Genomic DNA, 87,628 nt, shown 5'->3' with positions numbered 1-87,628 from the left:
TATAAAAACAGCGGCTGGTGAAGATATTCGATGGGAGGTCTTTTATGAATGCGGCAAGCTTGCCTTAAATCATAAATCTGAGGTGAAATCATAAAATGGTTTCAAGTTACATGAATTGCCCTGACGCTCAAGCAATTGAGCAACAAAGGGATTGATTGACTTTTGGTCAATGCATTACCGCTGCCTCGCGGTTTGGAGCCTCCATGACTGAATGCAAATTCTGGTCATTCGAGCGCCTTTGTAGTGGACGTGTAGTTACGAGCGTTGGCGATTACGCCATTGTTCAGGCTCGCAATCCCTACGGATCTCACAGTCTTGTTGTCGTACAAAACGACCACAATGGCTGTGGGTCAGAGGCGATTCGACATGGATCTCAATCTACGTTGCTGTTTGCTCGGCAATGGCTAGGTAAGAGTGTGTATCGCAAGATACGTGCACACCTGGCGGCTAAAAATATTGGCCTAGATTGGATCATCGTCGTCGATTGATCAAGCAATGTTGAGTCAGGTATGACTTAAAACATACCGCCCGTCACCGAGGCGCGTATCGGGTATCCCCTAAACCACCACTCCTAAACGGATTGGTGGTTTTTTCTTGCGTGAAATTTCATAAGCGTTCCTAGAGAGTGAGTGGTGGCGGTGGTTTGAATCAGGTTGGTTGACGTTTTGAATCTAGATCGCTGACTTTTTAGACTTCAAGCATCTCCAGTGTAGTGACCAGCAATTTCGCAGGCACGTTCTATGGAGTTCATTATGAAATCACTCTCTCTGACTTTGGTTTTGATCGCATCTATGTGTGGAATTTTGCTGGCAGATTACTTGGTGACAAGTGAAGTTCAGAATGAGGTTAAGGCTACTTGTGATACCCGTGTTGCCTATGACAAGTCGGGTGATTTATCATAAAATGGTTTCAAGTTACATGAATTGCCCTGACGCTCAAGCAATTGAGCAACAAAGGGATTGATTGATTTTTGGTCAATGCATTACCGCTGCCTCGCGGTTTGGAGCCTCCATGACTGAATGCAAATTCTGGTCATTCGAGCGCCTTTGTAGTGGACGTGTAGTTACGAGCGTTGGCGATTACGCCATTGTTCAGGCTCGCAATCCCTACGGATCTCACAGTCTTGTTGTCGTACAAAACGACCACAATGGCTGTGGGTCAGAGGCGATTCGACATGGATCTCAATCTACGTTGCTGTTTGCTCGGCAATGGCTAGGTAAGAGTGTGTATCGCAAGATACGTGCACACCTGGCGGCTAAAAATATTGGCCTAGATTGGATCATCGTCGTCGATTGATCAAGCAATGTTGAGTCAGGTATGACTTAAAACATACCGCCCGTCACCGAGGCGCGTATCGGGTAACCCCTAAACCACCACTCCTAAACGGATTGGTGGTTTTTTCTTGCGTGAAATTTCATAAGCGTTCCTAGAGAGTGAGTGGTGGCGGTGGTTTGAATCAGGTTGGTTGACGTTTTGAATCTAGATCGCTGACTTTTTAGACTTCAAGCATCTCCAGTGTAGTGACCAGCAATTTCGCAGGCACGTTCTATGGAGTTCATTATGAAATCACTCTCTCTGACTTTGGTTTTGATCGCATCTATGTGTGGAATTTTGCTGGCAGATTACTTGGTGACAAGTGAAGTTCAGAATGAGGTTAAGGCTACTTGTGATACCCGTGTTGCCTATGACAAGTCGGGTGATTTATATTGCATGGATATTCCTAATAAGAATGTCCGAATTGTTTCAAAGTGATTTGATTTTGCCAGACATTCGATCTGATTTTTAGTCACCCTAAAGCCCATTCACATTCATTGTGTTTGGGTTTTTTTACATCTAAGCTCAGATGACATCCTGAGCAGTCTAAAGTCATGCTGATCTGTGTATCCAGTACCTGCCAGACGCGGGGTAATGGTTCTTTTGCCCACCGGCTGATCTGCTTCAACATGCGTGGCTTTGTCGAATTTCCAGGGAATTGCCTGGTCTGAAATCTGGACAGGTATGGTCTTGCCTTCCCCAAAATAACACCCCAAAAAGCCGCCTAGTGCGGTTTTTTTTTTGCGGCATCTCTAGCCAGTCTTCACATTTCGTGAACACACAACTGGAGATTCTTATGAAATTTTTTAACACTGAAGATTTTGAGTTCTACCCGACCCCTCTTGCTCTTGCTCAGAAGATGTGGGCCAAGTTCAAGGAACGCGACTTTGATCGTGTCCTAGAGCCGTCCGCAGGTTCAGGCAACCTTATTAAAACCATGCCAGATCGCGGATATGGCCACCAGAAAATTGACTGCTGTGAGATGGATGTAAGTTTTCATCCTGTCTTGAAAGCCTTGCCCGGTGTTGATGTTGTTGGTCTTGACTTTTTGACATTTGGGAATGCGGCGGCTTACGGTGCAATCATCATGAATCCTCCGTTTTCGAATGGTGTGGATCATGTTCTAAAAGCGTGGGAGATCGCATTTGACTGTGAAATAGTTGCGTTGTTGAACTCAAGTTCGCTTAAAAATCCGAGCAGTCAAAAAGGCAGATTCTTGTGCGATTTGATTGCGAAGCACGGTAGCGTCGAATTCATTCAGGATGCTTTTTTGGGTGATGGCGTGCAGCGTGAAACTCAGGTTGAAGTTGCTTTGATTTACCTCAAAAAATCTGCGGACCTTGATCAACGTTTTGCCAACGAGTTGATCGATAGCCTTGATTCTGAAGACATGGATGCCAAGGCCAAGTCCATGGCGCAGGATTACAAAGAGGTTCACGACGTAGCAATTCCTGCAACGGAAGTGCAAAACGCCGTCAGAATGTTTGATCAGGCAGTCAGCGCGATGAAAGCATCATTGATCGCAGAAGCCAAAGCATCTTATTGCGAAGCCCGCATTGGTCAAACGATGGCAAATCGAATGTCTCGTCAGGATGAAACCCCAAAAGACACATCAGCAAAGTGGGTGGCCAATGAAATGGGTGATCGATACCTGAAACTCAAAGACCGGGCATGGGCTTCAATTCTCAGGTCAGCCGACTTTGAATCGAAGTTGTCGAGCAAGGCTCAAAAGAGATTTGAATCAGAGTTCAGTACCATCAGGCGGCTTGAATTCACGACTTCGAATATTTTTGGATTCTTTCAAGGAATTTTAGATAGCCAAAATGAAATTCAACTTGAAATGATGTGCGATGTTTTCGATGAGATAACGAAATACTCTGAAGATAACGTTTCTTTTTACAAAGGATGGAAAAGTAACACCCGGCACAAATCTTGTGGGTATCGTTTGAAATCGACCAGATTCATTTTGCCTGGTAATTCTGGCTATTATGGCGGTTCAATTTCGTATGAAGCGACCAGACGATTAAAAGATTTTGATACCGTGTTCGCACTATTGGACGGCAAAAGTCAGCCTGATTATGGCCTGGTGCAATTATTCAGAGATCGTGCTGATGATTTGAAAGCTGGAGAAAGGCTCGATTCGTCATATTTTTCAGTGAGGTGGTATCCGCGTGCGACAACAGTGCATTTTTTCCCAAAAAATCAAGCTGTTATGGATCGGCTCAATAAGCTGGTCGGCCAGCATCGCAAGTGGTTGCCCCCGGCAAACGAGAAAGTGTCTGATAACTTCTGGCTTCAGTATGAAAAGTCCGAGAGATTTGACAAACAAGTCAAAGAAGCCGTAAGTAAAACTGTTCGGGGTCGGTCTTATTACGACAATCCAATGAGTGCCATTTTTCGTGATGGTAACGATGAAAGCACAGCTAAAGCCCATGAGGTAGTCGATGCTGTACTGACTGACGTGCTTGAAAAGAATGACATCTCGGTTGATTTTTCGCTGACGCATGAAAGTGCTGATGTTGATAACCCTCAAATGTTGCTACTTGCAGCTTAAACGTTCTACCCCGAAAGGCTCAACCCTGTGTTGAGCCTTTTTTTTGAGCCTTTTTTTCCTCAGCGGCATTACCAAGCTAGGTCTGTCGGCAATTTCGCCTGCCTTAACTTGGAGTCTCGCTATGCATTCTTCTTTGGTTTTTTTCTTTTTTTGTCATTGGTCTACCTGGTCATTGCTCTTACCGTCGTTCCTAGCCCATTGGCAGCAGGTTTTTATACCGTCTGTTTTGGGTTTGCCTTGGTCAAAGCAATTCACGCTTGGGTTTTGCGCTCAAGTGGTTTTGCTGTGAAAGCCTAGCATTTTGCTGGGTTTTTTTTCGGTGCTTGCACCATAAACCGCGTAAGCAATTCTGCTGACGCTTAACTTGGAAATTTTATGAAGCAGTCTGAAAATATTGCCAACCTGTCTAAAGCTCTTGTGTCCGCACAAAAGCTCATCCAGGCTGGCGTTGTGAAAAATGCCCAGAATGACACCTTCTCCAGCTCTTATGCTGACTTAGGTGCTGTGATTGGCGCTGTGAAATCCGCGTTGAATGACTCTGGCCTCGTTGTGATCCAGTCGCCTACAGCGTCAACTAGCAACGGCTATGTCAATTTAACGACCAGGCTAATGCATACGAGTGGTGAATGGCTTGAAGATACTGCAACGGCTCCCTTGCCGCAGATTGATCCTCAAGGTTTCGGTTCTGCCATCAGTTACATGCGCCGTTATGCTCTCTTGTCGATGATGGGTCTTTATGGCTCTGATGACGATGATGGTGAAGGTGCTCGCAAAGAGGGTATTCCGATCAGCAATGGTCGTAAACCTTCCAAAGTGACTTCTTCAGATGACGAGATTCCTGTTGCTATCAAAAAACGAATGGATCAATGGCTCGGTATCATTAAAGATGCTGACATTGATCAGTTGGGCCGCGCTAAGTCGAATGCCCCCAATACGTTTCAGGGTTCATTCCTTGACACGATTTTGAGTGCAGTAGAGACACGCGAGCAAGAGCTTGCATTTCCTGCGTAATTGTCAAACCCTAAAACCGATGCTTTTTGCGTCGGTTTTTTCATGGGCGTTTGTTTTGTGAGGGTGGTTTCAAAGCGGGTTTACCTGCTACACCTGGCAAGAAGGATGATGCGGTTGCGCAACCGCTGCTGTGGCGTGCGGGCTGTGTAAACAACAATCCGCGTGTGAAACGCCATCTGGCATTTCTCACGGTAGTCCTACCGTCAGAGCGGATCGCACGTCAAAGCAGGTTTGTACGCTGTCATGGTCGGGATGTTGTGGTCGCAGACGAGCATCCGAAGTCCCCGTGAATGTGTATTTGCCCCGGATCTTTGTACATGGGTGGTTGATCAGATAACGAGCGCAAAGCTCGGCCTTCAGGCCGGGTCGAGCGTTTCATGTATGACACCAAATATCATAGAAGCTGTATAGAATCACAGTTATGCCAGTGATCACCAAAACGCTCAAAGTCCGCACCAAGGACAAGCACGCCAAGATTGCGAACCAGCGCAAGGACATGCTGCACAAGTTCAGCACTGAGATGGTCAAAAGCAATTCTGCAATCTTTGTAGGCGATGTGGCCAGCGCGAAACTGATCAAAACAAAATTTGCCAAGTCAACACTGGATGCAGGCTGGTCATCACTGAAGACGATGTTGGAATACAAGAGCCATTAGGCCGGTATCGTCTTTGAAGAGGTCCATGAGGCCTATACAACCCAAATCTGTTCGTGCTGCGGGAGCAATCCCAGCAATAGTCCGAAAGGTAGAACAGGTCTTGGAATAAGAGAGTGGACTTGCAATGTCTGTGGATCAGTTCATGACCGCGACGTGAACGCTGCAAGAAACATTCTCGCGCTCGAACATGAGCGTCTAGCAGTAGGAATCCCTGTCCTTGGGCAGGGAGGATGTCAACAAACGTCCCTGGAGTTCGCTACGGGCCGTTTTTTTTGTGAACCTGCTGCCAGGTGGGAGTCGCCGGAATCAATGGATCAGTAGGACTGCATCACCGCTTGCATGGTGTAAGCCAAGTTCCGGCCCATAGCCATGGGTGGATCTTTGAGTTGCAAAATAAGGACATTCCCCTCCTTGTATATGCGTCCAGTCATCCTGTGATTCAAGTGCTCAAATGGGCAGTTTTTGGTTTGGGTGAATATGGACCACATGGTGCTAGAGGCGTAAGGTGAGCTAACTCCCGTGATTTGGCATCCGTTGTCTGCGCGGAAAATGTACTCTCCGATTTCATTGACGCGCCCAACGATTTGACCGGTCCATGAATAGTTGTACTGTTCATATTCGGAGTCTTGTGCAACACTGGTAATGACTGCGTGGTTGTCGTACCAGTTCCCAATGATGGGTTTAAATGGCTGTGGCCGAGGTTGTGTCCCTGGCTTGGTTTGCGGTAGTTTGGTAGATTCAATGGCTTCTCTGACGAAATCAGAGAATGCTTTGGAGGCATCCCTGATCATTTCAAATTGTGCATGAGCACTTGGCGTGATGAGAACCATCACGCACACCGCAATTGAAACGCGCTTTTTTAAGTGCTTCATGATCGATCAGTAGTTGTGCTGTTGCAGCCACTTGTCTTTGAGGGACGGCTTTTGTGCAACAGGAGTGGAGGAAGAGTCACTATCCACCATCGGCTCTTCATCAATCTCAGGGCCAAGATCAATTTTCGGGAGCGGTAGACGTGGTTTTGTTTTGATCGGTTCGACGTTGGGCGCTGATTGCAATGGGGTCAGCATCGTGGCGGGCGAGGGCAATTGCGTCAAATGGACGTGAAGCGGTTGGGTTGGTTGAACAGCAACAGTCGCATGGGCCGAGGGGGAATTGATCAGCTCGTTGATGCGGGCCAGGACATCGATTCTGTTCATTCTTTGAAGAACATCTTTGGCGTCTGGCTTTTCGCGGTTCGTGTTTGTCAGTGTGGCAGCAGCCAAATAGAGGTCGCTTTGAAACGTTGGATCACTGGTTGGTAATTCGTTCTTGATGACGAACTCTCTAAGCGCTTTCTGAATGATTTCAGTAAAGTGATCACCACTGATAAACAAAAGCGCATGAAGGCCAGCGTCTTCAAGGTAACTGGTGCGAAAGGTATGACGCAAGAGTAAATCCCATGATTTACTTTTAAATGGTCGCCCTCTTTTTGAATCGGTCTTCATGTCGTTACTGCAGAGTCAGCAAGCCAAAGCGAGAGTAACCCTCAGCGACCGCGAAGCGTGGATTGTTCGGCACCACAGCATTCGGATAGTTGGCGCGAATGTCTTGGCCGACCATGTAAGCCCCTCCACCAGCAACGATCAAACCGTCCATCCGTTGAGCCTTTTCCCCGAAGCGACTGGCAACTTCTTCCTGAATGTAGGACGAGAACGATTGAATCGCAGGGTCAACCAAGTGGCCAACGTCAATCTCCACACCATAGCTTTTAACTTTGCGTGTCTTGATCGCAGTGGTGATTGTGTCGGTGTCTACAAGATACCCGGCTGCTTTGAATGCGGCAGTGAGAATGTCGTAAACCATGTGTGCGCCACTTGCAGAGCTTGCAGCTCCATCAACTTCCTGGCCACGGTCATGAAAAGTAAAGTCTGTTGTGTAGTGGCCGATTTCAATTACACCCCAAGATTCATCTTCACCGGCACGGCCTGTTTCAGATCCATAAGCATCAAACGCAACACACAACAATGGAGCGCGTGATTGAGATTCGATAAAGACGCGAAATTTTTGCGTCGGTGGGATCAAACGACTGATAAGTGCGTAAGCCCGTTTACGAAGTGGTTCACGTTGTTGCGCGTAGTAGCTTGCAGGCAAACCAAGAACAAGTGAAATGTTGTCGGTGTCCGCCATGTTGTTTTGTTCAAGAATAGTCTGTGCGCGATTCCAAGCGCCAACGAGAAGTGCGTCATGCTGATCTGTTTCAATCCAGTTGCGACTTTGACCTGAAAAGTTTTCAGCCTGGCCTTGTAGTTGTGCCGTCACACCGATGAAAAACCGTTTACCGTTAACGTCAACGGTGTCGTTCATCGCTTTTCGCGCTGTTTCTTCGTTTGCAATCTTGGTCCACGAACGAACCACTGTTGGGAAAATGGTTGTAGCTCCTATCAATGCGATCTTGTTGGCAGACTTGACAGAGACTTTGACGCTAGAGTGGCCGAGATCGATGCCGATGGAGATGGGAGTCTTTTGCATTTGAAGCATTCCTAAAATGATGATGTTGCGAAGTTTATACCAGTTTAATCAAAGAACCCGATTTAGCGCTAAATAAAATTAGCGCTAATTAAAATTGGCGCTAATTAAATAAAGTCAAGCCGACCCTGGGCCATACCAAGGTCACGGCCATCGCCCGAGAAATTAAGAAGAAAACTCTGGCGAAAAAAAGGGGGAATGCAAAAAAAAAGGTGGTGCTTGAAAGATGGGCCTCTGGCGCGTTTTTCCGCCAAGGCTAGGCGATGGTGCCAGATTTGAAAATAGGAGGCTTGGAGGGCTGTTTCCTGCCGTTTCTGGCGTGGTTTTGACCCGGTTTCTGGAAAACGAAACCGACCCGACACGTCCGGTGAAAAAAATGTCTTGAATCTTTATGCAGACACCCTGGCTAAAAAGGGGGGGGTAAAAGTGGCTGAAAAAGTGCCAAAAACCACTATCAGAACCATAGCGTTTTGTTGGATTTTTTTGGATGGATCAGGCCGACTTTGACGCACGGACACCGCTCGCCCGCCTTTCCACCACAACAAATCTGTCCGGCGTGCTCGCTCGATTGCATCGCTACCACACAACAATGCCCAGCCGCGAACTTTGACGCCATGTGATTTCAAACTAACAAAACTGAATTTCATAAAAGTCCGCACTGTATTCGCGAACAACTTATTCAAAACTCAGACACGAAAAGTGCTCGATTGCACATTCACAACGTTTTTGCGCGTAAGTAAACTCGGACTGGCCGCATTGCAGCCACAAAAAAGTAAACACAAACACAGCGACGCAACGCAGAACAAACGCAAAGTTCGCCGCGAATGAATGGAACGCGAGCCTGTCACGCACAACAAATTAAGACATCGGCTCGCTTGATTGCTTCATCAAACACAACAGTACACAAAGATTGCGCAGCGTAAAAGATGCTCTGGACGGTTGCGTCACACACACAATGCAACAGCAGCAACGCTCGCGCCAGTGCAAAGATTGCAATTCTTAACCAGAAGATTGCACAAAGTAATGCACTGTCACGCCCATTGCAAAGTCAGCTTGCACAATGTTGCTTGCAATTTGTACACAACGCAGCGCACAAAGATTCTTGCACCGCAGCACAAACGCAACCACAAACGCAAACACAACAGAACACGAGCACAACGCAATTACCGTTTTCAAATTTAATGCACGCACAAATGGCTTAGGAAAACCACTGGCTGTTAAAAAGGAAGGCCCTGATTGTGGATTTCCGTTTTCAAATGTGATGAGCGCACACAGCGTTTTGGTAACGCGAGCCTTGCCACCACAAATTAATTCGACATTGGCTCGCTTGTTTGCATCGCAGAGCACAACAGAATGCAATGCTTGCACAGCGGCTTTGACGTTGACACCGCAATCGCTGTTCACCTGGTGCTGACATCCCTCGCCCTCGTTGTGGCTTCGGTATGTCCTCACCACTCTGGCATGTCGCTGCGTACCTCGCGCCAAGCCGCCGTTCCAGGTTCCATCGATTGCTCGATTGCACTGCGCCTTGGTGCTTTCCGTTTTCAAATGTGATGAGCGCACATGCAAGATTGACATTCAACATTTCCGGCTTAAATGTTGAACACTTGGAATCTCACCAGGTATCTGGCGGTGTCCCGCCAGCTAACGCAAAGGCCTGTCGCTGCGTGCCTTGCGCCAATCCTTCGCTCCTGGTGCTCATCCAAGTTCGATTGCACAACGCCTGCAGATGATCCGTTTAGGTAGGCTCGCACAAACGAAAAAATCGGATTGCAATGGATTTGTTCAGAGAACGGCGACACAACATACCGCTCACATCGTCAGCCGTCTGACCTGAAACCATGGCTTCAGGTCAGACGGCTTACTCTGTTCACTTTGGAGGCGATTTTGGACCGCGCATGCTGCCCTTCTCGGAAACTTCGCTGCGTTCTCACTGCGTTCTCACTTGCTCAATTCCCTCACCGGCCACCACCAACTCGGTGTCACTTCGTACCTCGTGCCACTTTCGTCTTGCGTGGGCCGAAATCGCTGGCTTGCACAGGTCGCCTTGTCCATCAGACAAACCAGATCAGACAACAGCTTTCTTGGCGCTCTGTCCATCAACTCCGCGCCACTGCGTTTTGCTACGATGCTTCCCATCGCTTGGAACACTCTTTGCTCCACCAGGCCTGAAATAGCCCGTCCGTGGCCGGTCTATTCCCGAGCACTCTGGCATGTCGCTTCGTACCTCGCGCCAAGCCGCCGTTCCTGGTGTCCCAAAAAGTTCGCAGACCATGGCGCTCATTTTGTGGAACGGTGAGATGGCAACGCCGATGCACAACGACAGTGAGACCATCATCAAACAGGAATATCCCGTTTGAACAGCCCGCCTGCCAACATCACTCAACTGAAGATTGCACAAAGCTGACACTGGTTGCGCGAAGGCTTGGACAGAATGACGCACCGCATAAAAGTGGTCCGCCCAATTGTGGAGAGCACAAACATGTTGCAGCTTGCATGGTTGGCTTTGAGAAACGTCAACTCGCTGTGTGCGGCCTTATCGGTTGCAACACCACTGACACGATGCACGCACAGATTGCACAAGCAAAGGAAACGTCAACTCGCGTTGTGCGGCCTTACTGCATCGCTTTGCGATGTTCGTGCTGGCAGAACAGCCAAACATCCAATACCTTCTTTGTTCTCTTGGGCGCTTGCCAACCTCGATTGCTCCACAGGCCCGATTCCGGTTGGCAAGCGCCAACGCCCATGATCAATTTTTGAGCTTCGCTCCGATGCTGAATCCCGACTTCTTTCTTGCCCGGTGGGTATTCGAATGGGTTTCGCCCTGTGAACAGCCGGGTGGCATGTTGATTTGTGTGACTGGCTCAGGCAACGGCTAAAAGTGCAAGACACTCTCTGGTCGGCCAGGTGACAAAACCACCGTTTTGTCACCATCCTGAATGCCGCTGCGTACCTTGCGCCAATCAGAATTCCTGGGCCTTACGTCGAGTTCGACACCACGCCGCCTCGATCTGGAAAGGCTGGATTGCATGGCAACGATGCGACCGCGGAATCCATGATGAGTGTGGCCACTAGATCTATGCCACCACATCCACGCCTAAAACCAGTTCGTTCCTCAGTGCCAACCGATCGCCTTTGTTGTCCGTAGAGTTGCACAACAGCTTGACTCAGTACCGGCTCGTTCCAGCACCCAAAAAATCGATGCTCAGACATGCGGCGTTCCAAGACGACGCTCTATATATAGAGGGTGCGACGTTTTCTATGGGGTATGCCCGTTTGAGATGGTGTCTACCAGTGGACACGCGAGCCTCATCACCACATCTAAAGAAGCCCGGCTCGCTTTCACCCGCCATTTACAGCACCGCCAGCACGAAGGCTTGCACGGCTAAGCTCAGACATCGGCTGGTGTGTTTTGAGAATCGCATCATTCGATGCCATTCTCAAGGGTCACTCTTCGGATGCGACCAGGTAGCCCTCGGGCCTGCGTCCCGCTGGCGAACGCTCTGGCATGTCGCTGCGTACCTTGCGCCAAGCCGCCACTCCTGGTCTTTCCAAATCGTTTTCACAGACAACGGCCTAAATTTTCATCAGCCACATCACCGACCGGCTAGAGCAGGGCGCTTGCATGTCGGCTGGGAGATGACTCCGTTGGAGCTGCTGGGCCTGGTGCTTCGAGCCTTGCCCCTGCGGGGCTTCGGCCTCTTGCAACTCTTTGGTGTGTCACTTCGTTCCTCGTGCCACACCGACGTTCCTAGCCTGCACAGCTCCACTCAATCAGACAACGCCTTTTTCCCTGTGCAAAGGATTGCATGTCGGCTAGGAGATGTCCATCAATCGCTGTTCACCTGGTGCTGACATCCCTCGCCCTCGTTGGGCTTCGGTATGTCCTCACCACTCTGGCATGTCGCTGCGTTCCTTGCGCCAAGCCGCCGTTCCAGGTTCCATCGATTGACTCGCAACGGATTCGCCTAAAAAGGATGGACCGGGTTGCACATAGGCACAGCCCTTTTGCTGCACCCGCTTTTTAAGGCGAGCCCTGCACTGTGGCCGGTGTCGGTTTCCACAGAAGTGAGAACAAGCCCACCGAAGGCTTGCACATGACGACACCACAACAAGACCTGTGCGACACCAATGCATGCCCCGTCTTTCACAGTTGGAGATCCGTATGCGAACAGTCTGTGCCCCGTCATCGAACAGTGGTGTCTTCGTCTTGCACCGTTAAATAACAGTGGGTGAACCGTTGTCGAACAATGATGATCGGGCAGCATGGCTTGGTAGGATGGCTTTGGGAAACGTCAACTCGCTTTGTGCGGCCTTACTTGATGCAACAGGTCTGACACGATGCACGCACAGATTGCACAAGCAAAGGAAACGTCAACTCGCCGTGTGCGGCCTTACTGCATCGCTTTGCGATGTTCGTGCTGGCAGAACAGCCAAACATCCAATACCTTCTTTGTTCTCTTGGGCGCTTGCCAACCTCGATTGCTCCACAGGCCCGATTCCGGTTGGCAAGCGCCAACGCCCATGGTCAATTTTTGAGCTTCGCTCCGATGCTGAATCCAGCCATTTTTTTGTTTCCGACTAGAAGGCATTTCTAAGCAGTTCCAGCAATTGCGCTGGCACGTATCTTTAGGAGTTTTACATGATCATTCAAGGTTTGAGTCAAATCCGACTTAAAAACTGTGACCGGCTCAACAGCGACGATGACCTCTGTGCAACCTGTTCGAATTGCACCTACCGGCCTGGAGAACTTTCTTCATGCCGATTGAATTGGCCTGGACTTATTGACTCCGATGGCTATGTTCAAAAATGCGATCAATTTAAACCTAAGACCGCTTCATGGATCGGTAAAAACGCAACTGGCGACCTTTGCGGCAACTTCAAATTTGCGTCAACCCAAGGCCGTCGTCATACCATTGAGTATGCTATTCGGTCTTATGGTTTTCTCATTGAACGTGGTGAGTCAATTACCCCGGACGAGTTTTGTCAACGTATTCGCAAAACCTATGACTGTGTTTCCAATGCACAGAATGCTGCTGTCGTTGACGCTCTTAGCTACTTGCTGTAGATCGTTTCGCAACACCATTGCCACCCCGAACCCACTGCTTTTTGCGGTGGGTTTTTTTTGACTTCCACTTACAATCAGAAGCGTGTACACGTTCTGCTTTTTTTGAGGTTGACCATCATGCAATGCGAAAACCGTGAGGCCTGGTTGAACAATGTGGCCTATCTGATGAGGCCGATGTTTGATGCCTTGGAAGCACCACTTCCAAACAGAATGAGAATTTCCATAGGCTTCACTTCCAATGGAATGCGAGGGCGTCGGATTGGTGAGTGTTGGGACAGTCGTTGCAGTCTGGATGATCACTTTGAAATCTTCATAAGACCTGATCTCGCGGCCTCACCAAATGCCATGCCAATGCAGGTTGCTGCAATTCTTGCCCATGAACTTGTTCACGCCGCCATCGGCATTCGCGCTGGCCATGGCCCACTTTTTCGACGAGTGGCTAAAGGCTTGGGTTTGCAAGGAAAAATGACGGCCACTGTCGCCGGTCCAGATTTTGAAGTTGCCATTGCACCGATTTTGATTGCGGTGGGTGCATTGCCTCATGGTCGATTGGAATCAAAAAGGTTGGGTACAGCCGAAGACATCGAGGATGAAAACAAGGTTGGTCCAAAGGACAAACAGCCTACGCCGACCACAGACGAAGCTGATTACCCCATGACAACGGGCCCAAAGCGGCAAACGAGGCGTCACATCAAATGCCAGTGTGAGGTGTGCGGTTACACGGTACGGACTTCCAAAAAATGGCTCAATGAATCAGGTCCACCCATTTGTCCAAAACACAAGCAAATGAAAGTGGTAGATGACGGAAGTAGCACCGACAGCGACGAATAGCAATGCACATTATTTTTTGAAGGTTCGTTTTTAATTTTCAGACATTACCTAGTTAGTTTTTACATTTCGTAAGGACACAACAGGAGTTTGAAAATGAAAACGATTCCAACTGTGAGTCATCCTGAAGGTGTATGCGGTTTCAATGGCACCGCCAAATCGTCGTACCAGATTTCACGAAAAGAAGCTGCAAAAGCCCTTTGGCATGTGCGCAACCCTGGCGTTCGTTCTTTGTGCCGCATGAAGAAGATTCGTGCAGGTTGCTATGAATTCAGCGCCTTGGACACTTTGATCTTAAACACCAAGTAAGGAGTGCGATCATGAAGAAATTTCGCTATGGTTTGGCCAGTCGTCCCGCTGGAATTGGTGCTGTTCCTCGCGGCCCTTTTGAACTTGAAGGGCCTTTGATCGGATCGGGACAGAAGTTCTCGCGCCACGGCGTGCTTGTTTTTGATCACGAACTTAGCGATCAGGACATTTATGGTTTTGAGCTAGTGCCTATCGCTGACAATGATCTGAGGGAAGAGTTGGCCATTGATGTTTCTCTTTCCATGATGGAATATGCCAAAGGCTACTTGTCAATGGCTGACGTTGATTTCGCGGATTTTTCTGATCACGTCATGATGTGTCTTGGTCGTCTGCGTAAGTTCCGGATTTACATTGGCGATGAAGGAAACTTTGTCGCCATGGTTAGAGCCCGGTTGCAGAACTTTCATGACAAAGCACTTGATCGCTCAAGCTGCACTTATCAGGCTTAATGCCACTTGCAACCCTAAAGCCTCGGAACTCGTTTCTGGGGCTTTTTCACGTCCAATCATGACTTTTCGATAAGTCGGCATCTCTAAGCAGTCTCTGCAATCACGCAGAACACAACCGGAGATTTATATGAAATCATTGTTAATGGAATCGGCTCAACAGTGCGAAATGCGACTATTGCCTGATCTTCAAACAGTTTTGAAGCTCAATATCCATGGCGACTTCGTTGTCATTCGTAACGGTCTTGCAATTGGTCGAATCTGGAAATGGCCTGAAGACCAAAAATGGTCATTGAAAAGCGGCGAGTTCGGCATGAGTCTCAAAGAATTTCGCTGGATAGAAGGTCAACCCATTCGAAATTCACGCGCAGATGGATCAATTTGCATTGATGTCAAATCATTGCATGCTGGGTGTTTGTTGGCAGATAAAGTGTTTGAAGACTGTCTTATCGCTGACATCAAGCTGGCCAACAACGGCTACCTGCGTATTGACTGTATGCGAGCTGGTGACATTGCGCTGGGCATGGCAATGGCTAAATCTGGAAAACTGGTCATCACAAATGGGCTTCTCCATTTGCCGACGACCAAACCGGAATTTTTCCAGACGCCTTATCCCGTCAAGGCATTCCCCATGATTCATGAAGGGCCTGACTACGAAGATGCAATACTTGCTCGTCAAGAAGCCGAAGGTATCTATGACTGATTTTTGACGCTGTTCTACATCACATTTAACCGGAGTAAACGACATGACCAAAGAAGATATTTACGACAACGAAATTTCACCGTTGATGGCGCAGGTAATTGAGATTTGCAAGAAAAAGGGCATCGCCATGATTGCAAACTTTGCTTGCCCAAACGATACAGATGAAGACTTGCAAGCACTTTCGATTGTCCCTGACGAAAACGGGAAACATCCGGCAAACCACACGGGAGCCCTGTATTCCATCCGGCCATCAAGCCGCCCATCATTGATGATGACCACGACTCGGGCAGATGGCGGCAAAACAATAACGGCGTTTTTGTGACGTAGAACGATGGTTTATCTGATTCTCAGTCTTACAACGCTTCTTACGAGACTGGCTCGTGGTCTTCACGCTTCGGGACAATAATCTTATCTTGCGACTTGGTTGAGCTGACCATGAACTTACTTCATTTCGTTTTTGCTGACTTGTGGCACTTTCTCGGATTTGTCATCCTTCTGAGCGTTACCCTTAACGGTACCGCTTCATTGATCGTTGCTATGAAAAGCTGATCTTTTGACCCCCCTAACTCCGCATTCGTGCGGAGTTTTCTCATTGATGACATCTCCAGTACAGTCAAGCAATTTTGCTTACACTTACACAAAGGAACTATTATGAATAACCAAACCGGCGAATTGACAATGAAACTTCCAGGAGCTGTATCTGCAAGCAGACATTTTTTCGAAGACGATTCTGTTTTTAAAGGCGAAAATGTTCAGAAATTTTTGATTGCGTATGAAAAGGCTGCTAGTCGCGCAGCTAATAGTGCAAAGCGGGCAATTGAATCAAATTCACTTGAAAAACTTCGTGCGGCGCAATGGGATAGTGCTGTTGTTCAAACTTTAGAGTGTGTATTGGAATGTTTTGAACACACGAATGATACAGATGAATTTGCATGCAATGAAGAAATGACGTTGCCTGAACATCCTAATTTTGCGAGTGATTGTTAATAGTCAAGCACTTTGTATCAGTGACCTCACGGCCACTGGATTACTTGTTCAAACCCTAAAACCAGTCCTTTGCGACTGGTTTTTTCATGCCTAAACTTATGTGCTAAGACGACACCGCAGCCTGGCCCGCCTGGTGACTGCGCACCAGCCAGCCCAAACAGCTTTCATCAGCAAGATGATCCGTTATCCAACAGCACACCGGGTTGAGAAATAACATAATATTGCATCGGATATATCGCAAGCGATACAAGCCAGCGAGGTATCGGATAAAGCGGCTTGCCGCTTCAAGCCCTTCGGGTATCCAATAAATCGCAAGCGATTCAAGCCTCACTGGTATCCGATAAATATTATGTCTTCACCCTAAAGGGTTCGCCCTGCGGGTAAATCTCTACCCTCAAAATGTAAAGTTCTGCTGCCCGTTGCCGCAGAACCGACCGAACGATTTGCACCGCTGGCGCTGGGGGCAAGCCCCCTGCAAACTCGTAGCCGTGCGTTGCACTACGGCGCGGTCTTTTACATTTTGTGTGCATTAAGATGTTGTCTGCACACCACTTTTCAATATTTCCGTTTTATGGGCATTTCCAATTTAATCTCGTTGTAATCATTAAAAAACTAAGTCCAAACCGCATCCACCGTTTTGGACTTGTTCTTTGGTCTTCAACATGACAAATTCTGCATTTTTTATCCACCGACATTACCAGGTAGTCAAGCAATTTCGCTGACGCTTTTATAGAGGCTTTTATGAAAAATCACTTTTCTCTTTTGCAGATCGGATCTGGTTCAACTTATCATATTCTTGACCATTTGAATAATCAAATCGGACGAACCAATCATGGTTTCCACGGCTGGCATGTCCATCTAACTGGCATTTACTTCGGAATAGATGACGCGCCGAATAGACGTGGAGGATCTACTGCTGGTGTTGTTAAGCGCCTTCGATACGTGATCGATTTCGTTTCTTTGACTATGGAAACAATCTCTGCAGCAGATGCTCTCGCTGATGCAGAAAAAAAGGCGGCGCTTGTGTTACTTATTTGTGTTAAAGCTAATGAGTCAAAAGGTGAAGTTCTCAATTGGCTTGTGGCAAAAGCTCTGCAGTTCGATGTTGATTTGAATATGTATGGCCGCTTTGCTCCCATGCATAATGAACAAATATTCAATCCACTGGATGACTTGCCATTGGTGATCAACATCATGAGCGAGTATGTGAAGACAATTGAAAATTTGTTTTCTGATGGGCTTTACAGTGTTACCGCTCTCAAAGATGAAGCAAAGATTGGCATTTGCGTTGGCGAAACCATCGCTCTTGCAACTCTTCGCTGCCTTGTTGTCAGTGAGCTTGGCCAAAACGTGAATGTTCCATCTTGCCTGTTGAATCTGTGACCTACTGGCCACTAGATTACTTGTCCAACCCTGAAGCCTCTTTTTCAACTACGTTGATCAAGGGGCTTTCTCATTTGGGCTATCGCCACCCGGCATTGATTCATCCTGAAAGGATGGATCAATGCAATGCGACATTGAAGAGCGTGCTGAGTGGGATGGGCCTTTTCCTCATTTACAGCGTCCGCTGACCCGCCGCCATCAATTCAATGGCCATTGCGTCAACGTCATGCGCGTACAGGTAGATCGGTTTGAGCGTTTCTTGCCCCCAGCTAGCCGTAGCAAGGGAAACGTAGTGGGGCAAGGTAGTCCTGGTCGCCATATCGCCCGACTTCATCCTGGAGCCATCGGTTCCACTGTGCGGGTGTCGTGATCAATTTCATGCCGACATTTTGCCCGCACAGTCAATCAAACGGCAATCCGCTGCTGATGCAGCTCCAGCCGCGAAAGGCGCAACTGCCGCAAAAGAAATTCCGGTCAATGTCTTAGTGTGCGCTCGCAACCTCGCACTCACCGCAACAATGACACGGTTGCGAGCGCAACACCCCGCCGTTTTGTTTTGGGCTTCGCTCCCGAATGCGACTTTCCGAGATGTAGACATTACCAACCAGGCACAACATTTTCGTTGGCCTTTTTTTGTGTCAAGATGTAGACATTACCAACCAGGCACAACATTTTCGTTGGCCTTTTTTTGCGTCATTTTGACTGTCACCCCCCGAGCCCCATTTCAAATTCGATTTGATTTGGGGCTTTTTTTTTGGCTATCGCCACCCGGATTTTGCCCGCACAGTCAATCAAACGGCAATCCGCTGCTGATGCAGCTCCAGCCGCGAAAGGCGCAACTGCCGCAAAAGAAATTCCGGTCAATGTCTTAGTGTGCGCTCGCAACCTCGCACTCACCGCAACAATGACACGGTTGCGAGCGCAACACCCCGCCGTTTTGTTTTGGGCTTCGCTCCCGAATGCGACTTTCCGAGATGTAGACATTACCAACCAGGCACAACATTTTCGTTGGCCATTTCTGAAAGGTATTCACCATGTTCAAATTTCGCTCAATCTCTGATTCTTACAAGATCGCTTTGGCCATCTCTGTGTTTTTCTTGATTAACTGTCTTGTCAGCATGAATATTGAATCGATGCCGTCCTTTGCGACTTACATCATCGGCTTTACAGTCGGTATTGTTTGTTGCTTTGTCGGCTTATCTTTGCGCCGTCGTCATGAGTTTACTGCGACTGACGCACAAATTGAAGTTGCTCTTGACTTGTGTAAACAGTTATCTGCAATCGATTCACGTTTGTTGGTTTGTCGGCTTATCTTTGCGCCGTCGTCATGAGTTTACTGCGACTGACGCACAAATTGAAGTTGCTCTTGACTTGTGTAAACAGTTATCTGCAATCGATTCACGGACGGCTAAAGCGGCACATTTCCGCCTTTTCCATCTTGTCACTGCCGCTCAGTTCTTTTTCCCTGACCAGGTTAACGCTGATTCCAATGTTGTTGTTTCTGAGCCGACAAAGGCCCAGGATCTTGTTCTCGTCTAATAACGCTCGATTCGTCAGTCACAGCTTTGTTCTGTTGATTTGATTGATTGTCACCCCCTAAGCTCACTGATTTATTTCGGTGAGCTTTTCCTTTTTGATCAATCAGATCCAGAGGAACAAAATGGCAACAATACATGCCATATCTAATGTCATCAGCAAAGCGATTTGAATTACTGCAAGCTTCTTACTATTGGACAAGTGTGTGCCTGCAATTCCTTTTTGTCCTACAGGTCGAGTGTCTTTAAATGCCTTGAGTAAAAGCAAAGATGTGATAGTGGAGATCATCAACAACAATGCAGTAAGAGTGGCAATCTTGTTCATCTTTAACGCTTTTTTTTGAGATTCTGGGATTTTTATCACTCGCAATCGCAAATGATGTTTGCAACACTATACTTCCTGACAATCAATGTAGCTTTCATGAACCTTTCTTTCAAACACTTCACTTTGACTTGCCTTTCGGCTGCAGTCCTTTCGGCTTGTGGCGGTGGCGGAAGCGCCTCTGTTGCTACCCCATCCCCAGGCATTTTGTCTGGTACCGCAGCGGTCGGTGCGCCTGTGGTTGGTGCCAACGTGAGTGTGACTTGCACCAGTGGCGCGAAGCTTACAAGTCAGCCGACAAGTAGTTCCGGCCTTTGGCAAGTTGTTCTTTCCGATCAAACATTTCCATGTGCAGCGCAACTCAGCGGCGGAACCGTCAATGGCGTGACAAACACCTTGCAACTGCACTCCGTTGCATTGAACAAGGGGACTTTAAACATCACGCCAATCACCGACCTGGTTGTGACCAATGCGAGTCAAGCCGCCAACCCGAGCGCATGGTATGCAGCTATCGCTTCGGCAGGGTTTACAACCGTTAACGCAGCTTCACTCAACAGCGCATTGAACCTGTTGGTCACAGAGTTCACTTGCGCCCCTTAATCGATTGTTGCAATTATCATACCGCCACCGCAGTAAGCCACGGCGACCGGTTTTTTTGTGCGCTCGCCAATCTCGCATGCACCGCAAAAAAGAAACGATTGGCGAGCGCCAATTCATAAATTTAATTCAGAGCTTCGCCAGTCAATGAATAGATTAGAGCCAATTTACATTTGTGAATTTGTTCTTGGGCATCTTTTCTACAATGGGCCAAATTGAATACAGTGACCGACCATAAAGGGGCAGCATGCAGTTTTCAACCGACGAGCGCCACGGCGCGACGCTCGACTTCCTTGCCGGAGTGCGCGACTACATTGCGCGCTTGCCCGCACACCCGATGAACCGCGACATGATTCAGCGCATCAATGCGCATCTTGCGGAGCCAGTCAATCACCTGACCCGGCATGCCGTCAAAACGCGCTCAGGTGGCACGTATTCGCCCGAAGGGCTACCCGTACTCAACGTGACCGCCGAAGGCGACACAGTAACCATTACGGCCCCACCAGAGGGCAAAGGTATACCCGGTGAGGTGTTGCTTCGCAGTCTCCGGCGCGGCATGTGCATCACCATGCGCCCGGCAGCATGAGAGCATTATTGATTTGGTGAAGCCTGCAAACAACTTCTTCTCTGCCCGGTGTGTGCGAGCCTGTCAGTTACCCAGGATTCTTTGCTTTTCCGTTATAAATTCTTGGTCAGTGAGTACACCCGATTTTTTCAACTCACCCAACTGAATGAGCATTTGCAGGCGTTTGTCAGGGTTCCCCTGTGCAGGTTCACGCTGTCGGATAGGGGCCATCTCGTCGCCCTGAGTCGCCACCAGAATATCGGGTTTGCCTGGTCTGATGAGAATTGCCGTGCCAGAAGGTTTGCCGATGACGTTGCTTGAACTGTCTTGAGGTGAATCGAGTGTACTTTCTTGCGTATTGGTCAATGGGATTGTGTTGCTTGAATGTGTGGCGGCTGGGTTCGATGACAGTGTGGCCACACGAAGGAAATTGTTTTCGAACACATTGTTGCCAATCTTGTTCTCAAGCACCTGTGCATTTGCTGCACCAAAATAGATGTTGGTGTATTGATCGCTCAAAACACCGTAACCTGTACTGGCTTGGTGCGATCTGGTCATAAATGACACAATTGAACCCGAGGATGAATATTCGATGAGTACATTATCTTTATCGATCCAGTTGACGATGTGTGGAATCGTTGTAAATATAAAATGTTGGTCAAAGAAATTGTTGATCATGCCGCCTAGCTGTGGCCGGTAGTTCTTGACAGTATTGCCGCGCATTTCTGCAATTGACAGGTATTTTTTTCCAATTGCATCGTCTTGTGTTTGGTAGGTGTATCTACTCATTTCCGATGAGATGCTTGCCATGGTATTGGCCCTAAACATGCCAAATGACAGTGTTATTGATGATGGCGTCAATTTGACAAACTTGACCGATGGCATTGCAGTCTTAATGTCTTGCGCAATGGTTCTTTTTTTACCATCTTCACTTGCTGGGTAAAAAGCTTCTAAAAGTTGCTTGTCTTGCACGGCCTCATATTCTTTAAGACGCTTTTCTTCAACTTTTTGATTGATACCATCAACTGCATCAGCTAACGATTTCGTCAGATTGTCAAATAGCCCCGCTGATGCTTGCGTTGTTGCAAGAAGCGATAGGCAAGCCGCTGCAATGTATGTGATTGTTTGGTTTTTCATGACTGGTTTCTAATTACAATCGCTTGAGTCTAAGTGAGAGTTCAATTTTTGGTGCGTAATGTTGATTTAAAGCAACACTCGCCATTTATTTTCGCGTGAAAATGAAATCAAACTCATGCACCCTTTCAAATTGTGTTGCAAACATTGCTGTTGTGCTACTATTCTTTCCGCAGGAATACAGGGATGTTGACCTGCACTTGGTTGGTTCTACCTGCTGGATTGAAGGTTCTTGGAAGTGACATTTCATTTCAACCCGGCTTGCGACCAAGTTCGCTTCTGCGTAAACGAGCGCCCACCCCGGAACCGGGTGGGCGTTTTCGTTTGTTCTTAAAATTAGAAATGTGATGTTGAATGGCTAAAAAAAACCCTTATGTACCTGGTTTTTCCGACATCATTGTCTCGGCTTGCACTGATTCCGTTGAGCGTTTGGTGAAAAACATAATGCAAATCGATCAGTCGATTTTTTTGTGGAACGATCTTTTGGAGCGCTCGCAACCATTTTTGGATGGCCGTTTACTATTTAAATTCATAAAGCACGAAGAATGGCTGATCAATGGTCAGTCTCATTATGAGTATTGCCCTGTTGCTGGCAAGATGGTGAAGTTCGTTTCTGGACGCTGGCGCTTTGTTCAACTCGATGCAGTTGATAGGTTTGAAAAAATGTCAGATTTGCGAGTTGGAAAGAGTTTGCCAAGTGATCCGTTAGTAAAAAAATTGATCGATGGTATTGAAGAAATGCTAATCGAACGAAAAACCATTGTTGATCTCTTGAGAGCGGTTCGGGTTATGGCTGCTGGGCATTCTGTTGCCATAACTACTCGCGCTGAAGAAATGTCCAAGCTTGCTGTCAAAATGAGTCGAAAGATTAAAATTGATTGGAAAGAAAACACCGATTCGGCTATTGACGCTCTGAGAGTTCAAAATCAGTTGCGCTACGAAAAGCGGAAGAACAGATTAAAAACAAAACAAGATTTGCGAACAAATACCGTTTTTTCTTCTTGACAATTTCTAATGGGGTTTACGATGAGTTTTTCTAAATTTGATTTTACTGAACCTACTGATTACGTGAGTCAAGTTGATCGTCTCAGATATTTTAATGCATCGGTTTTATATGACAAGGTTATTGAAGATAATATAAAAAGACTGATTTCTGAGTTATCTGACAAAGACCGGGCCGCATTTCATGATCAAGGCCAAAAAAACGATGATGAGATCCGCGCTTTCTTTAGGGTTGTCAATCATTTTGATGATGCACAGGAAAAGGAAAAGTCTTGTCTGTTCAAACGTTTGATGGCCGGTAAAGACCCGTTACCAATTGCACCACCGCTGTCTTGGTCATACCCCTGGTACGAAGTAATCGAAGACGATGGGCCATGGCCGATATCGATTTCACGTCTAACCGAGACTGTTGATGTCCTTATCCGCCAGGGCATTGACTTCAATACGGCGCAACGCTTTACAGGCATTGATATACACCAATGCTTGTGGACGGTCTTGGAGCGCCGAAGCGCTACGTGCTGCATTGTTTCGTTTCGCAAATGGGTTAACTTCGGTTACGTTTGGTCATTGGAGCGACATGCTGTTGAAGCTTACACGTCAAGGTCGCATATCACTGCGATTAACAACAGCAGGTTCATCGGCAAGGTGAAGACTATCGACGATCTCCGTCTGGTGGAGCTTGGGCGAGTTGAAAAGAAGCTCAATTGCTTAATGTGGGCTCGTGATGGTGTCGAGGCACAAACGTTCATTGATAAGCAACGCGCAATCTCCATCCTGTCTGAGCTTTCTGCCAATGCGCAGGTTAGAGCCGGTTTGGAATTAGCGTTCGAACGAAAACATGCTGGCCTTTCAGTCACACCTAGCAGAGATGAAGTCTTGGTGCTGGCTGAACGCGGTGTCTCGAAGATTTTGAAAGATGGGTACTTTGTGAGGGAGGAAGACGGGATGCTCATGGCTTATGAGTGGTCGCTGTCGGCGGTGTCCAAGGGCGATCTGAAGTCGGTGTTTAAACCAGCCACTGAGAAGGTGTGCGGATAGCTTTTGGTCTAGTGTGGGGTCTCTGGACTGAACGCGGTGTCTGAGGAATACTGCACCCGCCGCCGCCAATTCAAGAAATGCAAACTACGCTGGCGTGCCAGCCGGGGTGCCAAGCGCTCGCTTGGCTGGATTGCGGTCAAGGCAGTGGCCCTGCGCTACAAGAACGGTCAGATCCACTACCAAGGCCAGCCAATCTCCTTGTGGGACAGCTACGGACTGGCAAACTACGACCTGCGTTCTGGTAGCTTCTGCGAAGACGCACGAGGTCGCTGGTATCTCAACGTCACGGTGGATGTTAAAAAGCCACCAAGTTCGCAGGGTAAAGGCTCTATCGGTATCGACCTGGGCCTCAATGACTTTGCCGTCATGTCCGATGGCACCAAGATCGAAGCGCAAAGAATCTACCGTGGCGCAGAACAGAAACTCGCGGTTGCTCAACGAGCGAACAGCAAAAAACGGATCAAGGCACTGCATGCGCAGATCGCCAATCGGCGTAGAGACTTTTTGCACAAACTCAGCACCGAGCTTGTGCAAAACAATGGGGCAATATTTGTAGGTGACGTGAATGCGTGCGGCCTTGGGAAAACGACACTCTCAAAAAGTGTTTACGACTCAGGCTGGAGCACATTCAGAACCATGCTCAGGTGCAAAAGCTATTCGGCGGTGCGCCAGTGGACGTGCAGTGTCTGTGGGATAGGGCATGACCGGGACACGAATGCAGCCAAAAACATCTTGGCAAGGGGACTGGCTCTCATGGCTGACTTGGCGTTTTGCCAAATTTCCGTTGCAGGGGAGGCGAAAGCCGGTGAAGCTGCAATGAATGAGGTGGTGGGCGCAAGCACCACTGCCGGGCTGGATATGGCCCTCTGGATGCAGGAATCATCGCGCATTTAGGCCGGCGAGGATGTCAAATTACACATAATTCAATAGGTCTTATATGAATCGTGAAGAGTTGCGGGGTGTGATCAAGCATGGCGCATTGAATGACCGTGATTCGTTGCGCAGTGTGTATTCGGACACGGAGGATTCTGATGAGATCGCCAAAATAGATAAGGCGATTGCACGCACCAAAGCGTTCAAGGATATTGCCTTTTCTGCCGCCATCCTTTATAGCGCTTGTATTGGTACGCATGGCGTACTATAATAAACGCAAGTAAACAAAAAGGAAACCACTGTGAAAATCAAAACCGCAATAGAAGCTGCAGAAGCCATTTCAGCACTGGTGCCAGAGCGCGTGGTAGTTCGACTGATGGGTGAGGATGGTGTCTGATCAGCAGCCCGCCAGGTATTCCTCGCAGCCGAAGTTGCGGCTTGGAAAGTCGCGGCGCAATACAGATTAAATGCGGATATTGATTCCTCGCCAACTGACTGGCACATTGTCCAATCCGTAGATTCCCGGTCTTAAAGGAGAAAAATGAAGAATCACACACATAAGCGCCCCGAACCATGGTTTTTAGAAGTGCAGCGAATTGCTGCGCTACATAACAACAGCGGGGCCGTTCGCGATTACGAAGGCTGGTTGGATCGCACGGAAGACGAATCGCCGGAAGAGGCGTACTACTCAAAATTTCCAGAGCACAAACCTACGGTCGATTACCCGGTTATCGGGCTGTAACTTAACGGAGAAAGACAATGCGAATTGAAACTAACACGGCCAAAGTATTCACTATTTTTGATGCACCAAAACTCGACCCAATCAATGTTGTGATGATGGATTACGGCGGTGGCGCTGGTCGTCTGATTGTGGCTTGCTATGGCGATTCGTGGACTGGGTATTGGGGCGCAATGGGTACAACATTGGAAGACTTTGTTTGCAGCGGAGAAGCGGATTACATCGCCGGAAAAATGGAGCCGCAACTGGGAAAGAGGACAAAATCGAAAGCGGCTTACTTGCTGCGGATTGTTGAGGCTGTGCGCGAGGCTTTGCGATTTAACGCAGAAATGACCGCCGCAGTCCGCGTCGATTGCCCGGTTTTCGGGCTTAAAGGAGAAAAATGATGGACGAAACCAATGCTGGTCCGATGGACCTACCTGTTATGCCGCTTGAGAGACTAATGGCGCTTGTAGATGCTCACGTAGATGATGCGAGACTGCACTGCAATGGCCTTGCGGCGCGGTCAGAAGTCGCAGCCTCTCGCGTAAAACTGAACGATGCGCTTGCCGAATTGATCTACCCCTGTTGCGAACTTCTTGCGCACTGCGACGAGAACCCACCCATGGGTGACAGCCTTTGGAGCGTGCGGCAAATACGCGCTGCTCTGAGGCATAACGCAGAAACGACCGCCGCTGAATAACCAAAAGGAAACCATGTCTAAGACATTTGCCAAAATCAAAGCAACGCGGCCCTGGGTTCGCCATATTGACGACGAGCGCGGCGACGGAAGCGGAATCATTGTGACGTTGGAAAAAAGCTACGACTTTGCCGACGATAAAGGTTGTGGCGTCAAGGGCTTTGACACCGTGGCAGAAGTTCGATCTGGCACATCTAGTGCGTCCATCGTTAAAAACTCAATGGCTGCGGCCTGACCGAGGAAATCACCATGACACGCTTATTCAACGCCCGCCAGCAACTGGCCTTGATCGCTGACTGGCTTGGGGACTATGCGGCACAACGCAAAAACGAAACGCTGGACAAATAGCCAGCTTGAAGGAGCTTGAGATGGAAATAAACCTACCTATTAGGCGCGCGAGCGGCATAGCCCGGTGGGCAGGCTTGGTCGTTGTTGGCTTATGCCTCTGGATGCTTGGGCTCGTGGCGCTTGATGTACCGGGCGATTTACCGCAGTGGCGGTACTGGCTTGGAGCTGCACTGTTGGTGTGTGCTTTGCATTTGTGGCGGCGCGCATGAAAGCACCTAACGCAGAAATGACCGCCGCCAGTGCGGTTGATTGCCCGGTTATCGGGCTCAAAGGAGATTGAATATGGCTTTACACGCAAAATACTGCCCTGACGGAACGGTAGAGCTTTGGGATTTTTCCGAAGATGGGGGCGGAATTGTGCGCTGCTTTACAGACGGACGAATTGAGCTTTTTGAAGTGCCGCAATACGGCGGAAACGAGCGATCCTATGGAAACTATCCGACCGTGTGTGCAGCGCTCGAAGAAGCGAAAAAATGGACCTGACGGATAACGCTGGACACGACAAGATGGCGATACTGCTTAGTGCGGTCGATTGCCTGGTAAGCGGGCTTAAAGGAGAAAAATGATGGCGCTACGATGGAAAAAAGACCGAGAGTCAACTGGCTGTATCAACCAGAAAAGCAGCACGTTGAGCATTGATGGACAAATACGAGTGGCAACAGTTATGCAGCTAGGAAAATGCCAAGATGCCTGGTACTGGATTGCAGGATGGGACCACCCAGGCATACCGCATAAAAACACGTGGAAAGAAACCCCGCAGGCTGAATCGGCGGCAAAGGCTTGCGCAGCGGAGTATGTGCGTGAACACATTACGCGTCATAACGCATCAAGAAACCGCTGGACAAATAGCCCGGTTATCGGGCTTAAAGGAGATTGAAATGACACTGCTTACAGACGCACAAATCTACGAATTATGGGAGAGTGATCCTGAAGGCTTTTACGCAAGTGACGCATTCCACGATGCCGCACGGGCCGTTGAAGCGGCTGTGATTGCAGCACTCAAGGAGCGCGAGTCGGCACCCGCGCCAAACTATATTGTTGATGTCAGCGAAATTGTCGCCATTGCCCAGCCTGTGCCGATGACGCATGAGCATTGGCTAGCTATTCGAGAAGGCCATCTCAACGCTGCCGTAGAAGAATACTTTGGTGCGCGCTGAGCTGCGCCGGGTAGCGGAGGGCTACGGGATAAGCGGCGATGTCGCGGTGGAGGTGCTTTACTGGTGGCTGGACAAAGTATGTAAGACGTGCTACGGCGTACAGCGCCAGGTGATACCTAATACGCCGATGCTCGGGCGCACATGCCCAGCGTGCAAGGGGACGGGGGAGGAAAGGTTGCCAGGGGGCGAGCAGGGCAGGAGGATTGAGAGCTACATAAACGACGCACTGAGCGCGGCGCGGGTGAGCATCAAGAGGCGACTGCGCGGGTAAATATATTTTCAGAAAAGCGTAAATAGTGCTTGCTAGTTGATTGTTGTGGCCCTATAATAGACACATGGACAGGCAATCAAGCAAGTCCCCGGCGCACCCCGGATTGAGGTGCAAGGAGAATGAAGATGACGATGGGTTGGATGGGTAATTACGAATCGGGTAAGTCCCGTTTCGTGCCCTGCGCTGATGGCGCAAGGCTTGTTACCCCTGCCCTGGCATTCGTGCCAGATTCCGCCGGCGGCTGCGGCATGCCTTCGGTGACAGGCGACCGGCACGATCAAGTTGCCAAAGAGGCCCCCGCATGGTTTAAGACCAGCGTTCAGACGCTGGCGTCAATGAGCGCTGGCCAGATCATCTTGGCCAGAATTACCGGAACCGCTGGCAAGTACCGGTTCTGGTCATCCCCTGTCGGCGTTCAGTCTCCAGCAGACTGGGAGACCGCCACAGCGAAGGAAATCAGGGCCTTCAAGTTAGAGCAGTCGACCAAGGCGGCAGAAAAAGCCGCGGCAGACGCGGAATGGGCCACTTCGTTCGTCGCTGCCCAAGCTGCCCTTGCATCTGATCATGGATGGGTAGTTGTTGACACCCGCCCCGGTCGGGCGCTGTACCCTGATGGACACGTGACAATTGCCATGGCCGAGGATGGCCGGGTTTTTGAAATCAGATCCGTTCCCAAGATGATGGGGCGGGGGTACACCCACGATGCAGCCGAGGTGGCATCATGATTTTGAACCTTACCCAACACGCCGCCAGTGCTGAGCAACTGGCGGTTGGAGTGGTCGACCTACCACCCGCAGACAAGGCCCACCTTGTGCGCTTGCTCACTGTAGACAGCCTGCCATCGCGGGCAGAGATTGATGACCGCTGCGCCGACATTGCCACATTAGCAAGTCTACATGAGCCAGTGGCTTTGCAAGCCATGATCGGCGGCGCACCCTGGATGATGAGCGCCCTAGAGGGCGCATTGATGGACGCAGGGATCGAACCTATCTACGCCTTTTCAGAGCGCGACAGCGTGGATCAGCACCAGCCTGATGGTAGCGTGCGCAAAGTGGCAGTTTTCCGCCACGTCGGATTCGTTCCGGCCAGGTGAAAATAGTGCTTGCACAATGATTGTTGTGGCCCTATAATTGAGGCATCAACAACAGGAGTAGATGAAATGACTAAATATGCAGGCTACATCGGCAACGGTCACATAACCATCCGTACAACCCCTTTTTTTGATTCTGCTGATGCAGTGATCGGTAAATTTGATTACGTGCAAAAGTGCGGTAACTGGCAAGAACACATGAAATGGAACGCCGAACGTGTTGGCATGTATGCAACTGCACCAGTTACAGAGTAAAACAACGAGTCGCTAGCTGCATAAACAGCGACTTTTTTTTGTCAAAAAATAGGGTGATAGCATGAAACTAGAGCAAATACAAGCCGAGTGGGGCAAGTTCATTGAGTACCCCACTGCTGAGAAAACATACGTTACGACAGCATCGGCGCTATTGTTCGCACAGCACATTGCTGAAATTACGGCAAAAGAACCGATGGCAGCAATCGAAAGGCTAGAGAGAGCATTACAAAGAACGCGAAGCTGTGCAGGGGTGGGCAAATGACTAAAGGCGGCGCATGTCCAGGCGCTGGCCGACCGCCTGCCACAGAGCCGCGCTCAGTCATCTTCAAGATCAGGCTCACCAAGGCTGAGCACGCGCGAGTGATGGCGCTGGGCGGGTCTAAGTGGGCGAGGGCGCGATTGTTTGATAGCCCGGTAATCGGGCTTAAAGGATATTGAAATGACACTGCTTACAGACGCACAAATCTACGAATTATGGGAGAGTGATCCTGAAGGCTTTTACGCAAGTGACGCATTCCACGATGCCGCACGGGCCGTTGAAGCGGCTGTGATTGCAGCACTCAAGGAGCGCGAGTCGGCACCCGCGCCAAACCACCTGTGGTTAGCGTCGAATTCAGGCAATTTTTATCAGACGTTCTCACGGCGGCAGGCTTAGTACGTTACGGAAAACAATCAAAAGCGCTGTCAGACCGGCTTAGCACTGGCGTTACAACATTTATGCTACCGCAGCCAGCCATTGCGCCCATCCAGCCTCGACAAAGCGTGGACCATGTTCCCGAAACAAACTTCGGGGACATCAAATGACGCATAAACAGGGAGACAAATAATGCGAGTTTTTAAGTGGGTACTGATGAATGGAACTTTTGCGGCGCTGGTGTGGGCTGCAACAGTGCAAGGCGTGCAAGGCGCGGGAAATATAGTGGTTATCAGTGTCTGGATGCTGCTGCTGACGACGCCATTGATGTTCATAGCAGACTTGCAAGCAATACTTGCTAGCAAGGGGCGCTCCGTACCAGCGTGGGTTGATGTGGCCTTTGATTTGGCAATGGTGTCGGCGCTTCTGTGGCATGGATGGATGGTCACAGGAGTGGCCTACCTTATTCATTTCTTGATCGCGCAAGCGGCATGGGCGCACGCACTGAAGAAGCCTGTGGTTGATTGCCCGGTCATCGGGTAAAGGAAAAAAACATGACACTTTTGGATGAAATTTACATCGCACAACGCAACGCCGGTGAAGACGCCGTGATTGCAGACCTTGAGTGCATGGGCCTTGCTCCGCTGCGACCAAGCTCACAACGCGCCCTAATGTCAACACCCCCAACCGCGACCCTTGATTGGTCGCTGCGTGTCGAGTGCCCAAAGTGCAAACATGAAAACGACTTAGCAGATGGCGTACACGACACCGAGAACACGATTGCCCGCCACATTTTCTCCAACGACTGGGATAAGTTGGCAGGCTGGGGGGTGACGTGCCAACACTGCGCCCACGAGTTCACACTTGGCTGCGTGGAGTATTGATGTTTAACGCAATGGTCAGCGGCCCAACTACGAAAGCAATGAATGAAAACTGAAACACCAGAGGGTCCGATGGACCTACCTGTTATGCGGGAGCGTCAGCTACAGGACCGCGAATGGAGCGAGTATCCACTGGGCACGAGGGCTCATTCGTTTCTCGGCGGCGCGTGGACGCGTGTACTTCATGGCTGGAAATGGGGAGGCGGTAGCACCTTTCCAAGACCTGGTGCGGATGCATTCGGAAACTGTGTGGAACTGCCGGATAACGCAGAAATTCCTGGCGCATCCAACATTTCTTGCACGCCTGTAGCCTCGATGGGGCTTAAAGAGGCTATCACACATGCCGAAGTGATGGCCGTCGGCGATACACAGTGCGCCAGGGATCACGGTCAACTGGCTATCTGGCTGCGCGAGCTTGAGGCTTGCAGAGCTGATGCCGCGCTTGGTTATGACCCGATGACGACCAAAGAGGCGGTGGAGGGGCGAGAAGTTAATGCGACTGGTGCTGCCAATGCCGTGCTGGCAATGGTGGCCGCACGCAAGTTGATTGACTCCGTTGCATACGTCGCCAAAGAAGGTGACAAAGACAATGTTCTGGCTGCAATTGATGCTGCGATCTAAGCCCATGCTACTCCCCGAACAAATAAGCCAGGTAGAACCCAATGCCACGCTTTAAAACAGAAACATTTCACGTTGAAAACACCGCCGGTACACGCGTATCGCTGTCCGTGGTCATCAACATCAACGCGCAAGGTCAGTTTTACGCCTTACTGCCAGGGCTGTATCGAGACTCATTTTCCAGCCTGGACTCTTACAAAATCGGCCACACGCCGACCAAGGGTGATGGCGGGTTTCGCGTAGTTGCGGACATTTTTGAGGCCTTGCGGGCAGACATTCAGCAAGGATTGCAACTGCACCTAACGCCGGTGATATGCGAAGTTCCGGTCGTCCGCTACAACATCGAGTCGCATGTCTCGTTCGCAACCGACGACGAGGGCAACATCTTTCCAAACGCCGGCTTTTCCGGCGCGAGCTGGGACGAGGGGGCCAACCGCTCGATGTACGGGAGTCACCACGCTACCAACCAGGTAAGAGGCGGCTATTCCATTACCGTGGGCGCTCGCGCCATGCTCAAGCGGATCATCACACACGGCGAGAACGTGCGCGTTGAGTACGAAAATTTTTACGACGGTGGGTCTCACCTGAAATCTGACAACCCTGCGAATCTCTTAAACAGTTGGATAGCAATGGACCTGGGTAAAAACCCGAAGGAGCTTCCGTACACCCCGAAAACAGCACTATTTTTCCACAACTTGCTGCTTGGCATGGCGCGGCTGAACCAGCAAATTCAGGCTGCGACTTTCGAGCAAGAAGCCTTGCTGCAGCTCATCGAAAAGCAAGCCAGCGTGCCGCTGCTGCAGATGCCTGCGGCGCCTCGCTTAGGCTGAGCGCAATAGGACTTGCAATAGTACGCACTTGAGCGCGGACTTAATACAAAGGATTGTCATGTCACTTTTAAATAAAATCTATCTCGCCCAACGCAACGCCGGTGAAGACGCCGTGATTGCAAACCTTGAGCGCATGGGCCTTGTGCAACCGCGACAAACCCCACAGCACGACCTACTTGGCCGCTGCCTGTCGGTCATATCGACGCTGGAGGGCGAGGACACCGACGAACAGGGCCTTCTTGACGAATTGCAGCACGACATCAAGCAGGTCATGGGCATAACACCGCTTGTGCCTGGGAGCCTGATTTGATCTTTGTTGATTTTCTCGTCAATGCGGCTACAATCTTTGCAACACTACTACTTTAACTAAGGTTCAACATGAAAGTGATCTTCCATAAATCAGATGATGGTGCTTTGCACGAAACGGCTTTGGCTTGTGCTCAACGCAACGCCGCGTTGAAGTCTTTACCGCTCATTGAAAAGTCCCTGATGGATTTTTGTGGTTTGACTGAAGCGTCAGGCATGGTCAGCGTCTCTCAGGTGTCTTTGTGGGTGAGTGAACACGCGCAGACGCTCGCGCCTTTGGTTGATTCCTTCCTGCCTCCAAGGGTGCGTGTTCCTAGTGCTCCTGGTGCGGCTCGCAAAAAAAGCGAGAAGCCAAGTGCAGTGACGGCCACTGACTCAGCGCCTGCTGTGATTGCCAAGGCTATGGCCCCGGCGAAAGTTCTTTAAAAGGCACGGAAATGATCGCTCAATTGTTTTTGTCGTTATGGCCATTTTGATCTCCAGCCTGTCGGTGGTGGTCTATTCAGTTCGCAAGGACAACTAGCTCTTGCAGGCTTGTTTTGGTAATTCTGAAGCTGGTGTTCAAGGAGTTGATGATGTTCAATGAAGTTGTTGCCGCCATGCTTTTGGCGCTGATTGTGGTTGTGATCTCTTTGTCGGGGTATCGCGCTGTGTCAGGCTATCACACCGGTTTTTACAGAATTGCTGTGATCTGCATGATCGTTGGCCTGAACTTCAATACTACTGAACCAGTCACGGGTAATGTGATGTCTGAGTTTGGCCTGTTCATGTTGTTTGCGGGTCTGTTTATCGGGTGTGTCCTGGTGGCTGTGGATGCCTATACCGGCTATGGCAAGTTGCTTGCCAAACGTCGGCAGGCCAGGGCTAAGCAGCCTAATGGCGAAGCTGGCTTGACGGATTGATTGACTATGACATCGAAATTCATTCTGGCTTGTTTGAGCCTTGTTTTGGGGTGTGCTTCAGCGCTGACACAGGCGGCTCAGGCGATCCCCGCTGGGGCAACGTATGAAGTGGGCTTTTCGCCAAATGCTGGAGCCCTTGACGCCGTTCTAAAGGTCATCCGTTCGGCAAAGTCTCAGATCCTGGTTGCGGCCTATTCCTTTACGTCCAAGCCAGTTGCCAAGGCGCTTCTGGATGCGCAAGAGCGTGGAGTGAAGGTCTATGTGGTGGCCGACGAGAAAGCAAATTCAAAAGAGTATTCCGCCGCGACGTTCCTTGCCAATCAAGGTGTGCCGGTGCGACTGAATGGCAACTATGCCATTTTCCATCACAAATTTATCGTCGCTGACGGTGTGAATCTGGAGCTTGGTAGCTTCAACTACTCAGCCGCCGCCGCTGATAAAAACGCTGAGAACGTGCTGGTGCTGTGGAATGCCAAACCGATTGCTGATGACTTTTCTCGTGAGTGGAAGAGTTTGTGGGACGGGGCCGCACCCCTAGCTCGTAAATACTGATTTTTTGGGGTCAACACGGTGGCTGATTCATCCTTTTGCCACTCGCGTTTTGAGGGTGTTTTCTTCGGTGTGCGCTTGCATGAGCAGTGTTTTGGTTGCACAAGGCGATATTCTGCCAACACATCCCCAGCATATACAAACCCGCCCCGGCCCTTGTCGATGGCTTTTGTCCTGATCGTTTTTTGGATGTATCCACCACCATTCATGACAAAAGACCGCGCAGTTGATGTTTCAAGCAGTCAACTACCCCGGCCTGAAGTCTAAATTTTTTTCGCACAAACTAATGAATAAGAACCAATCACAAGCGGAGCCAGCTAGCAACTCTAAGTTTGACCAGATCAAGGGCCACCCCATTTTTGCCATCGCCACTGAGCGCCCGCTGCTGCCCGACGAAGTTGAGGTCTACCTGGCTGTGAAGGCACGGATTTCAGGCGGGGATGTTCTGGTATCCAAAACCCCTGGCACCGGTCGGCTCGCTAACATGCCTCGTGCAAATGTTGCACCTATCGCGTCCGGCCATTCAGCTTTTGACATTGATTAGAAACTCTCCCATGGCCTTCAAAAACACATCCAAAAGCAAATTTTTTTTTCGATGTGATATTACTCGTATTTTGCTTGTCAATTCAATCGGATGGGTGTTATCCCTTGGTGTATTTTTCTACTTTCTTCCGCAGTTGGGGCTTGAGCCAAAAGACACCGAGCAGTTATCGTTTTTTCCGTTGGGTTGGCTTTTCTTTACCCCACTTTTGCGATCATCGTCTTTGGTGCTTTGCGCATCAGGGAGAAGTACATCAGTGAGAGGCATAAATGAGCGACAAACTCATGCGTCCGATTTTGATCACCGGATGCTCAAGTGGCATCGGCCTAGCGTCAGCATTGCATTTGGAAACGCTGGGTTTCAACGTGGTTGCCTCAGTTCGCAAGCCAATTGATGTTCAGGTTTTGAGCGCCCTTGGATTCAAGTCTGTCTGCATGGATACCTCGGATGATCGCTCTATTGATGGTGGACTTTCAAGTGCAATTGAGATGGTGGGCGACGGTGGCTTTTACGGGGTCTTTCATAACGCAGGCTATGGCCAATCCGGTGCACTTGAGGACTTGCCTTCACAAGCGTTGATGGAGCAGTTCAATGTCAATGTGGTCGGGGTGCACCAGATCAATCGCAGGCTGATCCCTTTGATGCGCCGGTCAGGTGCTGGGCGCATCGTGTTCAATTCATCGGTGCTGGGGCTCATGGCCATGCGATACCGTGGCGCTTACGCGATGAGTAAGTTTGCTATTGAAGCCATGGCAGACACTCTGCGCCTTGAATTGCGTAACAGTGGCATCCATGTGAGCCTGATTGAGCCTGGCCCGATCTCTACAAGGTTCAGGAGCAATTCACTGGCTGCTTTCGAGCGTCATGTGGATGTAGAAAAGAGCGTGCATTGCGCTGCATACATTGAGTTTTTGAAGCGATTGAAAAAGACGGGTGACACATCACAATTCACTTTGCAAACCAGCGCTTGCATGCCTCCTTTGGTTGATGCGCTCACCAGCGCCAATCCCAAGGCTCGCTACCCGGTGACGATCCCGACTAAGTTGGTGTCTTTACTCAAAAGGATTCTGCCTGTTGGTTTACTGGATCAGGTAGCGTTTAAAAACCTTTAGAAGTGCTGATTCTGGATGTCAAAATCGACCAACTTCGCGGTTGCCGACTGGCTAAATCCCGACGCAGCCACCAAGAAGAAGCCAAAAAAGAAACCCAGCTCAAGTTACCTGTATCAATGGTGCTTTGTTACAATGGCATAATGTTTGCAACACCATGCTATTAGCTACATAAAACGAAAATCTCAAGGCTTTACATGTCGATCTTCAAACGATATTCAAAGGTGTTTCCGATCTTATGTTGATCATGTTTTTGATGGTCGTCATTGGACTCTTTTATTTTCAACTGATCCCCGATGGCTTACTTGGTGATGCCGGTGTCGGTCATGTTCTTGTTTTGATTGGCTATCAGTTATTTGGCGGTGAGGTTGGTTCTCTCGCTGCTGTGGTGTCGCTGATGACTTGCCTTGGCCTGGAGGTTGTGGTCAAAGGAGATGTCGATGTCTGATGCAGCACCGATCTTGAAACGAGGTTCGGTGCGCGTGACCAACATGCGCTTCAGCATGGCCCCGGATGCCCAGCCCGAAGATGATGAGTCTTTGGTGATGGTGGATCGCAGCAACCCGATCCTTGGTAATCGGCACATTTTGTACGTCAAGTCGGACTTGATGGCACGCGAGCGCGTGATTGAGTCGTACCGGCGTGATCTGGAGCGCGACCTGGCCAGAAATGGCCCGATGTCCCAGGAAATCAAGGCTTTGGCCCTGCGCGTCAAAAGTGGTGAGCGTCTGTGCTTGGCATGCTGGTGTAAACCGAGTCCCTGTCATGCTGACATCCTGGCCAAGAAGATTTTTTCATTCTCTTTGTAGCTAACAACAGATTTAAACATGCAGCATCCCCAGCCAAAACATCGCACCGCCAAACGCAAAGAATTCAAATCACTGGCTTTAAAGGCGCTTGAATCTGATGACTTTGAAGCAGCCCGGCAATTCGTCAAGCTGTATTGCGCACAGATCAATACGAGGGTGAGGCCCATTGATTCGGCAGTTGAGCAACAACAGTGGGCCTCTCAGTTTCTCCGTGCCATTGACGTGCACGAAGCCAACAGCAAGATGATGTTTCTCCACAACGCCAATGGCAGTGTGGTTGGGGTATCCATTTGAAAACCGCCGCAATGCATTTTGGTGAACAAAGGGCTGTGAGGCGTGGCCGATTGATGCGCGAAGCAGAGGCTGCATTGAAGGCCGGTGAGTACGGGCAAGCACGTCGCCTGGCCAAACTTGTCCTCAAGAATCTCAGCAGAAACAACCCCATTGGCAAATCCCAGCAAAAGGGGTGGAAAACGTTATTCCTTAAACGTGTTTCTTCCGCAATTTCAACAGCAAAAAAGGTGCCCCCTCATGTTTAAAAACGCCAGTGTCTTTCGGATCGCTTTACCCAATCATTTTGATGCAGCAAGTCTCGCAAATGAGGCAGAGAAGGCTGCATTCCTGCCCTGTGGTCCGACTCAGGAGAGAAGCATTGGTTGGGTTCCCCCGCGTGATCAGGCTCATGGCGCTTTGGTGGAGTCGGTTGGTGGTCACTGGATGATGAAGCTGATGATCGAATCACGCTCAGTCCCCGGTAAAGCGCTCAATGAAGCGGTGGATGAGCGATGCGCCAAGATTCTGGAGCAGACGGGGCGTTCACCCGGCAAGAAGGAAAAGCGCGACATCAAAGAAGATGCAAAGTTGGCTCTTCTCCCGCAGGCATTCCCCAAGAAGACCGCAGTTTTGGTTTGGATTGATCGGATGGCGGGCTTTCTGGTGCTTGATTCGGCCACGGCATCCAAAGCGGACGAGGTGGTTACGCGGCTCGTGCAGTTGGGTGAGGGCATTGTTGTGACCGCGATCAGCACAACTCAGTCACCAGGCACCGTGATGACGGGTTGGCTGGCCGATGGCGATCAGGTGGAGTCTGGCGAGCGGTTCGGCTTTGATGTGGCTACGTCGTGTGAGCTGATGGCCAAGGACGAGTCCAAGGCCCGCGTGCGCTACAGCAACCACAATTTGATGTGCTCGGATGTAATTGGCCATATTTTGAGTGGAAAAACAGCTACCAAGCTGGGCCTGACCTATGAAGATCGGGTGGCGTTCTGTTTGAGCGAGGCTGGCACCCTGAGTGGCCTCAAATTTCTCGATGTCGTGTTTGCGGATTCAGCCAAAACCCATGAAGACGAGTTCGATGCGAATGTGACCATCCTTACCGGCGAAATGTCCAAGCTGATTCCCAATCTGATCGACAGCCTGGGCGGTGAGATGGCGGTGGTCGAGTAGGCGACTTTAAAAATCAGAGGTGGTGACAATGAGCAGAAGCGGTTACACGGACGACAACGAAGATCCTTTGGCGCTTGGGCGTTGGCGGCAGGCTGTGAAGAAGGCCACTCAAGGCAAGCGTGGCCAAGCCTTGTTGAGTGAGCTGATTGAAGCCTTGGATGCGATGGATGTGAAACGCCTTCAGCCTGGCAGCTTCAAGACGGTTGATGGTGAGTTCTGTGCACTTGGTGTGCTGGGTGCAAAACGTGGCCTGCAGATGAGTGACTTGGGCGACGAGGATGACTGTGATCCCGCGCAAGTTGGTCTGCGCTTTGGCATTGCCCCGGCGATGGCAGCAGAGATCATGTATCTCAATGATGACTACTTTGTCGATGAGTGGAAGTGCGTGAACATTGAATTCTGCGGCCCGGTGCGCCCACACGGGCCTGACTATGGCTCCCATGTCAAGAACGTGCGCGTGCCCAATGCGGATCATCCCTATGAGCGATGGAAGAAGATGCGCCAGTGGGCCACAGAGCAATTGGTTACAAGGATGAAAGGATGCAAGTTCGGATAGATGAACACCTGTGTCCAAAATTAGCAAATCAGAATCAGAAATAGATTGAAATAAAGAGAAATCTAGACGATTGCATATTCTTCTCAAAATCAGGATTTTTAATCGTGAGTAATATTAATTTCAAAAGATTCAAAAATAATAATCTTGGTGTGGATTACGTCGTCGGTGATATTCACGGTGCGTATGACTCTGTTCTTGAGCGCATGGAGCAGGTTAAATTCAACAAAAAAACAGATCGCTTGTTCTCGCTTGGAGATTTAATCGACCGTGGGCCACAGTCCGCTCGTGTCCTTGCATTTCTCAAAAAGCCGTATGTGCATGCTGTCCTTGGCAACCACGATGCTAATTTCATATGGCTTTCGGTGCCTGAAATCCGGGCGCTTGGACAGGTGAATTGGAATGGTATGGGATGGGTGTCCGGTGAAAGCGATGAGACTCTGTTGGAGATCCAAGAGGCATTCAAGAAGCTACCCATTGCCATCGAGGTTGAAACAGTTCGCGGCACGGTTGGATTGGTGCATGCCGGTGTACCTAATGGCCTGGAGTGGAATGAATTTTTGATGTTGCTGTCAGTTGGAAATGAGCAAATCATCAATGAGGCCTTGTGGGGTCGGGATCGCGTTGATAAGGGCGACGAATCCGGTGTGATCGGGATCGACCGGCTGTTTGTCGGACACTCAATCCAGTGGAATGGCCCCCGTCGGCTGGGCAATGTGTACTACATTGATTCGGGCGCTATTTTTCAGGAGTTGGGTAGTGATCGCGGTTGCTTGAATGTGGCCAACTTGGTTTGTCAGAGCGGGATTTTGACAATTCCGACCCTACCGCTTGGCGTGTACTGCGATGTCGGTCACGGCCCTTTTGGGGACTACGCCACACCGGTATTTGCAAACACACAAACCGGACAAGAAGTCTCTGAACTTTAGGTATGGGAATGGTCAGCATGCATCAACCCGGTCCCTGCCAAAGTATGTCTGTGACGCAGTACCGTGCGTACCTGGCTGGCGACAAATCATCCCCCAAGCGTAGCGGCAGCGTGCATCGGGTCCGCCGCAAAACTCCAGAGGAAGACTTGCACCGGCAGTGTGTGCAATGGGTTGAGCTGATGGCCCACGCGCACCCGATCCTGGCCTGGATGCTCCATGTCCCCAATGGCGGCAAACGACCGCACGGCGAAGCTGGAAAGCTCAAGGCGATGGGTGCCAAGCCGGGATTCCCTGACCTTTTCCTGCCAAAAGTGTGCAGTGGGTTTACTGGCCTGGCCATTGAGCTTAAATCGCCCACGGGACGGCTTTCGGAGGCTCAAGGACTGTGGTTGGGTGAATTGAAGGGGGAAGGCTACCTGTGCGCTGTTTGCCGCAGCTTTGATGAGTTTGAGGCCGTTATTCACCAGTATCTCAATGTCAAAAGTAAGTGGATTAATTATCGAAAGACAATATGATAAATAAATTACAAAATTTCAATTTTCATGTCAAAGTAGATAAGAATACGCACGACATAGTGAGTGACGAAGGGCATCAAATAACACTATTTAAGACGCACATACTTCATAAGTATGACGGCAGAATATTGGAGAATTTCCCATGTATCATCTTTATTCACGATAAAACGCAAGATGTAGTTTCTATCGCTGGCATTAATTATAAAAACTTTAAATTCCCGTCACTTGGCGAAATTATCGCCAATAATCAACATCAATTCATTACTTATCTGAATGATCTTTCCGAGTTTCAAAATGAAAGTATTGGAATTCTTCAATTGTTATCTGTAGATTCTGAAAATTCTGCCATGCAATCAGTTTGTCGGAGTTTTTTGGTCGCTGCCAAACTTCATTGCGATATTGGTGTTTGTCATTTTTCTGATGACGGTACTCTTCGACTTCTAAGATTTAAAGAGAATTTTGACGAATTACCTGATGAGAAATTAATTCCAAAGAAAAAAACCCCAAAGCCTCAGAAAAAAACAATAACACGGCAAAAAAGAGTCCAAGCGTGGGGAGATCTAGTATCTAGTCGATCATAAATTTTGGTTTAAATTGGTGGAAATTGAACCAAATTTCAGCCTAAATTGACGTTCCTAGAGTAAGGCTCTGGAAGAATAAATGCGAAATCTGTCTGGCGATTCAATTGATTCACAACGAAAGTAGGTTTTATGTGAAAGTCACTGCGTTTTTCTGAAAAATGGTTCACCCGTGGACTGTGGTTGGTGGCGGTTATTTTTGCCAATTTTTTAATCGGTTTGGGTTCAACCATTGTGCAGAATTTGCCCAAGGTCGAGAACAACATCACTATCGAGAGCTTCATACTACCGGCCAGGCTGGATGAAGTTTCGAAGACGATTGAGGCATCCAGGAAGACGGCTCGGGATGCCAATGAGAAGTTGCAACAGGCAAATCTTGTCTTATCAAAGGCTCAGGCAAACACCCAGTTCTCTCGTGAGGCTTACTCCAACTGGCTGGCCACTCGATCAGTGACGCAGCGCAGTGAGCAAGACCCGGAGATCATCAGTCGAACTGCGGCCTTGGATCAGCTTGTGGGGAGTGAGCGTTCAGCATTGGCACTGGTCGAGGCCCAACAGAAGATTGCGCTTGATGCCAACCAAGCCATGAGCGGTGCCCAGCTCGAAATGCAGGCATTGCGCGACGGGGCAAACGAGCAGTTCAATTCGGCTCGCCATGGTCAAGAACTCAGGGTGTTCCTGTACCGGCTGATGCTGACCTTGCCATTGTTGGCGGTTGCGGGTTGGCTTTTTGTCAAGAAACGCAAGAGCACGTACTGGCCCTTTGTTTGGGGTTCATTTTCTTCGCGGTGTTCGCCTTTTTCGTCGAGCTGGTGCCATACCTGCCAAGCTACGGAGGGGTGGTGCGCTATGTAGTGGGAATCGTCTTGACTGTGATTGGTGGCCGGTACGCAATCAAGGCTTTGCAGGCATACCTAGAGCGGCAAAAGCTGGCAGAGGCCATGCCAGAGGAAGCGCGTCGGCAGGACATGGATTACGACGTGGCTCAGGCCCACTTAGCCAAGGGGATTTGCCCAGGGTGCGAGCGCCCGGCTGACCTTAAAGATGTCAAAACGATGCCAAAGGCTTTGCCCCGCAGGTGGCGCGACCTCGATGGGCCATATCCCAATTGTGATATATAATGTCGCACGAGCAGTAAAAAAGCAACTCGCCGACGCCTCCGGTAGCAGGCAGGAGAAAAACAAATGGAAATCACGAATCGGCTGAACGGCGACCTAGCTACTCTTGATGGGCGAGCCTTTTGGCTTAACTCGGCACTTGAATCAAAAGTTGGGGTTGCTGTGGCCCGCGCCCACGCAACGTCAAAAACGTTGCGATTGCCGTCGGACGAGCAACTAAAGGCAGACCCGCATCTAAATTGCTACTGGGCCGATGTTGGCAATACTGGTCGCTTGAAAAACTACTTGCTCGATTTGACTGAGGCAGACTTGCAAGAGCACAGCATCACACCCGGTGTTTTTGACGGGTTAAGAATCGATGATGGCCCACGGCCAAAAACAAATCGCGCTGACAAAATCTTGTCTGCAAAACGGCATCAGCAGTCTCAAGACTGGTTGCAAAACGACTGCATTGGTCAGCCCTCGGATTACTGAATGGCTAATGAATTTAAAACGTATGCGGCAATCACATTCGAGTGGAGCGAAAATGCGTCTGAAGTAGCCGACTTCACAAATGAGCAAGTTGCGGAACGCTTGGCCGCAGGCTATGGATTAAAACCAACGTGCCACTGTTTCACAAGCGTGGCAGAAAGGTCTTACACCGGCGATACAGTGATTAAAATGCGTTTTTTCGTCGGCATTTCAGACGACGCCGTAGTCGATAGATCTATTGACGCCGCCCACAAACTTGTGGACATTTTGCACGGGGAGGAACTACGTTGGTATACGCTCAACCCGTCTGCTACTCGTGCTGCGTATAAAAAAGCGGCAGAGGCCGATTTCGACCTGAGCGGCGAGGATGGCAACGGCTGATTTACTTATGTACATCAACCACGTAACCCTGAGTACAGGTCACACGGCACGCACCAGCCGCGCCGATGTGACCGACGAGACAATCAAGACCCTGAGCCCGTGGCTTGATGCTGCCCTGGCGCATAAAGACGACTACCCGCTACCCGGCACCCTTGGTGCGCGTGACGGGTATGTCATGTCGGCAAGCTTGATGCACGGCGGCCTTGTGTGCCACGTAGGGCAGCTTGAGAGCGGCCCGTTAGTCTCTTTTGCTGTTGCAAAACGGTCAAGGCAATCTGGCGAGTTGTGGGCGTGGATGTGTGCTCAATATGGCTCACGCGCTGGGCTGACTGCGCCTGGCACGCCTTGGTGCGCTGTTGCACTGCGCCCATCATTTGCGCTGCAGCACGGATCGTCCGCGTGGATTGGGGACTTTGAACGCTGTGTGGCCTGGACGTGGTTAGAGCGCTAGCGTGATTGAGCTACTGCAACCATCGCCCACTGGAAAAGAGATCAAGGCCGCGCGCCGACTGACTAGCTTGAGTCAACTGGAGGCTGCGAACTTGGTTGGCGCGAACAGTTTCCAGACCTGGAACTATTGGGAGCGAGGGCATCGACCCATGCCGTTGGCCATGTGGACGGTGTTTTTGCTTGCCACCGGTCAACATAGCGACTACGTGCTGCAGCGGATTTAACTTTCCTTGATGGTGATGGTTGGCGCGGCCATGTCTACAACAGAGCTGGCAACAATCACGATTAGGGATTACCTGGCAGAAGGTGGGGAAGTGCGCTTGGAGAGTGAGATTAGGCCGGAGGTCGCTCATAGCGGCCAGCGGCGGTCTTTGTACTGGTCAAATAAACGCATTGCGAGCGGCGCGGTATTGCGGCTGTGGCAGCGACCAACCAGGAGAAGCTTTGACAACCCGGCAAAAAGACTACTTGCAAGCCACTAAAACGGCCCTGGGCGCAAATACGTGGGACGAGCTGGCAGAGATGGCGGGCGTGGCCCCGCGTGCGCTTAAAACATACCGGATGCCAGAGGGATCAGGGGACTATCGCACGATGCCAAGGCCGATGCAAAAGGTGTTTGAGATGTTGCTTGCAGAGCACAAGAAAAATAAAGTGAAATAGTTCTTGGATTGGTACGCTTTGCGTACTATAATAAAGGCAAGTAAACAAACAAACCGAAGAAGGAAAACGATGTACAAAGCATTCAAATGCGGCATCTGCGGCTGGGTAGACACGATACCCCGCGACATAGCGCCTCGTTGCTGCGACAACCAGCAAATGGTCCCTGTCACAACATCAGATTTGTTAGCAATAAATAAAGTTCCATCCTAACTAATAAAGTTCTATCCTGAAGTTTAGGTGATCCACTAGTTTTCGCATAAATGAAATTGCGGTGAGTGTTCTAGGTTAGGACTTTATTTTGTGCGTTTGAGATGCATGTGGTGGTAGTTGAGCAACTCAAGATAGAACCTTTTATTTTCGATCAAAAGCAAGCGTCTATATAAATCAATAAGTTAGCGACGTTTTACGATGGAACTTTATTTGTCGCCAACAAGATTTACCAAGGAAAACAAATGTCTGAATCCGCAAAAGCCGCAGCCATCGCCGCACTAAACATGGCGATGCTGGCGGCAGCATGACCACTGAACTCCAATACGGCTATACCCAGCACACAAAGTTCGACCTGGATGGGTTTAGTGTGGTCGATGCGACATCGGTGGGACCACGTCCCCATGACGATTTGATTTGGATCGGTTTCAACGGCTACGGACGTTGGGTGACTCCCTTGGATGCTGTCGCCTACTCGCGGGCGATCCAAGATGTTGTCGCAGCGCATTGCGAGCGGCGCGGTATTGCGGCTGTGGCAGCGACCAACCAGGAGAAGCTTTGACAACCCGGCAAAAAGACTACTTGCAAGCCACTAAAACGGCCCTGGGCGCAAATACGTGGGACGAGCTGGCAGAGATGGCGGGCGTGGCCCCGCGTGCGCTTAAAACATACCGGATGCCAGAGGGATCAGGGGACTATCGCACGATGCCAAGGCCGATGCAAAAGGTGTTTGAGATGTTGCTTGCGGAAAAGAAAAAAGAAGGTTGAATAATGCTTGCATTGGTACGCATTGCGTACTATACTAAGAGCAAGTAAATAAACAAACCGAAGAAGGAAAACATCATGCACCCATCTCCTGCAGAAATTGAAAAGATTTACAGCGACCGAAAGGCACAAGTTGCGGGCTTGGCCGCAAAGGGTTCCATTTCGGTACAGGACATTCAGGCGTTGACGCGGCATGGTCGATTCCAAGTTGCCGATGAACTCTGGACTATCTGCGATGAGGGTGCTAAGAAGGCGTTGATTTCTGATGAGCATCATCATGTTCGCAGTGCTGCAATCCTTCATTAACTGAGCAAGAAAAACATGCTTAATATTGACTCTTACTATGCCAAGTTAGTGGCAAACGAAGTGATTTCTGAAGACGAAATTGTTGCGTTACTGAAAGAATATAAGGTCTTGCAGGCGGCAACCCTTGAAGGTCTAACCTAGCCCGGCCTAAAGGCCGGAGCTTGAAGTTCAAAAGACTGTATAGCTCAAGTTGACCAGACCACTAGGAGAAATGCTAATGGACATCACAAATACTTTTGCCAAAGCGCGCAATGCAAATTACGTCGAACCACTTGTTCGTCCAGTAGTCATCACTGATGTGCCTACCGGTGTTGCAAAGCTGGCCATCGGGGAATTGGGAATGTCTGAGATGCTGGTGAACGACCCGAAGACAAAGTGGATTGATGCGGAGACTCTGGCCTGCCTTGATGCGGCCTTTGATCAAGGGCCGTTTGCCCGAGTCGGTAAGACCTGCGATGTGATGCAGGTAGTTGGCCCGCCCGGTCTCCGAGTAGCAAGCAGCGGTATCCACAGAATCCAAGGCGGTGCCTTGGTGACGTTTGGCTATATAAAAAACTGACCAAGGAAATCATGATCACCGAATTGCAACCACACGGTATCGCACGCGACGAATGGGTTCGCCGCTTCAAGGCTGCGATCATCACCAAGGCGGCGCTTGAAACCACTCAAGACTCCGATGAAATTGCCTGTGCTGAATTGGATATTTGGCCGGAAAATGACGTGCCGCCAGTCGCAGGTTTTGACGCTGATTGGATGTTGTATTTGCCGGAAGATGCGGCGGTAGAGAATTTAAATAATTGGAGTGATTGAATCATGGCAACCAAAAATTACGCGTCCTGCAAACCGAAGAATGTAGCTGCACAAAATTTGAGCCAAAAGGAGCGATTCGTGCGCGTTGAGTTTGACGGAACCTACGCAATTATGGAGGCTGCCGAGTCCAGGGCAATGCAGAGCGATAGTGACGAGGTTTACAAGCTGTCTGACATTTACCTGACGCGCGACCAATTTGACAACATCCCCGAGTTTGCGGGATTTTGAAAGAAAAACAGACATGATCGCAAAACTTGGTAAAGAGATTTTGGTGCAAGTGCCTGATGACCCCAAACCGGAATCCGGTGGGTGGCCGATGGGTGCTGAGAAGTGCAACTGGCGAATTTGTAGATGTAGATCAGTATCGACACGATTTGCTTGATCGCAACGGATTTTCAACGTACTAAAGGAAACCATGTCAGAAATCAAAAAAGTTGGACGCAAGTGGGTTGTAGAAACTGATGTAGCCGGTTTTTTGAAATCTACTTCGCACAATAGCAAGACATCAGCACAGAGATGGCTTGATAGCAAATCAATTGATGCAAAGTTTGGTAATGCTTCTGAACGCCTCATGTCTGCCGCTATCGTAAAAGGGTTGATTGAGCATGGTGATGGGACGGCATATTTTGGATCAACAATCTCATACTCGTATCATTTGGCGAATGCTGTCAAGCGCGGCTATGTGACAGATGCTAATGATGTAAACGCGGTTGGACGGGAATGGTATGACCGATGTCTTGTGAATCTGCACCGTGGGCGGCAGACATTTTGGATGGATGCCGAGGTGGGTCTGCCTATGGATTAATTTTTAGCGCGATTGAAGAGGCCCAATCTATTATTTTGAACTTTGCCGATGCAACTGACGATTCTGATGATGATGGCGAAGAAGATGATCGAGAAGAGTTTGATCAGATAACGAGCGCAAACCTCGGCCTTCAGGCCGGGTCAAGCGTTTCATTTAAAAGATGCTGCAAAGGTTTTGTCAAAATTTCTAAAACACTGATTTAATTGAATCTGACTAAAAAAATGCAACCACGTCGCCCCTTTATTGAAGTGTTGGACCATCAAGGCTTACCCTTTACGCGGCCAGCACGCACCATTGGTGAGCTTTCCGCGCCTGAAGCCGCATAGAGGCGTTGGTTGAGGCGACGGAAGGGGTGTCGGCGCAACTTGGGTTGGTCCCGGTCGGCAAGATCAAGTTTGGAACCCCTGTATTCGCGGCCTTTGGCTTAAACCGACAGACTGTCAAGCAGCACGCTGCGGCAAAATCTTACTTTCTGCCGGGTGTGATGTTTCTCTTGATTTTTGCGCAAGCTACGTTCTAAGCTAACGACAAATTCGCCTATCCTGTTTTTCGGGTTGGTCCTGATTGGTTTTGCTGACCAATAAAAACGTTTCGTCGCCTCCGGCATCTCCAAAGTTAAGTGTTCAGCAATTCCGCTGGCCTTAACTTAGGAGTATGCAAATGTGTGATTCTCAAAATGAATGGGGCGGTTCGCCCTCTAATGAAGCCCCCGATTCTTGGTGGGTTGATGATGACACGGGTGAGTACGTGAGCGCCAAGAGTGGTGAGCGAATGAGTGCAGAAGATGCCCGCAAGATCATTCGTTCTGAGGCCGGTTTGACTGAATCGGCTCCTAAAAGCATTTTACCAATCATCAACCGCGCTCAGGCGACTTTGCTTGAATTTTATGGAGCGGGTGATTTCGAGCATTTACTTGCCGCAACAAACGCTGATGAACTCAAGCGTTTGTTGGATTCTTGCGGTGATGGCCTTTTGCGTTTTTTGATGGTCGAGCTTTCAAGCCACGAAGACTGTGAAAGTGTTGCCGTTGCGATCAATCGGGTAACAAATGCAATCGATGATTTGAACGCCGTTCATCGTCACTTGGATTCTTTGCCTGACCAGGATGAGCTTTTTTCAACGCCAACGACGGAGCAAGTCGGTGCGGGTGTCAGCCGTTCGGACTCGAAATTGACTTACAAAGGTCTGGCCGAGTTGATTGCTTACATGCCACCAGAACGTCAAGATGACGATGTGACGATCTATGTTTCAGGTGTTGGAGAATCCTATTCGGCACTTGAGTTTGGTTCGATTGACTCGCTTGATCACAAAGGAGACATCGCTGGTGTTCTCGATGATGGCCATCGCGTCATCAAGGTGTAAATCATGAAACACTTCACTTTACGGTTGAAGCATGATGCTGGCTATGTGTCGATCCGCACGGTTGCCAGAAGCGAATCGGTTGCCCGGCAGCTTGTGTGTGACGCTGAACGCTGCCCACCAAGCGCGATCCGTCGTGTTTATGTTGGCAAAACGATCCTGGAGGCGCTATGAGTTCATTTGATCGCCATGTTGTTCGTGCGTTGATCCGGCGAGGCTGGGTTGGTTCTGCTGAGCCTGCCATTGCGTCCAGGCCGTTTATGACTGCTATTGGAGAGAAGACGGCGTTTGCTTACCTGGGGCCTGATGATGGGTACAACCGTACCTTGTTCGCGGTTTACGAAAGTGAAGGGCGCAACATTTTGGAGCCACACGGAGTTCTCATACCGAAGTTTGCAAGTTTCATTCAGGCGCATAACTTGGCTAATGAGTTTGCTGTAAATGTCGATCGTGTTGTGGCCAACTCATACGCTGGAAATCTGTACGACAGGCCGCAGCCGAATGCCGGACTTGCGCTGGTAGGGATGTTGATCGACGCAGCTCACGCTTCAGTCGATGAATTGAAAGACCGGATTTCCAATGTTCGGGATGCGCCCTTGGATGTTGCTGTTGAGAAGAACTGCGAATGCATTTACTTTGACTTGGACGGTGTGACCCATTTAGGTGAGTTGCGCGGTCGAAATCGAGATTTCTGCATAACTTTGCCTGACCGCGATTCCGCTGTGAATAAGGCGATTGCTTGCCGTGTGTTTCTTGATCGCCATGCGACCAAAATTGAGTCTGCCAACGCAGGCTAATGTCAAACCCTAAACGGCTCTTTCATCCAATGGATGTTAGGGTCGTTTTTCTTTTGCAGAGCAAAAAAAGACGCGCAAAACAAACCCGCGCACATTTAAGTGGCGGGTTTAGGGATTGACAAAAAGGCCGAAGCCTCGCATATTCAAATGTGGCACATAGGACACGGCATCAGCTTTTCAGCTTCGTCTTTATCCAGCACCCTCACTGCTTCATTGGGCTGATACCACATACCCTCGACCACGTTGCCGGTTGGAATGTTGCCTGGGCGCAATACCAACTCAACAGCCTTCTTACTGGCTTCGGTCCACTCATATTCAACCGACAACTCGGATTTCACAATCCTGCGTGCATCTTGACTTAGCCCTTCAAAATGCAAGGTCCGCATGGCCCATTCAGTAATGTGCTGCACCTGTGCATAGCTTTCGCCATTGTGCCAAGTGAAGCTCTTAGCCTTGGGTCCATCGGGATCGAAACTACTTTCAGGGGCCTCGATGTAGTAAATAGCAAACCGAGCGTCAGTGCGAATCTCTGCTGGGCTCAGTTCATACACTTCTGCTGTAGCCAAGAGATGTTGATACCGATCATCCACCTGTGTCTTCATCGAATGCAGTTTGGGTGAATAGGAAATAAAGCGCTGGTGCCAAATAAACGGATCGGTGCCTGGAAATGCAGAGTAAAAGAATTCAACTGCCACAAAAATGCCTCTCGATTCAAACAAGTCTGATTTGTGAGAGCTATTGCCTGCCATTTGAATATCGTCCTTGGGTATAGGAAAACTCACCCAATTTGGAGCCAATTTTGCATCTTTCCAAAGTGTATCTGGTATAGTGTGTCGATCCAGATCAGATTTCTCTACTTTTTCAAGAGCCATACCCCGTTTAAACTCGTCAGGTTTTCTCTGTAATAATCCCACAGTTTCTTGGCGACGAACGAATGGGCATATTGAACAGCCTGATCTTGTACGAGTTTGATACTGGCTTGGAATACCTGCACGTTGAGATAAAAACGAAAACACTTTATCCCTTCCCCATCCCATTTCTTTGAATGGCATCACAGTTTCAACGCCCTCAACTGAAAATGCTACTCGTGTGGCTTCATCAGCTCTGATGCCAACATACATAATCATATTTTGATTCTCGTACTTTTTCATCCAATCTCTAAAACTGTTCAGTTTTAATATACGAGTGCAGTAGCGACTTTGACTGCTAGGCAAGTAACCAGAAAAGCTATCAATTAACTGAAACAAGTCCTTTTCAGGTTTGATTCTTTCAATCTTTGCTCCTATTTTTTGCTCAATCAAATCAAGATACTCATAGGTCGAAGATTCTTCAGCTCCGGTGTCCGAAAAAAAATGGATAAACTTTCTATCAGGAAACGTATCGTGCATATATAACGCAAGCGCCGACGAGTCAGCGCCACCGGAAACTGGAATGACGTGAACAACATCCTCTTCATCAGAGATTTCAAACGGCTTGTATGCGCAATTACTGTCAATATTTTGCATGAATTTCTCCAAAAATTAGGCCAGCGACATTGCTGGTGACTGCACTGGAGATGCTGCTTGGAAAAAAACTGTTTTTATAAAAAAGCGTCTTGGATGCGGGCTGGAGCGCATTCAGAACCATGCTGAAGTACAAATGCGATAACGCGGCTGTATGGTTCGATGAGGTGAACGAGAGCTACTCTACGCAGGAGTGTTGCGTGTGCCATGCGCGGACAGGGCCAAAGGGATTGGCTGATCTGGCGATGCGCCAGTGGACGTGCAGTGTCTGCGGGACGCAGCATGACCGGGACACGAATGCTGCCAAGAATATCTTGGTAAGGGGGCTGGCTCTCATGGAAATTGCCATTGCAGTGGAGGCGAGAGCCGATGAAGCTGCGATGAATGAGGTTGTGGGCGTAAGCGTCACAACCGGGGCCGGATATGGCCCTCTGGATGCAGGAATCCCCTTCCAAGTTGCTTAGGCGATTTGTGAGGGGAGGATGTCAAGATAAGACATGGCGTTGGTTTTCTTGCGTGAAGCGTTGTCTTCTCTTGCCCGGTGCTTTCTTTTTGAGTCCTTGGCATACCCAAGTAGTCGCTTGTGCCAATTCCGGCGTGGAACTTTTTAGGAGTGAATGCCAATGGTTAATCAGACTTCAGAAGTGCGGCAAACCAAAGCGGTTCTTCAGCTTTGGGCTATGCCTCAGTTGCATGGAAGAACTCATGATCTGGTCGGTGCAGTTGGTCGGTGTGTCACACACGGTTCCAATTGGCAAACGACTGAGATTGTTGAGATCGATCCAGTCGCAAGACATGTGAAAACGAAATCTGGCAGTTGGTACGCTTTAGGTGTGCCCAAGCTGGGATTCGCTGTCAAAGAGCCGAATCTGTTAAGAGAACTCGGTTTCTAAATCCCCCGCAAGCCCTGCGCTGATCATTGATCGGTTGCAGGGCTTTCCTTTTTGTCATTGGTACATCTCCAACCTAGTTGAAGCGCTTTTGCTGAAACAAAATCGGAGATTGAAATGTTGAATAGCATTGATACTTACGTTGAATATGGTCGGTCTACCGCCAAGGCTCGCAACCAGCGCGGTGAAGCTCGCGCTTCATTTCACAAGAGTTGGTTTAGCCGAGCAAAGGCATTGGAACAAGAGTCTGATCGCCAGGCAGTGCAGCAGGCGTTTGACGATGGATACAAGGATGCACGGTCAGTGATTGCGGTTGATCGGTTCGCGTGATGATGTATTACACCAATCTCATGAGCGAAAAACGGCAGCGATTTTTTGGTCATCTTCGGGCAACTGAAGTGCTTCCAGAACATCATTTGATCCGTGTTGCCCGCGACAGTGCCAGTTACAGTCCAGCCATGCGGTCTGCGGCACTACGTCAGCTTGTTTGCAAGGCCCCGATTGAGGTAACTCAGGGCAGGCCTTCTGCAGAGCGCAGACGCCTTTGTAGAGCGTTCTACGCTGTCTAGTCCACCCCAAGCCCTGTGCTGATTCCTAACGGATCACTCAGGGCTTTTTCTTTGGGCTATGTGCATTCTGAGGTTGAAGCCTGAATTATGCATTTAATCTGATTTGTGCAAAACATGGTTGAAACTCCGAAAAGACTGATACACTCATTTGTGCAAAATCAGGTAGGAGTTTAAAAATGGCAGATCAGACGGGTTCGGGCGCATCACTGGCAGATTTCATTTGGAAAAATGCTGAAGACCTTTGGGGCGACTTCAAGCACACCGACTTTGGCAAGGTCATCTTGCCGTTCACTTTGTTGCGCCGTCTGGAATGTGTTCTGGAACCGACCCGCCAAGATGTCCGCGATGCCAATGCACTCCACAAGGACTCTGGCATTGACCTTGACCTGATCTTGCGTCAGTGCACCAGGTTTTCCTTCTACAACACATCTGAATACGCATTGGGTACTTTGGGTGGCACCAAGACACGGCAGAACCTTCAAGACTACGTTGCTCATTTTTCGGACAACGCTCGAATCATCTTCGAGCAGTTCGACTTTTCCAATACGGTGATCCGGTTGGATAAAGCGGGGCTTTTGTTCAAGATTTGCAAAAACTTCGCGGGTATCAATCTTCACCCGGATGTGGTGCCCGACCGGGTGATGAGCAACCTCTATGAGCACTTGATTCGACGCTTCGGGGCCGAAGTCAATGAGGGTGCTGAGGACTTCATGACACCAAGGGATGTCGTGCACCTTGCTACGTCATTGCTGCTTGACCCTGACGATGCATTGTTCGAATCGAATCCCGGCCTCATTCGCACTCTGTACGACCAAACTTGCGGTACCGGGGGTTTTATCTCTGATGCCATGAACCATGTGGCTGATTACGGCAATCGCTTCAAGGTGCCGCCAGTCATCATCCCCTACGGGCAGGAATTGGAGCCCGAAACACATGCCGTCTGCCTAACTGGCATGCTGTTGCGCACGCTGGAATCTGATCCAAGTCGTGATCTATCCAAGAACATCAAGCTGGGTAGCACCCTCTCAAATGACCAGTTCGCAGGCCAGCGTTTCCATTACGGCGTATCAAACCCGCCTTTCGGCAAGAAGTGGGAGAAGGACCAGAAGGCTGTAACAGCCGAGCACAACGAAAAGAAATTTGATGGCCGGTTTGGTCCTGGCCTGCCGCGCATCAATGATGGTTCCATGCTGTTCCTGCTGAACCTGGCCAGTAAACTCGAATTGCCTGAAAACGGCGGTGGGCGTGCTGCCATCGTGTTGTCTGGCTCGCCTCTGTTCAATGGTGGTGCAGGCTCTGGTGAATCTGAAATTCGCCGTTGGTTGCTTGAGCATGACCTGGTGGAGGCGATAGTTGCCCTGCCAACGGAAATCTTTTTCCGAACCGGCATTGCGACCTACCTCTGGATTCTGTCAAACAAGAAACCAGCGCACCGTCGCAATAAAGTCCAGTTGCTCAATGCATCTGATCTGTGGACCTCCATCAAGAATGAAGGCAACAAGCGGCGCATCATCAGTGATGAGCAGATTCGCCAAATCGTGGACTTGTACTCTGCGGCTGAAAACAGCGAAATCAGTCGCATAGTCGATTACAGGGTATTCGGTTATCGCCGGATCAAGGTGTTGCGCCCACTGAGGATGTCTCTGCACATTACTGAAGAGGCCATCGCCAAATGCAAACTCGAAAAGGTTTGGTTGAAGCTCACAGGCGATCAACAGGACATTTGGGAAGAGGATTTACGTTCGCACCTTGGAGAAAGTCAACCGTTCGAATGGGCACAAGAATTTGCTCTAGCGGTGGCTCAGTCAGCGCCTGACGCTGGAAAGGTGGGCAAAGCCTTCATCAAAGCCCTCACAACGGCCCTGGGCCAGCGTGATCCAGATGGATTGCCAGTGCTTGATGCAGATGGGCAAATTGTTCCAGATCCCGATTTATCGGACAACGAAAACATACCGCTCACCGAGGACATCCGGGATTACTACGCCCGCGAGGTGCTGCCACATGTGCCAGATGCCTACATCGATGAGACTTTCCGTGACGAATCTGATAAAGACATCGGGCGTGTCGGTTTTGAGATCAATTTCAACCGCTTTTTCTACAAGTATGAGCCGCCGCGCAAACTGATTGACATCGATGCGGACCTCAAACAGGTGGAGGCTGAGATTGCGGTGTTGCTGGGTGAGGTGACTGAGTGATGGACGCCGCATCAGTTCAAAGTGACTTTTTGGCAGCTAGGGCCAAAACGGCAGTCACGATCATGAACGCCACTGGTTGGCAGCAGGGCATCGTCAACGCCGAATGCGTGAGCGTCGATTCAGTCTTCTTCTATGTGTACGACTACCAAACGAAATGGATTTGGTGTTGCTCTATCCCACGGGATGCGTTTTACGCAGTGGTCAAGCAGTCTGAAGCGGTCGATCAATCGCATTCGATTGCGTTCTGTGGACACATGATTGACGAATGCGCAGCGGGCAATGGTTTGAATCCAGACAAAGAAAACGAGCTTGCAATTGCGCTGACGGCGTACATCAGCATCACCAAGTCATACCAGTTGACTGATTGCGCCAAGAAACAAAACCATTTTGTCGTGATCCGGTACGGTGCGACCGACACGCTTCGGCCATTTGCCATGAGTGGCCCGGCACGGCATCTTGTTCCCGCAGAATTTGTAGAGGCGGCAATGCAGAAGGTGATTGCCATGGATTCACAAAACCATCCAGAGTGGATTGAAAGTCATGAAAATAGCTCGCCTCGACCGGCTTCGGCAACTACAGCGTGAATATCACAAATCCCATCCGTGGCGCTTGTCTCCTGGTGGACTGTACATCCCTCATTCTTACGAGAACATGTTGCCCGACAGCCTGTCGTACTGGGATGACGTAGGCTTCATCCTGAATGGGCGACGAGTCATTGTCTGGTGGCGGCACCCACGGTCCGTCTATTCCGATGCTATTGAGGAAAAAGCATGGGAAGAAGCTGGCCCAAGTCCGAAGGATAACTGGCTGATCGAAGGAGGCACCAAGAATTACAAGCGCGTTGGCAGGTCACGTAAGAAGCTGGTGAGCATCACGTCAAGGAAGCCATCGACTGAACAAAGTCAATATTACGAATTGCTGCGAGGCATTTCCGCACGACTATCTGCAGAAGGTATCGATTTGGACGTGCCTGTAAGCTGGAAGTGGGAGCGACTGAATTGGGCTATGGGTATCAGTCTGGTTGCGCCTTTGGAAGTGCGCAATGAAGCTGAATTGGCTGTGGTGGCCAATCTCGCCCGTCGTCTTATCCTTGGGCAGACCACTTTAGGCGCTGAATTCTCAGGCTATCGGTACGGTCGTTCCGACTGGCTTCGTGAGCAAGGCAAACTTACCATTGGCAGTGAAGCATGAGCCACTACAAACCGTATCCCGCATACAAAGAATCCGGTGTGGAGTGGATTGGGCTGGTGCCGGAGCATTGGGAAGTCAAACCAATCAAGATAGTCGCCTCCTGCAACGACGATAGCCTTTCGGAAGCAATATCACCGGACACGCCGATTCGATACGTCGACATTTCGGCGGTTAGCCACGACAAAGGCATCACAGATGCTGAGCCAATGCTTTTTGGAGATGCACCTTCGCGTGCAAGGCGTACAGCAAAGGTAGGCGATGTTGTTGTCTCTACCGTCAGGACATACCTAAAAGCAGTGGCCTCTGTCGATGAGGGCAATGCTGATTGTGTTTACTCTACGGGCTTTGCCGTTCTGCGCGCACGTATCGGACAACTCAAGCCGGAATTCCTGAAATGGCTGGCACTTAACGAATTGATCATTCAGGCGATTGAGGCTCATTCGGAGGGACTTAGTTACCCCGCAATCAATGCGCCCGATCTAACAAACCTCAAGGCGGTGTTGCCTGGATTAGGTGAGCAGGTTCGAATTTCAACAATTTTGGACCGCGAAACCACCCGCATCGACTCCCTAATCACCAAGAAAACCCGCTTCATCGAACTCCTAAAGGAAAAGAGTCAGGCGCTGATCACGCATGCGGTCACAAAGGGCCTTGATCCCAAGGCGAAGATGAAGGATTCAGGAGTCGAGTGGATTGGGGAGGTGCCGGAGCATTGGGCTGCAATGAAATTCGGGCGTATTGCCAGCGTCGCAGAAGGGCTAGTTGATCCATTGATCGAACCATATCGGTCGATGACGCTTATTGCTCCGAACCATATTGAAAGCGGGACCGGAAAGATATTGAAGCTGGAAACATCCGCCGAACAAAATGCCGAAAGTGGCAAATACACCTGCCCGGCTGGTGCCGTTGTCTACTCAAAGATTCGTCCTGCTCTGGCTAAGGTTTCTATTGCACCGTTCGACGCTCTCTGTAGTGCGGACATGTATCCGTTGCAATGCACGAATCTTGCCGAGAACAAGTGGTTGTTCTACTTGATGCTTTCCAGGCCATTCACTTTGTGGGCGATTCTTGAATCCGACAGAGTAGCTATGCCAAAAATTAATCGAGAATCACTATCAGACCTAAGCTTGTATGTGCCGCCAAGAGTGGAACAGGCTGGTGCGGTTCAGTACCTTGACCTGAACTTGCCAAAAATTGACGCCATCGCTTTTAAGGTTAAACGCAGCATCGATCTACTCCGCGAACGCCGTTCAGCCTTCATCACAGCCGCTGTCACTGGCCAAATCGATCTAAGGGAGCCCACATGAGCGATACCGCACACCAGGAAAAGCACTTCGAGGCTTACATCGTCTCCAAGCTGGAAGCACAAGGCTGGAAAGTCGGCAACACCCTCCAGTACGACGCCGAACGCGCTTTGTACCCGGATGACCTGATTGCTTGGCTGGAGGCGACTCAGCCAGAAAAGTGGGCCAAGCTCTGCAAGGACAACGGCGAGCGCTCGCGTGAAATCCTGATGGATCGGCTGGCCAAGGCCCTTGAGCAGCACGGCACCATGCATGTCTTTCGCAACGGCTTCTCCATTGCAGGGTGCGGGCACCTGGACTTGTCCGAGGCCGCGCCTGAAGATAAACGCAATGAAGGCGTGCTCAAACGCTACGCCGCCAACATCCTGCGCGTGGTGCCCCAGCTTCAGTACCACCCCAGCCGCAAACTTGCCATTGACCTGGTGCTGTTCATCAACGGCCTGCCCGTGGCCACGGTTGAACTCAAAACCGACTTCACCCAATCGGCTGAGGCGGCGATGGATCAGTACAAGACAGATCGCCTGCCATATGACCCCAAGACCAAGCGCAAAGAGCATCTACTGACCTTCAAGCGTGGTGCGGTGGTCCATTTTGCGATGTCGGATTCCGACATTCAAATGGCCACCAAACTCGATGGTGAAAACACTTTCTTCCTGCCGTTCAACCAGGGCAATGACGGGCATGCTGGCAATCCACCTCGCCAGGACAAGGAATACCCGGTGGCATACTTTTGGGAGCAGGTGTGCCAGCCTGATGCATGGTTGCGCATCTTCAACAGCTTCGTCTATGTCGAAAAGAAGGATGTTGTGGACATCAAGGGCAATTGGTCCAAGCGCGAAACCTTGATTTTTCCGCGCTACCACCAGTGGTCAGCCGTGAACAACATGATTGCAGACGCACGCAAGAACGGTGCTGGCGTGTCCTATCTAGCGGATCACAGTGCAGGTTCCGGCAAGACCAGTACGATTTCCTGGACGGCGCACGATCTGGTCAAACTGCGCCGGGACAATGGAGACGCCATTTTTAGCAGCATCATCATCGTCACCGACCGCAATGTACTTGACGGCCAGTTGCAAGATGCCGTGAAGCAGATCGACCACCAGTTTGGTGTCATCGCGGCAATTGATCGCCAAAAATCCTCAAAGTCCAAAAGCAAGCAGCTTTCCGAAGCGCTGATAGCTGGCACGCCCATCATCGTCGTCACCATCCAGACCTTCCCCTATGCGATGGAGGCCATCGTCACAGACAAGGCATTGAAGGGCAAGAGCTTTGGCGTGATCATTGATGAGGCGCACGCATCCCAAACGGGCTCGACCGCCGCCAAACTTCAGGCAGCACTGGCCATGAGCGGCAATGGCAAGATGGCCGCACTCACGGTTGAAGAATTACTGGAAGAACTGCAAAAGTCACGCGCACGTCCGACCAACATCAGCTATTTCGCATTTACAGGCACGCCCAAGCATTCCACACTCATGCTCTTTGGGCGTCCTGCTGACCCAAGTCAGCCTGCATCGAAAACCAATCTGCCCCAGGCCTTTCACCGCTACCCCATGCGCCAGGCCATTGAAGAAGGGTTCATCCTCGATGTGCTCAAGGGCTACATCCCCTACAAAACGGCTTTCAATCTGTCCAAACAGATTGAAGACACCAAACGAGTCAGCGGCAAGACCGCCAAAAGAGCTTTGGCGCAGTGGATGTCACTGCACCCTACCAACGTGACGCAAAAAGTGCAATTCATCATCGAGCACTTCAGCAAGAACGTGGCACACCGTCTGGACGGCAAGGCCAAGGCTATGGTTGTCACCAGTTCGCGTGCCGCAGCCATCCGGTACAAGAAAGGTTTTGATGCCTATATCGCCAAGCACCCGGAGCATTCAGGCATCCGGTCCCTGGTGGCCTTTTCTGGAAAAATGACCGGCAAGCAAGTCATGCACGGTGATGATGTAGGCAATGCGGCTGAAATCTTCATGGTGGATGAAGGTGAGGAATTCACCGAGGTCAGCATGAACCCTGATGTGGCTGGTCAGGATTTGCGCATTGCATTTGAGCGACCTGAATACCGGGTCATGCTCGTGGCCGACAAATTCCAGACCGGGTTTGACCAACCTAAGCTGGTGGCGATGTACGTGGACAAGAAGATTGCCAACGACGTGGAGATTGTGCAAACGTTCTCCCGGCTCAACCGAATCGCACCGGGCAAGGATGAGGTTTTCATCATCGACTTTGTAAATGACCCCGCCAACGTGCGCAGGGCATTCAGCATGTACGACGATGGTGCCCAGATTGACGATGTGCAGGATTTCAATGTGGTCTATGAGATCAAGGAGGCTCTGGATGCCCAAGGTCTCTATGAGTCCGAAGACCTGGAGGGTTTCAAAGAAGCCCGGTTCAAGACCATCCGCGATATTACGCATGCGCAGGAACCTCAGCACAAGGCGCTATACGCCGCGACCGAGCGTCCAACCCGTATATTCAATCAGCGTTTGAAAATGCTTCGTGATGCAATTGGGACGTGGGAAGCGTCTTATGAAAAGGCGCATGGGGTAGGTGATACCGCTGGCATGAAATCCGCTGACCACCATCGTAAGGAACATGCAGACCAGATCAAAACCTTGATTGCGTTCAAGTCAGGGTTGGGGCGATTTGTTCGGAGTTATTCCTATATTGCCCAGCTCGTGGATTTTGGAGATCCTGAACTTGAGAATTACGCCGCTTTTGCGAAGTTGCTCGAAAAACGTCTCAATGGCGAACCGCCTGAGTCTGTTGACCTCAGAGGGCTGGTCCTTGCCGGCTTTGACATCAAGCACAAAGAGGATGAACCAAGCGGCGACGATGATCAAACGGTACTCAAGCCCATTGGGCCGGGTAGCGGTGGCAGTAAAGGCGAAGACCCGCACTACCTTGCCGAGATCATTGACCGCTTGAACCGCTTGTTTGGCGAGGCCACTCCATTGCGTGACCAAGCTACCTTTGTGAACCACATCGTCGCCATTGCCCGAGAAAACGATGTGGTGATGGCACAGGTTGAGAACAACACCCGCGAGCAGGCTTTGCAGGGTAATTTGCCAGGCGCTGTGCAACAAGGTGTTGTAAGGGCGCTGACCTCTCACCAGAAGCTGGCCACTTTGGTACTGAAATCAGATCGCCAGTCCATGGGAGCTTTGACCGACATGATTTATGAGTTGATCCGTGACCGCAAGGACATCACTATTGGCAACATGAGAGACATCGGGTAAGGCGCATCGTGTTCGATCTTCTTAACCTACCCGGTGTGAAGCCGGTTGATTTGCACTATGGCAATCGTGTTATCACGGTCGTTGCCGAAGTGATCGAAGGCCCCATTCCGTCATGCGTGGAGTGCGGCAAGCCACTGCATCGACATGGACGCAGAACCAATGTCTTCGCGGACACTCCCATGCAAATGCAGCCGGTGCGTCTGGAAATATCCAGGCCACGTTACAGGTGCGCGACATGCGCCAAGATTTCCACCCCGGACCTGCTGTTTCTGGACGAGCGCAGGCGGGCGACGAAGCGACTTGTCGATGCTGTTCGTCAGCGCTGTCTGGGAATGACGTTTCACGCCCTTGCTGAACAAACAGGCGTGGCAGTAAACACCATCAAAAACATCGCCCAGGATCTGATTGTTGAACTGGAGAAAACAGTTCGGTACGAAACCCCCGTCATCATGGGAATTGATGAGGTCAACCTTGCGGGTGATTACAGGTGTGTGATTACAAACCTGGCCACCAACAATGTCTTTGAGATGCTGGAGTTTCGCACCCAGGATCACATGATGCCGTTCTTTGAAAAGCTGCGTGACCGGGAAAAGGTGGAGTGGGTTTGCACTGACATGTGGCGTCCGTTCAAACGTTCATTCAGCCCATACCTGCCAAATGCCAAACTGGTGATCGATAAGTTTCACGTCGTCAAGATGGCTTCGGAAGCTCTTGATGATGAGCGCAAGAAGTACCAGTCAACGCTTTCCAAAAACGAACGTGTACACATCAAGAAGTCAATTCGGTGGTTGACTCTGAAAAGACCTGGAAATCTGACCCCATTGGAGACGACGGCATTGGAGGTTGTGCGTCAAACAATCCCGGAACTTGGAGTTGCTTATGACTTCAAAGAGATGTTCTTCAGGATTTACGACGACCCGGTGAAAGAGTCAGCAATGCGTGCTTTCGAGGCTTGGGAAAATTCGCTGCCAGATAAGGAGCTGGAGAAATTCCATTCTCTTGCGAAGACGGTTCACAACCACTATGACGACATCTTTGCCTATTGGGATTCCCCCAGCCAGATCACAAATGCCTATACCGAATGCCTGAATGGGTTGATCAAGATGGCCAATCGAATTGGCCGTGGGTACAGCTACGAGATCATTCGAGCCAAGACGCTGTACGCGAAACAGGCCCGCAAGGTTGGCAGTGGTGTTCGCCTTCTGCCAGGTGCCGATTCTCAAGTTCCAACCAAAGTGGAGTACGGACCCCACATTCCAACCTTAATCGATCTGGCAGAAGATGGGAAATTCGACTGAAAAATCAGATTTCCAACCCTAGATTGCAAATAGCCAAATAGTTCTTGAAATTGTGCGCAATGCGCATATAATAAAGCACATGGACAAGTAATAAAGCAAGTCCCCGAAGCCCCGGCGGCACCTGGTGCAGGAGAAGAAAAATATGACCGCTCAAGACTACATGCACACTCTTCAATGGTGGGTGAAGCAGAGGACAGATGTTGGCGCAACCCACGCAAAGGCGCTTGAGTTAGCCTCCAGAGAAAGCACTATCGACGGCGCTTTCTCTGTCGCCTGGGCATTCCTTAAATCCGAAGGACTGACCTCGGTGGGTGACACGGATGATTTTGAACGCCTCACGCTCAAGCAAGCGGTAATCACTGCCAAAGGCCTTGCAGAATACGGGACTGATGATCTTGCAGACGCATACAGGATTGGCTATTTGATGTTTGCTGACGGATGCGGATGCGATACGCCGCCTGGATATTGGAACCTGGAAACGCCTGGGTTTATTGAAGTTTGGGAGGCTGGACGCGCAGACAACCCGGCTTACGTCAAACATCTTGCTGCTAAACAATTTGCGACGGAAAAGCTAAAAGATCGGTTTGGAGTTAGCACCCCGCAAACCGTTAAAGCCCGATCGTTCTGGTCAAAACAATATGCAAAGGGGAGAAGCGCATGAGAGGTCTTGTCACAATTTACTACAGCCCACGGCAGGGCGCAGGGTACGAAGTCAGCATTGTGATGGCAAATGGACGGGGAGTTTCTGGAATCCGCGCAGGGGGCGATGCTGGCAATGCGGCAGCAATCGCGATGGATTACATCATTTGTCACTGTGTCGAAAATCTTTTGGGTGGCGATGTTGTTGGATCGACTGAAGTGATGGCGCTGATCCCCAAAAGGTTCCATAGCGTCCCGGCAAAGGCCGAAAGGAAGGAATGGGCGAAGCTATGAGCGATGGAAAAATGGTTCCACCCCCTGAACAAGTCAAAGCCACCCGCGAAGCCATTCAGATCGTGCTCGGCCTGAAGATAACAGCAGCGCAGGACTGGTGCGCTGCAGCATTGCACACCAGTCGCCGGTCATTCCAGCAGTGGGAAACAGGCGACAGGTCAATGCATCCTGCATTTTTTGAACTTTTGAAAATTAAAGTAGCGCTCATTGAACATACGTAATTTTACAAAATCAACAACGTTTTACGGATACCCAAAATGATCAAATATGAAATCGGTAATATCCATCATCAAGGTAATAGTCAATTCTGTGAAGCCTTTTTGCAGGGTAATACCATCGAAGAAGTCGTAAATATACGGAAAAAATCGCACAATTCGCATGGCAATGTGATCTACAAGGTGGATTATTCGAAGTGTAAAAAGGTCAACCGTACTTATGGGATGAGCCAAGGCCTGCGCACGCTACCCCTGGTGGTAGAGCGTGTTGGTTATTGGTTTGATGGTGATGGCAATCCCATCTATTGATTCGGCAGTGTGGCTTAGGCTTGCACCGTTACCTACACCAGTAGGTGTTACATAAACCCCAAACCCATGTTTCTTCTAAGATTCATGGGTTTTTTAATATGTTTATATTAAGGACAATTAATAACTCGATCATTTCATTTTTTGGCGTACAATAAAGATATTGAGTCACATAAAATTCCGCTCGTGGTGGTGGAATGTGTGCCCGTCAATGATCGAACGAAGGAATTACCGAAATGACCAGTTTTCAGGAAACACTTGACCATACAAGTCCAAGCATCCAGGAGCGATTGCAACTTCCAGTGTCACCAGAGGTTAGGGCGAGGACGTTGCTTGCGCACTTGTGGCGCAAATACGATGCCGCTGGAATCTCAATGGGTCGCTCGCATGAGGCTGTCGTGCTGGAGGCTGTGCTGTCGTTGCTAGGCGATCCAGACCCGAATGACATGGCGCGTCTGGATGACTCAAATTTTGACTTGATTGGCCAGACTCGGGATTACCTTTCCGCCCGTCGAGCCGTTCAGCTTGGCCTTAAATAGAACTGGAGCCACGGTGCAAACTGAATCTCTCAGTGGACCCGATTTGGCGTATTGGGTTGCTCGTTCAAACTTGCAAGGGCATCCACAGCAAGCGAATGTTTTGCGCAAACATTACGGCCATATCTCAACGCAGGAGCCTTTGAGTGAGGCGAGCATGCGGAATTTTGTTTTTGAAAAAATCGGCCCGACGCTGCCCGAACGCAGCTTGTGGCAATAGGAGCTAACAACAGTTGTTGATTAACTATTCAAATGTAGTTATACTATATCGTAATGAACAGCAATTACCGCATCAACGAATTCGCCAAGCGTGTCGGGCGCTCGGTTCAGACCGTGCGTCGCTGGGAGAAAGAAGGAAAGTTAACAGCCAAGCGCCTGCCCTCCGGTCATCGGTATTTCGATGAATCCGATGTGCGAGCAAGGAATCTAAATGCCAAACGCCGTTGAATCACCTAAGTTGGGTAGGCCACCATTGGCCCCAGGTGATGCAAAAGAAGTGCGTGCGAGCCTGCGCACAACGCCCGCAAGACTGGCTAAAGCAGACCGGTTATCAAAGGCTGCTGGGATGAGTCGTAATGCCTGGATTGAGCGGCTGATTGATCTTGCAAAAAATTAGTTTGGTGGATCTTAATTAATAGTTTGCGTTTTTAATTATTTGGCGTACAATAAAGATTGTAAAACGAACAATCGACCAGAACTACGATGAGTGGTGATGGCAAATCTATATGTCTTTTGGTAAATTAATCAGGTCATCCAGGGAAAAAAAAGGAATTGACTTGAAGGTACTAGCGAGTGCAATTGGTATTTCATCGGCTTATTGGTCGCGTATTGAGCGCGAAAAGGAGTTGAGTTGGGTGCTGACAGTTGTTCAGCACGTCAACCAAGTGCGATAAATCGTGATAGCTTTGAATAGTTTTTTACGAACAGGCTAGGTTCGTTGCGATGGCTGACAGACAAGTCGCAGATGAGGCGTTTAGGACCCATTTTGTCGAGCCGTTTGCCATGCAAATCCTGATTGATCGTGGTTTGTGTTTTCGAGGCGATATGCAAGCTGATTTCTATCAGCGGATTACAGAACGCGAAGCGGCCATCGTTTAATAAATATACTTAGGAAGAATTATGAGAGCTGTATGGATGCCATCTTTTTATACAAGATTTTCACCAAATATTGAATATATTATTAAAGCTCTTCCAGATGTGGCAATCATGGAGGTTATTTTCCCTGAGTTGAGTATAGACAATAGATACGAACCTCATGTTGCAAAAGAATGTAATTTCACATTCATGAATGGCAATGTTCTAAATGTTCCTGGCTACATGCTTTGGAAATTTTTAGATTTAATTCCATCTGGTTTGGGATCAGAAGAAGCCGGATACTTGGATGAAAATATATTCACCAATGATTATGGTGAAAACTTGATGCAGCGAATCAGACTTGCATACCAGGCTGTGTTTATTGACACAATACCTGAAGGTTTACTACCCATTTGTCCAATTAAATTTGTATTGAACCTAAAAACAGGCAAGACTCAGGTTTCGTTGATGCCAAAACTATCTAAGAAATCAGAACAATATATTTCTTCTGCTTTTAGTGATTACGTTGATGAAGATTATTCATCAATACGGAAAAGTATTGCTGAATTTATTAAAAATGAAACATCAGAACCTCAGTTCGATATGGGGTTTGAGGACGCAGGAAATGGAACTTTAAGGCGCACCATAATTCGCAAACCTTGGCCCAATTTATTAACAATTACTTTTGCAGAGTTTCTGCGTTGTTTTTCTGTAAAAAAAAGCGATGATTGCCCGGCCCAAAAAACGCAGGGCGACTTGTTTTCTGAGGTTATATTGAATGCAAGTCGTGAACTCACTCCTGAATTTGTTAATTCGCTTCGAAATAAGGATTCTTTTTTTGAAATGGCAAATGAGATCGGATGCACTTCTGCCAAGCCAACAACCAAAACATTTTTGAAATACTTGGATGCGTCAGAGCATCGGTTCCTTATTTTTAATGTCTTGTGGTCGCATGTATATGCCAAGATTAAGAGCTTGAGTATTGAGGAAATTATCAACATACCTAACAGCGCAGCCTAAGTGACTTTTGGTGTTTACCTCAATTAAATTCTAAAAACTTATGAAAAAACTTCTCACGATCTTATTTGCGCTGGCCATGCTTTTGTCGGTATCTCAGGCCGGAGCTGCGGGTAGGCACCAGGCTGCAAAGAAGGAAAAACAGGTCAAAGAGTTGAAGCCCGCCAATCAAGGCAAGCAAAAAAATGACATCCCTTGAAACACCACCTTCAACAGAGAAGGTAAACCCGGTTCAAATCGCGGTCCCTGAGCACCTTGTCACGATTGACTCAGAGAGCACTCGGGACATCGACGACGCCATCGGCGTTGAACAGCTTGAGTCTGGTTTTCGTGTGGTCATCGCCATCACGGACCCGACCTGGTTGGTAAAGATTGGGAGCACCGAAGATGAGAACGCTAAGTTGCTGGGCGAGACGGTCTATGTGCGCGACAAGTCTGTTCGCAAAATGCTGCCCGCCGCCATCTCGGAATTCAGTGGCAGTTTGATCGAGGGTGCCGGTCGCAAGGTCTTCGTTTTTGAGGCGACTCTTGATGCGGCTTTGGAAGTCCAGTCGTTTAGGGTTGCGAGGCAGTTTATGACCGTGACAAACCGCCTGTCTTACGACGACATCCCCCGGATTCTGCAAGGCGAACCCTCATCCCTGCAAGGTGCTCTGAAGGCTGCGGCCTCGCTGGGGCACCAGTTACTCACCAAACGCCGCAAACGTGGCGCATTGGCCCTGTACGACCTGGCACGGCTGATCTACATGGACGATGAGGGCCGGTTGATCCAGTTGGCCCGCCAAGAGGAAGTGATCGGCAACATCATCGTGCAGGAGATGATGATTCTTGGAAATTCCCTTGTGGCTGGGTTCATGGTTGAAAACGAGATCCCCGGCATTTTCAGGAATCACAAGGCCAAGCCCGCCGCACCCCCGCCTGATGAGTTGTTCGCAACAATCACGACGTGGTTGGACAGTGGGACGATGGATGCAGAAAAAATCGAATCGACTTTTGCAGTGCTTTTGGGCAAGGCCTCTTACGGGGCGACGGTGACAGGTCACTATGCGCTCGCGTTACCGTTCTACGCTCATTTGACTTCGCCTTTGCGCCGGTATGCCGACATGGTGAACCTGCGCCAGTTACGTGCTTTTCTGAAGAAACTCCCATTCCCATACGGCAAGGATGATTTGCAGGTTTTGGCTGACACACTCAATGAAAAAGCCAAGGATCGCAAAGATAAGCGCACCAATGGGTTTAAGGAGGTTGTGAAGGCCCGTGCAGCTCGCGCCCTGGAACGAGGCTCGCTGGAGCAACTTGCCGATCACGAGATGGTGCAAGCCATCAAGATGGGTATTGCCTCTGGCAGTTTGCCTGATGTCCTGGTGGATGAGTTGGTGCGCCGGTTCGAGCAGGCCATCATCACGGACAAGATTGCAGACTGTCTTTTGCAAGAGGGAGGAACCAACTGGCCTGACTCGCTGAAAGTTGCATTCGCAGCTTGGGTTGTTGAAACACCCACGAAGGCGGTCAACCTGTTGACGCACGCCCGTCAAACCAATTTTTTGACCGATTTGGTGATCACTGCGCAAGGCGAGGGCACTGCGTTTGATGGTTCAGTCACGATTGAGCGGGCAGGGTCGGTGCCGGTATCCTTTGCTGGATCTGCCAATCGCAAGCGAGATGCGGAGCAGTCTGCGGCTGTCAAAGCTGTTCTCTCGCTTATTGATGCGGCTCTGCCTGAGTTGATCCCCACCGGGCAGATGGTGAGAGCGTCTGGAAACCCAAAGGGTGCATTGCTGGAACTGTGTCAGTCAAAGCAGTGGCCGATGCCTGGTTATGAGAGCAGCGGCAAAGGGCCATCGCATGCCATGGTGTTTCAGTCAAAAGTCAGCGTCGTGATTGATGGTGTTGTGCATACCGAAACTTTTTCTGGTGCGGCAAACAAGAAGGATGCTGAGGCCCAGGTTAGTGCGCTTTTGCTGGCCAAGCTGAAGCCCGTGCAGGCTAAGAAGCAAGATGCGCCCGTCAGAGCTGCAGTCGATCAATCGATTGACGCGAACCCCATTGGCACTTTGCAAGAGATGGCGCAACGCATGGGTATTGGTTCGCCTGGGTACAGCTTTGAGGTTTTGAGTGAGGTGCCACCCAAATTCCGTGCTACGGTGGCTGTCAAGGTGCCGGTGCCGGGCCGGTACACGGGCGAGGCGACGACGAAGCAGGAAGCCAAGAAGAATGCGGCAAAAAAAGCACTTTCGGCATCGAAATGGTCTTGATGCGCAAAGCAGTTCAAACTCAAAACAACAAACGATTGCGCGAGCTAGTCGCTGGGGCTGGCCTCAATCAGCCTGCCGCCCTTGAAATTTTCAACGCCGGGTTGGGCATCCGTGGCCTGAAAGAGTCAACCTGGAAGGGCTACTTTTGCGATCCTGAAACAACACGGTTTCGTGAATTCAAAGACGCTTTTTTGACCCGAGCAGAAGAGGTCTTTGGTCCGCTTCAAAAATAGTTTTTGCGCGTCATTGCTCTGTAGAACACCCATTTTCCAACCAACTCAGCTACACACCATGCCACTGAAGAAAACCTAACGGACAACTACAACAGCTTCACTTGCCGCAGTCCAAGTTAAAAATTTGATTTTGAAAACTTGAAAGCCAGACACCATTTCCATGTCTATGTCTATGTCTATGTCTATGTCTATGTCAGAATCGTACATTAAAGGTAAACCATGAAACTAATTAAAATTTTCGTCAACGTGTATGTGAACCCTGAAGCTGTTGGAGTGGTGAAGCTAGAAGTCAAATTTGAAAAGTGTATACGCACGACTAGCACAACAGTTTTTGATTTTAGCGGTCAAAATATATTAGCTCGACTATTAACGACTGTTAATACTGAAAGCAGTAATGAGGTTAAGGATGATAATTTAAGACACGAACAAGTAATTGTTGCATTAAAAAAAGAGACAGATGAAATGGATTTTAAAGCAGATCAAATCTAGCATTTTTTGTTATTTAAAATGCAGGTGGCGTGAACCTTGTTCTTAAAGATGGTGATTTGTAGTGGTTTTAGATAACGATTTCGTCCAAGTTAGCGAATGTGGTAACACTGTTTGGTGCCACGCACCGGACGGATCTACAGTCGGTCGGTTCTCGAAGCGCTTTGGGATGGATGTACACAACACTGTTTCTGATCAGATGCAAGACAAGCCTCAGTGTTTGCACTGCACGCATGAGAAGCCTTCACAGTCAGATTGGGTTGAGTTTTGCAAGCTGATGCTGGAGTATCACCAGGTCGTTGTCGATGAATCGATTTTGACAATCACACCCGACTGAGGCTGCTTTCAATGAGTCTAAAAATCAATTACGCGGTTCGCTGCGCAGCCACCAGCTACCAGAAGGGCAAGAACGCTGGCACCGGTGCCGCCATGAGTGCCTACAAGCAGATCGAAGCCCAGGAGCGTCAATGATGAGCAAGCCACAAAACACGGTCGTCGTTGGAGCAGCCAGCGCGGGCAAAACCACCTCCTTGCGGACCAGGGTCTGCGGCACGCTGTATGGCCGATCATCCACGGACACGCAGCCATCCATGCTGACACGCACCCGCCGAAACTCGGCATACTCGAAATCGCCGTTGGGCAGGGGTTGCATGGCGGGCAGGTCAAGCGCTTCAAAGGTGCTCCGGCGCGAACCGGGCAGTTTCTGAAACTTGCGTTGGTTAAGGTCCAGCAACAGTTCCTGAATGGCCTGGTTGAGGTCGTGTAGCTGATGAAAGACTCGCTTGCGCAATCGAAACAAGATCCATCGCTCTACCACCAGCACGCCGTTTTCCACCTTGCCTTTATCTTTCGGGGTTCGGGGGCGCGCCGGAATGATCGTCAGGCTGTAGTGGTCAGCCAGGCTTTGATAGGTGGCGTTGATGACCGGCTCGGTTCGGCTGGCATGAATCACAGCCGACTTGAGGTTGTCGCAGACGATGACTTTCGGTACCGCACCAAAAAACTCGAACATATTGGTATGGGCAGCGATCCAGTTGGGCAATTTCTGAGACCAGTGCGCTTCGGCATAGGTGTAGTTTGATGCACCCATCACCCCGACAAAAATCTGAGCCCGTCGGATTTCTCCGGTGGCCATGTCGATGACCGGCATGGTGGGACCTGCATAATCCACAAACACGCGTTCCCCGGCAACGTGGGTGAATCGCATATAACTTTTGAGTGTTTTGCACCACTGCCTGTAGCGTTCACAAAACTGACTGCGTTGCAAACCATCTGGATGGTCGGCGAGGTATTCAACGTGCAGTTGAATCAGGGTTGCCCCTTTGGCTTTCAGCTCTTGCTGGATATCGACCCAATTGGGCTCGACCTTGCGCTGGAAGCGGCCCGTTTGGGGTGGAAACAAGCGCGCTTCAAGCGCAGCATCGTCGGTGTCTGGCGGCAGTGGCCATACCAAACCGGCTGCGGTGGCTCTGGTAATGTGGTTGCTGACCGCTTCCCGTGACAATCCCAGGCTGCGGGCGATGGCCCGCTGACTGAGATCAGTTTCGTGAACAAGTCTGAGGACTTGCCTGATTTTTCGCATGGTGATTCTCCGATTCATCGTACTTGAACCGGTCAGCTTGGTTCCCGCCGACCGGCACCCTTCGTCGGCTGTGGCAACCACGACCTAGTCGTGTCAACCCCAGCAATGAGGAACAAGCAGGTGGCCGCCCACCGGTTGGTCGCAAGCGACTTGACGGCGGGTCGAGGGAAATGCACAATACGCACCGAAGTCCCCACTTCAATGACGTTATGAAACAGCCCGCAGTTGACGCTACGGGCTGTTTCGCTTTTCCCGGCCTCGATTTCAGTCAATCTATGGCATGGGTGGTATCTCCTTCTGGGTTGGAACTGGTCGCTGTCGCCGATTGGCTGACGGACCTCTGGGTTTGAAGCTGTAGCGTGTCGGCCACAACTCCCGGATTTCAAGCCCTACCACTTGGGCTATATGCTGTGCCACAGAGTAGGCAGTGATTCGATCATGAATGACATTGCCAACCACTGCCTGCGACACCCCGAGTTGTCGGGCAAGAAGGGTCTGGGTGTGACCTTTCGAAATCGTTGCGACGTATTCGAAATGAATGCGACGAAATAGCTCTAAAATTTGAAAACTTTAGGCCATCCTTGCATTGCACGGGTGGCCTTTCTGCTGGTCGATGCCGGAGCTAACAACAGGTCAGGCGCATTGGAGAGATCGCAGATCGCAAGAAAATTTCCCATTCGTCTCTGAATTCACAAGTCATTGATTTTGCTTGCGATTTCGATAATTTCACGTCCAGCCAGAGCAAAGGTGGGCACTACCGAAAGGGCTACACCCGCCAGGCTGTCGAGTCACTTTTGCCGCTGTTTTCCGGCACGAGTGGCGCGACACTGGACGGCCTGGAAGATGTTTTCAAGGCGGCTTTCGACATCGCGCAAAGCCAGATCGATACCGATCCTGCCTCACTGAAGATTCATGGGCCACAAGCCAAGGTCGCCGCCAACACCACGGACCTGACAAGGCTAAAAGATCAGAGAGAGGATTTGGCCAAGGTCATTGGTCGCATCGAATTTGCATAAAGTAGAACGCAGTCGCATCAAATGTTAGAAAAATCGGCGCAATGATTTAAAAATGCCTTAGCTAAGTCGTTGATTTATTGTTTTCGTTGTCGCAACTTATTCGAAAAATCACAGGAACTCTGTTGAGGTATGTTCCCGAAAAAATGCGCACTCAGGCTCTTTGCTTTCGCGCAATTTCCCAAAGTGGAAGCGCTTTGTACTGGACTCCAGAAATCTTTAAAACCGAGGCCGTGTGCGAGCTGGCGGTTTCGCGATACGGATTAGCCCTGGAATCCGTGCCTGTTGACATTAGGTCAGATTTGATCTGTCTGGTAGCAGTAGCTAATAACGGTAGTGCTTTGAAATATGTTAGCGAAGCTCAAAAGACGCTGCCAAATCTCTGCCTGGTCGCGGTAGCAAATGACGGCACTGCTTTGGAGTATGCGAGCGAAGCTCAAAAGACGCTGGAAATTTGCAGCGTTGCAGTTTCTTGAGTCAGGTGGGTAATTAAATTTGTCCCAGAGCCTTTGAAAGCAAAACTTGAGAATTTTTTGGCATTGCCAGAATACCTGGACAACGGGTACGAAATTGATATTGGGTAAATGGCAAAAAAGCTCGCAAGGGAGAGCCGAAACGAGCCAAGACGCTAACCGACGAACGGTAACATTTATTTGAATATTTATGAAAAATAAATAAAGTTATCGTTTAAATGATGTATAATACTTACATGCACTGGGAATTCTGATGCAGCAGGCGCCTCGCTGATACAGGGGTTGGAGGTTGAGAATGACATTTGTGACTGTGAACCGACTCCGGCTTGTTTTCAGCTACACGCACCCGCTTGGCGGCAGTTTCCAGGATGAGGTACTAAGCATCAATTTGCGCTGCCTGGTTGCGAGGACGCGCGACCAATGCGACGAAATCATGTCACGTGAGCATGAACAGGCTGGACAGGATGTGGTTTCTTTTTTGTGCAAGCCAAGCGAAGAAGCGGTTTCCGCCAAAATAGATTGGTACGTAGAAGACCTTGCTTACCATCACCGAAATATCGATGGAATTCTGGCAGTCATCAAAGTAGATCGCGTGCTTTGACAGCCCACCCAAAACGGGGCCAGCGCAGCCCAATTAAACGGTAACATTTATTTGAATATTTATGAAAAATAAATGAAGTTATCGCTTAAATGATGTATAATCAAGACATGGACGGGCAATAAAGCTTGTCACTAACGGTAGAAAGGATATTCAAAATGACGAAAACTCTTCCAGAAATCGGAGCCCGGATCCACATCTTTTATGAAGCTGGGTCCACCGTTGGCGCAGAAGTGAGGGAGGTCCATTCCGGCGGAAGTGGAATAGCGTGCATTGCTGCTTTTACTGACAGCGGCGTTTTAGAGCGTTTTTATCCATCACTTGGGGGCCGAATCAAGGCCTGGTATCCAGTTGTTTTCTGAAGCCGAAAAAGGCCCAGGACGACCGCTCAAAATCCTGAAGGCCGAATTAACCGAAACAGAGTTTGCTGCATTTGAAAATGTCGCTCGTTTGAGAGACGGTCCGACCAGGGCATTAATTTATGATGTTTTCGTCAATGCGACATCAACTGCAGACGCAGCCAGGGAGGTTGACATGCATCCCTCAAATGCCAGTTCAGCAGTGTCCAGAGCAAGAGCTACGCTTGAAAAAATACGCATTGCTGCTGGGACTTTAAAATAAAAAAGCCAACCCGGATCGAGTTTGGCTTTTTTGTTTTTTGGCTTGATTAAGACTGCTGACTGCTATGTTATTTGACGCCTGGCAATCGTCAATTCGGATATCGCAGATTCACATTTTTCCGGGCTCGGGATTACGCGGCACTCTAACTGATTTTTGGGCCATCGCGTGTGCTTGATTGCATTCCGGTTGCGTTGCGAGCAAAAACATGAAAGAGTGAACTGTCAGGCGATGAGCCAGCGACACCACAAAAAAGGGATTACGCGCACATTGCGCACCACACCACGCCAGGCGAAGCGCACACGGGAAGATTTTTGGCGCGAGCAAGCCGCGCAGCTCGAAGAAGCCATCAAGACCCGCGCTGATTGAGTTCCTTCGGACTCGCACCAGCGAGGAAATTGCCCCGCTTGCGGGGCAAGAGTTTGCCGCGTTCACGGCGCAGGCTCAAGCCGGGATCGTTGCCACCTTCCCATGCATCAACATCACGCAACAACAATGCAGAAGAGCCATCACAAATTAATGTGATGGCTTGGGTTAATAAAAGAACGTCAATTCGCGTGTGAGAGCGTGACCACATTTCCATAATCTGAAACAACATTAAAAGTTTCACCAGACAAAAGGCGATCATCGGTGCAGCGCAGTGGTGGTTTTCCAGCCATATCAACAAAGCGAGTCAAAGCAAGATCAAACGTTTCAAAAGATTGACGATCAGTACCATCGGTGTCCTGGGTCGTCACAATGTAGCCGGTCAAGCTTTTTGTTTCCAGACCAAACTCATTTGCAACAGATTCAACCGCAGACGCAATCGTTTGGCAACCTTCAATAATTTCGGTAATGTCTGAATCTGCCAAGCACTCAACAACAACATCCCATCCGTTCGAGTAATTAACGTTTGCATGGGCTTTAACAGCATCGATTAAAGTTTTAGTATCCGTTTGTCATCCTTTGTAAAGACTGAGCCAGGATTGGCGCAGCACTTCGAGGGATATGCGATCACAAGAAAAGAAGTATTTAACCGGGCAGTTCAATCGCGGCAAACCCGTTCAAGTGCTGTGTTTTTCGGCCAGAGTCATATTAATACATGACACTGCTGTTTTGCCGTCACTGATATTCGGCACAGACATTTCTACTTTACCTGTGTAGCGATCTTCCACGTTAATTCTGTAGGCCTTGAATATCCACGTATATAAATTATTTTGATACGCAGCAATACCTATGTTTCTCCACTGCAATCCAATGCATGATTTTTTCCAAGGCAAAACACCTTTAATGGCCCAAACGCCATTATCGTTGATAATGAGTTTGACTGAACGAATAAGAGCTATCTCGTAAATTATTGAAATTGTGCCAAATGCATAAACACCATAAATAGCAGATCCTAAATCTTTTTCATTTAGAAGGTAAAAAGCCCCAACCATAATCAAAATATAAAAAATAACTATTGGTAACACTGCAAAATATCCAACCCAAGCCAGTGCAAATGTTTTTTGGTCGGCTGATGGTTGGTTAATATCTACGAGGTTAGTTGATTCGTCGTTTGCCATGGTATTAACATCCTTTAATTACAAATTGTGTGTTGAAAATAATCTTCAAAATTTTCTACTCCAATAAAGATTTGCCAATCGTCCGCGACTGGTATAGGTGGGATCGTTGGCCTTGTCTTCCAACTCAAGGATTGGGTTTTTGCCAGTGACATAAACTTTGGTGGTGCCAGCCTCCTTGTTTGATGCGACTGACAGAACGTAGTCATCAACCAGGCCCACAAACGCACGATGCGCTTTCTTGGAGAATTCCTCGCTCTCGCCGTCACAAATGCGCTCCAAGAGGTCTTTGCCGGACAAGCCAGGTTCAAACCACGCCTCTCGCGCCAAAGACACCCCAATCAACCCCTCGTACTGAGCAGCCATGAGTTCGACGCGGGACGGTAGATCGTCTGCAGTCGATGGCATCGGGGGGAGAATCCATTCGCGCATCCAAAACTCAAGCATGAAGCGCAGGCGCAGAACATCAATTCTGATTTCATTGTCAATGCAGGCAACCGCATCCTGGAGATGCAAGCCGTCAATTGAGCGACAAAAGAAAAAGTCTATGGCGCGTTTTTGCTTCAAATTATTCTCATTGAATTCACCTTTCTGCAAGGTGTTGAACAGAATAGACGCATACCCGTATATCAGCAAGAAAGCGTCTTGTTCCGATCCCTCATCAAAGTCTTCGTGAGTTATATATATTTTTTCCGATTTCTTAATCGCTGTTCTGCTTCTTTTTCCAGAAGTTGTGCCTCTAGCGAACTGAATAATCGAGTTTTCGGTGTCAGTAAGCTCATGATCAAATCCCTGTGTGTGTCCAAAATGGTTCGAAAAGCCCATATCAGCAGATTGAACACCGGTGCTCCCAGGGCTAAAAGTATCCCCACCGCCAAAGTCCTCGTGGCTGAAATCATCAAAAGAATTGCAATCAAGACCGAAATCCCCGAAATCACCCGTATTGCTGTCTCCAATGTCTGTGCGTCCATTTGGGTTTTCTCCAATCAAAATGTTCAATTCTTTCTCCATTGTCTATTCTCCAATTCCTTCGAATGCATTTTCTGGAAGCGGCATCAACTCGGAATAGCCTTCTGCATTGACTTCCTTGGCCTTGGGTTGGTCTTTTGGTATATCTTTGTCCTTGCCCTTTGTTTCGCCCTTTGCTGGTCGCACTCGGGCTCTCTGAGCCTGCAGGATGTAATCGTCCACGTCCTTCATGGCATCAAAGGTCTTGATTCTTGCGATGTTGTCTTTCGCGTGATTGATCCTCAGTGGGCCAATGGCTCTTCTGATTTCAGGGGAAAGTTCAATCATAGGAACCCTGATGTTCCAAACCCGTGGTGACTTCAGAATGACGCACTCACCCGGTTGCAGCGACTTGATAACGTCCTGGTGGACAAACGGTTCGGCCTGTTCACGTTCACCTGTTCCGAAGTTGGCTGAGTCTGACAAAGCCTTGTTTGGGCCAATTTGCAGGGCTTGAGCAGATGCGGATACGCCAGATCCTGCACTGGTGCTTTTGAGCACTCGGGTTGTCTCGCCAATGAGTTCGCTGGCTTTCAATGCGGTGTCTTGTGAAGACAGACGGAAAAACACTTTCAATTCCGTATTCGCCAAAATTCGTTCAGCAAAGTCTTCACTGATATTAGTTAATCCAGAATCTGTTTGAATGGCTGGGAGCAGTGCCACCCGAGCAGATCGAGATTGCTCGAACATAATATTTAGAGCTTCAGTTGAGTAACTTGACATTTCATCTAGGAAGGCCAAGAAAGGTATTTTTGGTCGATCTTCTTTGTTGGTTTGAAGCCATGATATTGATGTTCTTAAATCTGCAACAACCATTTTCCCGAGATTCTGAGCTGCAACATCTTTACCCATGGTTGGGAGCGCAACATAAGTGATTTTGCTGTCCCTTATCGCTTCATACATTTTTACTTCTGGGTTGTATGAATTAAGCACCTGTCCAAAATTACCGCTGCCAAATTGTTGCATTCTGGCACCGATCCCGCCTAGCATTTCCTTGAGTCGTTTAAGGTCAACATTAAGTTTTGTGATTGTCCCGTCTAGGTTTTGATCTTTGGCATATTGTTCAAGGAAGATTGACAGATTCTTTCTTGCCATAGAGTTCGGGGCTAACTGATTGATCGTTTTCATCAAATTGTTAAGCACGCCCTCATTCATTGTTAGAAGTGCCAGATCCAGGAAGTTGAAAGCACGTCCCTTGATTCGATTGCTGTTGAGGTATTCCAGTGGGGTGTTGGTCTTTTTTGCTTCTTCTATCCATTGTTGGACCGTGGCCGGGGACTCTTCTTGAAGCGCGGATATAAAGACAACCAGCGCTAAATTGGAGGTCTGCTTGTAGTAGTCGGCACCGGCTGATGCTGTGGTGGATGGGATCAAGCTGATGATCCGCGAAGCTATTTCATCGGGTTCACCATACAGAATTGGGCTGTAGGTGTTGGACTTTTCTGGTTGGCCTGGGTTGATCACCTGGAAGTCTTTTCCGCGTCCGCAGTACACCGCGAATTCGTAGAGTTCTTGGATGTTGTCACTGTCGAGCTTACCGTCCACAAAAAGCAGGCCACCACCACGTTGAATTTGCTGAAACATCAACGATTTCCCAAAAACCGACTTACCCATACCGGTTTGACCCTCTATGAGTCCGTGCCTGCAAATGTCTTCGTCACTGATCGTGATCGGCGTTCCGTCATCCGTGGTGTACCCAAGAATCAGTCCATTGGATTCATTTGGCGGGTAGTCCATTGGGTCAGAGGATTCCACCTTGCAAGATGTGGGGATGACAAATCTGCTGCGTGACTTCTTGAGTATCGAATAAGTGAGGTGATACGCAGCAACTGCTGCAGCGAGCATGAGACTAAGTTCTGCGGCCAGTGTTCCGGGGATTTTGATTTGACCTACAACCGGGAACGTCAGTCCATGTGAGTAGCCTGCAATATAGCCCGACATTGGCGGAAAGGCGCTGATAAAACCAGCCGCGATTACCAACAAGCAAATAGTGTCCTTTGTGCCCCCAATGGGCTCGGATCGCAGAGCTTGGAAAATTTCATTCATTTGTGGCTCAATTGAAATGTGAGTACAGTTGGCGGGCTGTGCCACAGAAGACGGTCACTCCACCGCGACTAACGACACGTTTTTCTTTGGCTTTTGGTAGCCATATGACAGGACTTGTTTTGAGGTAATCGGATGCGGCGAGCACTTGGGCAATGTGCTTACGGGACACTTTGCTTGCATCCTGAATGGATTTGATTTCGATGTTGTAAGTCTCCCTGCGGGCTTTGAACACCACATCGATGTCGCCGCGACCGGGCAAGACCTGGTTCTTCATCACCTTGTCTTTGTCGATCCTTTCGAGATCCCGTATGGCTCTTTTTTCGACTTGTTGGCCATGAATGCGGGCAAACAAGGACTGAAGGTTCAGCACGATGACGAAGGAAGCTGATGCGCCAAGAACATAAAACTCATTTGTTTTACCGTTTTTGTACCAAAAAAACCATCCAGCAACCAAGATGACGAGCGAGTAGCCAGCCCAAACCAAGTTTGTTTTCCATGGCCTATGTGTCTTGGTAAATTTCGTTTTATTTGCGTTTGTCACGGTGTGTTTCTTATTTTTACGATTCGCATTCAATTGTGTTGCAAAGATTGTAACGCTATAAATAAATGATAAAATAGAGATTCAACTTAGAGAGAGTTTTCTGATGTTTTCGACTGACACAGCCATGACAAATACTCCCGTATTTGATGGACGATCATTTGCTCAATATCGATACCAAGCACGTCACATTGAGCCGCTTGAGCCTGGCGCTGGCGTCAACCTTGTTGGCAAGATCCAGACCTTGCGGGTACTGGCTTCAGGGTGGGCGATTGGCCGAATTTCAACTGAAGACCGTGGCGATGTCAACGTCAATGGCAATGCGCTGGCCGGTCTGACCGAAAAAATGACCTACGAATTTTCCGGTCTGGTCGAAAATCACAAAACTTACGGACTGCAACTCAAAGTTGAAACCGTTGGCCTGCATGTGCCAAGCAACGGCAAGGGAATTGAGAAATTTTTGCTGCAGAACTACAAAGGCATTGGCAAAAAAGCTGCCGAAAAAATCGTGACCTATTTTTCCAAACAGTCAGGGGGTTTGGATCAGTTTCGAAGTGATCTGTTGGCCAACCCGTACTCAATGGACTTCTCTGTGGCTGGGATTAAGCGCAAGACGAGTATGGATGGATCTCAAGACTTGAAGGGTCTGATCTACATGGACATCGCCACAAAAATCGGCGGTGTCGAGCTGGGCGACAAGCTGCTACGCAAGATCGCTGGTCATTTGGAAGATGACGCAAAGAAATCGGCAAATCCGATTGAAAAGGCCTGGTCAATTCTGACTTCGAACCCCTACGCACTGATTCGCACTTTGGATGGCTATGCCTTCCGAACAGCGGATATTATCGCTCGAAAATTGAATTTCGACATGAACCGGATTGAACGACGTGGCGCACTGGTCACTTTTGCGGTCACGGAAGGGTGTAATTCAACGGGTCACAGCTTTTTGACCATGGGTGACTTCAACAAGATCATCAGCAAGATCGACAACACCGTGGACGTGTCCGAGGCCATTCAAGCAGCCATCGAGATGGAAGAGCCGCTAATTCAGGATCATGGTCGGTTTTATGTGGACACCATTTTTCAGGCAGAGCGTTCACTGGCTTGGAATCTGGCGCAACGATGCTCGCGTCATTTGCGAAGCCAGATCCACAATGGTTCAGACCAAGATGTTCGCAATGCAATCGATGATGCTGAGTCGAAGATGCGGGAGTACACCAAGAATGAAAATTGGGTGCTGGATGATTCGCAGTGGCAATGCATTTACGGCCTTTTGACTTCTTTTGAACCTGTCCACACGATCACGGCTGGACCGGGCTGCGGCAAGACAGCCATCATGGAGCTGGTGGTGCAGATCCTGGAGGGCCGCACCAAACACGTCAACAACCCAGAAACCAATGAAATTGAGGTTGTTCCCTACAAGGTTGGGTTTTGCGCCCCAACAGGCAAGGCAGCGAAGGTGCTCAACGCCCGCATTAAACGCTTTGGAGCGATCTCAACGACGATTCACACCCTATTAGGGGTGCGGGGATCAAAAGAGCAAGATGACGACGGGAATTCGGTGAGCGGCATGTTCATGCACAACCACAACAACCGGCTTGACCTTGATCTGCTGATTGTTGATGAAACAAGCATGATTGACGTTGCTTTGATGGGTTCGCTTGTGTCAGCGATGCGTGATGATGCGCATATTGTTTTTTTGGGCGACCCCAAACAGTTGCCCTCAGTGAGTCCAGGCGCTTGCCTTGCGAACTTTCTGGAGATGCCTTTTGATCACCACGAACTCACCAGCACACACCGATCTGATGGCGGTATTCTTGAAGTAGTACGTCTGGCCGGGTTGGGTCGAGTTGATTTTGTGCAGCGCCCGGATGTTGAATTTATCGACGGTTTGCCACCAGCAAGTGATGAGTCGATTGAGCGTGTACTTGACCTCTATTGCACCTCTGTTGACAGCAACCTGGGGGACTTCTCCAAAGTTGGATTGTTGATAGCCAGGCGCAAAGGTGATCCCAATTCAGCGGGTTGGAATTCGACATACCTCAATGCGGTTTTACGTGAGAGATACAACCCCGAGTTGGTCGGCGGGGTAGGGGTTCGCGGTATCGAGGGCTTGGCTCACGCCAATGTTGGTCAGAAGGTGTTTGGCACGCGCTACCGGGTGGGGGACAGGGTAATAATTCGCAAAAATTTAGTTGTTCCACAGGGCGACGATGACGATGCGCCCGTAGAGCAGGTTGTCAACGGCGATACCGGATCAATCACTGACTACATTGCGGCAAAAGGCGATGTGACCTATGTGGCGCTTAATTTGGATGATGGGCGCTCAATCGTCTTGCCAGTGGAGCACATGGATGTGCTGGACTTTTGTTATGCCATGACCGTGCATTCGAGCCAGGGCAGTGAGTACAACCACATTATTTTCATCAACGTTAACGGGCATTCGTCTTTCGTTCATCGCGGCATCGCCTTCACAGGGTTTAGCCGGGCGAAACGTAAGTTAACAGTGATCGGTGATTTTGACGCCATCCGAAGTGTTGTGGCTCGCAAGTGCCCGGAACGCAATTCGTACCTGGTACAGCGTTTCTTCAGACATCTTGAGAAGGCCAAAAGCAACGCCCATCATTGATTGATTGAGTGCTTTTTTGCCCGCTATTACTTTGTCCCAATAATTAATTCTCAAAACTCTATGACCGCCGTTTTCTTTGATGCCGTATTTGACGGAACTGAATATGGTCTAAAAATGCGTTATGTAAACGCTGGACTTGTTGATTATATTAAGACAAGTCCTGTGGTTCGTGGTTTTTTCATTGGCGATAAAACACATCCATATTACAGTTACTGGAGATTTAACAAATTACTGTTTGACACCAATGATATTCTTATCCCGTGGATAGGAGGGTTAGCTGAAGCGTCTGGTTATGATTTTGATGTGCTGCAGACTGAACTTAACAATATTCTCTGCAGCGCAAAGGATATGCCCAATGCCTTTGCGCATGGACTAACTCAGACCATTTGTCCACTGGCAAAAAGTGGCGATCCGTTGAAGGCTTCTGAGTTCTTGGTGTTTGGATCGCAGTACCATGGCTCTACCTTAACCTTGTTTAGATCAATGCATGGACAGTGGGCACGACAAGCTCGTGGCTGGTATGTATCTGATACATCCCTGGCGATGTTGACAAATAACTTAATGATGCAATCTGGTTATACAGAAAGTCAGATTTTCGTTAAGGAAGGGAATTTTTCACTTTACGATGGAGTTTTAAGTGTTGACCACGACGTGCCAACATTGGGATTGCCTGATATTTTACTCAGAGAACAAACTGAGTTCAACGATAAAAACAAAGACTTTGAAATTGAAGATAGTATCAACGCCCAAGTTCAGGCAACGGTATCTGCAATAAAACGTACTGGTATTGAATTCGCTGATATTAAGTCATTGCTACCTACAAAAAAGGGAATGTTACTCAAGCACCAGCGCGAAGGAGTCTTGTTTTTAACTCAACGCACAGGCGCATTGTTGGCCGATGAGATGGGCACGGGAAAAACACGTACTGCTATCGTTGCCTCCTACATCATCAAAGGCTTCGTAAACATCCAAGATTCAAATCGATATACGGTAATTGTTGCGGCTCCGAAAGCTGTTATTTTCAAGTGGCGCAGAGAGATCCTGGCTGTGTATCCTAACGAATCTGTGCATGTTTTGCAGGCTGGCCAATCACTCGAAGCTGTAGCTCCAAACACGAATTGGATCATCACAAATTACGAACAATTAGAGCGCATGGGTGATTTGGCGAATAGTGCCGCAGTGTTATTGATAGACGAAGCACACAAGCTCAAAGAATCCATGACGCTACGGACACGGATTGCTTTTGAAATCGCTTCACGAGTTCCTAATAGGTATTTACTGACGGCCACACCGATTCTGAATCGTGAATCCGAAATGCACTCATTATTACGCTTGACTGGACACTCACTCGGGGATTTGACATTGAGCGACTTTGAAACTCAGTTTTCGGGTAGTCCAGATTTTCGTAAAAACCTAAATAAAAGTATCAAGGAAGACTGGATGTTGCGCCGTCTGCAAAGCAAAGTTTTGCGGGGAAAAATTCCAGGCAAACGCCACGACTATCAATTGGTCAAGATGGTCAAAGGCCAACATAAAGAATATCTGCTGCAACTCAATGAAGGAACACATTCACTCACTCGCCTACACCATGCGCGACGATTCCTTGAAGAAGGCAAAGTAAGTCTTGCGGTGAAATATCTTAAATCGATACCAACAGATGAAAAACTCATAGTTTTTTGTGAGTATGTCGAGTCCGTCAATATGTATTCTGTAGCCTTGACTAGCGACTCTGTTAAATCAGTTGTTGTGACTGGACAATGCAGCGATCAAGCCAGAGATAAGGCCATTGAATCATTTCAAACGGACGATTCCGTTCGTTCTATTGTGCTGACTTATGCCACTGGAGCAGAGGGCATTGATTTGTGGCGTGGAAATCACGTTTTTCTTGCCTTGCAACCTTATGTTCCTGCCACCCAATCGCAGGCCGAGGATAGGGCAAATCGACTAGGGCAAACCCGGCAAGTGAAGATCGTTGTGCCTATCTTTCAAAACACGCTTGATGAGCAATTGAGGGAATTATTGAATTTCAAATCGTCGATTGCCAGGGAGGTCATCGACCCTGATGAGGTTGAAAGATTCAACAAATCGGCACTGATAAAGGCTATCGCAAGACAGTAAGCAAAGGCACTGTGCGTAGCGGCTCCCTTACCAAAAGTGCAGCTTCTTTTTTGACTTTTTTTACTTTTGGTATAGCCAATATAAGTTATGCACTGACAATTTCGTCAGGCGACTATTTTGGAGATTTTAAAAATGAGCAACAAACAGTTTGTAAGTGTCCCTGTTTATTTAATGCAATCTATTCTCTTGATGGCGACTTCTCATGTTCAGGACATCATTACAGGCCTCGAAGATGGTACTTATCTGAAGGAAGACAATGAGGATCTTTCGGACAAGCAATCTTCTGTAATTTATGCAGATCAGCTTCTCTCTGATGCGCTGGATTCTCATGCATTTTCCGGTATGACATTTTTCTTTGGTGCTGACAATTGTCTTTCAAACTGGCATCCGGCCCGGTTTGTTGTTAAGGGTATTGGGTTTGTAAATTGCGAACAATTTATGATGTTTTGTAAAGCCAAACTCTTCGACGATGAGGAATCAGCATCCAAAATTTTGGCCGCAACATCTCCGCGAGAACACAAACTTTTAGGGCGTCAAGTTAAGGGTTTTGTTGATTCTGTTTGGAACGAAAAATGTGATGAGTACGTTCGTATAGGGTGCATGGCAAAGTTCAGCCAAAACCCGTCGATGTGCGATGCATTGTTGGCAACCCAAGGCACTGAGCTTGTTGAGGCTAGTCCATACGACAAGATTTGGGGTGCTGGCTTGTCAGAAGATGACCCTCGGATTCTGGATAAGTCCAAGTGGCCAGGCCAAAATCGGCTTGGTAAAGTGTTGATGTCGGTGCGGCTTGATTTGGCGCACTCCATCTTTGCAAAGACTGGCCACGCTCACTGATGGTCCGGTGAAGCCTCGTGCTTCGTTGTCAAACCCTAAAGGCTGTCTCTCACTCATTTGTGATTGACGGCCTTTTTCTTGTTTTGCAGTGGATTCGGTTATTATTGCAAAATATGTTCTTTGCAACACAGATGTTTAACCACGTTTTTAGGTGACACTCAATGATCTCGAAGCGATTACGGCCAGCCTTGTTTGTGTGTGCAGTTGCTTCGGCTGTCTTTAACTCAGCAGCTCAAGACTTGTCAACGATGACCCCGGCAAACGCTGCCGCTGCCGCTGCCGCAGCTCAGGCAGATGGACAAGCCCTTGGCAACACACAATTGTCAGGCCCGGCTACCCCTGCAGTCTTGATCCCTATGGGAGCAACGCCTGGTGCGAACAACATCATGGGAAGCCAGTACACAGGATCAGCAGATCCGGCCTTGACGGGGCTTGTCACCAATCCATCGCTTGTTGTCACAGGTGGGGCTGCAAAAACCACTTCCGTCAATGGTTTTACGGGCTATACAAATAATCGACTAGACCAAAGCAACCAAGCTGCTTATTTTGTGACGCAAACGCCGATCTTGGTCCCTTCAGTTCCGATCAGTGACCCGCTGCGTACCATTGCAACCCTACCGATCGCAACTGCACCTTTTGTGTCGAGTACATCAGCACCTGTTTGTGGCGCAAATTTCACGACAACGCCGATTGATACATCACAGGCTCATACCTGCACTGAAAGCTATATCCCCTACGTTGTTTCATGTAGCAGTAGTCTGGTTGTGAATGTTGATCACCATGCAACTTGCAATATTGGTCAAGCATATTCGGTATCTATGTGGAGTACGTCTGGCATGGGCAGCGATGGATGTCAAGGCGGGGACCATCTGATTGCTCAATGGACTTGTACTACCAGTGATTATCCAGTCATAGCAATGGCCACCAACTCAAAAGGAAACAGTGATAGATGGGCGGTTGTGCCAACAGGAAATTCGGCTGTTGTACAAGTTTACGGAGGTTGTTACGCAAGATATACAAATACAACAACCTGCCTAAACGGTGAATGCAGCGGTTCGTATTTAATGCAAATTGGTATTATGAAAACGCCTAAAGCGTGTGATCCTGGTGATTTAACAATTAGTAGTAAACAATGCCTTCATACAGTTGGAATTTGTGGATCAAGAGCGGGTTGCACCCAAACATATTATCCTCCCAGACCAACTGGACCGGCTGCATTTGTAGAGACAAGCTTTGGCGCTGGTTCACGAATAACTGCAAGTGGTCTATTTTCTATGGCAGAAACAATTGTCAAGCCTACTGTAGATTCAACCAGTTGCAATGCTCTAAAGGCCTACGCGCAATGAATAGGTCAATAATTACAATTGCATTGGCTGCAATTTCTCCACTTGTTATTGCAGACATACTTCCAGGTACAGTCATGTGCATGCTCGGCAGTGTACCTCATCCAGTTGATTACTGTGTTGATGCAACGCCATGCAAAACGATTAACTCTCAAACTATTTGTTTAACCGGCGCATTCATGCATCCGGCTGGATCATTCACAGTTCCTCAAACGTGTTGGAACACAATGACAGACTACACTTGTTTGCAGTATCAGACTGACTGTTTACCTTTTTCTTCAAACTCGTATTGCACCGAGCAAGGAACAGGGGTTTGCAGTATGGGCGGTAACGGTCTACCAATGACTTCGCCATACCCTAAACTTGGCCCATGTTTATCGACGACACATACTTATCAATGTGTTGACCCATCGCAACCGTCATTACCACCATCGACCGCAAGTGGCTGCACGATTTCATCATCTCTAAATGGTTTGGACTGGTCATACGCAACACCGTCAGCAGCAGATGATTTTATAGCAGCATCAACAGCTCAGGAATTTGCAAGGCAACTCGTCACCTATGGGTATGATGCCAGTGGGAGTCTTAGCAATCTTTTTCACGGCACCGCAATGACGTGCGCAGATGGCTACATTGGTCTAAAGAACTGCTGCGTTGGTAGTTCTGGCACGCCTACTACAAACTACAAGGCGTCAGGTATGTTAGGCAACGTGGCAGGCATGGGTTTAAAGGTAGGCGCAACGTATGCCGCCAAATACGGAGCGCCGTATGTTTACGATTTAATGATGGCTAATGTCGCTCCTGAATTTTTGCAAAGCGGCGTTGCTAGCATGGCCAACAGCTTGCAGAGCTTTGGTTCTAATCCGTTGAATGGCGTTGGCATGTATGGTTTTGGTTTGACACCAACAGCAGCCGGTGGCTTTTTTGGTACTTCAGCATCAGCTCAAATTGGGACTTCTGGTGTTTACTTTAACCCTTATGCATTGGCAGCAGCAGTAGCTATTCAGGTCATTATGGCGGCATTGGCGTGCGATCAGGAAGAAATGGATTTAGCAAATCTCAAAGGACAAAATCTTTGTCACTATGTCGGTTCTTACTGTTCCCATGAGTTGAAGTTCTTTGGTGCTACTATAGCCTGCCTTGAAACAACTGAATCATATTGCTGTTTTAATGGGTTACTTGCAAAAGGCATCATGGAAGGCGCTCATACACAACTTGGCATATCGTGGGGTTCAGGAAAATCACCCAATTGTTCTGGATTATCTACCACGCAAATTCAAGCGCTCGATTTGTCAGGCCCAGCATTTACATCAGTAATGGAGCCATTCAGACAAAGTGTAATGAATCATTACACCAATGATGTTTTACCAACGACCAGCGGTGGAGCATTTCAAAGTGCCACACAAACAAAAGCCACAAGTAATTTTCATGATCTTTGTTTGCAAAAACAACTTTCTGACACTACAATAACTTGTCCATAGGGGAATCCATGAAAACCATTTATAAGTTGTTGTTCGTCTTCGCATTTATTCATAATTCTTATGCCGGTACATTCGCCGGAAAAGAAGATATTTTTGGATGTGGCACGGTGGTTTCTGTTCGTAAAACGAATCAAGCACCCCTGAATGATTCCGAGTATCAAGCTGAATTTAATAGCATTAACTCGTCATCAACCTTTGTCCAAATATTAGGTGGCACGGTTGTTGGTGCTGTAGTTGGTGCTATAGTTGGTAGCGCGACTGATATGGTTGTGAATGCCAACAAAGATTCCGTGGCTGTGAACGAACCAAAAGAAGGCTGGACAATTATTAAAGCCGTCAAAATACGTCTTGATGATGATCGAGAGATCAATCTGCCGTTGACGGATCGCCCTGGTAACTACAAGGCAGGTCAGCGATACATGCTTGGTTACAACAAGCAGTTTGACAACATTCAGCTTGTGTTTAAGGGTGCACACGTTCCCAATCAAGGTGATGAGCCGCGTTACTCCAACTATTGCCGTTTGCGTATTGAAAAATCGGTGGCAGATGAAATGGTGACAAGAAGCGCGTCATTGGTGGATGAATCGAAAATCTTTGGAGAATGATCTTGAATATACGCACGTTTGTCTTGTTGTTTATCTTTGCCGGGTGTGCCTTTCGCGCATCTGCCGAAGAAACCATGATTTCGAAACCTGCAGGGCGCGAGATGACGAGCGGTGAAGCTTTCAAGGAGGCGATTCGCACGGGTATGGCTCAGGGTGTCCTCGTTGGGCCTGAAGCAGATCGATTGAAACGGGAAACCCGCTCTAACGAACTCACATTGATTCAGGTTGAAAAAGGTGAAGTTAAAGATGGTGGTTGCCAAGTTTTAGTCATGACCTTGACGCAGCCAAATGTGCCGACCCGCACTGGCGCTAACGCGGGAAATTACGTGTCAAAGACTCGGTTAACTCTATGCAAGGATGGAAGTCAACCCTTGGTTGAAGTGATTGGTTGCTCTGTTGGCATGGCAAATTGCATGCCTCAATAGTTTTAAAAAATACTTGTTATAATGTTTGCAACATGACCATACTTTACAAACATTCCTTAATTGCCGTGGCGATTTCTGTGGCTGGCTTGGCTGGTGGTTGCTCAAGTGTTAGTCTTGTTCAGCCTGTTGTACCTGCTCCGGTGCTTGCTTCACGGGTCGTTCCTAATGGTATTGAGTCTGCACAAAGAGCATTGCCAACATTGATCGGCAACAGCACTCAGCCAGCGCACTATGACCACGTTTACATCGATTCAAAAGATGCTGCAGCCAGGTCGCTCAAGACAATCACTCTTGATGATGCTATCGCTCACGATGTACTGGCTTCGAATCCACTGCCGGTTGTTCGTCAAGAGATCGACCCCGATAAATTGAAATGGTTGACGTTCAACAAGGCTGATCGCCGTCCGACCAGTCTTGAAGGGGTTGGCGGCTATGGTGTTGGTGATGGAAACTACGTTGAAGTCAATTTCGACACTGACAAGACCGAAATTCTCAACAAAGACAAAGTTCTTCCATTGATCAAAAAAGCCTCTCGTGTGACCGGCTTTTTTTATGTAGTCGGATATGCCGATGAGACTGGCATCGAGGCGAAGAACAAAACACTTTCACAAAACCGTGCCATCTCTGTCAAAGACCTGTTGACTGCGGCCAATATTCATGAATCTCGCATTCATGACTCTGGAGCAGGCGTGTCCCGCACTTATCCAGACCTCGCATCCAATCGCCGTACTTCAATTTCTTTCAAAGTGGATGGTGATCAATGAAAAGCACGAAGATTCCACGCTATATCGATAGCACCCCGCAACTCTTTTTTTGGGAGCTGGATGAGTTTGTTA

At 49.1% G+C, this 87,628-nt stretch carries 116 protein-coding genes and 1 pseudogene (1 of these 117 running past the window's edge); 103 read left to right on the top strand and 14 right to left on the bottom strand.

The annotated features are described in order from the left end of the window. Positions 1-752 precede the first annotated feature (752 nt). The 7 genes from BLL52_RS20895 to BLL52_RS21905 all read left to right on the top strand — a co-directional run bounded on the left by BLL52_RS20895 (position 753) and on the right by BLL52_RS21905 (position 5,855). Positions 753-902 (top strand): hypothetical protein, encoded by a 150-nt coding sequence (locus tag BLL52_RS20895; RefSeq protein ID WP_158025727.1) that lies wholly within the window; start codon positions 753-755, stop codon positions 900-902. 658 nt (positions 903-1,560) lie between these two features. Next, on the top strand, positions 1,561-1,752 hold the full coding sequence (locus BLL52_RS20670) for a hypothetical protein (protein WP_139313539.1): 192 nt from the start codon (positions 1,561-1,563) through the stop codon (positions 1,750-1,752). A gap of 358 nt (positions 1,753-2,110) precedes the next feature. Further along, positions 2,111-3,868 (top strand): DUF4942 domain-containing protein, encoded by a 1,758-nt coding sequence (locus BLL52_RS19780; RefSeq protein WP_075588356.1) that lies wholly within the window; start codon positions 2,111-2,113, stop codon positions 3,866-3,868. Positions 3,869-3,895: 27 nt separating this feature from the next. Next, positions 3,896-4,165, top strand: a complete 270-nt coding sequence (locus tag BLL52_RS19775; protein WP_139313538.1) for a hypothetical protein — start codon at positions 3,896-3,898, stop codon at positions 4,163-4,165. Positions 4,166-4,243: 78 nt separating this feature from the next. Continuing rightward, a complete protein-coding gene (locus BLL52_RS19770; protein ID WP_075588343.1) occupies positions 4,244-4,879 on the top strand; it encodes an ERF family protein in 636 nt (211 codons plus the stop codon). 421 nt (positions 4,880-5,300) lie between these two features. Continuing rightward, positions 5,301-5,534 carry an IS200/IS605 family element transposase accessory protein TnpB gene (locus BLL52_RS21660; protein ID WP_075588342.1) on the top strand — a complete coding sequence of 78 codons (234 nt, stop codon included), beginning with the start codon at positions 5,301-5,303 and terminating at the stop codon, positions 5,532-5,534. Between the two features lie 6 nt (positions 5,535-5,540). Further along, positions 5,541-5,855 (top strand): zinc ribbon domain-containing protein, encoded by a 315-nt coding sequence (locus BLL52_RS21905; protein WP_338065754.1) that lies wholly within the window; start codon positions 5,541-5,543, stop codon positions 5,853-5,855. On the opposite strand, the gene BLL52_RS19755 is transcribed toward BLL52_RS21905, so the two are convergent. The 4 genes from BLL52_RS19755 to BLL52_RS19740 all read right to left on the bottom strand — a co-directional run bounded on the left by BLL52_RS19755 (position 5,849) and on the right by BLL52_RS19740 (position 9,617). After that, entirely contained in the window at positions 5,849-6,406 is a 558-nt protein-coding gene (locus BLL52_RS19755) for a hypothetical protein (protein WP_139313537.1), read from the bottom strand. The two genes, BLL52_RS21905 and BLL52_RS19755, sit on opposite strands and share 7 nt — an antisense overlap. Positions 6,407-6,412: 6 nt before the next feature. Further along, positions 6,413-7,018, bottom strand: a complete 606-nt coding sequence (locus tag BLL52_RS19750) for a hypothetical protein (RefSeq protein WP_139313536.1) — start codon at positions 7,016-7,018, stop codon at positions 6,413-6,415. Positions 7,019-7,022: 4 nt separating this feature from the next. After that, complete coding sequence (locus BLL52_RS19745) at positions 7,023-8,042, bottom strand: ParM/StbA family protein (protein ID WP_075588339.1); 1,020 nt, start codon at positions 8,040-8,042, stop codon at positions 7,023-7,025. A gap of 996 nt (positions 8,043-9,038) precedes the next feature. Beyond that, entirely contained in the window at positions 9,039-9,617 is a 579-nt protein-coding gene (locus tag BLL52_RS19740; protein WP_139313535.1) for a hypothetical protein, read from the bottom strand. Positions 9,618-10,252: 635 nt separating this feature from the next. Here BLL52_RS19740 and BLL52_RS20890 point away from each other — a divergent pair. The 11 genes from BLL52_RS20890 (at position 10,253) to BLL52_RS20645 (ending at position 19,094) form a co-directional block, all read left to right on the top strand. Next, positions 10,253-10,399: a hypothetical protein gene (locus tag BLL52_RS20890; RefSeq protein ID WP_158025726.1), complete on the top strand. Its 147-nt coding sequence runs from the start codon at positions 10,253-10,255 to the stop codon at positions 10,397-10,399. Between the two features lie 2,282 nt (positions 10,400-12,681). Further along, on the top strand, positions 12,682-13,107 hold the full coding sequence (locus BLL52_RS20665; RefSeq protein ID WP_139313534.1) for a hypothetical protein: 426 nt from the start codon (positions 12,682-12,684) through the stop codon (positions 13,105-13,107). Positions 13,108-13,224: 117 nt separating this feature from the next. After that, entirely contained in the window at positions 13,225-13,938 is a 714-nt protein-coding gene (locus tag BLL52_RS19735) for a SprT family zinc-dependent metalloprotease (protein ID WP_075588355.1), read from the top strand. Between the two features lie 93 nt (positions 13,939-14,031). Continuing rightward, the gene (locus BLL52_RS19730; RefSeq protein ID WP_075588337.1) at positions 14,032-14,244 is read left to right on the top strand and encodes a hypothetical protein; all 213 of its coding nucleotides are present in this window, start codon (positions 14,032-14,034) and stop codon (positions 14,242-14,244) included. 11 nt (positions 14,245-14,255) lie between these two features. Beyond that, positions 14,256-14,693 (top strand): defense against restriction DarA-related protein, encoded by a 438-nt coding sequence (locus BLL52_RS19725; RefSeq protein ID WP_075588336.1) that lies wholly within the window; start codon positions 14,256-14,258, stop codon positions 14,691-14,693. Between the two features lie 127 nt (positions 14,694-14,820). Continuing rightward, complete coding sequence (locus tag BLL52_RS19720; RefSeq protein WP_139313533.1) at positions 14,821-15,393, top strand: hypothetical protein; 573 nt, start codon at positions 14,821-14,823, stop codon at positions 15,391-15,393. 43 nt (positions 15,394-15,436) lie between these two features. Beyond that, entirely contained in the window at positions 15,437-15,715 is a 279-nt protein-coding gene (locus BLL52_RS19715) for a hypothetical protein (RefSeq protein ID WP_075588334.1), read from the top strand. A 329-nt stretch (positions 15,716-16,044) separates the two neighbouring features. Beyond that, positions 16,045-16,380: a hypothetical protein gene (locus BLL52_RS20660; protein WP_139313532.1), complete on the top strand. Its 336-nt coding sequence runs from the start codon at positions 16,045-16,047 to the stop codon at positions 16,378-16,380. 741 nt (positions 16,381-17,121) lie between these two features. Further along, complete coding sequence (locus tag BLL52_RS20655) at positions 17,122-17,763, top strand: hypothetical protein (protein WP_139313531.1); 642 nt, start codon at positions 17,122-17,124, stop codon at positions 17,761-17,763. Between the two features lie 754 nt (positions 17,764-18,517). Beyond that, positions 18,518-18,823, top strand: coding sequence for a hypothetical protein (locus BLL52_RS20650; RefSeq protein ID WP_139313530.1), 306 nt, complete (start codon positions 18,518-18,520; stop codon positions 18,821-18,823). Beyond that, complete coding sequence (locus BLL52_RS20645; protein WP_139313529.1) at positions 18,798-19,094, top strand: hypothetical protein; 297 nt, start codon at positions 18,798-18,800, stop codon at positions 19,092-19,094. Before BLL52_RS20650 ends, BLL52_RS20645 begins: the two co-directional genes overlap by 26 nt. A 310-nt stretch (positions 19,095-19,404) precedes the next feature. Here the strand turns inward: BLL52_RS20645 and BLL52_RS19700 are convergent, their stop codons facing one another. Beyond that, a complete protein-coding gene (locus BLL52_RS19700) occupies positions 19,405-19,623 on the bottom strand; it encodes a hypothetical protein (RefSeq protein WP_139313528.1) in 219 nt (72 codons plus the stop codon). 15 nt (positions 19,624-19,638) lie between these two features. Between BLL52_RS19700 and BLL52_RS20640 the strand changes: the two genes are divergently transcribed. Both BLL52_RS20640 and BLL52_RS19695 read left to right on the top strand, forming a co-directional pair. Then, positions 19,639-20,220: a hypothetical protein gene (locus BLL52_RS20640; RefSeq protein ID WP_139313527.1), complete on the top strand. Its 582-nt coding sequence runs from the start codon at positions 19,639-19,641 to the stop codon at positions 20,218-20,220. Between the two features lie 244 nt (positions 20,221-20,464). Then, complete coding sequence (locus BLL52_RS19695) at positions 20,465-20,803, top strand: hypothetical protein (RefSeq protein ID WP_075588330.1); 339 nt, start codon at positions 20,465-20,467, stop codon at positions 20,801-20,803. A gap of 63 nt (positions 20,804-20,866) precedes the next feature. Here BLL52_RS19695 and BLL52_RS19690 read toward each other — a convergent pair whose 3' ends face one another. Continuing rightward, the gene (locus tag BLL52_RS19690; protein ID WP_075588329.1) at positions 20,867-21,919 is read right to left on the bottom strand and encodes an SHOCT domain-containing protein; all 1,053 of its coding nucleotides are present in this window, start codon (positions 21,917-21,919) and stop codon (positions 20,867-20,869) included. A gap of 351 nt (positions 21,920-22,270) precedes the next feature. Here BLL52_RS19690 and BLL52_RS19685 point away from each other — a divergent pair, with 351 nt between their 5' ends. The 50 genes and pseudogenes from BLL52_RS19685 to BLL52_RS19450 all read left to right on the top strand — a co-directional run bounded on the left by BLL52_RS19685 (position 22,271) and on the right by BLL52_RS19450 (position 48,697). After that, positions 22,271-22,921, top strand: coding sequence for a hypothetical protein (locus BLL52_RS19685; RefSeq protein ID WP_075588328.1), 651 nt, complete (start codon positions 22,271-22,273; stop codon positions 22,919-22,921). Between the two features lie 21 nt (positions 22,922-22,942). Continuing rightward, positions 22,943-23,956, top strand: a complete 1,014-nt coding sequence (locus BLL52_RS19680) for a hypothetical protein (protein WP_139313526.1) — start codon at positions 22,943-22,945, stop codon at positions 23,954-23,956. Between the two features lie 144 nt (positions 23,957-24,100). Next, positions 24,101-24,850, top strand: coding sequence for an RNA-guided endonuclease InsQ/TnpB family protein (locus BLL52_RS19675; RefSeq protein ID WP_139313525.1), 750 nt, complete (start codon positions 24,101-24,103; stop codon positions 24,848-24,850). Between the two features lie 43 nt (positions 24,851-24,893). Beyond that, a complete protein-coding gene (locus tag BLL52_RS19670) occupies positions 24,894-25,100 on the top strand; it encodes a hypothetical protein (protein ID WP_075588325.1) in 207 nt (68 codons plus the stop codon). Between the two features lie 270 nt (positions 25,101-25,370). Continuing rightward, positions 25,371-25,571 (top strand): hypothetical protein, encoded by a 201-nt coding sequence (locus BLL52_RS19665; protein WP_075588324.1) that lies wholly within the window; start codon positions 25,371-25,373, stop codon positions 25,569-25,571. 17 nt (positions 25,572-25,588) lie between these two features. Next, positions 25,589-25,954 (top strand): phiTE_072 family protein, encoded by a 366-nt coding sequence (locus BLL52_RS19660; RefSeq protein WP_075588323.1) that lies wholly within the window; start codon positions 25,589-25,591, stop codon positions 25,952-25,954. Continuing rightward, on the top strand, positions 25,954-26,250 hold the full coding sequence (locus tag BLL52_RS19655; protein ID WP_139313524.1) for a hypothetical protein: 297 nt from the start codon (positions 25,954-25,956) through the stop codon (positions 26,248-26,250). Before BLL52_RS19660 ends, BLL52_RS19655 begins: the two co-directional genes overlap by 1 nt. 13 nt (positions 26,251-26,263) lie before the next feature. After that, on the top strand, positions 26,264-26,482 hold the full coding sequence (locus tag BLL52_RS19650) for a hypothetical protein (protein WP_075588321.1): 219 nt from the start codon (positions 26,264-26,266) through the stop codon (positions 26,480-26,482). A 395-nt stretch (positions 26,483-26,877) separates the two neighbouring features. Then, positions 26,878-27,078 (top strand): hypothetical protein, encoded by a 201-nt coding sequence (locus tag BLL52_RS20635; RefSeq protein WP_139313523.1) that lies wholly within the window; start codon positions 26,878-26,880, stop codon positions 27,076-27,078. 82 nt (positions 27,079-27,160) lie between these two features. Then, positions 27,161-27,472 carry a hypothetical protein gene (locus BLL52_RS20630; protein WP_139313522.1) on the top strand — a complete coding sequence of 104 codons (312 nt, stop codon included), beginning with the start codon at positions 27,161-27,163 and terminating at the stop codon, positions 27,470-27,472. A 1-nt stretch (position 27,473) separates the two neighbouring features. Next, a complete protein-coding gene (locus BLL52_RS19645) occupies positions 27,474-27,752 on the top strand; it encodes a hypothetical protein (protein ID WP_075588320.1) in 279 nt (92 codons plus the stop codon). Between the two features lie 390 nt (positions 27,753-28,142). Continuing rightward, on the top strand, positions 28,143-28,748 hold the full coding sequence (locus BLL52_RS19635; protein WP_075588318.1) for a hypothetical protein: 606 nt from the start codon (positions 28,143-28,145) through the stop codon (positions 28,746-28,748). After that, on the top strand, positions 28,745-29,116 hold the full coding sequence (locus BLL52_RS19630; RefSeq protein ID WP_198930665.1) for a hypothetical protein: 372 nt from the start codon (positions 28,745-28,747) through the stop codon (positions 29,114-29,116). The genes BLL52_RS19635 and BLL52_RS19630 overlap by 4 nt, the downstream gene beginning before the upstream one ends. Before the next feature lie 66 nt (positions 29,117-29,182). Next, on the top strand, positions 29,183-29,368 hold the full coding sequence (locus tag BLL52_RS19625; protein WP_075588317.1) for a hypothetical protein: 186 nt from the start codon (positions 29,183-29,185) through the stop codon (positions 29,366-29,368). 61 nt (positions 29,369-29,429) lie between these two features. Next, positions 29,430-29,630, top strand: coding sequence for a hypothetical protein (locus tag BLL52_RS19620; RefSeq protein WP_075588316.1), 201 nt, complete (start codon positions 29,430-29,432; stop codon positions 29,628-29,630). 177 nt (positions 29,631-29,807) lie between these two features. Beyond that, on the top strand, positions 29,808-30,023 hold the full coding sequence (locus BLL52_RS19615; RefSeq protein WP_075588315.1) for a hypothetical protein: 216 nt from the start codon (positions 29,808-29,810) through the stop codon (positions 30,021-30,023). Between the two features lie 195 nt (positions 30,024-30,218). Then, positions 30,219-30,545, top strand: coding sequence for a hypothetical protein (locus tag BLL52_RS19610; protein ID WP_075588314.1), 327 nt, complete (start codon positions 30,219-30,221; stop codon positions 30,543-30,545). Positions 30,546-30,556: 11 nt separating this feature from the next. Continuing rightward, on the top strand, positions 30,557-30,886 hold the full coding sequence (locus BLL52_RS19605) for a hypothetical protein (protein ID WP_075588313.1): 330 nt from the start codon (positions 30,557-30,559) through the stop codon (positions 30,884-30,886). 42 nt (positions 30,887-30,928) lie between these two features. Beyond that, positions 30,929-31,504 (top strand): hypothetical protein, encoded by a 576-nt coding sequence (locus BLL52_RS20625; protein ID WP_139313521.1) that lies wholly within the window; start codon positions 30,929-30,931, stop codon positions 31,502-31,504. Positions 31,505-31,545: 41 nt separating this feature from the next. Continuing rightward, positions 31,546-32,331 (top strand): hypothetical protein, encoded by a 786-nt coding sequence (locus tag BLL52_RS19595; RefSeq protein ID WP_075588311.1) that lies wholly within the window; start codon positions 31,546-31,548, stop codon positions 32,329-32,331. A gap of 58 nt (positions 32,332-32,389) precedes the next feature. Then, positions 32,390-32,641 carry a hypothetical protein gene (locus BLL52_RS19590; protein WP_075588310.1) on the top strand — a complete coding sequence of 84 codons (252 nt, stop codon included), beginning with the start codon at positions 32,390-32,392 and terminating at the stop codon, positions 32,639-32,641. Positions 32,642-32,709: 68 nt separating this feature from the next. Beyond that, on the top strand, positions 32,710-33,063 hold the full coding sequence (locus BLL52_RS19585) for a hypothetical protein (RefSeq protein ID WP_075588309.1): 354 nt from the start codon (positions 32,710-32,712) through the stop codon (positions 33,061-33,063). A 149-nt stretch (positions 33,064-33,212) separates the two neighbouring features. Further along, entirely contained in the window at positions 33,213-33,539 is a 327-nt protein-coding gene (locus BLL52_RS19580) for a hypothetical protein (protein WP_139313520.1), read from the top strand. A gap of 6 nt (positions 33,540-33,545) precedes the next feature. Further along, on the top strand, positions 33,546-34,091 hold the full coding sequence (locus BLL52_RS19575) for a phospholipase D family nuclease (protein ID WP_075588307.1): 546 nt from the start codon (positions 33,546-33,548) through the stop codon (positions 34,089-34,091). A gap of 226 nt (positions 34,092-34,317) precedes the next feature. After that, on the top strand, positions 34,318-34,632 hold the full coding sequence (locus BLL52_RS19570) for a hypothetical protein (protein WP_075588306.1): 315 nt from the start codon (positions 34,318-34,320) through the stop codon (positions 34,630-34,632). Positions 34,633-34,898: 266 nt separating this feature from the next. Further along, positions 34,899-35,741, top strand: a complete 843-nt coding sequence (locus tag BLL52_RS19565; RefSeq protein WP_075588305.1) for an SDR family NAD(P)-dependent oxidoreductase — start codon at positions 34,899-34,901, stop codon at positions 35,739-35,741. Between the two features lie 244 nt (positions 35,742-35,985). Beyond that, entirely contained in the window at positions 35,986-36,186 is a 201-nt protein-coding gene (locus BLL52_RS19560) for a hypothetical protein (RefSeq protein ID WP_139313519.1), read from the top strand. Next, the gene (locus BLL52_RS19555; protein ID WP_075588303.1) at positions 36,179-36,547 is read left to right on the top strand and encodes a DUF4326 domain-containing protein; all 369 of its coding nucleotides are present in this window, start codon (positions 36,179-36,181) and stop codon (positions 36,545-36,547) included. The genes BLL52_RS19560 and BLL52_RS19555 overlap by 8 nt, the downstream gene beginning before the upstream one ends. Positions 36,548-36,565: 18 nt before the next feature. Further along, positions 36,566-36,841 carry a hypothetical protein gene (locus tag BLL52_RS19550; protein WP_075588302.1) on the top strand — a complete coding sequence of 92 codons (276 nt, stop codon included), beginning with the start codon at positions 36,566-36,568 and terminating at the stop codon, positions 36,839-36,841. Beyond that, complete coding sequence (locus BLL52_RS19545; protein ID WP_139313518.1) at positions 36,838-37,086, top strand: hypothetical protein; 249 nt, start codon at positions 36,838-36,840, stop codon at positions 37,084-37,086. Before BLL52_RS19550 ends, BLL52_RS19545 begins: the two co-directional genes overlap by 4 nt. After that, positions 37,079-37,993, top strand: coding sequence for a recombination-associated protein RdgC (locus BLL52_RS19540; RefSeq protein WP_075588300.1), 915 nt, complete (start codon positions 37,079-37,081; stop codon positions 37,991-37,993). Before BLL52_RS19545 ends, BLL52_RS19540 begins: the two co-directional genes overlap by 8 nt. Before the next feature lie 28 nt (positions 37,994-38,021). Beyond that, positions 38,022-38,549, top strand: a complete 528-nt coding sequence (locus BLL52_RS19535; RefSeq protein ID WP_075588299.1) for a hypothetical protein — start codon at positions 38,022-38,024, stop codon at positions 38,547-38,549. A gap of 104 nt (positions 38,550-38,653) precedes the next feature. Next, positions 38,654-39,475 carry a metallophosphoesterase gene (locus BLL52_RS19530; protein WP_075588298.1) on the top strand — a complete coding sequence of 274 codons (822 nt, stop codon included), beginning with the start codon at positions 38,654-38,656 and terminating at the stop codon, positions 39,473-39,475. A gap of 44 nt (positions 39,476-39,519) precedes the next feature. Beyond that, entirely contained in the window at positions 39,520-39,990 is a 471-nt protein-coding gene (locus tag BLL52_RS19525) for a VRR-NUC domain-containing protein (protein ID WP_420852640.1), read from the top strand. A gap of 59 nt (positions 39,991-40,049) precedes the next feature. Then, positions 40,050-40,571, top strand: coding sequence for a hypothetical protein (locus BLL52_RS20620; protein ID WP_139313516.1), 522 nt, complete (start codon positions 40,050-40,052; stop codon positions 40,569-40,571). A 141-nt stretch (positions 40,572-40,712) separates the two neighbouring features. Then, a pseudogene (locus BLL52_RS19520) lies at positions 40,713-41,614 on the top strand (serine endopeptidase); the annotation flags it as partial. A 546-nt stretch (positions 41,615-42,160) separates the two neighbouring features. Further along, the gene (locus tag BLL52_RS19505; protein WP_075588293.1) at positions 42,161-42,538 is read left to right on the top strand and encodes a hypothetical protein; all 378 of its coding nucleotides are present in this window, start codon (positions 42,161-42,163) and stop codon (positions 42,536-42,538) included. A gap of 7 nt (positions 42,539-42,545) precedes the next feature. Beyond that, complete coding sequence (locus tag BLL52_RS19500) at positions 42,546-42,989, top strand: hypothetical protein (protein ID WP_139313515.1); 444 nt, start codon at positions 42,546-42,548, stop codon at positions 42,987-42,989. Positions 42,990-43,432: 443 nt separating this feature from the next. Next, positions 43,433-43,648, top strand: a complete 216-nt coding sequence (locus tag BLL52_RS19490) for a hypothetical protein (protein WP_075588290.1) — start codon at positions 43,433-43,435, stop codon at positions 43,646-43,648. A gap of 514 nt (positions 43,649-44,162) precedes the next feature. Continuing rightward, positions 44,163-44,417: a hypothetical protein gene (locus BLL52_RS19485; protein ID WP_075588289.1), complete on the top strand. Its 255-nt coding sequence runs from the start codon at positions 44,163-44,165 to the stop codon at positions 44,415-44,417. Then, positions 44,414-44,623: a hypothetical protein gene (locus BLL52_RS19480; RefSeq protein WP_075588288.1), complete on the top strand. Its 210-nt coding sequence runs from the start codon at positions 44,414-44,416 to the stop codon at positions 44,621-44,623. Before BLL52_RS19485 ends, BLL52_RS19480 begins: the two co-directional genes overlap by 4 nt. A 75-nt stretch (positions 44,624-44,698) precedes the next feature. Beyond that, positions 44,699-44,926, top strand: coding sequence for a hypothetical protein (locus BLL52_RS20615; RefSeq protein WP_139313514.1), 228 nt, complete (start codon positions 44,699-44,701; stop codon positions 44,924-44,926). Between the two features lie 15 nt (positions 44,927-44,941). After that, entirely contained in the window at positions 44,942-45,067 is a 126-nt protein-coding gene (locus BLL52_RS21800) for a hypothetical protein (RefSeq protein ID WP_274534908.1), read from the top strand. A 76-nt stretch (positions 45,068-45,143) separates the two neighbouring features. Next, positions 45,144-45,485 (top strand): hypothetical protein, encoded by a 342-nt coding sequence (locus tag BLL52_RS19475; protein WP_139313513.1) that lies wholly within the window; start codon positions 45,144-45,146, stop codon positions 45,483-45,485. A gap of 11 nt (positions 45,486-45,496) precedes the next feature. Then, positions 45,497-45,736, top strand: coding sequence for a hypothetical protein (locus tag BLL52_RS19470; RefSeq protein ID WP_075588286.1), 240 nt, complete (start codon positions 45,497-45,499; stop codon positions 45,734-45,736). A 3-nt stretch (positions 45,737-45,739) separates the two neighbouring features. Beyond that, positions 45,740-45,964 carry a hypothetical protein gene (locus BLL52_RS19465; protein ID WP_075588285.1) on the top strand — a complete coding sequence of 75 codons (225 nt, stop codon included), beginning with the start codon at positions 45,740-45,742 and terminating at the stop codon, positions 45,962-45,964. 187 nt (positions 45,965-46,151) lie between these two features. Next, positions 46,152-46,541: a hypothetical protein gene (locus BLL52_RS20610; protein WP_139313512.1), complete on the top strand. Its 390-nt coding sequence runs from the start codon at positions 46,152-46,154 to the stop codon at positions 46,539-46,541. 660 nt (positions 46,542-47,201) lie between these two features. Beyond that, positions 47,202-47,903 (top strand): hypothetical protein, encoded by a 702-nt coding sequence (locus BLL52_RS19455; RefSeq protein ID WP_139313511.1) that lies wholly within the window; start codon positions 47,202-47,204, stop codon positions 47,901-47,903. A 3-nt stretch (positions 47,904-47,906) separates the two neighbouring features. Then, a complete protein-coding gene (locus BLL52_RS20880; protein ID WP_158025722.1) occupies positions 47,907-48,074 on the top strand; it encodes a hypothetical protein in 168 nt (55 codons plus the stop codon). After that, positions 48,071-48,697, top strand: coding sequence for a hypothetical protein (locus tag BLL52_RS19450; RefSeq protein ID WP_139313510.1), 627 nt, complete (start codon positions 48,071-48,073; stop codon positions 48,695-48,697). The genes BLL52_RS20880 and BLL52_RS19450 overlap by 4 nt, the downstream gene beginning before the upstream one ends. A gap of 143 nt (positions 48,698-48,840) precedes the next feature. Here BLL52_RS19450 and BLL52_RS19445 read toward each other — a convergent pair whose 3' ends face one another. Continuing rightward, the gene (locus tag BLL52_RS19445) at positions 48,841-50,202 is read right to left on the bottom strand and encodes a phosphoadenosine phosphosulfate reductase domain-containing protein (protein WP_075588281.1); all 1,362 of its coding nucleotides are present in this window, start codon (positions 50,200-50,202) and stop codon (positions 48,841-48,843) included. 89 nt (positions 50,203-50,291) lie between these two features. Here BLL52_RS19445 and BLL52_RS21120 point away from each other — a divergent pair, with 89 nt between their 5' ends. The 19 genes from BLL52_RS21120 to BLL52_RS19355 all read left to right on the top strand — a co-directional run bounded on the left by BLL52_RS21120 (position 50,292) and on the right by BLL52_RS19355 (position 67,940). Continuing rightward, on the top strand, positions 50,292-50,663 hold the full coding sequence (locus tag BLL52_RS21120) for a zinc ribbon domain-containing protein (protein WP_075588280.1): 372 nt from the start codon (positions 50,292-50,294) through the stop codon (positions 50,661-50,663). Between the two features lie 1,171 nt (positions 50,664-51,834). Continuing rightward, entirely contained in the window at positions 51,835-53,853 is a 2,019-nt protein-coding gene (locus tag BLL52_RS19430; RefSeq protein WP_075588278.1) for a type I restriction-modification system subunit M, read from the top strand. After that, positions 53,853-54,437 carry a hypothetical protein gene (locus BLL52_RS19425; RefSeq protein ID WP_075588277.1) on the top strand — a complete coding sequence of 195 codons (585 nt, stop codon included), beginning with the start codon at positions 53,853-53,855 and terminating at the stop codon, positions 54,435-54,437. The genes BLL52_RS19430 and BLL52_RS19425 overlap by 1 nt, the downstream gene beginning before the upstream one ends. Before the next feature lie 67 nt (positions 54,438-54,504). Beyond that, entirely contained in the window at positions 54,505-55,044 is a 540-nt protein-coding gene (locus BLL52_RS19420; RefSeq protein WP_241839299.1) for a hypothetical protein, read from the top strand. Then, positions 55,041-56,351, top strand: coding sequence for a restriction endonuclease subunit S (locus BLL52_RS19415; RefSeq protein ID WP_075588275.1), 1,311 nt, complete (start codon positions 55,041-55,043; stop codon positions 56,349-56,351). Before BLL52_RS19420 ends, BLL52_RS19415 begins: the two co-directional genes overlap by 4 nt. Then, positions 56,348-59,584 (top strand): type I restriction endonuclease subunit R, encoded by a 3,237-nt coding sequence (locus tag BLL52_RS19410; protein ID WP_075588274.1) that lies wholly within the window; start codon positions 56,348-56,350, stop codon positions 59,582-59,584. The genes BLL52_RS19415 and BLL52_RS19410 overlap by 4 nt, the downstream gene beginning before the upstream one ends. An 8-nt stretch (positions 59,585-59,592) precedes the next feature. Next, on the top strand, positions 59,593-60,882 hold the full coding sequence (locus BLL52_RS19405; protein WP_075588273.1) for an ISL3 family transposase: 1,290 nt from the start codon (positions 59,593-59,595) through the stop codon (positions 60,880-60,882). A 142-nt stretch (positions 60,883-61,024) separates the two neighbouring features. Then, on the top strand, positions 61,025-61,543 hold the full coding sequence (locus BLL52_RS19400) for a hypothetical protein (protein ID WP_075588272.1): 519 nt from the start codon (positions 61,025-61,027) through the stop codon (positions 61,541-61,543). Further along, on the top strand, positions 61,540-61,815 hold the full coding sequence (locus BLL52_RS20605; RefSeq protein WP_139313509.1) for a hypothetical protein: 276 nt from the start codon (positions 61,540-61,542) through the stop codon (positions 61,813-61,815). Before BLL52_RS19400 ends, BLL52_RS20605 begins: the two co-directional genes overlap by 4 nt. Further along, positions 61,800-62,036, top strand: coding sequence for a helix-turn-helix domain-containing protein (locus BLL52_RS19395; protein WP_075588271.1), 237 nt, complete (start codon positions 61,800-61,802; stop codon positions 62,034-62,036). The genes BLL52_RS20605 and BLL52_RS19395 overlap by 16 nt, the downstream gene beginning before the upstream one ends. 36 nt (positions 62,037-62,072) lie before the next feature. Continuing rightward, positions 62,073-62,339, top strand: coding sequence for a hypothetical protein (locus BLL52_RS19390; RefSeq protein ID WP_075588270.1), 267 nt, complete (start codon positions 62,073-62,075; stop codon positions 62,337-62,339). Between the two features lie 233 nt (positions 62,340-62,572). Further along, positions 62,573-62,875: a hypothetical protein gene (locus tag BLL52_RS21155; RefSeq protein WP_075588269.1), complete on the top strand. Its 303-nt coding sequence runs from the start codon at positions 62,573-62,575 to the stop codon at positions 62,873-62,875. 270 nt (positions 62,876-63,145) lie between these two features. Further along, on the top strand, positions 63,146-63,319 hold the full coding sequence (locus BLL52_RS19380) for a MerR family transcriptional regulator (protein WP_083634094.1): 174 nt from the start codon (positions 63,146-63,148) through the stop codon (positions 63,317-63,319). A gap of 278 nt (positions 63,320-63,597) precedes the next feature. Then, positions 63,598-63,765 (top strand): helix-turn-helix domain-containing protein, encoded by a 168-nt coding sequence (locus tag BLL52_RS22110; RefSeq protein ID WP_083634093.1) that lies wholly within the window; start codon positions 63,598-63,600, stop codon positions 63,763-63,765. Positions 63,766-63,814: 49 nt separating this feature from the next. Then, entirely contained in the window at positions 63,815-63,970 is a 156-nt protein-coding gene (locus BLL52_RS21150; protein WP_206744505.1) for a hypothetical protein, read from the top strand. Positions 63,971-63,991: 21 nt separating this feature from the next. Then, positions 63,992-64,966, top strand: a complete 975-nt coding sequence (locus BLL52_RS19370; protein ID WP_139313508.1) for a hypothetical protein — start codon at positions 63,992-63,994, stop codon at positions 64,964-64,966. A 40-nt stretch (positions 64,967-65,006) separates the two neighbouring features. Then, positions 65,007-65,162, top strand: coding sequence for a hypothetical protein (locus tag BLL52_RS20875; protein WP_158025720.1), 156 nt, complete (start codon positions 65,007-65,009; stop codon positions 65,160-65,162). Further along, complete coding sequence (locus BLL52_RS19365; protein WP_075588267.1) at positions 65,149-67,218, top strand: RNB domain-containing ribonuclease; 2,070 nt, start codon at positions 65,149-65,151, stop codon at positions 67,216-67,218. The genes BLL52_RS20875 and BLL52_RS19365 overlap by 14 nt, the downstream gene beginning before the upstream one ends. Positions 67,219-67,670: 452 nt before the next feature. Then, positions 67,671-67,940 carry a hypothetical protein gene (locus tag BLL52_RS19355; RefSeq protein ID WP_075588265.1) on the top strand — a complete coding sequence of 90 codons (270 nt, stop codon included), beginning with the start codon at positions 67,671-67,673 and terminating at the stop codon, positions 67,938-67,940. A gap of 358 nt (positions 67,941-68,298) precedes the next feature. On the opposite strand, the gene istA is transcribed toward BLL52_RS19355, so the two are convergent. Both istA and BLL52_RS22105 read right to left on the bottom strand, forming a co-directional pair. Further along, the gene (gene istA / locus BLL52_RS19345; RefSeq protein WP_075588263.1) at positions 68,299-69,519 is read right to left on the bottom strand and encodes an IS21 family transposase; all 1,221 of its coding nucleotides are present in this window, start codon (positions 69,517-69,519) and stop codon (positions 68,299-68,301) included. A 273-nt stretch (positions 69,520-69,792) separates the two neighbouring features. Beyond that, entirely contained in the window at positions 69,793-70,035 is a 243-nt protein-coding gene (locus tag BLL52_RS22105) for a helix-turn-helix domain-containing protein (protein WP_420852642.1), read from the bottom strand. A 278-nt stretch (positions 70,036-70,313) separates the two neighbouring features. Between BLL52_RS22105 and BLL52_RS19335 the strand changes: the two genes are divergently transcribed. The 5 genes from BLL52_RS19335 (at position 70,314) to BLL52_RS21145 (ending at position 72,590) form a co-directional block, all read left to right on the top strand. Then, positions 70,314-70,535, top strand: a complete 222-nt coding sequence (locus BLL52_RS19335; RefSeq protein WP_075588261.1) for a hypothetical protein — start codon at positions 70,314-70,316, stop codon at positions 70,533-70,535. 194 nt (positions 70,536-70,729) lie between these two features. Continuing rightward, entirely contained in the window at positions 70,730-71,008 is a 279-nt protein-coding gene (locus tag BLL52_RS20600; protein WP_139313507.1) for a DUF4116 domain-containing protein, read from the top strand. Between the two features lie 292 nt (positions 71,009-71,300). Then, positions 71,301-71,606 carry a hypothetical protein gene (locus BLL52_RS20595; RefSeq protein WP_139313506.1) on the top strand — a complete coding sequence of 102 codons (306 nt, stop codon included), beginning with the start codon at positions 71,301-71,303 and terminating at the stop codon, positions 71,604-71,606. Between the two features lie 348 nt (positions 71,607-71,954). After that, positions 71,955-72,224 (top strand): hypothetical protein, encoded by a 270-nt coding sequence (locus tag BLL52_RS20590; RefSeq protein ID WP_139313505.1) that lies wholly within the window; start codon positions 71,955-71,957, stop codon positions 72,222-72,224. A 165-nt stretch (positions 72,225-72,389) separates the two neighbouring features. Continuing rightward, entirely contained in the window at positions 72,390-72,590 is a 201-nt protein-coding gene (locus BLL52_RS21145; RefSeq protein ID WP_206744504.1) for a hypothetical protein, read from the top strand. Positions 72,591-72,769: 179 nt separating this feature from the next. Here BLL52_RS21145 and BLL52_RS19325 read toward each other — a convergent pair whose 3' ends face one another. From BLL52_RS19325 to BLL52_RS19305, 5 genes are all read right to left on the bottom strand, one after another. Then, a complete protein-coding gene (locus tag BLL52_RS19325) occupies positions 72,770-73,072 on the bottom strand; it encodes a hypothetical protein (RefSeq protein WP_075588259.1) in 303 nt (100 codons plus the stop codon). 192 nt (positions 73,073-73,264) lie between these two features. Then, a complete protein-coding gene (locus BLL52_RS19320; protein ID WP_075588258.1) occupies positions 73,265-73,765 on the bottom strand; it encodes a hypothetical protein in 501 nt (166 codons plus the stop codon). A gap of 45 nt (positions 73,766-73,810) precedes the next feature. Beyond that, the gene (locus BLL52_RS19315; RefSeq protein ID WP_139313503.1) at positions 73,811-74,761 is read right to left on the bottom strand and encodes a hypothetical protein; all 951 of its coding nucleotides are present in this window, start codon (positions 74,759-74,761) and stop codon (positions 73,811-73,813) included. A 15-nt stretch (positions 74,762-74,776) separates the two neighbouring features. Next, positions 74,777-76,816, bottom strand: a complete 2,040-nt coding sequence (locus tag BLL52_RS19310) for a type IV secretory system conjugative DNA transfer family protein (protein ID WP_075588256.1) — start codon at positions 76,814-76,816, stop codon at positions 74,777-74,779. Between the two features lie 7 nt (positions 76,817-76,823). Continuing rightward, complete coding sequence (locus BLL52_RS19305) at positions 76,824-77,357, bottom strand: hypothetical protein (RefSeq protein WP_139313502.1); 534 nt, start codon at positions 77,355-77,357, stop codon at positions 76,824-76,826. 103 nt (positions 77,358-77,460) lie between these two features. Between BLL52_RS19305 and BLL52_RS19300 the strand changes: the two genes are divergently transcribed. From BLL52_RS19300 to traL, 9 genes are all read left to right on the top strand, one after another. Beyond that, positions 77,461-79,983: an AAA family ATPase gene (locus tag BLL52_RS19300; RefSeq protein WP_075588254.1), complete on the top strand. Its 2,523-nt coding sequence runs from the start codon at positions 77,461-77,463 to the stop codon at positions 79,981-79,983. A gap of 60 nt (positions 79,984-80,043) precedes the next feature. Beyond that, positions 80,044-82,101 carry a DEAD/DEAH box helicase gene (locus BLL52_RS19295; RefSeq protein WP_075588253.1) on the top strand — a complete coding sequence of 686 codons (2,058 nt, stop codon included), beginning with the start codon at positions 80,044-80,046 and terminating at the stop codon, positions 82,099-82,101. 132 nt (positions 82,102-82,233) lie between these two features. After that, positions 82,234-82,938, top strand: coding sequence for an NADAR family protein (locus BLL52_RS19290; RefSeq protein WP_241839295.1), 705 nt, complete (start codon positions 82,234-82,236; stop codon positions 82,936-82,938). Between the two features lie 248 nt (positions 82,939-83,186). Next, positions 83,187-84,284, top strand: coding sequence for a hypothetical protein (locus BLL52_RS20870; protein WP_206744503.1), 1,098 nt, complete (start codon positions 83,187-83,189; stop codon positions 84,282-84,284). Beyond that, entirely contained in the window at positions 84,281-85,762 is a 1,482-nt protein-coding gene (gene traN, locus BLL52_RS19285; RefSeq protein WP_338065753.1) for a conjugal transfer protein TraN, read from the top strand. The genes BLL52_RS20870 and traN overlap by 4 nt, the downstream gene beginning before the upstream one ends. 8 nt (positions 85,763-85,770) lie before the next feature. After that, entirely contained in the window at positions 85,771-86,367 is a 597-nt protein-coding gene (locus BLL52_RS20580; RefSeq protein WP_139313501.1) for a hypothetical protein, read from the top strand. 2 nt (positions 86,368-86,369) lie between these two features. After that, positions 86,370-86,792 (top strand): hypothetical protein, encoded by a 423-nt coding sequence (locus BLL52_RS19275; RefSeq protein ID WP_139313500.1) that lies wholly within the window; start codon positions 86,370-86,372, stop codon positions 86,790-86,792. Between the two features lie 32 nt (positions 86,793-86,824). Then, complete coding sequence (locus BLL52_RS19270) at positions 86,825-87,556, top strand: OmpA family protein (RefSeq protein WP_083634090.1); 732 nt, start codon at positions 86,825-86,827, stop codon at positions 87,554-87,556. Beyond that, positions 87,553-87,628: the beginning of a type IV conjugative transfer system protein TraL gene (gene traL / locus BLL52_RS19265; protein ID WP_075588248.1), read on the top strand. The gene runs 209 nt beyond the window's last position; only the first 76 of its 285 coding nucleotides appear in the window; the start codon lies at positions 87,553-87,555; its stop codon lies beyond the right edge, outside the window. The genes BLL52_RS19270 and traL overlap by 4 nt, the downstream gene beginning before the upstream one ends.

The organism is Rhodoferax antarcticus ANT.BR, from assembly GCF_001938565.1.
Classification (GTDB): Bacteria; Pseudomonadota; Gammaproteobacteria; order Burkholderiales; family Burkholderiaceae_C; genus Rhodoferax; species Rhodoferax antarcticus.
This window is presented reverse-complemented; position numbering and strand designations above follow the sequence as displayed.

Bases quoted from the DNA above. Each gene is read 5' to 3' on its own strand.
- BLL52_RS19365 (WP_075588267.1), top strand. From the start codon at position 65,149: ATGACATCCCTTGAAACACCACCTTCAACAGAGAAGGTAAACCCGGTT.
- BLL52_RS20610 (WP_139313512.1), top strand. From the start codon at position 46,152: ATGTCAGAAATCAAAAAAGTTGGACGCAAGTGGGTTGTAGAAACTGAT.
- BLL52_RS19290 (WP_241839295.1), top strand. From the start codon at position 82,234: ATGAGCAACAAACAGTTTGTAAGTGTCCCTGTTTATTTAATGCAATCT.
- BLL52_RS19380 (WP_083634094.1), top strand. From the start codon at position 63,146: ATGAACAGCAATTACCGCATCAACGAATTCGCCAAGCGTGTCGGGCGC.
- BLL52_RS19395 (WP_075588271.1), top strand. From the start codon at position 61,800: ATGGGCGAAGCTATGAGCGATGGAAAAATGGTTCCACCCCCTGAACAA.
- BLL52_RS20880 (WP_158025722.1), top strand. From the start codon at position 47,907: ATGAAACACTTCACTTTACGGTTGAAGCATGATGCTGGCTATGTGTCG.
- BLL52_RS19595 (WP_075588311.1), top strand. From the start codon at position 31,546: ATGCCACGCTTTAAAACAGAAACATTTCACGTTGAAAACACCGCCGGT.
- BLL52_RS19570 (WP_075588306.1), top strand. From the start codon at position 34,318: ATGTTTCAAGCAGTCAACTACCCCGGCCTGAAGTCTAAATTTTTTTCG.
- BLL52_RS19635 (WP_075588318.1), top strand. From the start codon at position 28,143: ATGAAGATGACGATGGGTTGGATGGGTAATTACGAATCGGGTAAGTCC.
- BLL52_RS20580 (WP_139313501.1), top strand. From the start codon at position 85,771: ATGAAAACCATTTATAAGTTGTTGTTCGTCTTCGCATTTATTCATAAT.
- BLL52_RS19730 (WP_075588337.1), top strand. From the start codon at position 14,032: ATGAAAACGATTCCAACTGTGAGTCATCCTGAAGGTGTATGCGGTTTC.
- BLL52_RS19655 (WP_139313524.1), top strand. From the start codon at position 25,954: ATGGACGAAACCAATGCTGGTCCGATGGACCTACCTGTTATGCCGCTT.
- BLL52_RS19610 (WP_075588314.1), top strand. From the start codon at position 30,219: ATGAATGGAACTTTTGCGGCGCTGGTGTGGGCTGCAACAGTGCAAGGC.
- BLL52_RS20870 (WP_206744503.1), top strand. From the start codon at position 83,187: ATGACCCCGGCAAACGCTGCCGCTGCCGCTGCCGCAGCTCAGGCAGAT.
- BLL52_RS19625 (WP_075588317.1), top strand. From the start codon at position 29,183: ATGACTAAATATGCAGGCTACATCGGCAACGGTCACATAACCATCCGT.
- BLL52_RS19540 (WP_075588300.1), top strand. From the start codon at position 37,079: ATGTTTAAAAACGCCAGTGTCTTTCGGATCGCTTTACCCAATCATTTT.
- BLL52_RS19445 (WP_075588281.1), bottom strand. From the start codon at position 50,202: ATGCAAAATATTGACAGTAATTGCGCATACAAGCCGTTTGAAATCTCT.
- BLL52_RS19690 (WP_075588329.1), bottom strand. From the start codon at position 21,919: ATGAAAAACCAAACAATCACATACATTGCAGCGGCTTGCCTATCGCTT.
- BLL52_RS19475 (WP_139313513.1), top strand. From the start codon at position 45,144: ATGGACATCACAAATACTTTTGCCAAAGCGCGCAATGCAAATTACGTC.
- BLL52_RS19575 (WP_075588307.1), top strand. From the start codon at position 33,546: ATGACATCGAAATTCATTCTGGCTTGTTTGAGCCTTGTTTTGGGGTGT.
- BLL52_RS19585 (WP_075588309.1), top strand. From the start codon at position 32,710: ATGAAAGTGATCTTCCATAAATCAGATGATGGTGCTTTGCACGAAACG.
- BLL52_RS19770 (WP_075588343.1), top strand. From the start codon at position 4,244: ATGAAGCAGTCTGAAAATATTGCCAACCTGTCTAAAGCTCTTGTGTCC.
- BLL52_RS20605 (WP_139313509.1), top strand. From the start codon at position 61,540: ATGAGAGGTCTTGTCACAATTTACTACAGCCCACGGCAGGGCGCAGGG.
- BLL52_RS19320 (WP_075588258.1), bottom strand. From the start codon at position 73,765: ATGGCAAACGACGAATCAACTAACCTCGTAGATATTAACCAACCATCA.
- BLL52_RS19485 (WP_075588289.1), top strand. From the start codon at position 44,163: ATGACCACTGAACTCCAATACGGCTATACCCAGCACACAAAGTTCGAC.
- BLL52_RS19630 (WP_198930665.1), top strand. From the start codon at position 28,745: ATGATTTTGAACCTTACCCAACACGCCGCCAGTGCTGAGCAACTGGCG.
- BLL52_RS19620 (WP_075588316.1), top strand. From the start codon at position 29,430: ATGAAACTAGAGCAAATACAAGCCGAGTGGGGCAAGTTCATTGAGTAC.
- BLL52_RS19680 (WP_139313526.1), top strand. From the start codon at position 22,943: ATGAGTTTTTCTAAATTTGATTTTACTGAACCTACTGATTACGTGAGT.
- BLL52_RS19525 (WP_420852640.1), top strand. From the start codon at position 39,520: ATGTCTGTGACGCAGTACCGTGCGTACCTGGCTGGCGACAAATCATCC.
- BLL52_RS19700 (WP_139313528.1), bottom strand. From the start codon at position 19,623: ATGAACAAGATTGCCACTCTTACTGCATTGTTGTTGATGATCTCCACT.
- BLL52_RS21155 (WP_075588269.1), top strand. From the start codon at position 62,573: ATGACCAGTTTTCAGGAAACACTTGACCATACAAGTCCAAGCATCCAG.
- BLL52_RS19745 (WP_075588339.1), bottom strand. From the start codon at position 8,042: ATGCAAAAGACTCCCATCTCCATCGGCATCGATCTCGGCCACTCTAGC.
- BLL52_RS20645 (WP_139313529.1), top strand. From the start codon at position 18,798: ATGTTCAAATTTCGCTCAATCTCTGATTCTTACAAGATCGCTTTGGCC.
- BLL52_RS19550 (WP_075588302.1), top strand. From the start codon at position 36,566: ATGCAGCATCCCCAGCCAAAACATCGCACCGCCAAACGCAAAGAATTC.
- BLL52_RS19755 (WP_139313537.1), bottom strand. From the start codon at position 6,406: ATGAAGCACTTAAAAAAGCGCGTTTCAATTGCGGTGTGCGTGATGGTT.
- BLL52_RS21150 (WP_206744505.1), top strand. From the start codon at position 63,815: ATGGCTGACAGACAAGTCGCAGATGAGGCGTTTAGGACCCATTTTGTC.
- BLL52_RS19535 (WP_075588299.1), top strand. From the start codon at position 38,022: ATGAGCAGAAGCGGTTACACGGACGACAACGAAGATCCTTTGGCGCTT.
- BLL52_RS20895 (WP_158025727.1), top strand. From the start codon at position 753: ATGAAATCACTCTCTCTGACTTTGGTTTTGATCGCATCTATGTGTGGA.
- BLL52_RS19560 (WP_139313519.1), top strand. From the start codon at position 35,986: ATGTTTTTGATGGTCGTCATTGGACTCTTTTATTTTCAACTGATCCCC.
- BLL52_RS19465 (WP_075588285.1), top strand. From the start codon at position 45,740: ATGGCAACCAAAAATTACGCGTCCTGCAAACCGAAGAATGTAGCTGCA.
- BLL52_RS19310 (WP_075588256.1), bottom strand. From the start codon at position 76,816: ATGAATGAAATTTTCCAAGCTCTGCGATCCGAGCCCATTGGGGGCACA.
- BLL52_RS19715 (WP_075588334.1), top strand. From the start codon at position 15,437: ATGACCAAAGAAGATATTTACGACAACGAAATTTCACCGTTGATGGCG.
- BLL52_RS20635 (WP_139313523.1), top strand. From the start codon at position 26,878: ATGGCTTTACACGCAAAATACTGCCCTGACGGAACGGTAGAGCTTTGG.
- BLL52_RS19615 (WP_075588315.1), top strand. From the start codon at position 29,808: ATGACACTGCTTACAGACGCACAAATCTACGAATTATGGGAGAGTGAT.
- istA (WP_075588263.1), bottom strand. From the start codon at position 69,519: ATGCGAAAAATCAGGCAAGTCCTCAGACTTGTTCACGAAACTGATCTC.
- BLL52_RS19740 (WP_139313535.1), bottom strand. From the start codon at position 9,617: ATGTCAATCTTGCATGTGCGCTCATCACATTTGAAAACGGAAAGCACC.
- BLL52_RS20595 (WP_139313506.1), top strand. From the start codon at position 71,301: ATGACATTTGTGACTGTGAACCGACTCCGGCTTGTTTTCAGCTACACG.
- BLL52_RS19665 (WP_075588324.1), top strand. From the start codon at position 25,371: ATGAAGAATCACACACATAAGCGCCCCGAACCATGGTTTTTAGAAGTG.
- BLL52_RS20665 (WP_139313534.1), top strand. From the start codon at position 12,682: ATGATCATTCAAGGTTTGAGTCAAATCCGACTTAAAAACTGTGACCGG.
- BLL52_RS19470 (WP_075588286.1), top strand. From the start codon at position 45,497: ATGATCACCGAATTGCAACCACACGGTATCGCACGCGACGAATGGGTT.
- BLL52_RS19390 (WP_075588270.1), top strand. From the start codon at position 62,073: ATGATCAAATATGAAATCGGTAATATCCATCATCAAGGTAATAGTCAA.
- BLL52_RS20630 (WP_139313522.1), top strand. From the start codon at position 27,161: ATGGCGCTACGATGGAAAAAAGACCGAGAGTCAACTGGCTGTATCAAC.
- BLL52_RS19500 (WP_139313515.1), top strand. From the start codon at position 42,546: ATGTACATCAACCACGTAACCCTGAGTACAGGTCACACGGCACGCACC.
- BLL52_RS19670 (WP_075588325.1), top strand. From the start codon at position 24,894: ATGAATCGTGAAGAGTTGCGGGGTGTGATCAAGCATGGCGCATTGAAT.
- BLL52_RS20615 (WP_139313514.1), top strand. From the start codon at position 44,699: ATGCACCCATCTCCTGCAGAAATTGAAAAGATTTACAGCGACCGAAAG.
- BLL52_RS19685 (WP_075588328.1), top strand. From the start codon at position 22,271: ATGGCTAAAAAAAACCCTTATGTACCTGGTTTTTCCGACATCATTGTC.
- BLL52_RS19590 (WP_075588310.1), top strand. From the start codon at position 32,390: ATGTCACTTTTAAATAAAATCTATCTCGCCCAACGCAACGCCGGTGAA.
- BLL52_RS19505 (WP_075588293.1), top strand. From the start codon at position 42,161: ATGGCTAATGAATTTAAAACGTATGCGGCAATCACATTCGAGTGGAGC.
- BLL52_RS19735 (WP_075588355.1), top strand. From the start codon at position 13,225: ATGCAATGCGAAAACCGTGAGGCCTGGTTGAACAATGTGGCCTATCTG.
- BLL52_RS19650 (WP_075588321.1), top strand. From the start codon at position 26,264: ATGTCTAAGACATTTGCCAAAATCAAAGCAACGCGGCCCTGGGTTCGC.
- BLL52_RS19580 (WP_139313520.1), top strand. From the start codon at position 33,213: ATGTTCAATGAAGTTGTTGCCGCCATGCTTTTGGCGCTGATTGTGGTT.
- BLL52_RS19645 (WP_075588320.1), top strand. From the start codon at position 27,474: ATGACACTGCTTACAGACGCACAAATCTACGAATTATGGGAGAGTGAT.
- BLL52_RS22110 (WP_083634093.1), top strand. From the start codon at position 63,598: ATGTCTTTTGGTAAATTAATCAGGTCATCCAGGGAAAAAAAAGGAATT.
- BLL52_RS20890 (WP_158025726.1), top strand. From the start codon at position 10,253: ATGTCGCTTCGTACCTCGCGCCAAGCCGCCGTTCCTGGTGTCCCAAAA.
- BLL52_RS19295 (WP_075588253.1), top strand. From the start codon at position 80,044: ATGACCGCCGTTTTCTTTGATGCCGTATTTGACGGAACTGAATATGGT.
- BLL52_RS19720 (WP_139313533.1), top strand. From the start codon at position 14,821: ATGAAATCATTGTTAATGGAATCGGCTCAACAGTGCGAAATGCGACTA.
- BLL52_RS19660 (WP_075588323.1), top strand. From the start codon at position 25,589: ATGCGAATTGAAACTAACACGGCCAAAGTATTCACTATTTTTGATGCA.
- BLL52_RS20875 (WP_158025720.1), top strand. From the start codon at position 65,007: ATGAAAAAACTTCTCACGATCTTATTTGCGCTGGCCATGCTTTTGTCG.
- BLL52_RS21660 (WP_075588342.1), top strand. From the start codon at position 5,301: ATGCCAGTGATCACCAAAACGCTCAAAGTCCGCACCAAGGACAAGCAC.
- BLL52_RS19300 (WP_075588254.1), top strand. From the start codon at position 77,461: ATGTTTTCGACTGACACAGCCATGACAAATACTCCCGTATTTGATGGA.
- BLL52_RS19450 (WP_139313510.1), top strand. From the start codon at position 48,071: ATGAGTTCATTTGATCGCCATGTTGTTCGTGCGTTGATCCGGCGAGGC.
- BLL52_RS20670 (WP_139313539.1), top strand. From the start codon at position 1,561: ATGAAATCACTCTCTCTGACTTTGGTTTTGATCGCATCTATGTGTGGA.
- BLL52_RS19355 (WP_075588265.1), top strand. From the start codon at position 67,671: ATGAAACTAATTAAAATTTTCGTCAACGTGTATGTGAACCCTGAAGCT.
- BLL52_RS19555 (WP_075588303.1), top strand. From the start codon at position 36,179: ATGTCTGATGCAGCACCGATCTTGAAACGAGGTTCGGTGCGCGTGACC.
- BLL52_RS19695 (WP_075588330.1), top strand. From the start codon at position 20,465: ATGCAGTTTTCAACCGACGAGCGCCACGGCGCGACGCTCGACTTCCTT.
- BLL52_RS19410 (WP_075588274.1), top strand. From the start codon at position 56,348: ATGAGCGATACCGCACACCAGGAAAAGCACTTCGAGGCTTACATCGTC.
- BLL52_RS20655 (WP_139313531.1), top strand. From the start codon at position 17,122: ATGAAAAATCACTTTTCTCTTTTGCAGATCGGATCTGGTTCAACTTAT.
- BLL52_RS19425 (WP_075588277.1), top strand. From the start codon at position 53,853: ATGGACGCCGCATCAGTTCAAAGTGACTTTTTGGCAGCTAGGGCCAAA.
- BLL52_RS19605 (WP_075588313.1), top strand. From the start codon at position 30,557: ATGACACTTTTGGATGAAATTTACATCGCACAACGCAACGCCGGTGAA.
- BLL52_RS19420 (WP_241839299.1), top strand. From the start codon at position 54,505: ATGTTGCCCGACAGCCTGTCGTACTGGGATGACGTAGGCTTCATCCTG.
- BLL52_RS20625 (WP_139313521.1), top strand. From the start codon at position 30,929: ATGAAAACTGAAACACCAGAGGGTCCGATGGACCTACCTGTTATGCGG.
- BLL52_RS19455 (WP_139313511.1), top strand. From the start codon at position 47,202: ATGTGTGATTCTCAAAATGAATGGGGCGGTTCGCCCTCTAATGAAGCC.
- BLL52_RS19725 (WP_075588336.1), top strand. From the start codon at position 14,256: ATGAAGAAATTTCGCTATGGTTTGGCCAGTCGTCCCGCTGGAATTGGT.
- BLL52_RS19415 (WP_075588275.1), top strand. From the start codon at position 55,041: ATGAGCCACTACAAACCGTATCCCGCATACAAAGAATCCGGTGTGGAG.
- traN (WP_338065753.1), top strand. From the start codon at position 84,281: ATGAATAGGTCAATAATTACAATTGCATTGGCTGCAATTTCTCCACTT.
- BLL52_RS19430 (WP_075588278.1), top strand. From the start codon at position 51,835: ATGGCAGATCAGACGGGTTCGGGCGCATCACTGGCAGATTTCATTTGG.
- BLL52_RS19780 (WP_075588356.1), top strand. From the start codon at position 2,111: ATGAAATTTTTTAACACTGAAGATTTTGAGTTCTACCCGACCCCTCTT.
- BLL52_RS21800 (WP_274534908.1), top strand. From the start codon at position 44,942: ATGCTTAATATTGACTCTTACTATGCCAAGTTAGTGGCAAACGAAGTG.
- BLL52_RS19400 (WP_075588272.1), top strand. From the start codon at position 61,025: ATGACCGCTCAAGACTACATGCACACTCTTCAATGGTGGGTGAAGCAG.
- BLL52_RS19370 (WP_139313508.1), top strand. From the start codon at position 63,992: ATGAGAGCTGTATGGATGCCATCTTTTTATACAAGATTTTCACCAAAT.
- BLL52_RS19750 (WP_139313536.1), bottom strand. From the start codon at position 7,018: ATGAAGACCGATTCAAAAAGAGGGCGACCATTTAAAAGTAAATCATGG.
- BLL52_RS19270 (WP_083634090.1), top strand. From the start codon at position 86,825: ATGACCATACTTTACAAACATTCCTTAATTGCCGTGGCGATTTCTGTG.
- BLL52_RS20660 (WP_139313532.1), top strand. From the start codon at position 16,045: ATGAATAACCAAACCGGCGAATTGACAATGAAACTTCCAGGAGCTGTA.
- BLL52_RS19565 (WP_075588305.1), top strand. From the start codon at position 34,899: ATGAGCGACAAACTCATGCGTCCGATTTTGATCACCGGATGCTCAAGT.